Below are 87,860 nucleotides of genomic sequence, written 5' to 3'. Positions count from 1 at the left end.
TCGTTGCAGCTCTAGAATTGCAGTCCAGTATTCTCGTTTACTTTGTTGTTCCATAGTCCCTCCAATGAAAAAGCTACTATGGCAAATGACGAGTTTGTTTAGTATGTGTGGTTCATTAACCGCTTACATTACTATGAGCCGCCAATTAGTTTTAACGGCCTTGCGCGCACGTTCCGCGCAGCCCCACACCATAGCAGCGCTATTTATGTAAAACGTAATATTCTCACCAGTACCTTTATTCCCAATAAATATTTAAGTCGTCAGACGTTTGATAGTTGGGCATTAGATTTTTTACTGTTTGGTAATGGGTATCTTGAAGAACGAAATAACCGGTTAGGACAATCACTGAATTTTAAACATTCGCCGGCTAAGTTTACCCGCCGCGGTGTTGACTTAGAAACTTACTGGTTTGTGCAATATGGCTACGATATTAAACCGTATGAATTTCAAACGGGCAAAGTTTTTCACTTGATTGAGCCGGATATTAACCAAGAGTTATACGGCTTGCCGGAATATCTTGCGGCGATCCCCTCCGTACTGCTCAATGAATCGGCAACACTATTTCGCCGTAAATATTATCTCAATGGCTCGCATGCCGGTTATATCTTGTATATCAGTGATGCAGCACAAAAAACCGATGATGTTGATAAAATTCGTGAAGCACTCAAAAGCAGTAAAGGACCAGGGAACTTTCGCAATTTATTTTTGTACGCACCAGGGGGAAAGAAAGACGGCATCCAAACTATTCCGCTTTCCGAAGCTGCCGCAAAAGATGAATTCCTTAATATTAAAAATGTAAGTCGTGACGATATGTTAGCGGCACACCGCGTGCCACCACAAATCATGGGGATCATTCCTGAAAATGTGGGCGGCTTTGGTGATGTTGAGAAAGCGGCAAAAGTATTTGTGCGCAATGAGTTGATGCCGTTACAAAGTAAGATGATGCAATTGAATGATTGGTTTGGTGGGGAGATTATAAAGTTTGAAAAGTACTCGTTGGACTTGGATGTGGGGATATAATCAAGTCTAGTTTAGCTTTTAAGTGTAACTATGCATTAGTAACATGTGACTCATTTTCAGAGGACACATGTTACTCAAAAATCATGCGAGCACTTTGTCTTTAGTTTTATGAAATATTGATTTAACTTTAAATTGCTTGTGTTCAATGTTGTTCTGTTCAAATATTATTTTTTTAGCTAAACCGCCCCCACCAAGTCCGGGAGCAGGTCGCTCACCTGAATTAGAATTGGGGTCATCTTTATATGGTTTTCTAGCAATATCTAAGGGAATTAATGTTAAGACCTTTGTTCTATGATTGATCGCAGCAACAACAGAGTTAAGTCCTCCACTATATCCATTAGGTTCGTTAGGTGGAGGGCTATCAGGTCCACCTCCTGAGCCTCCTGAGCCTCCTGAGCCTCCAGAACATGACGGATTACATCCAATTCTTTTATGTTGTGTCAAATATCGAGTATATTCCTTAAATTGGAGTGAAGTCATACCATTGCTAAAAGCATCTTTAAGATTGAGGTTAGCCGCATTTTTTAAAAAAAGATCAAAATAATTAATAATTTGCAACTCAAATATCTCGTTAATTATTTTTCCATAGATAAGAAAATGAAATTTTGAGCAGTATTCTAACCTATGTTTCTTGATACAATTGCTTGTATTTCTGAAGCCTTTACTACGTTCCTTGTATTTCCCATACTCTTGCCCCCGCGACTTACTATTAATTTCCTTTTTAAATTCAATTATATAGTAATTGAGTTCGGCTGTGTTGTTTTTAAATTCGACAAGGGTATCTCCTACACTCTCTTCATTTCCATCTAAAGGGGCAATAGAGGTAAAGATTTTTTCATTTAAACCATCTATTATAAATTTATATTCCACGGTTTTTTCCCACCACATGGTTTTGCTTTGAGCAGAATCATCCATAGTGACTGTCATTACATAAATTCCTTAAATACCAAGTTGAATATATATATTACCCAATATTTTTATTTAACTTCAGATAATTAGTTAAAGAATGTTATGAGGTACTCAAAAATCATATTGAGACCTTTCGCCGCGCAATCGTAGCCCCGCCACGCCTGCCCACTAAATAGGTCGGTTTTCATGCACCTGCAAGAGATTGTTAGAACCGCACCAGTGGTGGGGCTTAGTGCAAGTAACGATCCTTTTTTGATCTTGCGGATTTTGGCGGGAAATTGCGAATTTGACACTAAAATAATTTGGCTTATATTTAAACGTTAAAATTTATTTATGTATAAACAAAAAAGGATATTTGCCAGTGAGTATTTTACCCGTACAGCCTAATTTTGATGATGGTTTTACGCCTGAAAATGATATTTTTGGACGTAAAAAATTATACGAACAAATTAAAAATATAGTATCCATGTCTTCTGTTGAAAGTATTGTACTTGGTCTTGATGATGACTGGGGTAATGGTAAAACATCGTTTGTAAAAATGGTTGTCGGGGAAGTTGTAAAACATGAAGGCGATAATATTAATGTTATCTACTTTGATGCATTTAAAAGTGATTATCAGTCAGATCCTCTGTTAGCAATGATATCATCGATTTATTCGATGATAGAAACAAAAACTAGTAATAACATATTTAAAGAGAAATTTCTTGCAGTAAGTAAAGCCATGGCTCTTAGTATGTTCAAACATACACCTAAAGCCCTTGTTGGTTTTTTATCTGCAAAATTGATTTCTAGTGATATGTATGACGGAATTAAAGATTCCATAACTGAGGCTGTATCTGAACCATTAGAAAATTATATACAGGAAAAAATTCAGGGGGCTAGCAAGGAAATTACTGAGGTGGAAAATTTCAAAACAGCTCTTGAGAGTATATATCAAGTTACAGGAAAAAAAACACTATTTATAATAGATGAGTTAGATAGAGCTAAACCAGATTTTTCATTAGGTATAATTGAAAAAGTAAAACACCTTTTTGATGCTAAGGGATTTTGTTTTTTATTAGTTATGAATAGAAGCCAATTTGAAGAAACAATAAAAGTGACATACGGAAATATTAATACTTCTGTTTATCTCAATAAGTTCGTTCATATGTGGTTCAAATTACCAATTTTAAAACCAAAAGCAATAATTGAGAGTAATAAAGAAGCTAATTTTTCAGAAGTATATTATATATTTAAACGTTATGTTGGTTGTTATGTTGAGAATCAATATATTATAAATAGTTTATCATATTTATTAACTAAAAATGATTTTTCTTTACGTGAAGCCGAACGCTGTATTTCTTTACTTAGAATGTGTTATGGTAACTATCTTAGCGAAGATGGACTTATGTTTGAGTCATATGCAATATCATTATTAGTATTTTTAAGAGTGAAGGACTATTCATTAATGATTGATTTTCTTCATAAAAGACATGCGCAAGATAGATTTAGAGAGATAATTAATATTAGTGGTGAAAATGATAATATACGTGCTAATATCTTAGCTCTAATCTCGTATCATAATTTAGATGGAACAATTATAGCTCAAATGTTTAATCCAAGTGTTAATTCACAATACTATAATAGAGAGTTAGAAAGAGTTCAGTTAGAATTAAGAGAGTTTTTGACTCGTCCAGACGTATCAAAAGGGTATGTTTTTGAACATTGGAAAATGAATTTATTTGAAAGGTTATTTGAAAGAATGGAATATATAGAAATAGAGTAATACCATAGAAATGTAAGCCGCTATATTGCGGCTTAAGAAGCTCTCACTTTCATTAATAATATATTTATTATCAATGCCTCTCTATTAATTGGAATCAGTGAAGAATCCAAATTTAATATTACAATGATTACAGGTGTGTTCTTGATAATTGTTACTAGTATCTACCACAATAGCTTCTATTTCTTCACAGTAAGGGCAAGTGATAAAATCAAGTCTCATTTTTGATTTTATTTTTTCACTTTTTTTAGAATAAATTCTAAAAATTTCATTTTTATTTTCATTTTTATTTTCATATTCATTTAAGTTCTTGCATTTAAATTTATCCCATGATTTTTTATTCTCGTCACTAGGTAAATATGTTTCCATCTTATACAATAGATAATCTGTATCTTTATGGGGTTCGTCTTGTGATTGTTTTTCTTCTTTCTTTATCTCGTCAACCAAGCTTTTTTCAGCATCCATTAGTTCTAATAACTTACTGAGTGGTATGATATAAAAATCATGACCTTTGCTAACTTGCCTATATTCTGCTTCTAGTTCATATCTAGGTAAAAAACCTTTATCATTTACTCTATGAAACCAATCGGCTTTTTCATCTCCACTTACAAATATTGTTGGGCAATTATTATGCTTTCCTAATTGTAAAATTGTTTTCCATATCAGATAATCACCTATCCCTTCATCATTTTTTGCTGAGTCCTTATATCCCGGTGGAATTAGGCATTTATACCTATCTCTCATTTCTTCAACAATAGAATCTTTTTTATTTTCATTTGTATTATCTAATTTTATAATTATTTCTTTTTTGAATATTGGTCTATAGGCTTGAGATACAGGATCGTTCCATCCCCATCCTTTTATTTCACTTTTGATTTTATCGGCAAGTCCATTAAGCTTTTTTTTCTCTTTTTTTAATTTATCTAATGATATATTTAACTCTTTAAAGTCTTTTATTGAATCTAATATTGCTGGCTCAAAAGGGTCTGGAACATTAATTTTGCTTATTTTATCTGATATTCCCGAATATAAATTGGCCAGTTGAGTTGGTCGATTTTTTACAAATTCTCTTGCGACTTGCTCAGGTATATATAACCGACCTAAATTCACTATTTTTTCATATATTTGAGCTATTTTAGATAAACTACTAACTCCAGATGTGTATGGAAGCAATAATGTATTAGTATCAAGGACAATGTTGGCTTTTTTTAAGGAATCCTCTATCCGCTTAGGTTCATCTTCAAAGCAAGATGTTACATCAGGCAATATATCATTGAGCATGAAAATACTATCGGTTGTACTTTCATTAGTGTTTTTACTACTGGTGTCTTTAGTGTTGTTCTCTGCTTGTTTCTTATTCACTGTTTTTCTCTGTAAGAAAATATAATTTAAGTTATTTATAATTCACATAATTATCTAAGTTAATCATATTGTGTTAAATATCAGAGCTAAGTCACGTGATTTATATAATATGATTATTATTCATACAAACAATACAATAATAGCGTTGTCTGCATTGTAAAAATGCTTTTGGCAATTATTCAGAATACTGTGATGGCTTATTTAAATTTATTAACCCTCACAAGCACATCAGTACACCTTAGTCTAAGTTTCGCTTGAATGACCTCTTTCTGCGCCTGTAACTCTTGTTTTTGCAGCTCTTTCCCGTCATCGTTTAAGCCCAATCTCAATCTATCCCCATCAACTTTTATAAAATGCAGTCCATCACTTACGCCTAAACCGTTAATGAACATGGTTTCAATCTGTGGAATATCGAAATTAATGCTGACTTCGCTAGCAAAATTGATAATTTCCGACTGAATTTCCTTATCGCCCTCACTCAATTCAATGTTTGAAATCTGTCTTTGTTGATTTCCCTGCGATATTTCGCTTCCTGCTGCGTTCTCAGCGTCCGTTTCCACAAACGCAAACCCGTATTCCTTAATGTTGCATACTTCACCTGAACCGTGCTCAGGCTCGTAAAATTGTACATCTGATAGATTGGATGTGATCTGCGATCTACAGTTATTGACAGGACTCCGAGTCGCTCCGCTGTCGCTTTTTAAAAGATTAAAATCAACGTCAACGGCACTTTTCTTGACGATTTGGTACTTTCTTTCACGGGTTTTAAGTACTGGTGCATCGGCTTTGAGTTGATGATAAATACCAACAACCTTTTGAACCTCTTCGCCATAAACATTCACGTCACTGACTTCACGGGCAACACGGATCGTTTCTTCTCTTCGGCGAATACATGGGCCACCTTGTGACATGACGTAATTAAAAAAATCACCCTCATCGGCGGCAGCTCGGACACGTTCGGCAACATCACCAAGTTTGTCAGCAATGGAAACACCACGAGGTAAGCGTCGGCATTCACGGTATGCGCCTTTAGATGGGAGCTTATAAAATTGAAATTGCGGGATACGCCACGTTGACGCCCACGCGGTAACCGCTGCCGCCATGCTTTTTAGGTCTTTGCCGGTTTCATGGTCTATCTCACCATCAAGGGCATACCCATCGATATTTTTAGCGATATATTTAGCGATGTAACCCACGGCACCGCCGCGGTTCATGTGCTTATACTCAAACCGGTATTTTTGTGCGCCAGCTTCGTTACCATCCTCTTTCAGGGCACGTTTACGCATAATATCAATGGCTTTTGCTCGGTTGGCCTTATCAACAAAAAGCAGCATATGCCAGTGTGGGGTGCCGTCATGATGCGGCTCGACAACACGAACACCATAAATATTGATATTGTTATCATTAAAAGCAGAACGAATGCGTGACCACACTTTGACTAAATATCGCTGTCCGTCTTTTGGTGTGTAGGCTTCATCTTTCCATTTATGGTTTAGTACGGAGTAATAATCATCTTTTCCGGTTTCTTTATTTTTCTCTTTACGTTGCTTCGTCGGGTGGTACTTTGACGGGCACGTCAAAGTGATAAACATCCCGATATCACCGCGTTCTTTTGCCACGCGCTCAATCCCTGCCATTTGCGCCATTAATTCCATGCGGCGAATTTCAGGGTTTGACACACTGGCCATCACTTTATCGAACAGATCAAAACGCTCACCGGTTTCAACATCTTGAATATCCATACCTTGTAAATATTGCATGTTGGATAAACGCTGTGCTTGAACGGCACGGATCGCTTGCTTACTGGCGTATGGGTGGCGATTGATACACACGTCCATCGTAACTTATTGAAAATAATGTTAGCCCCGATATTCTGGGGCTGGCAATACCCGCCTAGGCGGTCTTTGTTTTTTAAGGTGTTAAGAATGCAATTTACTGTGAATCAATGCCTCAACAAAGGGAATCATTCTATCATGTAATATAGGTATTTTTATCGGAGACGAAGATGAAGATGAAGATGAAAGCGAAAGCGTTTCAAATTTTTCGCCTAATAACCTTGGAGCTATACATGTAGCAAGGTTATTTGCATCCATATTTGCTGTTGGGTTTTTAGTAATATCAGCAAAAAGGGAAATAAGCATGTTGAAAGGTAATGTTGGTGTTTCCCTATAAATTCTGGCATTTGTCTTGGCTAATATATTTTTTTCTTTTTCGCCAGTAATTCCATTTTTCTTCATAAACGCGATAACATCTTGCTGATTTTGACGAGCCTCAGCTAAATCTTTGTCAGGTGACTTGTCTAAGAAATAGGCGAAATAATTTTGCTTGTTCATGATTTGTTCAAATAGTACTTTATAAGCCAGTGTCATGCTAGGTAGGCTGATATTATTTTTATTAATAAAGTCTTGTGTAAGGGGCTTCTTCAAATCTAAATGAGAAAGTATAAAATTTGCATCTGCTTTTTTTCCAGATAGCCTGAAAATTCCTTCTGTTTTCTTAAATTGAGGGTGTTGGCGGATGGCTTTATCTAATTCATTTAATTGATGATGCATTTTTCGTTCATCATCGGATATGTCTACTTGCGCGTTAATTGCGTGCTGATTTTCTGTAAACGGTGCATGTATTTTTATTTTATCAGTATCAATTTGCGAAATGCTCTTGGGGCAATTTATTGTTTTAGGGCTTAGAGCAGATTTATTTGATGGGTTGTCATTACGATCAATCAGCAGAGGAGGATTGTAGCTAGGGACTCCTAATCTATTTGAGCTGTATATTGGATTTTCACGTATATGAACCTTTGGTTTACGAGTCAAAAAAGGATGAGATAATAGATTGTTAACTAGGCATTTTATTGATGTCCATATTGAACGAGGCTGTGGTTCTTGGGCAAAAATATTTCTCTGTAGTTGAGGAGGATTATTATTTGAAACATTCATACTTTTCATAAAGTTCCTTTGCTTTTATCTTGGTTAAGCTATAAGAAGCTTAGAATGATTAATATCGTATTGCTTGCATAAATAGATATAATCGATTTTTTCACAAAACAGTTTTAAATATTGTTAACCTAATGAATGATTACTTAAGAAATCTTCAAAAAAATCAGCGTCGTTCTGATATACGTTTAATCATTATGCTCATGATTTTATTGGCTATCATCACTGTGATTGCATTAAGCGTGGGGGAGGTTCTACTATGGCCAAATCAATGGATGGATGACTCCGCACAACTATTTATCTGGCAAATCCGATTTCCACGCATAATTGCGGTCATTGTCATCGGAGCGGCTCTCGCTGTCACAGGGGCCATCATGCAAGCCCTGTTTGAAAATCCGTTAGCAGACCCTGGTTTATTGGGCGTTAGTAATGGTGCGGGCGTCGCGGTAGTGCTTACGGTTTTATTATCTTCTGGGCTAACACATTATTGGGTATTAAGTAGTAGCGCTATTACTGGTGCTTTATTGTTTACCTCTATTTTGTTGTATTTTGCTCGTCGTAAGAATTTGCATAACTCGAGTTTATTACTTGTTGGTGTTGCACTTGGTGTCATTAGTGGGGCTTGTATGACATGGATGGTATATATGAGTAGTAATCTGGATTTACGTCAACTTCTGTATTGGATGATGGGGAGTTTTAGTGGCGTGGGCTGGCGTCAAAGCGGCTTAGTCATTGTTTGCCTACCATTTTTAGTATGGGCTATTTTTCAAGGAAATGTTCTGAATTATATTTCTTTAGGAACGCAACAAGCTTATCAATTAGGTATATCAATACATAAATGGCGTTTTATATTAATTATTATTAGTGGTGTTTTAATTGGCTTGAGTGTTGCGATTGCTGGAGCGATTAGTTTTATTGGGCTTGTGATCCCGCATATATTACGTCTAAGTGGGTTAACTGATAACCGTTTATTATTGCCTGCTTGCGCTGTCACTGGGGGATTAGGCTTATTGATTTCTGATTTGTTATCTCGCTTATTGATAGCAAATGCAGAGGTGCCAATTGGTGTTATCACCGCGACGTTAGGGGCACCGGTATTTATTTTATTACTCATTCGCCATCAGCGGTGGCGGTAAATATGATGAATAGCCAACCAATTATTGATATCAAAAATGTTTGTGCGGGGCAGCGCTTAATTAATTTTTCAGCCCAAATTTTTGCTGGTGAACAAATTCATTTATTAGGGGCTAATGGAGCAGGGAAAAGTACTTTATTAGAGGCACTAAGTGGCTATTTACCTGTAAAGGGAGAGGTGTTCCTTGATGGAATAGAGATCCAGCAATATTCGGCTTCTCAGCTAACGAAAAAAAGATCTTATCTCCCGCAACTTGTAAGCCAGATCCCAATCTTAAAAGTTTTTCAATATCTTGAGTTATTTTTGCCTAATATGACATTATCTGCTGATGCTATTTTTGAAAGGCTCTGTACCGATTTTCAGCTAGAACCATTATTGCGCAAGTCTTTAACTCAACTTTCGGGGGGAGAATGGCAAAGAGTGCGTATTACAGCAACGTTTTTACAAGTCTGGGATGGTGGACAATTTAGCGGAAAATATATCTTATTTGATGAGCCGACAAATAATTTAGATATTGTTCAGCAAGCAATGTTAGATAAATGGATTAAAAATTTTTGTGATTGCCTAGGAACCGTTATAATGAGTGGGCACGATCTGAGTCACTCTTATAAAAATGCATCTAGTATATGGATGATGAAACAAGGAAGGTTAGTTGCATCAGGAAAACCAGACAATGTGATGACAGAAAAAAATTTATCTAACATTTTTATGTCTGAAATTAAGTTAAATCAAAACACATCTAATAAAGTGTGGCAAATTATAAATTTAGAGGATTAATCAAAAAGTTGTTTTCATCCCGTATCTTTATACCTGATAATACTGCAAATATTTGCAGGTGTTGAGGTTCGGTTAAAGTATCATTAACTAGAATAATCTATTCACAATGAAAACTAGGCTATAAACAATATGAGCAATTTCTTACCATTTTCAAAACCGGCAATCGGTGATGAAGAGGTCAAGGCAGTTGAAAAAGTTCTGCGTTCAGGCTGGATAACGACAGGCCCACAGAATCATCAATTAGAAGAGGATTTCTGTAAACGCTATGGTTGTAAGCATGCGATAGCACTTTCGTCTGCAACAGCGGGGATGCATGTTGTCTTAATGGCGTTAGGTATCGGCCCTGGTGATGAAGTTATTACACCATCACAAACATGGGTTTCTACGATTAACATGATTGAGTTGCTTGGTGCAACACCCGTTATGATTGATGTTGATCGCAATACATTGATGATCCAACCTGATGCGGTGGAAAATGCGTTAACATCAAAAACGAAAGCGATTATTCCAGTGCACTACGCAGGGGCACCTTGTGATTTAGACGCGTTACGTTTAATTGCTCAAAAAGCAGGTGTGGTTTTAATTGAAGATGCTGCACACGCTGTTGGTACGCGATATAAAAACGAGTGGATTGGTGAAAAGGGAACGTCTATTTTCTCATTTCATGCTATTAAAAATGTAACTTGTGCGGAAGGTGGGTTAGTCGCAACAGATGATGACGAACTTGCTCACCGTGTGCGTGCGTTAAAATTCCACGGACTCGGAGTTGATGCATTTGATAGACAAATGCAAGGGCGCAAACCACAAGCTGAAGTGGTTGAACCTGGTTTTAAATACAATTTATCTGATATTCATGCTGCAATAGCGGTTGTGCAGTTATCCCGCGTCGAGCAATTAAACCAGCGTCGTGCTGAACTGACAGCCCGTTATCGTGAATTGCTAAAAAACTCCCCATTACAAATGCTTAGCGTGCCTGACTACCCTCATTTGCATGCAAATCATTTATTTATGGTACGTGTTGATAAACAACAATGTGGCATTGACCGTGACACTTTCATGGAAAAATTGAAAGAGCACGATATTGGTACCGGGCTACATTTTCGTGCGGCTCACACACAAAAATATTATCGTGAAAAATATCCTGAATTAACATTACCTGAATCGACATGGAATAGTGCGACATTATGTTCATTACCATTATTCCCTGATATGACTAATGCGGATGTTGATCGGGTTGTAAAAGCAGTAGAAGCAGTTCTTTTGGAGTCAAAATAGTGTTACACACAGATGAATTTGATGAGATAAAAAAAGTTTCAGTGGTAATCCCTGTCTATAATGAAGAGCAAAGCCTGCCACAATTATTGGAACGTACGCTAAAGTCATGTAAACAATTAACTCAAGCTTATGAGCTAATTTTAGTTGATGACGGTAGTAGCGACCGTTCAGCTCAAATGTTAGTCGATGCCGCAGAAAATCCAGATAACCATGTTATTGCCATTATTCTTAACCGTAACTATGGTCAGCACTCAGCGATTATGGCGGGTTTTAATCAGGCGGATGGTGACCTTGTTATTACTTTGGATGCGGATTTACAAAATCCACCAGAGGAAATCCCTCGTTTAGTCCAAACGGCAATGCAAGGTTATGATGTAGTGGGAACACGTCGTGCGAATCGTCAAGATTCATGGTTCCGTAAAACAGCCTCTAAAATGATCAATGCGATGATCACCAAAGCAACGGGGCGTGCTATGGGGGATTATGGCTGTATGTTGCGTGCATATCGTCGTCATATCATTCAAGCCATGTTGCAATGTCATGAAAGAAGTACGTTTATTCCTATCTTGGCAAATACGTTTGCACGCAGGACGATTGAAATTGATGTAGCGCATGCAGAACGCGAGTTTGGTGATTCTAAATACAGCTTTATGAAGCTGATTAATTTAATGTATGACTTGCTGACCTGCTTAACTACAGCTCCACTGCGTTTGTTGAGTGTTGTGGGTAGTGTGATCGCCGCAGGTGGTTTTTTGCTTGCTGTTTTACTGATTGCATTACGTTTGATTTTTGGGTCAGTATGGGCTGCTGATGGTGTATTTACTCTGTTTGCGGTACTCTTTATCTTTATTGGTGCACAATTTGTTGCCATGGGTTTATTGGGCGAATACATTGGTAGGATATACAATGATGTACGTGCAAGACCTCGTTATTTTATTCAAAAAGTCGTCGGAGCAGATCTTGAGTCCGACAAAAATCAGGAAGAAGACTAATGAAAGCTATTGTTTTTGCCTATCATGATATTGGCTGCGTAGGGCTAAAGGCGCTTGAGAAAGCGGGTTTTGATATTCAAGCGGTGTTTACACACACAGATTCACCAAATGAAAACCACTTTTACTCTTCAGTTGCTCGCTTAAGCGCAGACATGGAACTTCCTGTTTTCGCTCCAGAAAACGTTAACCACCCTTTGTGGATTGAACGTATTCGCGAAATGAAACCTGATGTGATTTTCTCTTTCTACTACCGTGAAATGTTAAGTGAAGAACTGCTGTCAATTGCGCCTAAAGGGGCGTTTAACCTGCATGGTTCATTACTGCCTAAATATCGTGGTCGTGCGCCTATCAATTGGGCTTTATTAAAAGGTGAAAACGAAACTGGTGTCACTTTGCACAAAATGGTGGCTAAAGCTGACGCTGGCGACATTCTTGCTCAAGAAAAAGTGGTTATTACTGACACGGACACTGGTTTAACGTTACATGCAAAAGTGCGTGAAGCCGCAGAAGTCTTGTTAGATAAAACTCTGCCATTAATCGAAGCGGGTACTTATAAAGCGGTTGCTCAGGACGATAGCCAAGCAACGTACTTTGGCCGTCGTACAGCAGAAGATGGCCAAATAGACTGGAGCCGCAGCGCGAAAGAAATTGACTGCCTGATCCGTGCAGTGACTGAACCATATCCAGGCGCATTCACTTACTTAGGTGCGCGTAAAATGGTTATTTGGCGTGCGCGTGTCTTAGATGACAATCAAGGGAAAGCAGCGGGTACCGTGCTTTCTAGTGATCCACTACGCATTGCTTGTGGCCAAGGTGCTATCGAAATCGTTAGTGGTCAAAGTGAAACTGGTTTATACATGCAAGGTACTCGTCTTGCTAATGAAATGGGGATTGTTACTGACGTTCGTGTTGGCGCGAAACCAACTGCACAAGTTAAACGCCGTACTCGTGTTCTCATTTTAGGTGTGAATGGTTTCATTGGTAACCATTTAACTGAACGCCTATTAAAAGATGGTAATTATGATATCTATGGTATGGATATCGGTTCATCTGCAATTGAACGTTTCATTGGTAATCCACGTTTCCACTTTATCGAAGGTGACGTCAGCATCCATACTGAGTGGATTGAATATCACATTAAAAAATGTGATGTTATTCTGCCGCTGGTGGCAATTGCTACACCAATCGAATACACCCGTAATCCACTGCGTGTTTTCGAGTTAGACTTCGAAGAAAACTTAAAAGTTGTACGTTACTGCGTGAAGTACAACAAGCGCATCATCTTCCCATCAACTTCTGAAGTTTATGGTATGTGTGATGATAAAGAGTTTGATGAAGATGAATCACGTTTGATAGTCGGTCCAATCAATAAACAACGTTGGATTTATTCAGTATCTAAACAGTTACTTGACCGAGTCATTTGGGCGTACGGAGCAAAAGAAGGTCTTAAATTTACCTTATTCCGTCCATTTAACTGGATGGGGCCACGTTTAGATAGCTTAAACTCTGCGCGTATTGGTAGCTCTCGCGCAATTACACAGTTGATTTTGAACTTAGTTGAAGGTTCACCGATTAAACTGGTTGATGGTGGTGCTCAAAAACGTTGCTTTACAGATATTAAAGACGGTATTGAAGCATTATTCCGTATCATCGAAAACAAAGATGGTAAGTGTGATGGTCAAATCATCAACATTGGTAACCCAACTAACGAAGCAAGTATTCGTGAGTTAGCGGAAATGTTGTTGGAAAGTTTTGAAAAACATCCTCAACGTGAGAAGTTTCCACCATTTGCGGGCTTCCGTGAAATTGAAAGCAGCAGCTACTATGGTCAAGGTTATCAAGATGTTGAGCATCGTAAACCAAGTGTTGAAAACGCACGTCGTTTATTAGACTGGGTTCCTACCATCGACATGAAAGATACCATTGAAGAAACATTAGATTTCTTCTTACAAGGTGCTGTTGAAGAGTTAGGTAATAAAGACTAATGAAAAAAGTTGGCTTGAGAATTGATGTGGATACCTACCAAGGCACGTTAAAAGGGGTTCCACAATTACTCAAAGTGCTTAAAGAGCACAACATTCAGGCCAGCTTTTTCTTCAGTGTAGGACCCGATAACATGGGGCGCCATTTATGGCGCCTTTTGCGTCCTAAATTTCTGTGGAAAATGCTCAGGTCGAATGCGGCATCCCTTTATGGGTTAGATATTTTATTGGCGGGCACTGCGTGGCCGGGTAAAAAAATTGCCAAAGATTTAGGTTATTTGATGAAACAAACCTTAGATGCAGGCCACGAAGTCGGTCTACATGCATGGGATCATCAAGGTTGGCAAGCTAAAGTTGCCAAATGGAGTCAATCACAGCTTACAGAGCAAGTTAAGCTGGGTGTGGATGCATTAGAACAGGCTATAGGTCAACGTGTCACATGTTCAGCGGTTGCTGGATGGCGAGGCGATGAGCGTGTATTAGAAGTCAAGCAATCGTTTGATTTTGACTATAATAGCGATTGCCGTGGAAAATATCCATTTAGGCCTATTATGGCGGATGGTTCTCTCGGCACAGTGCAAGTCCCAGTTACATTACCAACTTACGATGAAGTCGTCGGTACAGTGGTAACTGATGAAGCGTTTAATGATTATATTCTTCAAGCAATTAAAGAAGATCAAGGCGTTCCGGTTTATACTATTCATACAGAAGTCGAAGGGATGTCAAAGTCGGAACAATTTTCACAATTGTTGGAACGAATCGCACAAGAAGAAATCCAATTCTGTACATTGAGTGAATTACTGCCAGACGATTTAAACTCATTGCCGAAAGGGCGCGTGGTGAGAGCACCATTCCCAGGGCGTGAGGGCTGGCTAGGCTGCCAAAAAGAGGAATAAGCAACCTATGTTGAATAACCGAGCGAGCAAAGTAGGAGCCTCTCTGCTGGCTCTTTTTTTTATCCTAACCTATTTGTTGCCGTTGAACAGCCGTTTACTTTGGCAACCGGATGAAACTCGCTATGCGGAAATTAGCCGAGAAATGCTGCAGCGGGGGGACTGGATTGTTCCTTATATGCTAGATGTGCGTTACTTTGAAAAACCCGTTGCAGGTTATTGGATCAATAATATCAGTCAAATGATTTTTGGCGAAACTAACTTTGCAGTTCGTTTTGGCTCGGTTTTTTGTATTCTTCTTAGCGCACTGTTGATTTACCGTATGGCAAAAATGATGTGGCGTAGTAATCACGTTGCTTATGTTGCAAGCCTGATTTACATCTCCATGTTTCTCGTCTTCGCCATCGGTACATATAGCGTCCTTGACCCTATGTTGTCGTTATGGATAGCCGCGAGTATGTTTTGCTGCTTGTGGGCTATGAAAGCTCGAGAAGTAAAATCTAAACTAGGTGCATGGCTATGTTTAGGCTTAGCGTGTGGTATGGCTTTTATGACAAAAGGTTTTTTAGCGCTTGCTATTCCTGTTATTGTCATGCTTCCCGTAACTATATACCAAAGACGTTTTCTTGAATTATTGAAATATGGGCCGTTGGCGATTATTTCAGCAGTAATAATTAGCTTGCCATGGGCATTAGCAATAGCCAAGCAAGAGCCTGACTATTGGAATTATTTCTTTTGGATTGAGCATATCAAACGCTTTACAGCTGATGATGCTCAACATATCGCACCATTTTGGTATTATATCCCTATTATTCTTCTTGGGGCTATTCCGTGGGCTGGCTTAGTACCAGGAGCAATACTCAAAGGCTGGAAAGAGCGCAAATCTAGCCCTGATATGTTTTTCTTACTGTGTTGGTTCATTGTTCCTGTGATTTTTTTCAGTATCTCTCGCGGTAAATTACCTACCTATATGCTGCCATTTATGGCTCCATTAGCACTCCTTATGGCAAAATATGGGGTCGATTGTGTCCGTAATGGCACAATGAAAGCATTAAAAGTGAATGGCATTATTAACGTGGTTCTTGGTATTGCTGCGGTTATTGCGGTGATAGTGGTGAGCTCAGTAATTAAAAAGCCATTATACGAACCCGATGAATGGTCAAAAATGGTTTTAGGGGTAGTCGCATTTTCTATTTGGGCTATTATTGGTTATCTCTGTACCGTACTGAATGCTAAATATTGGCTTTGGGCAGCATCTTGTTCGTTAGCTGTGAGTCTGTGTATTGGCAGTGCTCTACCGAATAACACCATTGATTCGAAATTGCCACAGAACTTCATTCATCAGAATCATGACCTTTTAATGAATAGTCGTTATTTAATGGCAAGTAATGTAGGGGTTGCCGCTGGCCTTGCTTGGGAAACACAAAACTCAAATATTTATTTATATAATAGTAGCGGTGAGTTGTCTTATGGGTTGGATTACCCTGATAGCCAACATAGATTAGTTAAGCCAGATCAGTTTGCACAATGGTTAGAAAAAGCACGTAAAGAAGGGCAGGTAACCGTCGTATTCTTACTGGGCCGTAAAGAAGAATTACCCGACATCCCTAAACCTGATGAAGTAATTAAAAATTCTCGTATGGCAATAGTGGTTTATCATCAACAATGATTGCTCAACTGCTGTTATTACTACTGGTTAGTGTACTGACTTGTATCGGGCAAGTTGCTCAAAAGCAAGCTGTAGTTAATTGGCAAAGCGATAAGACTAATAAAATAGCATCAGCCCTTAGGTGGCTGGTGTTGGCGGTTTTTATGTTAGGTCTTGGTATGCTATTTTGGCTGAAGTTGCTAGAAACCATGCCGTTAAGTATCGCTTATCCAATGTTAAGTATTAACTTTGTGTTAATTACCCTCATTGGCCAATTTATCTATAAAGAACAAACAGGGCTGAATCACTGGTTAGGGGTGGCCGCGATTATGTTTGGTATTTTACTAATGAGTATCAGTGTATGAATAAAGGTTACTTGTGGGTGATTGGCAGTGCGTTATTAGTGACTGTTGCCCAGTTAAGCTTAAAAGCGGGTGTGGTTGAGCTACCTTCTTTTACACTGGGTTGGCATTGGCTACAATTAGATTGGTTATTAGCAAATATAACGAGCCTAGGGGTTATTTTCTTAGGGCTGGTGTGCTATGCATTATCTATGTTGTGCTGGCTCTTTGCATTGAAACACATCGCCTTGAATAAGGCATATCCACTTATTAGCCTAAGTTATGTTTTTGTCTACATTTTGGCAGTATTATTACCTTGGTTTAATGAGCCAGCAACTTGGTTAAAAGCTGCTGGAATTGCTTTTATCCTATTGGGCGTTTGGCTTATTAGCCGGCCAACAAAGCAACTGAGTAATAACCAACGGGGAGAGTGACCTCTAAGTTGATTGTTTTTTATTCTTCACGCACTATGATATAAATTGAATATTATTATAGGATAGATGAATAGGGTGCTTTATGGTGATTAAAATACAACACCTACCATTATTACTGTGTTTGGTATTAATTGGCTGTTCATCAACGTCGGTCAAAAGAACGCCTCCGCCACCATTGAAAACACAATTGTCAGATCCGATAATGACGATTGCGCAGTTAAAAGACCAACTAGAGCAATGGTATGGCACGCCTTATCATTATGGTGGAATGAATCAAAGTGGGGTGGACTGCTCAGGCTTTGTATTCCGTACGTTTAATGATCGCTTTGCCATTCAATTACCGCGCACCACAATAGACCAGACGCGATTAGGAACACGAATTGATAAGTCTGACTTGATGCCTGGGGACTTGGTGTTCTTTAAAACAGGCTCAGGGGAAAATGGTTTGCATGTTGGTATTTATGACACAGATAACACTTTTATTCATGCATCCACCAGCAAAGGGGTGATCCGCTCATCAATGGACAATGTTTATTGGCGAAAAGTGTTTTGGCAGGCAAGGCGCATCTAAATTTGCTATTTTCTTCAGTGATTATGCTATCTTAGGAACAAGTTTTGTTTTAAGGATAGCTTAATGTCTAGGTTACGTTTACTTATTTCAGAGTCTTATGACCCTTGGTTTAACCTTGCAGTTGAAGAAACTATTTTTCGACAAATGTCAGCTGATCAGCGTGTCATGTTTTTATGGCGCAATGCAGATACAGTAGTTATTGGTCGAGCTCAAAATCCTTGGAAAGAGTGTAATACTCGGCGGATGGATGAAGACAATGTACGCTTAGCTCGCCGTAGTAGTGGTGGAGGTGCTGTTTTTCATGATTTAGGTAATACCTGTTTTACTTTTATGGCAGGAAAACCTGAATATGATAAAACTGTTTCCACACAAATTATCGTCGATGGCCTAGCACAGGTTGGGATTGAAGCACAGGTATCAGGTCGTAATGATTTAGTGCTAGAGACAAACAATGGCCCAAGAAAAATTTCAGGCTCTGCGTATCGAGAAACAAAAGACAGGGGTTTTCATCACGGGACTTTGTTGATAAATGCAGATTTAAGCCGCTTAGCGAATTATTTAAATCCCGATCCGAAAAAATTACAGGCGAAAGGTATCACATCTGTACGTTCTCGTGTTGCAAATTTAGCTGAACTCCTCCCTGACATCAGTCATGAAAAAGTCTGTGAAGGTATAATTAAAAGCTTTTTCAATCATTTTGGTGAAACAGTAGAAGCTGAATATATTTCACCTGAAAAACTACCGGATCTGCCTAACTTTAAAGAAATATTTGCTAAACAAAGTAGCTGGGAATGGAATTTTGGGCAAGCTCCTGCATTTTCTCATTATTCAGATACTCGATTTACGTGGGGAGGGATTGAATTCCACTTTGATATCGAAAAAGGGATCATTAATCGCTGCAAATTCTTTACTGATAGTTTGGAGCCATCACCTTTAGAATGGTTAAGTGAACAGTTGGTAGGTAAAACCTATCAGGTAGAAACTATCCGTTCATTAATCAAAGAAATGGCAGGTAAATGGCCATCGTTGCAAGATCAATTTGCGGATTTAGAACATTGGCTTGTTCATGAATTGAGTTAAAAAAAGAGCCGATAGGGTCGGCTCAGACATAGACATCAAAATTTCACACAACTAATAGGAATGGGTGTTTAGAAAAGCTTTAGTTATGACAGCTACAAGTCATAAAACTTTTGCATTCTGGCAGCTCACCGGTTTGGCGGAATTTTGCTGGAGTCGTATCAAAATGTTTTTTGAAGATACGGGTAAATGTTGCTTGTGAACTAAAACCATATTGCAATGCAATATCAAGGATAGGTAAGTTGCCTTCGCGTAACGATTTGGCAGCTTCTAATAAACGACGTTTACGGACGTATTCGCCAAGCGTGCATCCTTTCATTTCTTTGAAAACACGCTGTAAATGCCATTTTGAATAGCCACTTTTATCGGCTATCGTGTCGATTTTGATACCTTCATTGCGTTGCAATTGGCTTTCAAGCCACTTAACAATATCGTTAACTACACTTTCTGACATGTTTACCTCCTACTCAAGTAGGCTATTGTTCATTAATAACTAATAATAACTCACGAAATTAGCATCTATTCTTCCTGTTTTTCCGATATATCGATAGGCTAAACGTGCGGTTTTTTAGTGGTAATAACAATCGCTACAATAGATATTGACAAATTTAACATTTAAAACATACAAGTGTGTATGTTTAAAGTCTATATAATTCAATGTATTATTGGTTTGTCTTTACTTTTTAAATGGGTAAAGTTAACCGTTGAATTATATGTTCAAATTAATTGAGTAATCTGTTCGATTTTCTTAATCAAGTCAATAATTGAAAAATCATCTGTTGTTATTTTCGCCACAGCTATAACAATTAACAGGATATTCCGAATTGACTGTTCTAATTTTGTTTATCAAAAAAGTAGGATGAAGGGATTCAGCGTTCTATATTTTACACAATGGGATTTTGGGTACTTTTTAAATCAACAAAAAATAAAAGCTGACAGCTTAATCAAGATGTAATGTTTTATTTGATTAGTCGGCCACGAACTCTAATGGGACTTCATGTTTAATTTTTGAGAGGGTTAAGTATTTGCTATCAGCTAGCTGGCTTCTAAAGCTTGCCGGATCTGCAACATAATTTTTGGGGTATTCAGACTAAAACCATACATTTCAATATCATCAATAATAAGTAAGGATTTATTTTTAGCGGCAGGGGTTAAAGAGATGCCCGGTAATCGCCAGAGGCTATCACTACCACCGAGAGATTTAATACTCTCGTGATTAGTGATGATCAAGTCAGGCTGGCTAATCATGAGCATTTCAGGAGACAAGGGGTGGTAATAGTGAAAGGTTGTCATGGCATTTTGGGCTCCAGTTGTACGGATCAAACTATCTGCCGCTGTATTTAATCCAGCAGCTAAAGGCAACACACCGCCTTTATTGACGATGAATAGTACTTTTTTATCAATGGCTGCGGTATTGATTTGGCTAAGTTCTTGCTGGTGTGACGCAATTAGCTTTTCTCCTAGAGCTACTTTATCAATAACTTTAGCGATTGTTTTAATTTTTTCGGGAATGGCTTCTAGGGCAAGTTTACTTGTTATTTTCACCACGCGTACACCGTTATTTTGCACACGTATTAGGGCATTAAACGGTTTTGCTCTTTCACTAGCTAGCACCATTGTTGGTTGTGTAGACAAGATATCCTTAGCATTGAGCGTCTTGATGTGTCCCACACTGGGTAAATGGCGCGCAGATACAGGATATTGGCTATCTGTATCTCGGGCAATAACGTATTCACCAGCATTTAGAGCAAATACAATCTCAGTAATATCACTACCAAGGGTGATAATTCGTTTAGCTATTGTATTTGATGGGATGATAGCAAGGTAGATCACGACTAGAAGCCAATATTTCATGTCAGTAATCTCACATTAGATATGTGGCAAAGCCAATATTTGTTTACACCATTCTATTTGCTCCGGTGTTCCTTCAGAACGTTGACCATACATTTGTATGATTTGGTTGTTCTGTTTATCGAATACTTCTAAGCTAGTCACAAAACCATCTTTTGTTGGCTTTCTCGTCACCCAGCATTCATCAATTTCATTTTCATTAATATGCAAATTCATATTAGTGTTAGAAATGTTTAACCAGTGAGTTTGTGTGTTATCAATGATTAAAGAAGAAGGTTTATTGATTCTTCCTGTGAAAATTTGTACGCACCCTCTGTTGCTAACAAAAAGCATAATCTCATTTTGTATTTGATGTGCTTGTGCAAGTAATGTGGATAATGAATGAGTAGGAACTTGCCATGCTAGCTCTTGACTGACGATACGAAAAACCTGTTGACGGTGTAAATTGTTATTTTTGAGAATAGTGAAAAATTGATGTACATCTTTCATGTCACGCCATTGTTGCTCTATTTGTTGTTTTAGTTCGGCGTTAATTTCTATTTCTAAAGATGGGCTGGTTTTATCTAAACAAAGCGGCGAATTTTCGGGGGATGAATAGAGTGCAATGATATTTTGCCAAGCATCCATATCAGTTTGCTCGGTGGCATAAATTTTATGTAATGCATCTCCATGTTTATCAAAAAACTGAATACTGTGACGAGAGCCTGCTTTTGTTTTTTCTGTTACAGTGAAAATTGAGTCCCATTGAGCAAAAAACATGCGTAGATCTAACTTTCTAGGATTCAAAAAAAGCCCTCCATGATGATGGAGTCGTACATTATCATACTGTCCTGTTTGGATGATCACAGCACAATCATTACGTGTAATTGCTTTTACTGAACCAATAGAAGGCAACATACCCAGTATTTTGACAACATCATTGGATAAGCGCTGTACATTTTCTTGACTAACACGACAGTATAGTAGTTCGGCTTCAGTTATACCTAATAATGATGCTAAATCGCGTGTATGCATCTCTGGGTTTTGGGCTTTTACTTGGAGGTAATCGTTATAACTTCTTGTATTCACAAATGATTTCCTTGTTATTTCAGATGGTTGGTTCAATTTTATTGTGTCGGTTTATTCGCTATTTATAGAGGGTTCAGATGTATAAAAAGAGAGTCCGACATTTCGCATTAATTAATGTATTACCATTTATAATTCACATTGAAATAGAAATTACGACCTTCTCGTGGGACGCCCATTGAAGAGACGTAGTCTTTGTCAAAGACATTTTTCAACATGAGTGTTGAGCTAAGGCCATCAATAAATCGATCAGCGTTATAACTCACATAGAAATCATGTGTGCTATATCCAGCATATTGAATTATCTCTTTTTTATAACGGTTTTTTACTGTATTAGTCGTTGTTTCTACACTGCCATCGAAAGCAGTTTTGGCGGAAAACTCACTAGTCCAGCCTAGAGAAAGGCCTGTTGTACTAATTGGTGCATTGAAACGCACGGTAAGAGTTTCTGGCCGGATAGAGGAAAGGGAGTAATTAGTATCGTCCTCTTGGCCGATGGTTTTATTGTAGTTTACGTTTAAGTCAAACCAGTGTGTTTGGTACTGCAAAAAACCATCAACTCCATAAATAGATGCTCTGGGAATATTGATGTAATAGAGGGTCTTAGGGTAAATCACATCCAGTAGATATTTGTACTTACCAAAGATGACGATATGATCCGTAGCTTTAGTATTAAAATACTGAACTCCCATTTGTAGAGTGCTTCCTGCAAGGATAATGTCATCAAAACTTAAGTTTAAACCTAACTCAGTTGTTTGATTTTTTTCAGGCTTTAAATTTAGGTTGGGAAGAAAATCGGAGCTGATCATGAAGTTTTTAAAATGTAGCGAGTCATTATAGATTTCGGACATTCGAGGTGTTCGGTAACCTTCAGAGTAGGACGCATTAATGGTTAGCCAATATGTAGGCGTCATACTCACTGCAAATCGTGAGGACCAATTAGTGTGCTGATTTTTTGCAAAATTATCTCGAGAGGCTTGGTAAGATGTGAAACGAGTACCCACAGAGAAAGTCACAGGTAAATGCGTTAAAGTGAGGTCATCTGCTAACCAAATAGAGGTATTAGACAATTGGGTGGGTGGAAAACTAGTGGCATATTCATTCGATTTTCGTTGTTCTTGACTGTAACTAAAACCACTTTGAATAAGTTGATTAGCCCATGCATTGATTGGCAAGTTGAAATGGTTAGAAACCGTGGTACCAAAATGAAATTGCTTACGGTGTTCAGTGCTATATTTATTAAAAGTGTTTTTAACTTTAACTAGGTCGAGCTGTTTTAACGTTAGATTAGAATAGTATGCATCCCAGTTACCCTGCCAGTTTAAATTATTATTCAATTCGATTTTTTGATTAACAATGATATCCCATTGACGGCTTTTTCTTCTATGGGGGGAATTGCCATATCGGCTCATATCCGCAGTAATTGTCGGTCTTTTTAGTGTGATGCTATCGTTGCGATAATCTTTTAGTTGCAGTTCTATTTGGTATTTTGGATGTGCGAACCATGTTGCCTTTGCCATCCAGTTCCTTATGTTTTCATCATGATTGAGATTTCGTGCTGCCCTTGCCGTAAAAGAATCCTCTAGTTGTTTCTTGCGTTGGCTATAGCTAAACAAACCGTCAAGTTGTTCGGTGCGACCGTATAAGGATACTCCAGCAAGATAACTATGGTTATTACGGTTAATTCCACTTGTCAGCTTTCCTCCTATTTTTTGATTTGGTTTGAGCAAATCACTGGCATTTATTGTTTTCAATGCGATGACGCCAGCTAAAGCACCACCTCCGTGGTGTAGTGACCCCGACCCTTTATGAACATATACTTTTTTAATCAGTGTTGGGTCAACAAAGGTGGCATCAAATAAGCCTGAATTAAAATCTTGGCTGATATTATCAACGGTAATTTTGACGCCACGATTATCGTAACCTCGCATTTGTATACTTTGCCCATATGTACTTCCTGCACCAGAGACAAAAATGCCTGCTTGTCCTTTAAGTAAGTCAAAGGCTGTACTGGAGGATTGTAATTCTGGGGATTGAGCGTCGATAACATCAATTTTTTCTGCAACCGCGATAGTTTCTATATTTAAACGAGGCTTTGTTACTTGAATAATATCTTTTGTATCCTGATGAGCTATAGCAGATTGATTTACGCTAGCTATAACGAGTGTAGAGGTTAACGTGGTAAAATGTAAAAAATTCTTTTCTGATTTTGCCTGTGAACCACAGATAGATGCAATCATCACTTTAAAATGCATAGGAAATCCTTTTCCGATATTTTAGATTACGTAGGCTGTCTAGATAATTCATCTGGGTGGAATGCTATATATTTGTACGTAACTGACCATTTAATCAGGCCAGTTTATTAGCATAAATTTATGTTAATAAATTTTTATAGATGCCTAACAGGTTATTGAGTTCGTAGTGAGAATTATTATCGTTAGAGTGGGGTGGGTCAAGTTATTTTGGTGGAAAATTTCGTTTTTATATGAATTATTAGCGAATCATTCTTTTGGATTATGTTTTTATATTTATTATATTGTTTTTGATACAAAACCCTTTAGAGGATATGACCACTAAAGGGTTTTGTAATTACATCATAGCGCATAGAATTACTTGAAGCGAGACTCAACGGCTTGGGCGAGTATCTCGATTAACAGTTCTGTATCATCCCAACCAAGGCAAGGGTCTGTGATAGATTGCCCATATACTAAAGGTTGGTCTGCTGTGACTTTTTGAGCGCCTTCCATTAAGAAACTTTCAGCCATTATACCGCTGATAGCGGTAGATCCATCTTTGATTTGTTCCGCAATATCTCGTGCAACTTCGAGTTGGCGGCGATGGATTTTTTGGCAATTACCGTGACTGAAATCCACAACTAAATGTTCGGGAAGCTCAAATTTGCGCAGTTTATCGCATGCCGCAGCTAAATCACCAGCGGAATAGTTTGGTTGTTTTCCTCCACGCATAATAATGTGTCCATGGGGGTTACCGCGGGTTTGGTAGATGGTCATTTGACCATTTTTATCGGGAGATAAAAACATATGTTGTGCTTTGGCTGCCCTGATAGCATCAATGGCAATATTAATATTACCATCAGTGCCGTTTTTGAAGCCGACAGGGCAAGAAAGCGCAGAAGCCATTTCGCGGTGGATTTGGCTTTCTGTCGTACGCGCTCCAATGGCTCCCCAACTAATGAGGTCTGCAATGTATTGACCTGTCACCATATCAAGGAATTCAGTTGCTGTTGCAAGGCCTAGCTGGTTAACTTCTATGAGTAATTTACGCGCTAGACGGATACCTGTATTAACTTGGCAAGAATTATCTAAATTGGGGTCTGAAATTAGGCCTTTCCAGCCAACAACAGTGCGCGGCTTTTCAAAGTAGGTGCGCATAACAATTTCTAAGCGGTTTTGATGGTGCTGTTTTAAGACATTTAGCTTCGTTGCATATTCAATAGCGGCATCAATATCATGAATTGAACATGGGCCAACAATCACCAACAGCCGGGGATCTTCACCAGATAAAATTTGTTCAATGCGCTTGCGTGACGCTGTCACGTTTTCTGCGACAGCTTGAGAAATAGGAAACTCATCAGCGAGAGTTTGTGGTGTAATTAAGCTGTCCACTCTCGTAGTACGTAATTCATCAGTTTTTTGCATTTTTGTTCTCAAAAACTTTAATAGGCACTCGCCATATCAGTGATAAAGATCACAATAAACGAATATGGCTTAATTTCAACCTCCAACGTAAATTGCATGAATAATTTTTTTTATTTTGTATTTATTAAAATATCCGTCTTTGCAAGCCCATGGTATCGATAACTTTGGCTGAAATCTCTTCAACTGAGTAATTGGTTGTATTTAAGTAGTTAATTTTATTCTGTCTAAATAAAGCTTCTACTTCACCAATCTCAATACGACATTGGCGAATAGACGCATAGCGACTGTTTTCTCTACGCTCCTCACGAATAGCAGCTAAACGTTCAGGGCTGATAGTTAAACCAAACAATTTATGAGTATAAGGGCGAAGCGCTGCAGGTAATTGTAAGTTATCCATATCATCTGCGGTAAACGGGTAGTTTGCGGCTTGGATGCCAAATTGCATGGCTAAATATAAGCTAGTAGGTGTTTTACCGCAGCGGGAGACACCGATCAGAATGACTTGAGCTTGGTCTAAATTACGCAATGAAATTCCATCATCGTGAGCAAGGGTATATTCAATAGCTGCAATACGTGCATCGTATTGATTCATATTTTGCATTGATAAGCCGTGGGTGCGATTCAGTTTGGGTTCAGGCTCAAGCCCCACTTCTTTTTGAATTGGGGCAACAAGGCTTTGGACAATGTCTTGGCAAAAACCTGAGCTTTGCGTGATGATGTCTTTAACTTCGGGAGAAATAATGGAATAAAACACTAAAGGGCGTAGTTGAGTTTCATCATATAGCGTATCAATTTTTTGTTTGATTTCTTGTGCGCGGCTAGGGGTGGTGACGAAAGGTAAGGTATAAGAAATGAACGCTAGTGGGAATTGTGAAAGCACTGCATGCCCAAGAGTTTCAGCTGTGATTGCCGTGCCATCAGAAATAAAGAATACCGTTCTTTGTACTTGGTTGTTCATATTGTTTATCGCACCTAGTTTGTTCATTATCTTTTATGTATTTATCATTAGTTTTTTAGAAAGATTATCTTTGTTTAAATTTTAAAAATTAGTTTATAGGGAGAAGTATAGCCATTTATTGACTGATTTTTAGAACAAAAAATTTTTCTTACTTGATGGAACGATTCACCTGTCCATCTTCTTGTAGCGTCTGTGCTAGTCTATTTCACGAGGCGAATTTTCGCCAATAAGATATTTTACGATTTGTACTCTGTCACTAAATTGCTATAAAAGGATCGCTTTCAATGTCCACAAATGGCCTCACTCCGTGTAATGTACTTTGGTATAACCAATTAGGGATGAATGATGTTGACCGTGTAGGTGGAAAAAACGCCTCTCTCGGTGAAATGATCACTAATTTATCTGATCTGGGTGTATCCGTACCTAACGGTTTCGCGACAACCGCACAGGCGTTTAATGATTTTCTGGAGCAGAGCGGTGTAAATCAGCGCATTTATAACCTGCTAGATGAAACGGATATTGATGATGTGAACCAACTAGCTGTAGCAGGTGCCCAGATTCGTCAATGGGTGATTGATACACCTTTTACGAAGGCGTTGGAACAAGATATTCGTGATGCTTTTGCCGCGCTTTCAGAAGGAGAGGTTGACGCTTCATTTGCTGTTCGTTCATCGGCAACGGCGGAGGATATGCCTGATGCATCGTTTGCGGGGCAACAGGAAACATTCCTTAATGTTCAAGGAATTGATGCTGTTCTCGTTGCGATTAAACATGTTTTTGCTTCTTTATTTAATGATCGTGCGATTTCGTACCGTGTTCACCAAGGCTATGACCATCGTGGTGTAGCGCTATCTGCTGGTGTACAAAGAATGGTGCGTTCTGATTTAGCCTCATCGGGTGTTATGTTTACCATTGATACTGAATCCGGTTTTGATCAAGTGGTATTTATCACCTCTGCGTATGGTTTAGGTGAGATGGTGGTACAAGGCGCCGTGAATCCTGATGAATTTTATGTCCACAAACCAACGTTAATTAATAATCGCCCAGCGATTGTACGTCGTACACTTGGCTCTAAAAAATTACAAATGGTCTATGCCAACAGTAAAGAGCACGGTAAACAAGTACAAATTGAAGATGTGCCAGAGGCACTACGCAATCGTTTCTCTTTGCGTGATCACGAAGTTGAAGAACTGGCTCGCCAAGCTTTACAGATTGAAAAACACTATGGTCGTCCAATGGATATCGAGTGGGCTAAAGATGGTCACAATGGGCGTTTATATATTGTGCAAGCAAGGCCTGAAACAGTACGTTCTAATCAGCAAGTGATGGAGCGTTATCAATTAAAACATCAAGGACAAGTTTTAGTTGAAGGGCGCGCAATTGGGCATCGTATTGGTGCAGGAACAGTAAAAGTTATTCATAATTTAAATGAGATGGATCGTATTCAGGCTGGTGATGTTTTAGTTACCGACATGACTGACCCTGACTGGGAACCTATCATGAAAAAAGCTGCTGCCATTGTGACTAATCGTGGCGGGCGTACTTGTCATGCAGCGATTATTGCACGTGAGTTAGGTATTCCTGCGGTTGTCGGCTGTGGTGATGCAACCGACCGTTTGCAAGAAGGTCAAGAGGTGACCGTTTCTTGTTCGGAGGGTGATACAGGATTTGTGTATGACAGCAAGTTGGCGTTTGAAATTCATAGCTCTGAAGTGAGTGATATGCCAAATCTAGATGTCAAAATCATGATGAATGTGGGTAACCCTGACCGTGCATTTGATTTTGCCTGCTTACCTAATGAAGGCGTAGGCTTAGCGAGGCTTGAGTTTATTATCAATCGTATGATTGGTGTTCATCCTAAGGCATTACTTGAATTCGATAAACAATCCCCTGAGTTACAAGCCGAAATACGCGAAATGATGGCAGGCTATGATGACCCTATTGAGTTCTATATTGGTAAATTAACAGAAGGTATTTCAACGTTAGCCGCTGCTTTCTGGCCAAAACGCGTTATTGTTCGTTTATCTGATTTTAAATCCAACGAATATGCCAACTTAGTTGGCGGGGATGTTTACGAGCCAGAAGAAGAAAACCCAATGCTTGGTTTCCGCGGAGCAGGGCGTTATGTATCTGACAGCTTCCGTGATTGTTTTGCATTGGAATGTGAGGCGGTTAAACGTGTTCGCAACACCATGGGGCTAACGAATGTGGAAGTAATGATCCCATTTGTGAGAACGGTTGCACAGGCAGAATCTGTGGTTGCAGAACTGGCAAAACATGACCTGAAACGAGGTGAGAACGGCTTAAAAGTGATTATGATGTGTGAAATACCATCGAATGCTTTACTGGCTGATCAATTCCTTGAACACTTTGATGGCTTCTCGATTGGTTCAAACGATATGACTCAGTTAACATTAGGTCTTGATAGAGACTCAGGGGTTGTATCTGAGCTTTTTGATGAACGCAATGATGCAGTTAAAGCTATGTTGTCCATGGCAATCAAAGCGGCGAAGCGGCAAAATAAATATGTTGGTATATGTGGTCAAGGCCCTTCAGACCATCAGGATTTTGCACAATGGCTAGTGGATGAAGGTATAGATAGTTTATCTTTGAATCCAGATACTGTGGTGCAAACTTGGTTATCCATTGCTGAAAATCAATAAGTTTATTATATATTAATAATAAAGGTCGAATGAGATAAAACTTATTCGGCCTTTTTATTAATTAAAATTACTTATTATTTAGATAGGTGAATATTATTATTTATATTTCTATATTAGATAGAGCGTGATGAATATTTAGGATAAGGTCATTGTTATCATGCAAATTATTCATGCAATGTATAATTTATTGGTTTGCCATAATTAAAGTTAAAGGCGTTAATTGCGAGTAAGCGCTATATAGTACTAACTAGTTATATTAATTAATAAATAGTATCAAAAATTGATCTTGGTCAATATTTTTGAAATGGCAGATCTACTTTAATATGATTGTTTTCCATATTAGTATCTCAGATAAAAAAAAAGCCTATCATGGGCTGACAGGCAAAGACTACACACAGCAATTTGATAATTGAAGTCAAGCCTAAACGAAATTGGCACGACATTCGATATTCATTTAATTCAGTGGCGAGATAATAATTCATTTATATTATACAAGCACTAAGAACACTCTCATTACTAATTTTATTCGGTGTTAATTAAACAGAATTAATTCAATAGATTTATGTTAACATAAATTAGTACAAAAACTAACGTTAGAGTGTTAAATATTGTTTCTAAATATTAATGATGATGAAATATTAATGAAACAGACACTTGTACATTTAACGTGCCTGCTTCATTAACTAAAATCTATTTCTTAATTAAGAACTCTTCTTCGAGGAATTTTTCCGTTTCAGCTAAGTTTTTATCAGGAATAGAGACTTCATTCATCCAAGCTTTTAATAGGCTATATGAAACAGCTAATACAACGGGACCGATAAATAAGCCTATCATACCAAATGATAAAATCCCGCCAATTACCCCAACAAGGATCAGTACCATGGGTAAATCCGCACCCATTTTTATCAACCACGGACGAAGTACTCCATCCATAGTAGCGACAACCGCAGCCCAAACGGCTAGGATAATTCCCCAAGTCGTATCTCCTGTCCAAAATAACCATAGTACGGAAGGGATCATAATTAATAAAGGCCCTAACTGGGCAACACAACAAACAAATAACAGAACAGTTAGAATGGCAGCATAACTAATACCAGAAAGTGCCAAACCGATACCACCAACAATGGCTTGGATTAAAGCTGTAACAACAACACCTAATGCGACAGCTCGAATAGATTGAGCCGCTAATAGTACTGCTGCGTCCCCTCGTATTCCCGCAAGACGAACAGCAAAGTGGCGAATACCTAGCATGACGGATTCGCCTTTAAGGTATAGAAGCCCACTAAATAGCAGCATTAACATCAAGTGAAATACAAACCGCCCAGCGTTAATTGCTTGCGTAGCAAACCAGCCCGCAGCTTGCCCGAAATAAGGCTGAATTTTAGCTAAAAGGGCATTACCACCGCTAGCCACTAAGCTATGCCAAGCATAGTAAATTTTTTCACCAACCATTGGGATGGTGTTTAACCACTCTAAGTCAGGTAACGTTAGACTTGAGGGTGATTTTGCAAGATCAATAAGTGGTGCGCTATTTTGTATGATACTGCCAATTAAAATCCCTAATGGGATAACGAATAGTAATAGTATAAGAAGAACCATTACAAGAGTGGCAGCCCAACGTTTGTGCCATAAGCGCGCTTCGAGTCTTAATAGTAATGGCCAAGTCGCGATGACCATCATTCCAGCCCAAACAAAACCAAGAATAAATGGATTTAGTACCCAAAAACAGGCGGCTATCATTAAAACGATAGAGAGCAGGCCAAAAATAAGTTTGGGGAGATCCAAACGTTGTTGCGATTTTTCCATTAATGAACGATCCTTAACAAATTAAAATTCTGTTTGTGTGGCAAATTTTTAGGTGAAAATAACGTAATTATCTTTCACGGTTAAAAAAAAATAATATTGTGATATGGTTCATTATGACAATGTCATCATCGGTTGTACTGTCTTTACAGTCTATAAGTATAAGCTCTAATAAACCTTAGGCGCTATTGTGCAACTTAAAATAAAGATAGTACATAACGAGTAATGCGAACAGCCAACAACAAGAGTCATCGTTAATAATGATCCCGCGTATATCAGAAACACCTCATCTTAGCCAATTAGTCATCGAATTCTTGCACGAGCTACAAGAACAAGGTTTTACTGGTGATAACGGTACCAGCTATGCTGAACGTTTATCCATGGCCACAGACAACAGCATTTATCAATTACTACCTCAAGCCGTTGTTTTTCCTCGTTCTAGTGCAGATGTACAAATTATCACCCGTGTTGCAGGGAAAGCGAAATATTGTGAACTTAGCTTTACTCCTCGAGGTGGTGGAACAGGGACAAACGGGCAATCCTTAACGGAAGGGATTGTCGTCGATATGTCTCGTTATATGAATCGGATTTTGGAGATAAATCCAGAACAAGGTTGGGTAAAAGTTGAAGCTGGGGTGATTAAAGATCAACTAAATCAATTTTTAAAACCGTATGGCTATTTCTTTTCACCAGAGTTATCAACCAGTAACCGAGCTACACTAGGTGGAATGATCAATACCGATGCATCAGGACAAGGTTCACTAGTTTATGGAAAAACGTCCGATCATGTATTAGGTGTTAAAGCAATGGTCTTAGGGGGCGAATGCTTAGATACTCGGCCTATGCCTATTGCTCTCGCCCAAACGATTGCGTTAGAGGATTCTACCGTTGGGCGTATTTATAAAACAGTTTTAGAGCGTTGTTTGGAACAGCGCCCTTTGATTGAAGAAAAGTTTCCAAAGTTAAATCGATTTTTAACTGGCTATGATTTACGCCATGTATTCAATGATGAGTTAACTGAGTTTGACTTAACTCGCATCTTGACGGGTTCAGAAGGGTCTTTGGCGTTTATCACGGAAGCTACGTTAGATATCACACCGTTACCGAAAGTCCGCAGATTGGTTAACGTTAAATATGATTCTTTTGAGTCAGCTTTGCGTAATGCTCCTTTTATGGTTGAAGCTCAAGCTTTATCGGTGGAAACGGTTGACTCTAAAGTGTTGAATTTAGCACGTGAAGATATTGTCTGGCATTCTGTTAAGTCATTGATTACTGATGTCCCTAATAAAGAAATGTTAGGGTTAAACATCGTTGAATTTAGTGGTGATGATGAAGCTGAAATTGATCAATTAACCCAAAGCTTGTGCCAACGTTTAGATGAGCTGATGGCGAATAATCAAGCGGGGGTGATAGGTTATCAAACGTGTCATGATCTTGACGATATTACGCGTATTTATAATATGCGCAAAAAAGCGGTAGGTTTATTAGGAAATAGTAAAGGTGCCGCGAAACCTATTCCATTCGTGGAAGATACTTGCGTCCCGCCTGAGCACCTTGCTGATTATATTGTAGAATTTAGAGCACTACTGGATAGCCATAAATTGAATTATGGGATGTTTGGCCACGTCGATGCTGGGGTGTTACACGTTCGTCCTGCACTTGATATGTGTGATCCCCAGCAAGAAGTATTAATGAAACAAATTTCTGATGAAATAGTTGCATTAACAGCTAAATATGGTGGCCTACTCTGGGGGGAGCATGGTAAAGGTTTCCGTGCTCAATACAGCCCTGAGTTCTTTGGCGAAGTGTTATACAGTGAATTGCGTAATATTAAAGCGGCATTTGACCCTGATAACCGTCTAAATCCTGGAAAAATATGCCCTCCAGCTGGCCTTGATGCGCCAATGAAACAGGTCGATGGTATCAAACGAGGCACTTTTGATAGGCAAATCCCAATTCAGATGCGTCAAGAATTCCGAGGAGCAATGGAATGTAATGGTAATGGGCTATGTTTTAATTTTGATGTTAAGAGCCCAATGTGCCCATCAATGAAAATAAGTGGCCAGCGGATTCATTCACCGAAAGGTCGTGCAACGCTAGTGCGCGAGTGGCTGAGGCTATTAGCAGAGCAAGGTGTAACCCCAGCTCACCTAGAAAAAGGTATTATTCAGAGCCAATCTTCCTTAAGAGGTTTAATCGAGAAAACGCGCAATACTTGGCGAGCTAAGCAAGGTGACTACGATTTTTCTCATGAAGTGAAAGCTTCAATGGCAGGATGCCTTGCGTGTAAGGCTTGCTCAACACAATGTCCCATAAAAATAGACGTGCCATCATTTAGGGCTAAGTTTTTAGCTTTATATCATGGGCGCTATTTACGCCCAGTACGTGACCATATTGTTGCGAATGTTGAGGCGAGTGCACCTTTGCTTTCCAAAGCGCCAGCTGTGTTTAATTTCTTTTTACGGCAACCGATTGTTCAAAAATTAAGCCAAAAGACTATTGGTATGGTGGACTTACCTCTATTCTCTCAACCCACGTTAAAACAAGAGCTTTCTGGTCATTCCGCGGTGTCGATTACACTCGAGCAGCTTGAAAGTATGTCTGCTTCGCAGCGTGAAAAATATGTTTTAGTGGTACAAGATCCATTTACCAGCTATTACGATGCGAAAGTGGTTGCTGACTTTGTGCGTTTAATTGAGAAACTTGGCTATAAGCCGGTTTTACTGCCTTTTTCACCTAATGGTAAGGCACAACATATCAAAGGTTTTTTAGCGAAGTTTGCTAAAACAGCACGCAAAACCGCAGACTTTTTAAACCGTGTAGCGAAATTAGAACTACCGATGGTGGGTGTCGACCCTGCATTGGTTTTATGTTATCGCGATGAATATCATGAAGTTTTAGGTAAAGAGCTGTGCCAATTTACTGTATTATTGGCTCATGAATGGCTAGTCACACTGCCTGAGCCTGAACACGTTTCAGGCATGAGCTCAGAGCCTTGGTACTTTTTTGGTCATTGTACCGAATCGACGGCATTGCCAAACAGTGCTAACCATTGGGCTAGCCTTTTTGCACGTTTTGGACACAAACTAAATAACGTCAGTGTGGGGTGTTGCGGAATGGCAGGAACCTATGGCCATGAAATTGCAAACCTTGAAAATTCCAAAGGGATCTATAATTTATCATGGAAAGGAGCCATGTCTACTTTACCAAAAGAGCGCTGCTTAAGTTCTGGCTATTCCTGCCGTAGCCAAGTAAAACGCATGGAAAATACGTTAATAAAGCATCCGATTCAAGCACTGTTGGAGATAGTTAAATGATTTGGAAGCGTCAATTTGATTTACAACAATTAGCTGAAATGTCAAAAACATGCATGCTAGGACATATTGGTATTGAAATCACGGCATTTGGTGATGATTACCTTGAAGGAACGATGCCTGTTGATGAACGGACTAAACAACCATTTGGTTTGCTTCATGGTGGCGCATCCGTAGTTCTGGCGGAATCATTGGGGTCGGTTGCTGGTTATTTGTGCACAGAGGGAGAACAGCGAGTGGTTGGTTTAGAAATCAATGCAAACCATGTACGTGCTGCCCGTTCAGGTATTGTTAAAGGTATATGTAAACCGATCCATTTAGGTCGCCGCCAGCAAGTGTGGAATATAGAAATTTTTAATGAACAAGGTAAGCTATGTTGCACGTCTCGCCTCACAACAGCCGTATTATTTGAATAATTAGTGCTACATTGATATGGCTTTTAGATAGTTATTATTTAAAAGCCATATATAACCATTTTTATATTGTGGTCTTAAAGCGATTTCTTTCGTAAATTCGTTTTTTATATGATTAATAAAATTGTATAATAAATGCATCTTTATTAATTTGTGTCATTTTAGTGTATTGTTTAGTACAAAAATCAATAAAAAAAACAGTTTTGTTTATCTTTTATTTTTCAATTAGTTAATCTTTATTTCTTTCCTTTTAGCTTGTTAATTGTACATTTTTAGAGTAAATAATGAGCTAATATAGCTATAACCTCTTAAAACAAATGGTTGAAGTCAAATAGCTAATCATTACCATAGGGTAGACAGAGTTAATCTCCTGATAACAGGCTGAAAAGCCATAAGAAATGTGGGGTCAATATGACTGACGGTGTAGAGACATTTTCATTTGATGAAAACAATTGGCAGGGAGTTAGCCTGACACAAAGCGCTGCAAAACAAATTAAAAAATTGATGGTGCAAAACCCAAATACGAAAGGGCTTTCACTTGGCGTAAAACAGTCTGGCTGCGCAGGTTTCGGCTATGTGTTTGAGATGATCGAAAACCCAACAGATAACCACCTGTTATTTGAACTCGATGGGGCACACCTTTATGTGCCAAAAGAAGCAATGCCATTTATTGATGGCACAGTCGTTGATTTTGTCCAAGAAGGACTGAATCAAATTTTCAAATTTAATAACCCGAAAGCCCAACATGCCTGTGGGTGTGGTGAAAGCTTCGGCGTTTAACATGTGAAGTCAGATTATGTCACAGAGCAATGTAGAAGTTGGCGATGATGTCCAAAGCTGGCTTGATGACCAGCGGTATAAAGAAGGCTTCTTTACGGAAGTCGCAACAGATGAAATGGCAAAAGGGATCAATGAAGACGTGGTTCGTGCCATTTCAGCTAAACGTAATGAGCCAGAGTGGATGCTGCAATTCCGCCTTGATGCCTTTAATCACTGGAAAGGCATGGAGGAGCCGCATTGGCTCAAAGCGCATTATCCAAATCTTGATTATCAGGATTACAGCTATTATTCAGCACCATCTTGTGGTTCGTGTGATGATACCTGTGGTTCCCAAACTGGAGCAACACAAGGTACAGGGGTTGAGCAAACCAATAGCTATTTAACAGCAGAAGTGGAAGAAGCTTTTAATCAACTAGGTGTACCTGTTCGTGAAGGAAAAGCTGTCGCGGTTGATGCGATATTTGACTCTGTTTCTGTTTCAACGACTTACAGAGACGATTTGGCGAAGCATGGCATTATTTTTTGCTCATTTAGCGAAGCTATCCAAGAATACCCAGAACTGGTACAAAAATACTTGGGGACGGTCGTATCGAGTCATGACAACTTTTTCGCTGCATTAAATGCAGCGGTTGCATCAGATGGGACATTTGTTTATATCCCTAAAGGCGTTCATTGCCCTATGGAACTGTCCACCTACTTTAGGATTAACGCGGCAAAAACAGGTCAGTTTGAACGCACAATACTGATTGCAGATGAAGGTAGCTATGTCAGCTATATCGAAGGGTGTTCAGCTCCCGTTCGTGATAGCTATCAGTTGCATGCGGCTGTGGTTGAAGTGATTATCCATAAAGATGCTGAAGTTAAATACTCAACCGTACAAAACTGGTTCTCTGGTGGTGATAGCGAAGAGGGCGGTATTTTAAATTTCGTGACGAAACGCGCCCTATGTGAAGGCGAAAACGCCAAAATGTCGTGGACTCAGTCAGAGACGGGCTCAGCGATTACATGGAAATACCCAAGTGTGATCCTCAAAGGTGACAACTCTGTTGGCGAGTTTTTCTCTGTTGCACTAACCAATGGTAACCAGCAAGCGGATACAGGCACCAAAATGATCCATATTGGGAAAAATACCCGTTCAACGATCATTTCCAAGGGAATTTCAGCAGGTAAAAGCCAAAACAGTTATCGTGGATTAGTCAAAATTTTACCAAGTGCACACAATGCACGCAACTTCACACAATGTGATTCCATGCTAATTGGAACACAATGTGGAGCGCACACTTTCCCTTATGTGGAAGTGAAAAATAACACGGCACAGCTTGAACACGAAGCGACAACCTCACGTATTGGTGAAGACCAGCTATTTTACTGTTTACAACGGGGCATCAGTGAAGACGATGCAATTTCAATGATTGTGAATGGTTTCTGTAAGGATGTGTTCTCAGAGCTGCCATTAGAGTTCGCAGTAGAGGCACAAAAATTGCTGGCGATCAGCTTAGAGCACAGCGTTGGCTGATCCTAATCGAGTTTATTTGCGCTAAAGCGCTAAAGGCATGTAAATATGTTAAGTGTTAAAGATTTACACGTGAGTGTAGAAGGTAATGAAATTTTAAAAGGGTTGTCTCTGGAAGTAAAACCTGGAGAAGTGCATGCAATCATGGGGCCAAATGGCTCAGGTAAAAGTACGTTATCAGCTACATTAGCTGGTCGAGAAGAGTATGAAATTGATAGCGGTTCCGTCACTTTTAAAGGTAAAGACTTATTTGAATTAGACCCTGAAGAACGTGCCGGTGAAGGTGTTTTCCTTGCATTCCAATACCCTGTAGAGATCCCTGGGGTAAGTAACCAATTTTTCTTACAAACGGCGGTGAATGCAGTTAGAGAATATCGTCAACAAGAAGCGTTAGACCGTTTTGATTTCCAAGATTTTATCGAAGATAAAATTAAATTACTGGAAATGCCTGAAGACTTACTGGCTCGATCAGTTAACGTGGGCTTCTCCGGTGGTGAGAAAAAACGTAATGATATCTTGCAGATGGCAGCGCTTGAGCCACAACTGTGTATTCTAGATGAAACAGACTCTGGCTTAGATATCGATGCCCTGAAAATCGTGGCAAATGGTGTGAATTCACTGCGTTCACCAGAGCGCTCATTTATTATCGTCACTCACTATCAGCGCATATTGGACTATGTGAAACCTGACTTTGTCCACGTATTGTATCAAGGGAAAATCATCAAATCAGGTGATTTCAGTTTAGCGAAAAAACTGGAGGAGCAGGGTTATGGCTGGCTTATTGACCAACAGTGAAAGAGCTGAAAAACGTGCTCAAGTTGCTGCATTGAATGAGCAAGCTATGTCACGTTTTGCTGCTTTGTTTGAACAACGTCATGGGGCGAATTCGCAACATGCAGCAACACATTGGGAAATGGCCAAAAAAATCGGGTTCCCTGCTTTTCGTCACGAAGACTGGCACTACACGCCACTAAGTAGCGTGCTAAAAACGGATTATCGCTTCAGCAGTCTAGATGCAACCGAGAAAGATTGTGGGTCATTAGCGCTAGCGATTGACGCATATCGCATTGTCTTAATTGATGGCCGTTATAGCTCAGCATTAAGTTCTATCGATATGGGCCCATTCCAAGTGGCACTGCTTGATAATCAAGATTTGCTGCCATCTCCTGTTAATAGTGAGATTTTCTTGCATTTAACAGAAAGTTTGGCTGTGCAACCGTTAGTGATCCAGTTATCAGCAAATAAAACTGCGGAAAAACCACTTTACTTACTCAATATTTCAAGTGGTGCTCATGATGAAAAAACAACCAATATTAGCCAATATCGTTATCATGTTACTTTAGGGGCAAATAGTAAAGCTCAAGTCATTGAGCATTTTGTTAGTTTAAATGACCAAGCCCATATGACAGGTAGTCGTTTAACCGTAGAAGTCGGTGACAATGCGGATTTTAGCCATTTTAAACTAAATGTAGAAAATGAGCGTGCTCAACACTTTGCGCATAATGACATTGTGGTTGGCCGTGATAGCCGTGTAAAAAGCAGTAGTTTTTTACTTGGAGGCCTATTAACAAGGAACCATAACAGCGCTCGTCTTGATGGTGAAAACAGTGAGCTTGAATTGAATAGCTTATTATTGCCGAAAGATAATGAAATTGTGGACACGAGAACGTATCTTGAACACAACAAAGATTACTGTAATAGCCGCCAACTGCATAAAGTGATTGCAATGGACAGTAGCAAAGCGGTGTTTAATGGCATGATCAAAGTTGCACCAAATGCCTTAAAAACAGATGGGCAAATGACCAATAATACGTTGTTATTGGGCGATAAAGCTGAAATTGATACCAAACCACAACTTGAGATATATGCAGATGATGTAAAATGTGGTCACGGTGCGACGGTAGGTCGAATTGATGACGAACAATTATTCTACATGCGCTCAAGAGGGATTGATGGCAAAGCAGCAAAACATATGATTATTATCGCGTTTGCTGCAGAACTGACAGAATCTATTGAATCGGAAGAGCTAAAACACGCTGTGATGGCAACCATCCGCCAGCGCTTAGCGGAGGTTTAATACCTATGCTTTTCAATGTAGCTTCAGTAAGGCAGGATTTTCCTGCCTTATCTCAATTAGTTAATAATCATCCATTAGTATATTTGGATAGTGCTGCAAGCGCACAAAAGCCATTGCAAGTTATTGAAAGAGAAAGTGAGTTTACGTTACATCAATACGCGGCAGTGCATCGGGGTATTCATACCTTGAGCGCAAATGCCACGACCATGATGGAAGATGTGCGCCAAAAAGCGGCGGATTTTATTCATGCAGCCTCAAATGAAGAAATTGTATTCGTAAAAGGTACTACTGAAGGTATTAACCTTGTCGCCAATAGTTTTGGTCGCAAGTTTTTCCATGAAGGTGACAATATTATTATCACTGAAATGGAGCACCATGCGAATATTGTTCCTTGGTATATGTTAGCGGAGGAAATCGGCTTTGAGGTGCGGGTGATCCCAATTTCTGATGATGGTCAGCTGCAATTAGCTTCATTGGGTGAATTGATTGACTCACGTACACGCTTATTAAGTTTTACTCACATTTCTAATGTGCTTGGAACGCTAAACCCTGTTCAAGACATCATCAAGCAGGCAAGGGAAATTGCGGCGTCTAAGGGCAGTGAAATTGCTATTCTTGTCGATGGTGCTCAAGGTGCAATGCATCAACAGGTGGATGTGCAAACCCTCGATTGTGATTTTTATGTTTTTTCAGGGCACAAGCTGTACGGCCCAACAGGGATTGGTATCTTGTATGGCAAAAAAGCCATTTTGGATATGATGCCACCTTGGGAAGGCGGTGGTGCGATGATCCGTCAGGTCAGCTTAACAAAAGGGATCACTTTTGCAGATGCACCTTGGCGTTTTGAAGCAGGAACGCCGAATGTTAGTGCTATTATTGGATTGGGGGCGGCATTCGATTATTTGAATGCATTAAATTTAGCGGATGTGTTTGCTTATGAAAATCAAGTAATGGCATATGCTTCTGAAAAACTAAAAGAAATACCGTCTATCACGTTATATGGTAACGACAAGCGGGAAGGCGTGCTCGCTTTTAATCTTGGTCAACACCATGCTTATGACGTTGGTTCTTTCCTTGATCAATATGGAATTGCGATTCGCACAGGGCATCATTGTGCTTTACCTCTCATGGAGCACTACCATGTGCCTGCTATGTGCCGAGCTTCTGTTGGGATCTATACAACGAAAGAAGATATTGATGCGTTATTCAATGCATTACAGCGCATTAAAAAATTGTTAGGCTAAGCACATAAGAAAGATATAGTGAAGGAAGTAAGCATGCCTGCGTTACCTGATGAAAGTAAGTTGTTACGTAATTTTTCCCGTTGCCAAGACTGGGAAGAACGTTATCTATATATGATTGAACTGGGGGGGCGCTTATCTGAGTTAACGGAGTCACAACGAAGTGACCGTAACTTGATAGCAGGCTGCCAAAGTCAAGTATGGATAGATATGCAAAGGCAAGTAGATGGCACAATTGTCTTTGCAGGTGATAGTGATGCAGCCATTGTTAAAGGGTTGGTTGCCATTGTTATTATTCTTTTTCAAGGCAAGACTGCTCCGCAAATATTGGCCGTGGATGTAAAGTCATTTTTTGAACAACTCGCGTTAGAACAACATTTGACGCCTTCACGGACCCAAGGGCTAAATGCGATGATCCGTAACATTCTCACTCGAGCTAATCAACTTGTCTGATTATACTGGGGACTTTATGTCCCCTTTGTTTTCCGCCTAAAAATCACATCTAATTAGTGTATCCAATTATATTGGTGTTATTAGAGTATCCATTAGCGATATATTTAGTACTAATAATTAACTAAAATATGTATTTAGTATTAAAGATATGAAAGATAGTTGCTATTATGAGCAATAATCATTGCATTATTGTACGCACACTATTTTCCTTGGAGTAGGTATGAAAAGAGTTTTAACGGTGGCAAGTTTGTTTGTCATGAGTGTTTTGTTGGCTCCCGCTCAGGCAAAAGAGTATCCTTTACCAGACAGTAATACACGCCTAATCGGGGAAAACTTCACGTATATCGTACCAAATGATGGTCGACCGTTGGAAGCTATTGCCAGTGAACATCAAATTGGTTTATTGGGAATGTTGGAGGCAAACCCAGGTACAGACCCTTATCTTCCAGAAGCCGGCAAAGAATTGATCATTCCAGCGCAAATGCTGCTACCGCCAACACCAAGAATGGGTATTGTAATTAATTTGGCAGAGCTTCGTTTATATTATTATCCGGCGAATAGTGAGAATGTAATTGTTTATCCAATTGGTATAGGACAATTAGGACGCGATACACCTGAAATGGTAACGTCTGTTAGCCAATCAATCAAAGATCCAACTTGGACACCAACGGCTAATATTCGTAAAAACTATGCGAAAGAAGGGATCACACTTCCTGCTGTCGTTCCAGCAGGTCCGGAAAACCCAATGGGGCTGTATGCTTTACGTTTAGCATATGGGCGCGGTGAATACTTAATCCACGGTACTAATGCTGATTTTGGTATAGGTATGCGTGTCAGTTCGGGCTGTATTCGTTTACGGCCAGATGATATAGAAGCATTATTTAAAACTGTACCGAAAGGAACTCGAGTTCAAGTTATTAACCAACCAATAAAATACTCCAAAGAAGAGGATGGCAGCTATTATATTGAGGTGCACCAGCCCCTATCACGCAATAGTTATGACGATCCACAAACGATGCCAATTAAACTGACAGATGATTTCAAGCGTTTTCTTGAAAATGAAGAGATTGATAGGGGATTGGTTGAAAAAGAGCTTGCAAGGCGCTCAGGGATGCCTGTGCGTATAAATAATGATCAGGGTGACAGTATTCCTGAAAGTGAAACGTATCCACAAGGTTTAGTTCCTATTGAGCCATTCACTATTTCACAGCCAGAACCGACCTATGATGGTAAGGTTGGTGCTTTATTACCCGCTAAATACCGTTCTTCTGCTGTCACTCCACAATCCTGATAAAATAATAGGGGCCTATTTTCATAGGCCCTCATAAATGCTACTAGCTTCAAAGAAGTGTCTTTTAGACTAGATTATCGCCAAATCGAACTTATTTTTTGTAAGTACGAACTTGGTTATCTAGACGCTGGTTAGCGCGTGCTGCTTCTTCTTGAGCTGTTTGTACGTCAGAACGTAGAGACTGAACGTCGTTGCTCAGTTGATCAACTTTACCATTCAGAGTTTGCACGTCTGAAGAGAGTTTTTGCACTTCAGTGCTGTTAGAACAACCCGCTAGTAATGCTGAAGCTAATACGATAGAGCCCAGTACAATTTTAGTACGAATCATTATTTTACCCTCTAGATTGATTTATCTTGAAAATATAAAAAAGCAAGTCACCAAACAATAGAGCTAAGCTTGTTATCTTAAAGCTTGCTATATCCCTTTAAAACAACCTAATAAAAATTAGGGTATGGCACTCACTAAGTCTTATGCTAGTACTTAATTTAGATATTTGCTAGAAATACTTTATATTTAGTACTAGGAAAAAGAAGAAAAATTTAAATTAAGATTAATAAAGGTTGTTATTTGACCAATTAAAACGCGTTTTATGATATTACACTGATATTGTGAAAGGATATTTGCTAGAGAAACTAAAACAAATAAATAGTTGCGACAAAACAGCACGAAAAGTTAACTCTAAATAAAAAAGCCGATAACTAGATTTATTAGTATCGGCCTTTTAATGTGCTATTTTACTTTAATTAAAGTACATGAACAGACGAGGTATTAGTTGTACCGCTTTGAACTAAAGCACCAGAAACCATAACGACCGCATCACCTGCAACCGCTAATCCACTTTCTAGTGCGGCACGCTTACCTTCACGATAAAAATCATCAGTAGAAGTAAACCCGCCAACAATCATAGGGATCACACCTTTAACTAACAACAACTGGCGAGCAGTTTCTTCGTTTGTAGTTAACGCAAGGATAGGGGCTGTTGGGAAATATTTACGGACAGATTTCGCTGATTTACCACCGTATGTTGCGACAACGATTAGTGGCACATCTAATTTTTCAGACATTTCAACAGCACCACGGCATACCGCTTCAGTAACACGTAAACGCTGGCTTGGTTTTTGGTTATCAATACGAGTTTGCATGACACGGTCGGTACGCTCGCAGATAGTTGCCATAATAGTTACGGCTTCTACGGGGTATTTACCTTTTGCACTTTCACCTGAAAGCATGACAGCATCAGTGCCATCTAAAATGGCGTTTGCAACGTCGCCAGCTTCTGCACGAGTAGGGCGTGGATTTTTGATCATTGAATCTAACATTTGCGTTGCGGTAATAACCACTTTACGTGCGGTAACGCATTTTTCAATCATCATTTTTTGGGCGAAAATGACTTCCTCAACAGGGATCTCGACCCCTAAGTCACCACGAGCAACCATGATACCGTCAGAGGCTTCTAAAATCTCATCAAAATTGTTTAAACCTTCTTGGTTTTCAATTTTAGAAATAATTTGAATATTTTCGCCGCCGTGTTTTTTCAAGTGAGCACGAATTTCTTCGACATCAGAACGTTTACGGATAAAAGACGCGGCAACAAAATCCACACCTTGTTGGCAACCGAAAACTAAATCTTCTTTATCTTTCTCTGCGAGTGCAGGTAAGCCAATAGAAACACCTGGCAGGTTAACGCCTTTTTTCTCACCAAGGTCGCCATTATTCAAAACTTCACAAACAACTTCAGTATCTGTGATGTTAATGACTTTCATACCAATCAGACCATCATCAACTAATACAGTATTGCCTACTTTTAAGTCTGTTGTTAAACCTGCATACGTTACAGCAACTTTATCTTTATTACCGATAACAGAGGTATCAGTTGTAAATGTAAAGGTTTGACCTGCAACGAGCGAAACATCGTTACCGCCTTCTAATTTCATTGTGCGGATTTCAGGGCCTTTAGTGTCCAGCAGGATAGCTGCTTGTTTACCAGTTTTTGCACAGACAGAGCGAAGATTGTTGATGCGTTGACCATGTTCTTCATAGTCACCGTGAGAGAAGTTGAGACGCATGACATTCATGCCTGCATCAAGGAGTTGAGTCAGCTTTTCTTCTGATTCGGTTTTTGGACCGATAGTACAAACAATTTTGGTTTTTTTCATGGCAGTCTATCTAAGTTATAAAGGAAATCGGTATTGTCGCCGATACTTTAGTGCGCATGATTACACTTGTTGCGCAACTCATTTCTACGAATAGGCGACAGTCTGGTGTTCAATTCATTTTTACTTTTAAATCTGTCACATCCTGATTGTTATTATAGTGTAGATGACAAATTCAATTAAAGCTAACATACTGATTTATTTCTGTTGAAACCATTCAGCTAATGTGAGTATTATAGACAACAAAAAACTGTGAGACAAATCAAATTTTATTAAATTAAAATAAGAGATATTTTAGATCAAATATTTGGCTAAAATCAGGTTGTGTAACTTGTTGCGCAACAAAATAAGGGAAGATTACCTGACAATCAAGAGAAATATTAGAAATACACTAATAAAAGAGAGAATGGTGCGTCCGAGTAGACTCGAACTACCGACCCCCACCATGTCAAGGTGGTGCTCTAACCAACTGAGCTACGGACGCACTGAGAAATAACGCTGCTTTGTGTTAATTTGAAATGGTGCGTCCGAGTAGACTCGAACTACCGACCCCCACCATGTCAAGGTGGTGCTCTAACCAACTGAGCTACGGACGCGCTAAAAATTAACTTGTTGTGCTCTCTAGAAATGGTGCGTCCGAGTAGACTCGAACTACCGACCCCCACCATGTCAAGGTGGTGCTCTAACCAACTGAGCTACGGACGCATTAAAAAATTATCTAGATGACAACGGGGACGAATATTAACGTTATCATGGACATCTGGCAAGGGGAAAATGTATTTTCGTGATAGTTTGCTTGTATTTAAAACTATTTGATGAGAAATACATCTTCCCTAACAGTAATAAGACTAAAAAGTCAGCTAGCGAGTTGATCGTAACAGAACAATGTCATCAGATTGCTTGTGTATCCATATAATTCGAGTCGCCATACCAATTGCAGCGGCACTTAAACCAATGATAAAGCCAATCCAGAAACCTTTCGGCCCCATTGCTGGTGCCACTATATCGGTTAAGGCTAAGATATAACCTGAAGGCAAACCTAGTAGCCAATATGCAGTAAAGGTTATAAAGAAAATAGAACGGGTATCTTTATAGCCTCTTAAAATACCAGCACCAATAACTTGCACAGAATCCGATAGCTGATAAATAGCAGCATATAACATTAAGCTAGTAGCTAGTACAACCACCTCTGGGTTTTTGTTATACATCATGGCTATTGGCTCACGGAAAACTGCAGTGAAAATTGCGGTTACACAAGCGACCATTAAGCCAACAGCTAGACCAGTGTAAGAAGAAATTCTTGCCGCATCAGGCGATTTTTGACCTAAGTTATAGCCTACACGAATTGTTGCTGCGATCCCCAGTGAAAGTGGGAACATAAACATCACTGAGCTGAAATTAAGCGCAACTTGGTGGCCTGCAACAGCCACTACACCTAATGGTGCCACTAATAACGCAACAACAGCAAATAAGGTAACCTCAAAAAACAAAGCTAATCCAATAGGAGTGCCTAATACGATAATGCGCTTTAGGATTAATGGATTTGGTGATGTGAAAGCGAGTGTAGGGCGAATATCACGCTGCGCAGAAGCACGTTTCACATACCATCTCATCATCATGCACATAGCCCAATACACAGAAGCGGTTGCTACACCACAACCCACACCACCTAATGCAGGTGCACCAAAGTGCCCATAAATAAAAATATAGTTAATAGGGATGTTGACCATTAGGCCAAGAAAACCGATCACCATTCCAGGTTTGGTTTTCGACAGCCCCTCACATTGACTACGGTATACTTGGTAAAATAGGTATCCAGGCGCGCCCCACATAATGGCATGTAAAAAACGAACGGATTTACCAGCGAGCTCCTCATCAATGTGTGGCATGTTATTAATGATTAACTTGCTATTATAAAGCAGGCACATAATACCTAACGCTAAAAATAGTGCTAACCATAGACCTTGCTGGATCTGATCACCAATTAAATTACGACGGCCGGACCCATTCATTTGTGCAACGATAGGGGTCAATGCCATTAATAGCCCTTGACCAAAAAGAATAGCTGGCAGCCAGATTGAAAACCCGACTGCAACTGCGGACATCTCAATTTCACTAACACTCCCTGCCATGACTGTGTCAACAAACCCCATAGCTGTTTGTGAAAACTGGGCAAGAACAATAGGAATACCGAGTGCCAACAAGCTACGCGCTTCTGTAATATATTTCTGCACGCATACACCTTTATAATTAAAACGAGTAAGAGGAAAAAATGAGAAAAATAAACGGTTTACTTAAAAATAAAATGTTACTAAAAACCTGCTATTCTATCTCTTTTGTTTGGCTATTCCAATAAAGATAAACGGATAAATAACAAAAGAGCATTTTTGACGCTAAGTATAACTCAGTTTATCTAGTCAATTAGTCTGTTACTAACCACTCAAATAAGATAGACCTCTAAAAATTCTTCTGTAAACTGAGGTGATTAATTCAATAGACCGAGGATCATTATGTTTACAGGCATTGTTCAAGCGACAGCCCCAATTGTAGAGATCACTGAAAGGGCGAATTTTCGTACTCATGTCATGAAATTTACGCCTGAATTATTAGTCGGCTTAGAAACAGGCGCTTCTGTTGCTCACAATGGTTGCTGCCTTACTGTGACAAAAATCGATGGTGAAAAAGTGAGTTTTGATTTAATCAAAGAAACTTTACGTCTCACCAATCTAGGTGCACTAAAAGAAGGCGATGTTGTCAATATTGAACGTGCTGCAAAATATGGCGATGAAATAGGGGGACATGTTGTTTCTGGCCATATCATGACAACGGCTGAAATTAGTAAAATCTTCACCTCTGAAGATAATCATCAGGTTTGGTTATCTATCCATGATAAATCGTTGATGAAATATATTCTGCATAAAGGTTTTGTCGCTATTGATGGTATTAGCTTAACGGTTGGGGATGTCATTAATAATCGCTTTTGCGTACATTTGATCCCAGAAACCTTAGACCGCACCACACTGGGTCAAAAACGTCTAGGGGATAAAGTAAATATTGAGATAGACCCTCAAACACAGGCTATTGTTGATACAGTTGAACGCGTGCTTAATCAAAAAGACCAAGAAAAATTTTTACAACAAAAAAACGAGATGAGTGCACAAACTCAGTTAGAGTAAAATGTTAATTTTTGGTGGGGATAATATTCAAAAGGCTATGGTCATTATTTTATAATGCTATAGCCTTAATTGACGGGCAGATACCAAATAATATATTAAAAGTGTTTGATAGAGTTCTACGAAATATAAAGTTAAATTTAATAAATGTGATACAAGATATTTAATTAATTTTCATTTTTGGTGATAAATTAGTTATTTTTCACTAAAGTTGACAGATAAGCTGGCATTATCGAGTTCAATTGCTTCAACTAATCGTCTGAAATGTGGACTATTTTTATGCAGCTCTAATGCTTGAGTGTTTTCCCACTCTTCGAAAACAATATAACCATTCTCTTTAGCCATAAGATCATATTGAATGCATCCTTTCTCACGGCGGCTTAGTTTTGCTAAGTCACGAACGATCCCTCTCGTTAAATACCCATCGGTTTTTTCAGTCGTAATATGGGCATATACAACAATACTCATTACATTCTCCTTATAAATTGAGAACTATCTTAATGGGTACTTAGTTTTTGTATTGTAAAAAAACGAATAATTTGACTTTAAAAATGCCGACGGGGTCATAGTAAAGTATCTTTTAAAATCTCGATAGAAATGGGATTGATCATAATAGCCAGTTTCAAACCAACGATAGGTATCTTGTTCTAACACCATACTTTTTAAAACATGCTCTAAACGGCAATTGATCTGGTAGCGTTTTGGCGTAATACCGTATTCTTTTAAAAACTCTTTCTGAATAACTCGCACATGTAACCCTGTTTCTTTGGCAATATCTGTGATTTTCTTGGTTGGGTTACGATACAGTAATTCTAAGATGTCATCCGTAAAGTGTGCTTTTTTGCTTGCTTTTGTTTGACTAAAGCAATCGAGTAATTCTTTAAATGAGGAGTCGGCTAATGCTTCAAACCAACGCTCTTGCCAGATATCACTTAGAGCAATGGGTTTATCGGTATAATTAAGGGTACGTTGGGGGAGTATAAATCGCAGAGCATCATGACGAATACGTAACACCATCACTTTCGAGTGATTGGGGCTAGCAGTAAATGTGTTAATTCGAGGAATAATGAGTTGAAATGGATTTGTGGCCGAACCACTTTCAGATGACATGCAAAATGCATCTAACGAAACCCATATCTCCGCACCTGTTCCAGGAAAAATTTTAATTACCTCTGAAAACTCTTTGATTATCAAAATAGAACTAACAAAGGATTTCAATTCCTCCGGCGGATAATACTGTTTTAACATCATTCTTGAGCACTCATTATGTGATGAAGTAATCATAACGCTTTTCGACAACAAAATTAAACACATAAAATCTATATATTAGTAGATAAAAACATAAAAACCTTTTTTATTACGGTTCGTTTCAGAGAGTGTAAAACACATAAAATGAATAAACAGTATAAGTCACCATAAAGCGTGATTCATTAAATTAGTTTATTGATGCGTGATTTCTTTATGTTTCAGATGTTATGTTACAGAGTGTTTAAATGAAGGGGAGCCATGTCGCAGAGGAACGACATGGCTTAAAGTGAACTAGGTTATGATTAATTAGCTTGGCAGTCTGCGTGTTTTAAGGTTTCTTCATTATTATTACGTGTACAACGTTGCATGAAATAACCAATTGCCATTGGAATGATTGTCACAGCCATAACTCCTGTTGTCGCTAGTAGGGGATCAATGGTGAGCGCTGAGACAAGTAAGCTAGCTAAGAAGCATAACCCTAACTGCAATGCATTTTGTAGTGCGGCTGCTTTACCACTCGCACTTGGGAAGGTATTTAAGGCCTTAGAAACTGCGATAGGATAAGAAGCCCCGTTCATCGCTGCCATAAAACAAAATGGGATCAAAATCATGGTTAATGATGGGGTCGTATAAATAGCCATGATGAATAGGATGGCCATACTCACTGCATAGCCAATGAGTAACAACGGGAACAACGTATTTGCGCGTACTTTAGCTAATACAATGCGGCAACCATAGCCACCAATAATAAAGGCTAAAGTTTGTGGGATATAGCTTAGGCCAATATCTGCTGGGTTAAAGCCCATATTACGTAAAATAAACGGTGAGCCTGTAAGCCAAGCAAAAAAACCAGCACTGCAAGAGGCATAAACAAGCACATTACCACTAAATACTGGCGAGCTGAGCAATTTAACGAATGAAACTTTAGCTTTAGGTTGGTTATCGTCAGTGAGTGTTTTAACTGAAACGTTTTTCAAGAAAAGTGTAGGTAATAAAAGCAAAACCCCCACAGCCATTAAAATCAGGAAAATCGCTTCCCAAGTTTGGTGTTCCAGCACCCAAGCACCTAACAGGGGTGCTAAAGCAGGAGATAACGCAACCAATGGCATTATAGAGGCAAAAACTTTCTGTGTACTCGCTTCGTCGTAACGGTCGATAACAAGGGCTTGCCATAATACGGCCGCGGAGCAAACACCGACGGCTTGTAAAAAGCGTAAGGTTAATAGTTGTGTTGCAGTTTCAACCCAATAAATAGCCAAGCTACTTAAAATAAAAATAGTCAGTCCAACAATCAGAACGGGTTTGCGACCAAGTTTATCTGATAAAGGTCCCCATAAGAGCTGAGCAAATGCAAAACCAGCTAAAAAGATACTGAGAGAAGCACTGATAGCACCTTCTGATGTATGCAATGAGTTTTGCATTGCACCGAAAGCGGGCAGGTACATGTCAATGGCTAAAAACCCCAGCATGCTTAAACCTGCAAGGTAAACCATAAATCCAGGGGAATTTTTTTTCACAGTATTCGACATAATAATTACTTATCTGATATTTAAATAAATGTTAACGGTAGCCCCATTGTATAGGCTATTTTTTTGTGTTGTGAAACGGTAATATTTGGATCTTGCTATCAAAATATTTGAAAGGAGATGTTATGTGGTCTGCGCATGCACTCGAAGTGATTGATGCAGTTGCTCGAACGGGAAGCTTTAGTGGTGCTGCAAATGAGTTGCACCGTGTACCCTCTGCGATTAGTTATACAGTAAAACAAGTTGAGGAATGGCTTGCTGTTCCTTTATTCGAACGTCGCCACCGTGATGTTGCCTTGACGGAAGCGGGCGCTATCTTTATTAAGGAAGGTCGTTCTGTTATCAAAAAAATGACAGAGACAAGGCATCAATGCCAGCAAGTCGCGAACGGTTGGCGTGGGCAATTCAGTATCGCAGTTGACTGCATTGTAAAACCCCAGAGAACTGAACAATTAATTCTTGATTTTTATCGGCATTTTCCTGATATCGAGTTATATATCCATCCAGAGGTATTTAACGGTGTTTGGGATGCATTGGCAGATGGGCGTGCGGATGTTGCAATTGGTGCAACACGTGCATCACCCATTGGTGAGCGTTATAGTTTTCGAGACATGGGGTTTATGTCTTGGATGTGTGTGGCGAGCCCTGAACATCCATTAGCAAAAATCGACTGCAAACTGGCGGATGACCAAATGCGTGAGTTTCCTAGCTTATGCCTAGAGGATACTTCTCGTAATTTACCGAAACGTGATACATGGGCTCTGGATAATCAACGTCGACTTGTTGTGCCTTATTGGGAAAATGGTTTGGCGTGTTTAGTCAACGGGTTATGTGTAGGGATGGTACCAACACACCGTGCTGCACCATTATGTGAAGAAGGTAAACTTGTTGAGTTAGAGTTAGCCCAACCTTTTCCACCAAGCCCATGTTGTTTGACTTGGGTTGAAAAAAACACCTCACCTGCGTTGAGCTGGTTGTTAGACTACCTTGGGGATAGTGAAACACTCAACGCAGAGTGGCTTTCGACTTAAATCATGTGGTTAGCGACGATAATCTATAAACGGGCCATCAGCTACGGAACGGCGCTCAACAAGGCGGGGGTGAATTTCAATTGTTTGAGCGTCTTCGCGCTTGTTCACTATGCGATCGAGCAACATGGTAAATGCCATTTGGCCTAAACGTTCTTTTGGTTGGTGAATGGTTGTTAGCGCAGGGGTAAAATAGCGAGCGTTGCGCACATTATCATAGCCAATAATTGAAATGTCCTGTGGGACGCGCAACCCCATTTCATCAGCGGCGCAAATTGCTCCCATAGCCATAATATCACCGCCGCAAAATACCGCAGTAGGGCGTTGTTTATGGCTTAAAATCTGCATCATGGCCTTATAGCCTGATTCAGGCTCAAAATCTCCTTGGACAATCCATTCATCTTTCAAGGTTATTTTTGCTTCTTCCATCGCTTTTTGGAAACCTGTTAAGCGGCCAATCCCCGTATTTCTCTCTAGTGAACCGGGGATGACACCAATATCTCGGTGCCCACGATCAACCAAGTAACGTCCAGCAAGATACCCACCATGAAAGGAATTATCGATAATGCTATCAGTAAAGTCACCTTGAGATGTCCCCCAATCCATAACAACCATAGGGATATTACGGTAGTCTTCTAACATGCTAATCAAGGTATCAGGGTATTCAGAGCACATAACAAGTAAGCCATCGACTCGTTTTTGCGCAAGCATTTGCAAGTAGGCTTTCTGTTTGCCCAAATTATTATGTGAATTGCACAGGATCAGCGTATAGCCTTTTTCATAACAGCTATTCTCGACAGACTCTATTACTTCAGCGAAATAAGGCGCTTCACTGGAAGTTGCCAACAAACCAATTGATTTTGTGTGATTAACTTTTAGACTACGGGCAACTGCACTTGGTGAATAATTGAGCTCTTTAATCGCAGCCCAAACAGCAGCCTTAGTATCATCAGCCACGAAGCGCGTTTTATTAATAACATGGGATACGGTTGTGGTGGAAACGCCAGCGCGTTTCGCCACATCTTTAATCGTTGCCATGGGGAAAAAAAACTCCTGACCAATAATCGGTCTCTATAAAAATTCTTGTGAAAAATTACCTGCATATTGAGGCATTGAGCCTTTGCTGGCAATAATTTAGCGATTTGTTGTCGATTTTGTCTGATCTAGCGCAAAAACGAAAGAAATAATTGATGTTATAACATGTGATATAGGCACTAGTTTTACTTTTTTGGATATGTATACTCAATAGCCCTAGTTATTGTGCGGTTATTTGTTAGTTCAATTATATTGGATGAGAGGAACTCATGGATACAGATGTTAAATACGGATTACTTGCTGCGCTGGGCTCATTAGCAATGATTATCTTTATTGGTTCACATATTTTCTAATTTTATTTCAACCTCAAGTAGAGCGAATTAAAAAGGGCGAGTAAATCTCGCCCTGAGGTTGTTGACAAAGCGGGATAAAAGCGTGGTTTTTCCCGCTTTGTGTTATCAGCCGAAAATCAATGAATTGATTTTCCTAGTTGATTTTCAAAACCTATATGACTTGCTGCCAAACATAATATGTTTGTCAGCAGTCTGAGGGCGAGTAAATCTCGCCCTGATGTTTAGAATTTAGCTTTTATTACTATGCTAAATTTTCTTCCACAAATTTCCAGTTAACCAGTGCCCAGAAGTTTTCTAAGTATTTAGGGCGAGCGTTACGATAGTCGATATAGTAAGCATGTTCCCAAATATCAACAGTTAACACAGGCTTGTCATCACCAGAAATTGGTGTTGCAGCATTAGAAGTATTAACGATAGCTAAACTGCCATCTACTTTTTTTACCAGCCAAGTCCAGCCAGCACCAAAGTTCTTGGTTGCAGCATCAGTAAATTGCGCTTTAAACTCTGCGAAAGAACCGAATGCCTTGTTAATGGCGTCAGCCACTTTACCAGTAGGCTCGCCACCTGCATTCGGCGCTAAGCAGTTCCAATAAAATGTGTGATTCCAGACTTGTGCAGCATTGTTGAAAACACCAGCTTCGGAATTTTTGATGATTTCTTCTAAGGATTTACCTTCAAAGTTAGTACCTTTGATTAGGTTGTTTAAGTTAACAACATAGGTATTGTGGTGCTTACCATAGTGGTATTCTAAGGTTTCAGCAGAGATATAAGGTTCTAAAGCATCTTTAGCATACGGTAAAGCAGGTAGTTCAAATGACATTGCGTACTCCTTGATTGCTTTTATATCAATATATTTAGGGTGTTTGCTCTTAAAATGAGCGAAAAATTAATTGTCAATTTATCATGACGATTTCGCCTTTTAGGCGATACGTTATTTAATATATTAATGATAACACGATAAACCCTATAAAGGGTAAAGGTAATATAACGTTACTAGTATGTTAACAGAAAAATAAAGTAATTACAGTTTAAAAATCATAGAGATATATAATGTTAGAAATTAGCTGGACAATATGTAGCAAAAAAATAGCAGAAAACTTATTTTTTAACTTAAGTAAACAGAAGATAGAAAAGATGCCTTTTTAAATCTTTGAGTGCTATAGTAATGCCCCTATAAAACTGGCATATTGTATGAAACAATTAGGTTTCACATTATATTGGTCAAAAATATTCTGTTAAGTTGCAGTAACTCGTATTATTTACGGGCTAACTGCAAAATCAGCACTTTTGTTCTAAGGAAGTAAAAATGACGACAATTGAAAGAATCGAGCGCCAAATCAAAGAAAATCCAATTCTATTATACATGAAAGGCTCTCCAAAACTTCCGAGCTGTGGTTTTTCTGCCCAAGCAGTACAAGCTCTGTCTTCTTGTGGTGAACGTTTTGCTTACGTTGATATCTTGCAAAACCCAGATATCCGAGCAGAATTGCCAAAATATGCAAATTGGCCAACATTCCCTCAGTTATGGGTTGATGGCGAGTTGGTTGGTGGCTGTGATATCATCATGGAAATGTTCCAGCGTGGTGAATTACAATCGCTGATTAAAGAAACCGCTGATAAATATCGCTCAGCAGACGAAACGAGTGCTGAATAATTTAGCAGTAGGCTGAATAAAATAAAAAACCGTGTTTGATGGGAAGTCATTTATACTGTCATCAAAAACGGTTTTTTTATCATTTCAATTTACTCAGTATCTTCAGCAACTGGCCAACCACCAAGTTTTTTCCACTTATTGACAATCTCACAAAATAACAATGCAGTGCGGTTGGTGTCATACAGTGCACTGTGGGCTTGTTTGCCATCAAATGGAATTCCAGCGGAAACACAAGCTTTAGCTAAAATAGTTTGACCAAAAACTAAGCCACTTAGTGCCGCTGTATCGAAAGTTGCAAAGGGATGGAATGGATTGCGTTTTAAACCAGCGCGTTCCGCTGCATTCATTACAAAGCTATGATCAAAGTTAGCATTATGAGCGACAATAATAGCGCGGTTGCAATCTGTATTTTTCATTCCCTTGCGGATAACTTTAAATATTGCGTGTAACGCCTCGTATTCGCTTACAGCACCGCGCAGTGGGTTAGTAGGGTCTATCCCAGTAAAGGCTAACGCGGATGGTTCAAGGTTCGCACCTTCAAAGGGTTCAACGTGAAAATGTAACGTTTCATCCATAGATAGCCAGCCGTCTTTATCCATTTTTAACGTGATAGCGGCAATTTCTAATAGCCCGTCAGTTTTGGCATTAAATCCGCCAGTTTCAACATCAATAACGACAGGGTAATATCCCCTGAAACGACTAACCAGGGCATTAGGATTGTTTTTTTCAGACATTAGGACTTTCGATTATAGGTTTCTGATTGATTTATATTATGCCAAAATCAGGAAAAGTTTGCAGACAAACATAGAATGAAATTTAGGCAGGAGAATAATGCGCTGCCTAAATTTTACATTTAATTAGTGACCTAAACCTTTACTTGCACTTTTATTTTCAATTAATTCAATTTTGTAGCCATCTGGGTCTTCTACAAAAGCGATGACGGTTGTGCCGCCTTTTACAGGACCTGCTTCACGGGTTACATTTCCACCAGCATGGCGAATATCGTCACATGTTTTTGCAACATCATCGACACCTAAAGCAATGTGACCGTATGCGTTTCCCATATCATAATGGTCAACTCCCCAGTTATAGGTTAGCTCAATGACAGCACCTTCACTTTCATCGCTATAGCCAACGAATGCTAGAGAGTATTTATACTCTGTGTTTTCACTAGTTCTTAGTAGGCGCATGCCTAATACGTTGGTATAAAAATCAATGGAGCGCTGCATGTCTGTCACACGCAACATAGTATGAAGTAAGCGCATATAAAACCTCTTAACATTCTGATAAATAATAAGCCTGAATCGATTTATCTATTAATATAACGTGTATATATTGGAAAATACAATGATTACAGTTTATTTTTCAAACAAACAGTGGTAATACTCATTTTTAAGAGTATACCATACATTTATGATGTTTTTTGTTTGAGGGGGATAGTGATGATTGAGCAACTTGAGTTCTTTGATATTCCTAGCCCTTGTCGTGGAATTTGCCAAACTAATGAGCAAGGTTATTGTCGCGGTTGTTATCGTACTCGTGATGAGCGCTTCAATTGGCTCAAGTTTTCTAATGGAGAAAAGCGAAACATTATTCGTTTATGTCGCCAACGTTATTTAAGAGCAATAAGTAAAAAAGTAACGCAAGAAAATATTATTGATCCTCAACAACAACTTTTTTAACGCACGCGGAGGAAAGATAAACTTTAAAATTAAACAATCATTTTGTTGATATGCATAATTAATACATTCCAAATTATTCAAATTAAATTAATTTTCGGCTTTATCTTTCAATAATTTTTTATTTATTCAAAATATCTATAGTTTAATTTAAAGTAACTGTAAATGACATATTTTTAAGAGAAACTATATTCTTTTGTTTTTAAAGGAATTATTTGATATTGTTTTTTTTATTGTTGGTTGTAATTACTATAAGCAGCAAAATAGATAGATCAGAAAGGAGAGTCCGGCTATTCTTATTAATAAGGTAATTGATAGATTGTCTTATTCGTTTAGTTAAGCGAAAATAAACTAAAACATCATGACAGTAGTTAGAGGTATATCACTTAATAAAGTGAGTTTTGTCACTACAAATAGGTATTTGTTAGGTTGTATATCAATAAAAAGTTGTAAATATAAAAGGAAATTAATATATAATTTAAAAAATAATATGAGTCTGGTATATTTTTTAAACATTATAATTATATAAAGGAGGGTAGATTGGAATCGCAAATAGGAACAGAATTATCACGTGTTGTTCGGATGTGGAGGGCATTAATCGATCATCGCTTGAAGCCTCTCAAACTAACACAAACCCATTGGGTTACCTTACATAACATTAGCCAGTTACCACCTGAACAGTCGCAAATACAGTTGGCAAAGGCAATTGGTATAGAGCAACCTTCATTAGTAAGAACCCTTGATCAACTTGAAGAAAAAAAACTTATTTCTAGGCATACCTGTGCAAATGATAGGAGAGCAAAACGAATCAAATTAACTGAAGAATCTGAACCATTTATAAAAACTGTTGATCAAGTGATTAATAATACTCGAATTGAAATATTGAGTAACATTAGTCAAGAGGAGCTTAATCAATTATCGCAGATGCTTTTAAAACTTGAGAGAAATATTTTACGACTGCAAAATGAATCTTGATATTAAAATAATTCATCCGGTAGATAAATGTAGTTCTAATTATTACGATGTTAATCAAATGAATTATTTTTATGGAGATTAGTCAAATGTCATTAAATTTAATCATTGTGGAAAACTAATTAGTTATATAAATAATAAATGCGCGGTAATTATTTTGGTTATGTATGAATTAAATACCAAAGCTTAATTGGTTTTTTTAGTGTTATTTAGTGAGCGGTAGATAGTCATTTAGCTCATAATAGGTATAAAGATTAACTGAAAACCAAGCACTAAGAGGGATAATCTAAACAGTAGTTCTGTTTGAAAAATGATATTAATAGACGTAAGTTGACAGATGGTCGTAGTAGATTTAAATGTCCTTATAGGAAAAATAAAAATATGATGTGAAATCATTAGTGAATTTATAGAAATTAATTATTTAGTATCGTGATATATGGAGAGGCTAAGTATTAACTAATTAATTTAGGTAATAAGTAATGTTCACCGAACATAATGTCGGTGAACATGCTTTAAGTTTGGAGTGATAGCGTTAACGTGGGGATACAGTCACTGAATTACCACTGTTTGCAATCATAACCCGCTGACCATTGCGGAAAGTATTTGGGTCCTGTTTTTGGACAACAACAATATTTTTGCCGCTATCAAGACGGATTTCCAATTGAACACCTTGGCTCTTATTAAGTGCGCCTTGTGCTTGCTGCCCTGCGAGACCACCTGCAATAGCACCTGCTGCAGTTGCCAATGTGTTACCAGTACCACCACCTATAGTGTTACCTAATAAGCCACCAAGCACAGCACCGCCAATTGCACCAATGACGTTACCATCTTCACCTGCTTGAATAGTAACAGGGCGAGCATTCAGAACTGTACCATAAGTTACAGTCTGTACCTGTTTCGCGTCCTGGGCCGAAATAGTATCACCAGAAAGCGTACTGGTATTGACACAGCCAGATAAAGCTGCAACTGCTACAACACCTACAAAAACTTTCTTAAGCATAATAACTCCTATGAGATTTGCTGTCTGTGGCACTAACATAGCATCGTATATTTGTTTTCACCATAAACACAACAAGTATCAAAATAATGGTATTAAAAAGCGATGATTAGATTACCGATTTTGATTTAAATAGAGTGTAAACACTAGGTAAAATATCTCAAATTCGGGATGATTTCATTGTTTAAGGCACTCTTTGTTAAATATTTAAACAAGGTAGTCAACTTCTGAGCATCATTTCGCACTGATAGCTAAGTAATGTTAAGTTTAAAATTTAGTTAAAACTCTATGCATTAATGCTTAGCTGATAGTTTGATTATGAACCATTATATTTAAAATGAAAATTGAGATATTAGAAAAGTCATATTTATTTAGTTTGTCTAGTAGTTTTTAATTTTAATGTAATTATTTATTATTCCTGCGAAGCTGCCCGAGAAACCACATCGAATTGTTGACAAAATTCCTTATCAAAGCACAATCTTTTGTAGCTGATATTTGCAAAATCAATGTGCACTCTGAAGGAACATGAACAATGATTAAGTCAGGTCGTTACATAGGGGTTATGTCAGGCACCAGTCTCGATGGTGTTGATGTTGTACTTGCCGCAATTAGCGATAAATTCGTTGCTGAGCAATCTAGTTTGAGTGCCACATTTCCAATTGAACTGAAAAAAAGAATTTTAGATATCTGCCAAGGGCAGTCTACGACCCTCTCAGAAATTGGAAAAATAGACCGAGAATTGGGGTCACTATATGCGGATGCTATTAATCAATTATTAAAGCAAGTAGGTTTAACAGCAGAGGACATTATTGCGATTGGCTGTCATGGTCAAACGGTTTGGCATGAGCCAGATAGCGAACAGCCATTTACTATGCAACTGGGTGATAACAATCGGATAGCTGCGCTTACTGGAATTACAACCGTAGGGGATTTTCGTCGTAGGGATATGGCGTATGGAGGGCAGGGAGCACCTCTAGTTCCTGCATTTCATTTGGCTGTTTTGGGGCACCCTACAGAAAAACGTATTGTATTGAATATTGGTGGAATTGCTAATATAACGGCCTTGTTACCTGGTGCTTATGTGAAAGGTTATGATACGGGACCAGGTAATATGTTGATGGACACATGGACATGGCGTAATAAGCAAAAAGCCTTTGATGAAAATGGTGAGTGGGCAAGTTGTGGTCAAGTGGATAACGGCTTACTCAACGCTATGTTAGCGGACCCTTACTTTAGGCGTTCATCACCTAAAAGTACGGGGCGTGAATATTTTAATATGCAATGGTTAGAGCAACATTTAACTCATTTTCCAGCTGTTTCTGCAAGGGATGTGCAAGCGACGCTATGCGAGCTAACAGCCGCTTCTATTGCAGAACAAGTTATGCTCTGTGGTGGCTGTGAACGCTTAATAGTTTGTGGCGGCGGAGCTAAAAATCATTTCTTAATGCAGCGATTAGCGGCGTTATTACCTGGTATAGAGGTGGCTGCGAGTGATAAATATGGGCTTAGTGGTGATGATATGGAGGCGCTCGCATTCGCATGGTTAGCCGCTAGAAGTGTTGCTGGTTTATCTGGGAACTTAGCTTCTGTCACCGGAGCGACTCAAGAAACTGTTCTTGGTGCAATATACCCTAAAAATATAGATAAAAAATGACTGCTTTAAAGGATATATAATGAACGAGGTAAATGAAATAGATCTCGCATCAGTACGTCGTGAATATACAAAAGGTGGATTAAGACGTAATGATTTGACACCAAACCCGTTAACGTTATTTGAATTGTGGATGAAACAAGCTTGTGACGCAGGTTTAACTGATCCAACTGCAATGTGTGTTGCAACGGTAGATGAAACAGGGCAACCATACCAACGTATCGTCTTATTAAAACATTTCGATGATAATGGCTTGGTATTTTATACCAATTTAGGTAGTCGAAAAGCGCAGCATCTTGAGAAAAATAATAAAATTAGTTTGTACTTCCCGTGGTATCAATTAGAACGTCAAGTTAACTTTACTGGAGTTGCTGAACGTTTGAATCCGATAGAGGTGGTTAAATATTTTCATAGTAGACCAAAAGATAGTCAAATAGCTGCGTGGGCATCAGCTCAATCTTCTAAAATTTCAGCTAGAGGCATTTTAGAGGGCAAGTTTTTAGAATTGAAGCAAAAATTTAAAAATGGTGAAGTGCCGCTACCGAGTTTTTGGGGAGGTTTTCGTGTGGCATTTGATAGCGTTGAGTTTTGGCAAGGCGGAGTTCATCGCCTTCATGACCGCTTTTTATATCAACGTGATGGGGATAGCTGGAAAATTGATAGATTAGCCCCTTAATTAATGGTTTTTTAGCTGGCACTTAATTGATATGCGCTTTATGCTATAGACTCATTTAAGAAAATTGACAAATTACACTATCGATTTTTTGACAAGTATCTCAAAGTCGTTAGTCTTTCAAACCAAAATAGATAGACAAAATTCAACCGATGGAGTCATTAATGTCTAGCAATAACCTGATTAAACAATTGCAAGAACGGGGCCTAGTTGCCCAGGTAACGGATGAGGATGCGTTAGCAGAGAGACTGGCGCAAGGCCCTATCTCTCTCTATTGTGGCTTCGACCCTACCGCTGATAGCTTGCATTTGGGACATCTGGTTCCTTTGCTGTGTTTAAAACGATTCCAACTAGCCGGGCACAAGCCTGTGGCGTTGGTAGGTGGCGCAACGGGCCTAATTGGCGATCCGAGCTTTAAAGCTACTGAACGTAAATTAAACACCACAGAAACCGTTCAAGAGTGGGTAGAAAAAATCCGCAATCAAGTATCACCCTTTTTAAGTTTTGACTGTGGTGATAACAGCGCACGCCTTGCTAATAACTATGATTGGTTTGGTAACATGGATGTGCTGACATTCTTACGTGACATTGGTAAGCATTTTTCTGTTAACCAAATGATCAACCGTGAATCAGTTAAGCAACGTCTTAACCGTGATGATGTTGGGATCTCTTTCACCGAGTTTGCATATAACCTATTACAGGGTTACGACTTTGCAAATATGAATAAAGAGATGGGCGTTGAATTACAAATAGGTGGTTCAGACCAGTGGGGGAATATTACATCTGGTATTGACCTGACTCGTCGTTTACACCAAAACCAAGTGTTTGGTATGACTGTTCCTCTGATCACCAAAGCTGATGGTACTAAATTTGGTAAAACGGAAGGTGGCGCAGTATGGTTAGACTCCAAGAAAACAAGCCAATATAAATTCTACCAATTCTGGATCAACACAGCAGATGCAGACGTATATCGCTTCTTGAAATTCTTTACTTTCATGGAATTAGATGAAATCAACGCACTGGAAGAAGAAGATAAAAATAGCGGTAAAGCTCCTCGTGCTCAGTATGTCTTAGCAGAACAAGTCACTAAACTGGTCCACGGTGAAGAAGGCTTAGCTGCGGCAAAACGTATTACTGAAAGCCTGTTCTCAGGTGCCGTATCTGATTTGACGGAGGCTGATTTTGAACAATTAGCACAAGATGGTATGCCTTGCATCACATTAGAGTTGGGTGCTGACTTACAGCAAGCTCTAGTGGATTCAGAGCTAACGCCATCCCGTGGTCAGGCAAGAACAGCGATTAGCTCTAATGCGGTGTCGATTAATGGTCAAAAACAAACAGAACCTATGTATGTATTTACTGACGAAGATCGTTTGTTTGGTCGTTATACTTTAGTTCGCCGTGGTAAGAAAAATGACTGCTTAATTAATTGGAAATAGCTCTGACTAACCTTTGTAATATCAGCCCGGTACAGTCCGGGCTATCCATATTAGCAATGGCTAATCACTGATTTCTCTTCATTCGACATAACAATTCTTTGGGTTTTTAATGAAAAGCGTATTATCAATTCAGTCCCACGTTGTTTTCGGCCATGCAGGAAACAGTGCGGCTGCATTCCCTATGTGCCGTATGGGTGTAGATGTATGGCCTCTCAATACCGTACAATTTTCTAATCACACACAATATCCTCAGTGGACTGGGAGTGTATTTCCTGCTCAGCATTTAACTGACATTGTTGAAGGGTTAGCTAAAATCCACAAGTTAGAAATCTGCGATGCGGTTTTAAGTGGCTATATTGGTTCCGCTGAGCAAGGGGATGATATCCTCGCGATTGTTCAAAAGGTTAAAGCTGCAAACCCACAGGCACTTTATTTTTGTGACCCAGTGATGGGGCATCCAGAAAAAGGTTGTATAGTCGCCCCCGGTGTTGCTGAGTTTTTATGTGAACGAGCGCTTGTTGTTAGCGATGTTATCGCACCAAACTTGCTTGAGTTAGAAACATTAGTGGGGCAAAGCATTAAAACAGTTGAAGAGGCGGTTAAAGCAGCTCGTGAGTTATGCCATAAAGGCCCTAAAATGGTGCTTGTTAAGCATTTAAGTCGCGCAGGGTACCGCGCAGACCGCTTTGAAATGATTTTAGTCACAGCAGAGCACAGTTGGCATGTTAGCCGTCCATTAGTGGATTTTGGCGAAAAACAGCCCGTCGGTGTCGGTGATTTAACTAGCGGCTTAATGTTAGTTAATTTATTGAAAGGGGAACCTTTTGATAAGGGATTAGAGCATGTCGCTGCCGCAGTGTATGAAGTGATGATTAAAACGAAAGAAATGGGCGAGTATGAATTACAGTTGGTGGCTGCTCAGGATCAAATGGTCAATCCAGAACACAAATTCTGTGCAACGCAATTAGATTAGTTTTCACCATTTGATAAACGATAGCGCCCTGTAATTAGAGCGCTATTATGGTCAATTAAATGAGGCCTTCTGCTTTTAATGCATCATGAACATTAGGGCGTTTTGCAATTTTCGCAATGTAGCCCTGTAAATGGGTTAAACTACTTAAATCAAGCCCAACATGCTTAGCCCAACCGCTGACAGTAAACAGATATGCATCTGCGACACTAAAACTATCGCCCGCAAAGAAAGCTTGCTTGGACAGTACATCATCGACATATTTAAATTTATTAAATAGAGCCTGACGAACGGTGTCTTTATATTCTTCTGGAGTACCTGGGGTGAATAATGGAGAAAAGCTTTTGTGTAATTCAGTAGAAATAAAATTTAAAGCTTCCATTTGATGATAACGTTTTATCGATCCGGGTAGGGCTATCAGGTTACGATCGGGTTTTTGATCTGCGATATACTGGACAATGACTGCACCTTCAGTGAGTTGTTCGCCGTTATCTAATACCAACGTAGGTACTTGTCCTTTTGGGTTTATTGCTAAAAAGTCTTCACCTTTCTCTGTTTTTTTCTCTTTAATATTGACACGTTCAATACTGAAATCTAAGCCAGTTTCACGCAAAATAATATGAGGCGAAAGCGAGCAAGCACCGGGAGCGTAATACAATTTCATCATAGAACTCCTAAGTTTTTAAGTGGGCATTCATATAGCAAATAAACATATGTTATTTAAGTATATCATTACTTTTCGTTAACGAATTGCCATCTGGTGCGAGCTATGCAAGAAAAAAGAAATATAAACAAAAAATTCAAAGAATATTGCTTAATCGAGTAATATTAGAGAGTTAAACTAAAAAAGAGGAAAATATATAAATTTAAGATAGTTACCTTATATAATTTCGAATCATTTTGTTAGGATGCTCAGCTTGTTTTACAAAAAATAATCCCTCTTACTATAACTCAGAACAAGTGAGTCAATTAATGGTCAGTTGGCACCAAAAACTGAATTTTTTAGGAAAGTTAGATCAAATATTGATGGCGCATACGCCAAATAATAGCCGAGGAATCAAACGTTTTATTTTAGAGTTCTGGTTTTTTGGCATCATTAACGCACGTTCCTGTTTATTTGCTGGTTTTTTCTTTTTAGCATTATTTCTAGTGCCTACGAAAGGCGTTATGGGACTGCCTCGCTATGATGTGTTATTAATTTTTGCCGTCATATTTCAGGCTTTATTGGTATGGTCTAAGTTAGAGACATGGGACGAGCTAAAAGCTATCTGTGTATTCCATTTAGTTGGTTTTATGATGGAATTATTTAAAACATCCGCGTCTATTAGCTCATGGCAATACCCTGATGAAGCTTATACTAAGCTTTGGGGGGTTCCTTTATTTACAGGTTTTATGTATGCAGCGGTAGGGAGTTATATCATTCAGTCGTGGCGGTTTTTTAACATTAGAATTGAACATTACCCGCCTTATTGGATGGCAACCTTGGTGGCGATGGCTATTTATGTGAATTTTTTCAGCCATCATTATATTGATGATTATCGTTGGTATTTAACGGCATTTATTTTTGGTTTGTATGCTCGAAGCATGGTGTTTTATACTCCGCTCGATAAAGAGCGAAAAATGCCGTTATTGTTAGCGTTTATATTAATTGGCTTTTTTATTTGGTTAGCTGAAAACTTTGGGACATTTTTTGGTATTTGGCAATATCCGAGTCAAATTGGTGCTTGGTCAATGGTGCATGCGGGTAAATGGGGGGCATGGTCATTGCTGGTGATTGTCACTTTTACAATAGTTGTACACCTTAAGCATATTAAAGCCAATGTGATGATAGCACGTTAAAGTTGAGGCTAACTTTAATGAATACAAATGTCGAAATAGGTAAACCATCAATAGTCATTGGTATGCTGTCATATTTAAAATGAGTGCTTAGGGAGTCCATCATGGTGATAAGTTGTTTACTCAATATTTGCATGCGTTTATCTGACAATGTATGACTAATTAATGTCACATGTATTATGTAATCCCATTATTGAGTTTGCTGGATTACGACCCAAATATAACTAGAGCTTATCTTGCATAAATTATTTGCTAGATAAAAAATACAAAGAGCAGGTAAATAAACTGCTCTTATTCATCCTCTGAATACATTTGATTCTTGATATAAATTACAAATCTTGCCGCCATGCATCGATTGATAAAGGCTCACCGAAATGGCTTTCAATTAAGCGACGGGTGACATCATGAAGAGGCGCTGCTAATACTTCGGCAGTATTACCTCGTTCAACAACTTCTCCCTTGTCCATCACCAACATTTTATCACTGATATGTTTCATCATCCCTAAATGTTGAGTAACATAAATATATGCAATATCTTGTTTTGCTTGTAAATCTAGCATTAAGTTAATGATTTGCGATCGCATCGACATATCGAGAGAAGCCAATGCTTCATCAGCAACAATTATTTCGGGCTGTAAAATTAGCGCTCTTGCTAATGCAATACGTTGTTTTTGCCCTGATGCTAACATATGGGGGTAATATTCAGCATGGTCAGCAAGTAACCCAACTTGGCGTAATGTTTGAATAATACGACGTTCGCGTTCAATGCCTGTTAAGTCTGTATTGAGTTTTAAGGGAAGCTCAAGGGTTTGTCCGATACGCTGCCTCGGGTTTAGTGAGGTGCTAGGATCTTGGAAAATCATCCGAACACGCTGACAACGGTAGCTATAATCACCAAATTTTAGGCGTTGACCTCGAATAAAAATATCCCCCCCAGTTGGTTCAACGACCCCAGATAGCATACGTGCTAAAGTTGATTTTCCCGAACCATTAGCACCAATAATGGCTAACGTTTGTCCGGCTTGTAAGTTAAAACTTACGGGTTTCACCGCTTGTAACTCATGGCGATGGAATAATCCTTCTTGGAAACGAAAAGTTTTAGTGAGATTGCGTACCTCAAGTAACGTTTCCATCATGGCAGTTCCTCGGTATTGAGTGGGTAGTGGCAAGCAACAAGATGACCTTTAATATTCCTCAATTGTGGGGCATTAATACAGGTTCGTTGTGCGTATGGGCAACGAGGACCTAAACGGCAGCCTATTGGCAAATGCTCAAGAGAAGGGATAGCACCGGGTAACGTATTGAGCCGTCCTTTGTGAGGGATTGGGCTTTCAAAATCAGGAATAGCGCGAATAAGCGCTTGGGTATAAGGGTGGCGCGGGCGTTGCAAAATATCTTCAGGAGTTGCGCTCTCGACTGTCTGGCCGCAGTAAAGCACGTTAATACGATCGACTAACTTTGACATCATTTCCATGTCATGGCTAATTAATAGGATACCCATATTATTATTCTGGTTTAGCTTATCAAGTAAACGGAAAATTTGCGCTTGCGTGGTAGATTCCATCGCATTAGTCGGTTCATCTGCTATTAATAAACGAGGTTGATTCGCTATCGCGATAGCAATCATGACTTTTTGACATTCACCATCAGTTAACTCATAAGGATAACTGCGCATAATATCTTTATGATCTTTAATACCAACACGATGAAGAAGCTCAATTGCACGACGTTTGCGCCAATTGAAACGTTGCCACCACCGGCCTTTGTATGTCCAACTGGGGATGGATTGGATTAGCTGCTTGCCTATATCTGCGGCAGGATCTAGGCAAGACTGTGGCTCTTGAAATATCATCGAAATATTATGACCAATTAACTTGCGACGCTTACGGGGACTGAGCTTTAACAAGTCAATATCTTGAAAACGAAAACGGTCAGCAGTGACGCGAATATTATCTTTAGTCACACCACAAATGGCTTTAGCAATTAAGCTTTTACCGGAGCCTGATTCACCGACTAATCCACGAATTTCTCCTTCAGATAAGGTTATTGAGACACGGTCAACAGCTTTGACAGGACCATTCGCCGTCATAAATTCGATAGTCAAATTGCGGATATCTAATAAGGGCATTATTCCACCCCCGCATTGATAGCTCGGTGTAGTCCATCACCTAAAAGGTTAACAAACAATACGCTGACCATAATTGCGATACCGGGAAGGATCACTGTCCAAGGTGCAACATAAATCAGCTCTAAGGTATCACCAAGCATAGCCCCCCATTCTGAAGATGGCAGTTGGGCTCCTAAATCGAGAAAACCTAATGCGGCAATATCTAAAATAGCAATCGATAAGGCACGAGTCAGTTCTGTTACTAGAATAGGGGTAATATTGGGCAGGACGGTATACCATAAAATAAAGATATTTGATGCACCATCAAGGCGTGCTGCGACAATATACTCTTTGTCTAGCTCATCATGTACAGCAACATAAATGGTTCTAACCATACGCGGGATAAGCGCAAGACAAATGGCTAACATGGCATTGGTCAAACTAGCGCCCATAAACGCCACAACAATAATGGCTAATAGTAATGATGGTATAGATAATAATGTATCGAGTATATGATTAAAAACGGCCGATTTTAATCCGCGAGTCATTCCTGCAAGGCAACCTAATATTAATCCGATGAGTGTCGCAATAAAGGTGACCAAAATAGCTGCGCCAAAGGTGGATTTAGTGCCGATTAGTAAGCGGCTTAAAATATCGCGCCCAAGGTCATCAGTCCCGAAGAAGAAAGCAACTTCACCATAGTGTGACCATGAAGGTGGCGTTAGTTGATAACCTAAAAACTGTTGGTCCAGTGCATAAGGTGCTAGATATGAACCGGTGAAGCACAAAATCAGTAAAAGTAAGACGCCGAAAAAGCCCACCATTGAAACAATATCAGATGAGAATAAATTCCATACCACTCGTGTTGGGGATGGCATTTTTTGTTCACGATAAAAATTATCTGAGGACATACCAATCCTTATGTTTCAGCGGGTCCATTATGGCACCTAAAATATCAGATAACACATTGACAGTAATAACTAATGCACCTATCAACATCACCCCAGCAGAAATCGCTGAGTAGTCTTCTTGGCGAATAGCGGTGACTAACCAACGCCCAAGTCCTGGCCAGTTAAAGACTAACTCAGTTACCATTGTGAGTGTTAGCATAGTGGAAAATTGCAGGCCAAGCTTAGGTATTATTGGGGGGATAGCATTATGAAAAATATGGCGCCTTATGATATTAAGGCGCGAAAGCCCGCGAATAGCGGCAGCTTTGATATAGTTTTCGCTGGCGATTTCTTCGGTGCTGTTACGTACTAAACGGATCACTTCCGTTGTTGGTGCTAAGGCAAGGGTAAGGACGGGTAAAATCATGTGTTCAAGAACATTGACTATCATATCTTTGCGATAAGGGGAATCAGAAAGCCATGCGTCAATTAATGCAAACCCAGTAATTGGTTTTAAATTATATAAAAGGTCAATGCGGCCAGAAACAGGAAACCAACCTAGATGTAATGAAAAAAATAAAGTTAACACCAATGCCAACACGAACACGGGGACAGAAAAACCGAGTAAGGCGAAGACACTGATGGCAATATCTGCGGGTTTATTGCGCCAAAAAGCGGCGATAATGCCAAGAGGGATACCGATAGTGAGTGCAAAAATAAAAGCTAAAAGGCACAGCTCCATCGTAGCAGGAAATGTGTCTTTCAATTGTTCAGTAATGGGCTCACCGTTGATACTTGAAACACCAAAATCAAAATGCAATAAGCCATCAAAGTAGAAAATATAGGCGTCTAGAAGAGACGCACCACTTAATGGCGCATTTGGCGTAAAGTAGCTTAAACTAAAACTGACTAACGATAAAAAGAATACCGTTACGAGCAGCAATAAAAAACGGCGCAATGAATAAATTATCATGGTTCTTGGCCCTGTTTTTGCCGTGTGGCTTTATTTTTTTGTTCCATCTCACGATATACCCCAGCAAAAGATGTATTACCAAAGGCGCTGATCACCAATCCTTTCATATCATAACGGTATGCTTGTAAACGTAAAGAGTAGGCGAGTGGCAAAATAGGCAATTCTTCTCCTAAAATTTGCTGAGCTTGATGGTAATAGTCTATTCGAGCCGCTAATTGTTGAGTGAGCAATGCATTGTGTAAGATTTCATCGAATCGAGGGTTGCACCAGTGGCTTAAGTTAGTTTGTGAGCCAATGGCTGCACAGCTTAAAAGAGGGCGGAAAAAACTATCAGGGTCATTACTGTCCGTTGTCCAGCCCGCGAGAGTCATATCGTGGGTTCTATCCATCAATTGGTTTTCTTGAAAGCGGCCTTCAACAGAACGAATGTTCATAACAATGCCCACTTGTGCTAAATCTGCTTGGATAAGCTCTGCCATTTTCAGTGGGCTAGGATTGTACGATTGCGATGCAATAGGGACCCACAGATCTAATTTTAGATTCTCTAGCCCCATTTCTTGCAACATTTGTTTTGAAAGCTCAGGGTTGTAATCAGTAATTTTAGCTTGATTGTCATAAGCCCATGAGGCGCGAGGTAAAATAGACGCAGCTGTTTCTGCGGTACCATAATAGATGGATTGCATTAATCGCTCATTATTTATGGCGTATGCAATTGCTTGGCGCACTTTCAGTTTATCTAACGGTGGTTTGCTGGTGTTGAATGAAAGATAGGCAATATTCATACCTGAACGCGTTGAAATACGTAAACGGGGGTCATCACGTAACACTTTAAGTTGGCTGGCAGCGGGGTAAGCTAACACATCACATTCACCCGTTAGTAGTTTGGATATACGCCCAGTTCCACCGGCCCCCATATCAATCACAACTTCTTCCATGCGAGGTTGACCTTTCCAATACTGATCGTTCCTTAATAAACGTACAAATTGCCCAGCTTGGTAATCGTCTAACTCAAAAGGCCCTGTTCCCACAGGACGCCAGTCTATCAGTTCTTGGCGGTTAGCGCTGGAAAGGAGGTCTGCATATTCAGCTGACAAAATCGGGGCATAGTGAGTGGCTAGATGCCATAAAAAAGAAGCATCTGGTGAATTTAAACGGAACTCCACCGTATGGCTATTAATTTTACGAATACTTTGTACGCTATTTGCAAATTGTAAGCTATCGAAATAAGGGTAGCGGCCACCATTGATAAAGTGATAAGGATGATTAACTTCAAACATACGAGCAAAACTGAAGACAACATCATCTGCGTTCATATTACGGGTTGGTGTAAACCAAGGTGTATTTTGGAACTTTACGTCTTTACGTAGATATAAACGATAAGTTGCACCATTATCAAGAATTTCCCAGCGAGCAGCAAGCTCTGGGATCAAACGGTAAGTAAAAGGGTCTACATCAAGTAGGCGGTCATAAATTTGTGCGCCAAGAGGGTCGACAATTAACCCGCTGCTTACCAATTGCGGATTAAACGTTGTGACGATGCCGTTTACACAATAGATAAAACCTTTTTGGCGTATATCCGCAGGGACTTCGTTAGCGACGATGTCTGTATAGCGCTCTTGGCTGCCAAGCGCATGTGTAGATACAGAAATGATAAATAAAAACCAAAGAGTTAATAGGCGCATAACACTGATATCGTTAACCTGAATTGCCCTATTGTAGCGTAAAAATAGCCATACAGGGTATAAGCAAAATTTTAGTGAAAAACGAGGTGAAATTTAGGCTAAATGCGTTCGGATTGAATAATATTCAACCTAAATAATTATAATTATCATTGAATTATGTCTTAATGAGAAAAAATCTCATTAAAAAGCTTTACAAATAACACTGATAACGATTATCATTCGTTTTGTCACCTAAGTAATCGATTAGGTGGACAAGGCATGACATTGCTCACATTGCTTCCAGTGTTTTATTTGATAGCCAGCTTGGGTGCTGGCTTTTTTTTATGCTAGATGAGATGAGAAAACGTATTTAACGGTACATCAATAGGAAAATTACTCTAAACCAACGTACTTTAAATCTTCATCTGTGACTTTGCCCTGTAATGTACATAAGAAACGTACAACACCTCTGCGTTCATCTTTTTCAATAATAAGCATTTTTTCAGCAGAATTTTTATCAAGATTATAGTTTTGAGCTGCACGTTCATTGAATACCCATTTATCCTTTAAATCATACCTGATCATCGGAGAATAAATGTAGATATTGCGGACTTGTATTATAGCGATTCGTGAAGAGGTATAACGGATAACGTCCTCAAGGCTTTGAGTTGTTTCAAATCCCCAAAAATAGTATTGGCCACGCATTCCCATATAACTAAATTCGTCATATTTATCAAAATTATTATGACTGATAAAAAAGCGGTTAAAGGTAATGATATCAGTTGGTTTGAAATCTAGGTTAACTGAGATCTGTTCACCATCACTTATCGTCTGCATATTTTTCAATGTATCAGAAACATCCTTCAACACAGGATAATCTTTCATTTTTTCAAAAAAAGTTGCATCACAGTAAGAAAAAGTTCTCATTAACGAATCAGCGTTGAGAGCAGGAGATACCCCTAAAAGAAAAAAGGTAATAGCTAATATATTTATATTTTTCATAATAGGCTCCTTTATATAATAAAAAACACATGAGTAGTTTTATCACATAAATATATTTCTCACAGTAGGTAAATATGACAATTTGTAAAGTAAAATAATTGTTTTATATTATTGAAAATAATGTAATTTATTTTTCTTGGTTAATAAAATTGAATTTTTGACGGTTTATTTTTATTTAAAACAAAACTAATTAATTGTGATAATTAGGTATTTAATTAAAAATAAATGAATTTTAATTTGATTATTGTTAATTTGATTTGTTTTTATGGTGAGTTTGATAAAAATAATATTATTAATCAAATGTTAACATTAAAGTAAAATTAATATTGTTTCTTTAAACTAGGTATAAATATAGTTATTATTACTTACCATTTACTCCTGTTTAGAATAAGCAAATAGAAATATTATTTTAATAATAAATGATAAAACCAATTAACTTCATTAAAGTTAAGCCTATAGAGTCTAAGTATAAATGGGTATTATAGGCAAACTGATAAGATTTGCCTAAAACGTTGACTCATTAAGACTCTAAAGTGATTTGGTATTTTTTAATTAACCCACGTAGTTGGTCATAACTCAATGATAGTAATTGAGCGGCTTTGCGTTGATTAAAATGGGAAGCGGTTAGTGCTTGTTCTAATAGAGATTTTTCTGATTGTTGTTGCCATTGCCGTAAATCGCAAGGTAATGAAGGCAGTATTGATTGGGGCGAGTCCACCTGCAATTGTGTTGTTGGTAACTCATGTAACTCAGCCAGTTTTTCTCCGAATGGGTCGAAAATAATGTTATTCACGGGTTCAGAGTCATTAGCGTGTCGATAAACAGAGCGCTCGATGACATTTTTTAATTCACGCACATTACCGGGCCACGGGTATTGTAAAAGCGCTTGTTGGGCGTGTTGTGTAAACCCTGTAAAATGTGAGCGTTTGAGTTCACCACACATCAGAATCGCAAAATGTTCTGCTAATAATAAAATGTCAGGTTGACGTTCGCGTAAGGGGGGGATACGGATAACATCAAAAGCAAGTCTATCAAGGAGATCGGCGCGAAAATGGCCTTGCTTAGCAAGTTCAGGTAAATTAGCGTTTGTTGCACAGATCAAACGTACATCGACATGCAAAGATTGGCTCCCTCCTACACGTTCTAATTCACCATACTCAATCACTCTTAACAGTTTTTCCTGCACTGGCATAGGGGCAGTTGCCAACTCATCGAGAAATAAGGACCCTTTATCAGCGCGTTCAAAGCGCCCTTGGTGGCGTTTCTGGGCTCCTGTAAAGGCACCTGCTTCATGCCCAAATAATTCAGAATCCAGCAAATTCTCATTGAGTCCACTGCAATTGAGAGAGATAAAAGCTTCTTGCCAACGTGGCGAAAGGTAGTGAAGCCTATCTGCGATCAACTCTTTACCCGTACCTCTTTCACCAATGACAAGTACAGGTTTATTTAGTTGTGCAAGCTCAGAGGCTTGTTCAAGGACATCAAGGAAATTACTTGAAACGCCAAGGATAGGCTCATTAGTCTTTTTCATGGTTATTTTCGCCAACAGTTGGTTTAAAATGCCTTAATCTAAACTATAAACGATAAGTGGAAAAATAAAAACTTATAATTATCGCCATATAAATCAGTAATATAAAAATAATTTAAAAAGTTGGCACGTTGATTGCTTTATCTTAATAGTATTCACAGTTGTTTGACTTACGGAGCGTCAGTTATTGGTTGGAAGCCAAATCAGGTTAAGGCGCTACAGAATAATTAAATCCATCAAGAGGAAATTAACAATGGGTATTTTTTCACGTTTTGCCGATATCATTAATGCGAACATTGCGTCTTTACTTGATAAAGCCGAAGACCCGCAAAAAATGATCCGCCTGATGATTCAGGAAATGGAAGACATGTTAGTTGAAATTCGTTCAACATCAGCGCGTACATTAGCCGAGAAAAAAGGCCTTGAGCGTCGTATTGAAATGGGCGAAAAACAAGTTGCAGATTGGCAGGAAAAGGCCGAGTTAGCCCTTGTTAAAGAGAAAGAAGACTTAGCGCGAGCAGCGTTAATTGAAAAGCAAAAAGTTAGCGCAATGGTTGATACATTAAAACATGAACTAATCATTGTTGATGAAACGTTGACTCGCTTAAAAGGTGAAATTACAGAGCTGGAAAATAAGCTGCAGGAAACACGTGCGAAACAACAATCTATGGTCGTTCGTATGGAAGCTGCGCAATCAAGTCGTAATGTTCGCCGTCAGCTTGACAGTGGCAAATTGGATGAAGCTATGGCTCGTTTTGAGCAATTTGAACGCCGCATTGATCATATGGAAGGCGAAGCCCAAAGCTATGGTATTGGCAAACAAAAATCACTGGATCAACAGTTTGCAGAACTGAAAGCAGACGATGAAATTAGCGCGCAATTAGCGGCACTTAAAGCTAAAATCAATAAAGATCAGTAACAGTATTTTTGATGCACTGGTACGTTAGACATATCGTATCAGTGCTGTGGATTAGCTAACCATATGTATAAGGAAATGTGATGGGCTACGTTTTACTGTCTCTCGTGTTAATAATTTTTCTGATTTTTATTCTGCCTATTTGGTTGTGGTTACATTACAGCAAAAAAAATAATGGGCAGGGGAGCCAGCTGACTGAAAATGAAGTACAACGTTTGATGTTATTAGCTGAGCAAGCTTCAAATATGCAACAACGCATTAAAACACTTGAGCAAATTTTAGATGCAGAACACCCAAATTGGAGGCAAAAATAATGACTCAATTTCGCAACCGCAAACTATATCGTTTAACCGATAGGCGAGTGTTCGGTGGTGTTTGTTCAGGTATTGCAGAGTATCTAGAACTTCCGGTTGCTTTAGTCAGAGCATTAGCAGTATTGGCCTTGTTTGTTAGTTTTGGTATTACATTAATTTTGTATATTGTTATGTGCTTTGTGGTAGAAGCCGCGCCAAGTGGTTATCGTTCAGAACAGGATATTGGACCGGAAGTGAGTGGTCTTTTAAATCAAATAGATACACAGTTGAAAGCTGGCGAAATGAAACTACGCCAAATTGAAAAATATGTCACATCAGAGACTTATACCGTGAATAGTAAATTTCGCGACTTATAGCAATTCACATCGCCATCACATCATCAGGGGTTAGGTCTTAAAGCCAAATCCCTTTTATTTTTAATGTATTAGTGAGTGAGTCATGGCTATTCAAAATCATCGTCGACTGAAAATATTTGCAAAACAATTAATGCTGAAAAAAAGTATAAAGTTTATTCTGTTGCTATTGATGACATATGGGCCTACGGGGGTTGTTGGTAAAATTATCAGGCTATTAAGTAGTAAATGGTTGATGAATTTGATAACAAAGCGATTAATCTAATACAGTTTTTTTATGTTAAATTGTTATATCCAGTATGGCGTAAAATGGGTTTAAATTTAAAGGATAAGTCTTGGGAGGAGCATGAAACGGCTGCAAAATGAATTGACTGACTTGATGAATAGAAGTGTTGATCGTCACGTTAGGCTCGCAGTAACCGGGCTTAGCCGCAGTGGAAAAACGGCATTTATTACTTCGCTTGTAAACCAACTACTGAATGTCAATACAGGGGCACGGTTACCTTTATTTTCTGCCGCAAGAGATAATCGGTTGTTAGGGATCAAGCGTATTCCTCATCGTGACTTATCTGTGCCACGTTTTGCCTATGACGAAGGTATTGCAGCATTATATGGCCATCCACCACAGTGGCCGACACCCACTCGAGGCGTTAGTGAGATACGCCTCAAGTTGCACTATCGCTCCGAGGATTCATTTATACGCCATTTTGTTGATAACTCATCTTTATACTTAGAAATTGTTGATTATCCTGGTGAATGGTTGCTGGATTTACCTATGCTCGATTTGAGTTATCTCGCTTGGTCTGAGCAAATGAACACGTTAATCAGCGGTGAACGAGCGCATTTAGCACAATCATGGCTAAAGTTATGTGAAAAATGTGACCCTCTGGCTCCGGTAGATGAAAATCTACTTACTGAAATATCAGAGGCTTATACCCAATATTTAGTGGACTGTAAGGGGCAAGGTCAGCACTTTATTCAGCCTGGGCGTTTTGTCTTACCTGCGGAGCTTGCAGGGGCGCCTGTGTTACAATTTTTCCCTTGGCCAAATATCAATAAAAATGATGAGAAAAAGCTTTTTCAAGCAGATAAAAATACCAATATTGGCGCATTGCATCGCCGTTACCAGTATTATTGTGATCATGTCGTAAAAGGCTTTTATCGTGATTATTTCCAGCGTTTTGATAGACAAATTGTATTAGTTGATTGTTTGCAGCCTTTAAATAGTGGAGCAGATGCATTTAATGATATGCGAATGGCACTGACACAGCTTATGCGCAGTTTTCATTATGGAAAACGTACTTTGCTAAGGCGGCTATTTTCACCCTGTATTGACAAATTACTATTTGCAGCCAGTAAAGCTGACCATGTGACACCAGATCAACATGCAAATTTAGTCTCGCTATTAAAACAATTAGTGCAAGAAGCATGGCAGCATGCTGCATTTGAAGGGATCAGTATGGATTGTGTTGGTTTAGCATCAATACAGGCTACAGAAAGTGGTCTTGTTGATTATAAAGGTGAAAAGTTACCAGCACTAAAAGGTGAACGCTTAATTGATGGTCAAGCATTAACATTTTACCCAGGAGAAGTGCCGAAACGACTACCGAATCAACAGTTTTGGCAACGGCAAGGGTTTCAGTTTGAAAACTTTAGACCACGTCCGACACCTATTGACCAGCCATTGCCCCATATTCGTATGGACAGCGCACTCGAGTTTTTGTTGGGAGATAAATTAAAATGAATGAACCGCTAAAACAGCGTCTTGATTTTGTCGAAAGTTTCGAAAATAAAGATGAAGAGGAGCTAAAAAAGGCGCAAGTATTTGGTGATCAAAAGCTTGAAAACTTCACCCCAATATCTTTGGAAGCGGAGCAAGACAGCCAAGATGGTGAGGTGGAAAGTTTAATCAATGAAGCGCTAAAACCAAAAAGAAGTTTTTGGCGCAAGTTAGTGGCAACTGCCGCAGGGATTTTCGGTATCAGTGTGGTGGCTCAGTTAGGAATTTGGGTTCACCAGTCTTGGTTAACGCAAGATTGGACGGCATTGGGTACAGCAGCAGCTGGTGGTTTAATTGTCGTTGCTGGTGTAGGGTCAATTGTCGGTGAGTGGCGGCGTTTATATCGGTTAAGGGAGCGAGCAGAAGAACGTGATTTTGCACGTGAGCTTTTGCATAGCCATGCAATGAGCCAAGGTAAAGCATTTTGTGAAAAATTAGCTAAGCAATCTGCTTTGTCGGCAGAACATCCTGCTGTTCAGCGTTGGCAATCTACTATTCATGATTCCCATAATGATAGGGAAATCGTGGAATTATATAGTGCTATCGTTCAGCCTATCCTTGATGAGCAAGCTCGTAAAGAAATTAGCCGTTGTTCTGCAGAATCAGCCATCATGATTGCGGTAAGTCCCCTAGCTATTGTGGATATGGCATTTATTGCTTGGCGTAATATTCGATTAATCAATCGTATTGCGGCTATTTATGGTATTGAATTGGGTTATTACAGTCGGATTAGGTTGTTTCGTATGGTATTGATTAATATTGCATTTGCAGGAGCCTCTGAACTAATTCGTGAAGTGGGAATGGATTGGTTATCGCAAGATATTACCGCACGTTTATCAACCCGAGCAGCACAAGGTATTGGGGCAGGGTTACTAACCGCACGCCTTGGAATTAAAGCGATGGAATTATGTCGCCCATTACCTTGGATTGACGATAAACCACGGTTAGCCGATTTTCGTCATCAACTCATTGGTCAATTAAAGAATGTGATCCCTAGTAAAAAAAATAAATCGCAGTGATGGCTGACAGAGTGAGTTGACAGTGTAGGCTTACTCTGCGGTATTATCGATTGAATTAATACTTTATATAAGATATTTGTATGCAAAAAATGCCAATAATGTTGGTTTTATTTGGATATAGGCTTTAACCTTACGACCTGTCAACAATTTGTGACACAAACACTGTATTCCCCTAGTGTTTAACGCTAAAATACCTTTATTCAATCGGCTTCTCTGATAAAGGTTCCTATCCATGCGCCTCGAAGTTACCTGCCAAGACCGTATTGGTCTAACGCGTGAATTACTTGATCTTTTAGTCCTGCAAAATATTGACTTAAAAGGCATTGAAATCTCAGCCCAACGTAGGATTTACCTTAACTTTACGCCTGTGGATTTTCAGGTATTTAGCTCTTTAATGGCAGAAATACGTCGAATAAATGGCGTAATTGATGTGCGTCGGATTTATTTTATGCCTTCAGAACGTGAGCATAAGGCAGTTTGGGCATTGTTAAATTCATTTCCAGAGCCTGTTTTATCGATTGATAATAAGCTAAATATTGAATTAGTTAACCCTATGACATTACAGCTATTTGGTTATGATGAAACGAAAATTCGCGAAAAAACATTTGCTCAGCTAGTCGGTAGTCAAGGTTTGTTACGTTGGTTTGAGCGTGAGTCACCAGAACCTTACACAGAAAAAATAGTGATTAAAGGCCTAGACTATTTAATGCAAGTTACCCCTATCATCTTAGCTGACGAAGAGGGGAAATCGCACTGTACGGGGGCCGTGCTGTTATTAAAATCAGCGGCTATTTTAGATAAGCAACGTAAGCAAGTGGTGGAAGTTGACCAGAGTGGTTTTGAGCAAATAATAGCGGTGAGTCCTGTAATGGCAAATGTGGTTGAGCGTGCTAAACGTATTGCGATGCTTGATGAGCCTTTGTTATTGGTTGGGGAAACGGGAACGGGAAAAGATATCCTAGCGAAAGCTTGTCATTTACACAGTGCACGAGGAAAAGAACCTTTCTTAGGCTTAAATTGTGCTTCTATGCCTGATGATGTCGTTGAAAGTGAGTTATTCGGTTATGCCGCAGGGGCTTATCCTAATGCAATTGAAGGTAAAAAAGGGTTCTTTGAACAGGCCAATGGCGGGACTGTTTTACTCGACGAAATCGCTGAGATGTCACCTCAAATGCAAATTAAATTGCTACGCTTTTTGAATGATGGCACTTTTAGGCGAGTTGGAGAAGAACATGAGGTTAAAGTTAATGTTCGAGTTATTTGTGCAACACAGAAAAATTTACCTGAATTAGTCAATGAGAAAAAGTTTAGGGAAGATCTTTACTATCGCTTAAATGTATTAACGCTGACTATTCCACCACTGCGAGAGCGTAAAGAAGATATCCTGCCATTAACTAAAACTTTTGTAGCGAATTTTTCAAAAGAACTACATATGGCAGAACCTAAACTGGCACCATCATTAATCGAATATTTAAGCAGTTATTATTGGCCAGGAAATGTCAGACAATTGAGAAATGCGTTATATCAGGCTTTGAGTCAACTTGATGGTAATATTTTAGATGCAGATAATGTCCAATTACCTGATTCGGTAAACATACCTAGTGTTGAATTGGATTCACTTAATGGTTCTCTTGATGATATAACCAAGCGTTATGAAGCCTCAGTGTTAGCACGTTTGTATCGTGATTACCCAAGTACTCGTAAGTTAGCGAAAAGGTTAAATATTTCACATACTGCAATAGCTAACAAGCTTAGAGAGTATGGACTCAACATGAAAAAAGAACAAGACTAAATAAGAGGAACATAGGGTTAGCATTTGTTTTAGCTACTATCGTTATGGAGTAATTTCACCAAGTATTGCAGAAATGGTAATACCCAGAACTTATTGTCAAGTTGAAGTACAAATGATGGACGAGGCTGATAAAAATGGCAGGTTAAGTTCAACTTACCCTGCCTGATTGCACTATAAAGCTTATTTCAAGCTATTTAGAGCATTATCATAGTCTGGCTCTTCAGTAATTTCGGGGACTAACTGGCTATAAATAACGTTGTCATTTTCATCTAAAATAACAACGGAACGGGCTGTCAGACCTTTTAATGGGCCACTAGCAATAGCAACGCCATAATCATCAGCGAATGAATCACTTCGGAATGTAGATAAGGTAACGACATTGTCTAAACCTTCTGCACCACAAAAACGAGCTTGCGCGAAAGGTAAGTCAGCGGAAATGCAAAGAACAACAGTGTTATCTAAACTATTTGCTAGTTGATTGAATTTGCGAACAGAAGCAGCACAAACACCTGTATCAACACTTGGGAAAATATTTAAAATTTTACGTTTACCCACATAAGTTTCTAAAGTGGCTTCACTAAGGTCTTTTGCAACAAGGGTAAAAGGTTTTGCTTTTGCACCTGATTGCAAGAATACGCCATTAACTGCAACATCATTGCCTTTTAATTTAACTGTTTGCGACATGAATTTTTCTCCCGTTTTATCATTGAGTCAATGTTAGCTTAATCTTTTTTTTAGGGAAAAATCTTTGCGATTAAAGGTTTTCCAGAAAAAGCTGCACTGTATTGAGTTCTCGATTTGATGAATAAGCAAAATTTATACTGCCAACTCTACGTTACTGTATACCTTATAGCATGTGCTGGGCAATAGACGCATTAATAGAATAAGATAACAGCAATGATTTTCCACTAAGGCGCATAGCATTGGTTGATTATATTTTGATTAGCCTATACTAAAACTTATGTTTTTATCATGAGCTCTTTTAAAATGGCTTACTAAGGGGCAGCAAGAAAACCTAACACCGTATCGATTTTTTACCAATCACCAAGCTATAAGAAAAAATAACGCATATTGCTGTTATGTAATGAAAGTATTCCATGAGATATTTTTTGATTAGTAAATTATGGAAAAAGATAAATTTATATTTCGGTGAATATGTTGATGAACTAAATATAAAATATGGATTTTCAAAGTTTGAAAGCATATGATGCGAAAAGAAGCTCTCTGAATAAATTGGAAAAGTTCTACTAATTAAATGCAGCAATGCTATAACTGCTTGTTTTTTTATTCGAAATTTCTCAGCTAAGATTCTAGTTAACTTTACTTATATTAATAAGATAGAAAATAAAATGCATAAACGTTCACTAACACCTTTAACCGTTTTATTTGCTTCACTTTTTTTGACTACTTCAGCTATTTGCGCAGATATTCCTGTCGGCACTATTTTAGCTGAAAACCAAGAAGTGACTCGCCACTTAAAAGATGAACCCGCTTCTTTAGACCCTGCAAAATCGGTAGGGTTGACCGAAGCACAGGTCATGCGTGATTTATTCGAAGGACTGGTCAATCAAGACAATCATGGAAAAGCTATTCCAGGTGTTGCACTTAACTGGAGTACATTGGATAACCGCGTTTGGCTATTTAAATTGCGTTCAGATGCACGTTGGTCGAATGGGGAGCCTGTTACAGCGCAAGATTTTGTTTATAGTTGGCAAAGATTGGTTTCACCAAATACCACATCTCCTTTTGCATGGTTTGCGGCTTTAGCGGGTATTAATAATGCACAGGATATTATTGATGGTAAATTGCCTGTAGAACAGCTAGGTGTAGAAGCGATGGATGCTCATACACTAAAAATTATTTTGAACAAGCCTGTACCATATTTTCCTTCTTTGACTGCAAATTTTAGTTTATTTCCTGTTCATCGTGGTACCGTTGAAAGATTTGGTGCAAATTGGATAAAAGAAGGCAATTTAGTCGGGAATGGAGCATTCATACTGTCTGATCGTGTTGTTAATGAAAAAATTGTTTTAGTACCAAATATAAATTATTGGGATCATAAAAACACGGTGATCACCAAAGTTACTTTTGTACCAATCAATCAAGAGTCTCACGCCACAAATCGTTATTTAGCAGGTGATTTAGATATTACAGAGTCATTTCCAAAACAGCGTTATCAAAAATTATTAAAAGATATCCCTAATGAGGTTTTTACACCCGACCAGCTGGGCACTTATTATTATGCTTTCAATACTCAGCATGCACCAACTAATGATGTTCGTGTTAGAAAAGCCTTATCAATGGCAATTGATCGTCAATTAATTGCAAGTAAAGTATTAGGAACAGGAGAAAAACCTGCTTATTATTTTACACCAGATGTTACTGATGGATTTAAACCAGAAAAAGGTTTGTATAATAGCCACTCTCAGAAAGAGCTAGACCAACAAGCAAAAGTATTACTGCAAGATGCAGGTTTTGGTACAAATAAGCCTCTTGAATTAACTTTGCTGTACAATAGTTCAGAAAATCACCAAAAAATTGCTATTGCTATTGCTTCTATGTGGAAGAAAAAATTAGGCGTTAAGGTGAAATTAGTCAATCAAGAGTGGAAAACCTACATAGATAGCCGCAACACAGGAAATTTTGATGTTATTCGCGCATCATGGATTGGCGACTTTAATGAACCATCTACATTTTTGTCATTGTTAACATCTCAGCACAGTGGCAATATTCCTAAATTTAATAGCCAACAATATGATGATGTTATTGCATCTGCTAGCATTGAAACTAATGGGCAATTACGGAATCAATATTATAATAAAGCAGAAGCAATTATTGCCAAAGAAGCGCCGATAGCACCGATTTACCAATACACTAATGCACGCTTAATAAAACCTTGGCTAAAAGGGTATCCAATTGAAAACCCAGAAGATGTTGCTTACAGCCATAGCTTTTATATTATTAAACATTAAAAATTAATTGTTCTATCCACTCAGCCTGTACAGTGTATGGGCTGATTGCTATATGACGTTTAAAAAGAAAAGGGTTAAAAAAACTCCTTCCTCTGGAGAAACGGAAGGAGGACCAAAAAAGGAATAAACACTACCTTTTGATAATAGAAAATCTTTGATCAATTTTATTGCTCATTTGTGTGAATGATGTGGCATGTTTTAGCAAAAATGGCGAAATTTTATTATTTATCGAGAGTTGTCTATTTTTATAAATCATGATCAGTGATTTCAAACATTTCCTCGAAAAAATTGCAATATTTCATCTATTCAATTAAAAATAACATATTGTAAATAAAAGGGAGAAATTAGATGGGACTGATTTATGGATCGCTATTTCAAAATTCTAACCCTGTATATGCATTTCAGTTAAATGGGGATGGTGGATTACTTCCTATTGATGTTAATGCAAGTGCGAGCCAGCAGTCACCATTTTGGCTCCATTATGACTATAAAGATCCCCAAAGTTTTAATTGGATTCAACAATCTGATTTGTTTAATGACCAAGTTAAATCTGCGTTATCAGGGCATTCAGGGCGCTGGAGATTAATTCGTGTTGGGGATGGTATTTTACTGACATTGCAAACGTTAAATACGAATGTAGGGCAACGTCCAGAACAGTTAGTGGCTTTTCGTGTCTTTATTAATAACCGAATTGTTATCTCCAGCCGTCATCGTAAGGTGAACTCCCTAGACTCTGTAATTGATGACTTAAAACAAGGGGTAGGAGCTCAAAGTAGCGGAGATTGGTTAGTTGAAGTAGCAGACTCAATTACAGATGAAATTAGCGATTTCACTGATTCTCTTCATGAACGCTTAATTGATATGGAAGATTTTATATTAAATGGACAGATTCCTGAAAGAGGGGAATTGGCGTTACTGCGCAAGCAAATTATTGTAGTTCGCCGGTATATGGCCCCACAAAGAGATATGTTTTCTCGTCTTGTAACTGAAAAACTACTTTGGTTAGATGATACAGATCGCCGTCGTATTCAGGAAATATCAGATAGGCTAGGGCGTTGTATTGAGGATCTAGATGGTTTCATTGCCCGTACAGCGATTATTTCAGATGAAATATCGAATATGATGACGGAGATGATGAATAGACGTATTTATACTATGTCATTGATGGCGATGATTTTTTTACCAACAACATTTTTGACTGGGTTATTTGGTGTCAACTTAGGTGGTATCCCTGGAAACGAGTTTCGTTTTGCTTTTAGTGTGTTTTGCATACTGTTAGCGGGTTTAATTACGATAGTCCTTTGGTGGTTAAGAAAAAGTCGTTGGCTCTAAATTTGATGACTTATTTTCTATAACCTAACCTAGTTTGAGATAAATCAATAAAACTAATGGAGTTTTAGGGCACTATTACCCCTGCAGGTGAATACAACGTTGAGCGATGAACGTTGTGCTCCATAATTGTAGTTTTTCTCATATTGAGTTCTTATACAGAATAATTGACCACTGTAATGCCGATGTAATTTACATCGGCTTTTTTTTACATGAAATTCAATGAAAAGAACCCCATAAAGAGGTTACTTCGATTTATTATTTAACTTCAATAATATCAAGGCGTTCTGTTGTAAAATCAGGTTTATCATCTTCATCTACAAAGGATTGTGTTGGAAGTTCTTCTTTATCGAATGCGAGATCCCCGCCATTAATAACTGCATCACCATGAGAAACATTTTTAAAATCAAATAGTTCTGTGTCACATAAATGAGATGGTACCACATTCTGAGTAGCTCGGAACATGGTTTCAATGCGACCTGGATAGCGTTTATCCCAATCTCTAAGCATTTCTTTAATAACTTGACGCTGTAGATTAGGCTGAGAACCACACAGGTTACATGGAATAATAGGGAACGCTTTTGCTTGAGCAAAGCGCTCAATATCTTTTTCTCTGCAATAAGCTAGAGGACGAATAACAATGTGCTTCCCATCATCGCTCATTAGCTTAGGAGGCATCCCCTTTAGTTTTCCACCATAGAACATGTTTAAAAATAGGGTTTGTAAAATATCATCTCGGTGATGGCCGAGTGCTATTTTTGTTGCCCCTAATTCTGTTGCTGTGCGATATAAAATTCCTCTGCGCAGGCGAGAGCACAAAGAACAGGTAGTTTTTCCTTCTGGGATTTTTTCTTTGACTATACCGTAAGTATTTTCTTCAACAATTTTGTATTCAACTCCCAGTTCATCTAGATAAGCAGGCAAAATGTGTTCTGGAAAGCCGGGCTGTTTTTGGTCTAAATTAACAGCAACGAGTGTAAACTGGATTGGTGCACTTTTTTGTAAGCTTTGTAGGATAGAAAGCAATGTATAGCTATCTTTTCCACCAGATAAGCAAACCATAATTCGGTCACCATCTTCAATCATATTAAAATCAGCGATCGCTTGTCCTACATCACGGCGAATTCTTTTTTGTAACTTGTTTAAGTTGTACTGTTCTTTATTATTTGTCATTCTAGGTTATTCTTCATTGTTGCTGATTGTTACGCAATCTACTGTAAATTAATTGTTTTTTGGTTTTTTGTGGTTCTTCTCTCACTCTAAATCTTGCATAAAAATGCGATAGAATTAAAAGTAATCTAACAGTCAAAAAACTAAAAAACATTTAATGAAAAAGAAATTTTTCAGTCGACAATGATAGCAGATGGTAGAGGGCTTTCGAAACTAATTAGTAAAAAAGTTGCTTCTTTGAGGGGGACTGGCTTGATAACCAGTTGAAATGACGTACAGCCTTTCCACGTATTTAACTTTTGCATAAATAATAAAAAAAATCAATGCATTAAGTTTTTTTATTATTGATTTACTCTTATAGCATTTATCTCATTGAAGGATCTATGTAGATAAACTAAATTATAAGAAAAAATGGAGAAAATATGCAAGCGATTAATCCAATGGAGTTGCTTACTTATGGTTTAGCAAACACCATTAAAATGATTTTCACTCCTGTGGAGTATGTTTTTCAAAGTGGTGCTATTGGCGATATTATATCTATCAGTGGGGCATTTTTAAGTTAGAAAGTGATATCGGATTGCTAGGTTTTTTGATTGATGTATAGGTTTTGAAAATAAGTTAGGAAAATCAATTCATTGATTTTCGGTTGATAACACAAAGCGGGAAAAACCACGCTTTTATCCCGCTTTGTCAACAACCTCAAGTAGCATATGCTTCTTCCTGAGTTAAAAAATATTTTTGTTACCGTATGGTTAGTTCGTGATACAGTTTTGTCGTTCCACTATAGACCGCCAACGTGAAAACTATCACAGATGGCATGTTGCAGTTGCACTGCTAGAGGAAATAATATTTTTTCATTCTCACAATGAAACTCCTCTATAGTAAATATGGAGGAAAATTTTTTGTAACATTAGCAATATTCAACTTAAAGCTATCAAATATAACCAAAGATAATGAAAATATATAGAACAGAATATGAGCTGAACCGATTGTAGATAAATACTTAGGTTATCTTTAGCTTTTTTGTTTCAGCATTGAGATAAATATCAAAGAACACTTTAAGATCAACTTTAAGTATTTTAGCTAGTACTACTAGGTGGTCTATAAATATAGAAACGGAGCCATCTTCATACTTTAAGTATGCACTTTCGGAAATTGAGATCATCTCTGCAATTTCACGTATTGTAATTTGATGTTCTAAGCGTTTTTTCTTAATAAAATCACCTAAAACAATATTGCAAAACTTATTTTTATTCATAGTGAGTTTTTATCAATAGGATATTTATATTGATTATCTAATACGGAGTTAAATATTCAATGGGGAATAATCTGTAAAATGAATACTGAGAGTTTTATAGATTATTTGAGAAGATTAATTTAGTAGGAAAATAAGATATACCTAACCTGACTATATAGATGGGTAAATAGAAGTTTATCCTATTATCACTAATAGAAGTTAGTTAAATAATATTATGGACATAAAATACAATGAGTAAAAATAATGTTGACGGAATGTATTATGTCCATTAATAAAATTAAACTGACAAGGAAACTTCGACTGCTTTCTGGGCGTGAATAGCCGTTGTATCGAATACTTTTACATTTATATCTTTTTCGTTAACTAATAAGGTTATTTCGGTGCATCCCAATATAATACCTTCAGCTCCTTGTTCTACAAGGGATGTCATGATACGTTGATACTCTTTTTTAGATTGTTGGTTTATTTTGCCTAGACATAGTTCATTATAAATAATATTGTGAACTATTTCTCTATCCTCAGCGGAGGGAGTGAATATATCTAAATTGAATTTTTCTATTAACCTATCTTTATAGAAAGATTGTTCCATCGTGAATGCAGTGCCGAGTAAACCAACTTTTTTCAGTCCTGCCCGTACAATACGTTCACCAGTCGCATCCGCAATATGCAATAATGGTAGCTTAGATTGATGTTCAATTTGTGTGGCTACCTTGTGCATAGTATTGGTACAAAGGACAATGAAGTCTGCCCCTGCTAGTTTTAATCGCATACCTGCATCGGCCAAGCATTGAGCAGCTAAATCCCATTGATTGTTCATTTGGTAATGCTCAATTTCTGCAAAGTCAACACTATATAAAATGACTTTAGCAGAATGTAAACCACCTAGATGTTCTTTTATACCTTCATTCAGTTGTTGGTAATAGAGCTGCGTTGATTCCCAGCTCATGCCACCAATTAAACCAATCGTTTTCATAACTGCGCTCCTTATCGAAAACAGTACAGGTTTATTCTTAACTATACTGATTATTTGGTAAATAATCACGCAATGTAAGCATTTTGATAGCTATACAGCATTTATTATTTGAAAAGCATATTAAATCTTAAATCTAAACATTTTTTTAATTACATTTGGCTTATATCAAACAAACTGACTTTTAATCATCACATACTGTATGGTTTTTATTTGTATCTTAGTAAAGTAAAATTAAAACAAAATAAGTTTGTGTAATTTTCATTTTAAAGATGGATTTTAAATAATATGCAGTTATTATCAACAGGGTAAAATAAACTATTTATTATTGGCAACACATGGCGATCAGAAAATGAATTTATTTAAAATAATCATTGCGATACTTGTTTTGGGAGCTGCCTTTTTATTAGGTGTGCTATATATGAAACCAACACAACTAAGCTTAGTTGAGCAAGTCAAAAAAAATGTTAATGATGTTTTAGCATATCCACAAGCTGCAAAATTTAGAAACATTGAGTACCATTTTTCTCGCTATACCGCTGATAATGGGAAGGTTGGTTATGTTTGTGGAGAGGTTTTTCGTTATAAAAATGATAAACCTGATGGATTTAAGCGTTTCATTGTAAAAACTTATACGCATGATGAAGATAGAATGGATATTTCAATTCCATTTGTTGAAGGCGGGCATGAAATATTGCTACCAGAGCAAGTAGAACAAATCTGGCAACAGAAATGTTCCACTCCGGCAACTTCTCTAGAGTAAATATGCTGTGTGCTAATTACTATTAGCACACATTTACCTCACTTTATCTTAGGCCTAGTAGAAGGGGCATACAGGTATCACCTTTAATTTTTTTGTTATTTATATTATGACTGTGAGTTTAGTACTGATATTGTTTATTTAGGCATTTAATAACCATTTGTAATTAATAAGAATAACTGTATTATATATTGTTGTGTCGATGGTATAATAACAAAGTTACAATTAGTTTTACCTTTGATGTAAATCTAAAAAGCCCTTGTGGTCAACGATGACTATAATTTTGATATTCATTATTTTAATGAATTTAAATATTCGTAGTTTAAGGAGTCGATAATGGTTAGTAATAATAATGCCCGTCGTTTATTAGGTATGCCATACAAGCAAAGCCGTTCCAAAAGAAATATACGTGTTTCACTGGGCTCTAAAGATAATGTTTCTGTAGCAATACAGAAAAATAAAGCAACAGAAAAGAAAACATATCAC

79 protein-coding genes and 3 tRNA genes (1 of these 82 only partly in view) are annotated in these 87,860 nt (G+C 38.5%); 44 read left to right on the top strand and 38 right to left on the bottom strand.

Going from position 1 to position 87,860, the window contains the following annotated elements:
• Positions 1-105: 105 nt before the first annotated feature.
• Positions 106-1,020, top strand: a complete 915-nt coding sequence (locus tag ACLPIE_RS06045; RefSeq protein ID WP_430260600.1) for a phage portal protein — start codon at positions 106-108, stop codon at positions 1,018-1,020.
• 81 nt (positions 1,021-1,101) lie between these two features.
• Here ACLPIE_RS06045 and ACLPIE_RS06040 read toward each other — a convergent pair whose 3' ends face one another.
• Positions 1,102-1,947, bottom strand: coding sequence for a hypothetical protein (locus tag ACLPIE_RS06040; protein ID WP_430260598.1), 846 nt, complete (start codon positions 1,945-1,947; stop codon positions 1,102-1,104).
• A 343-nt stretch (positions 1,948-2,290) separates the two neighbouring features.
• On the opposite strand from ACLPIE_RS06040, the gene ACLPIE_RS06035 reads away from it, so the two are divergent.
• On the top strand, positions 2,291-3,694 hold the full coding sequence (locus ACLPIE_RS06035) for a KAP family P-loop NTPase fold protein (RefSeq protein WP_430260596.1): 1,404 nt from the start codon (positions 2,291-2,293) through the stop codon (positions 3,692-3,694).
• A gap of 84 nt (positions 3,695-3,778) precedes the next feature.
• On the opposite strand, the gene ACLPIE_RS06030 is transcribed toward ACLPIE_RS06035, so the two are convergent.
• The 3 genes from ACLPIE_RS06030 to ACLPIE_RS06020 form a co-directional block, all read right to left on the bottom strand.
• Entirely contained in the window at positions 3,779-5,053 is a 1,275-nt protein-coding gene (locus tag ACLPIE_RS06030; protein ID WP_430260594.1) for a PIN domain-containing protein, read from the bottom strand.
• Between the two features lie 197 nt (positions 5,054-5,250).
• Positions 5,251-6,891 (bottom strand): replication endonuclease, encoded by a 1,641-nt coding sequence (locus ACLPIE_RS06025; RefSeq protein ID WP_430260592.1) that lies wholly within the window; start codon positions 6,889-6,891, stop codon positions 5,251-5,253.
• A gap of 81 nt (positions 6,892-6,972) precedes the next feature.
• Complete coding sequence (locus tag ACLPIE_RS06020) at positions 6,973-7,998, bottom strand: hypothetical protein (protein ID WP_430260590.1); 1,026 nt, start codon at positions 7,996-7,998, stop codon at positions 6,973-6,975.
• Between the two features lie 122 nt (positions 7,999-8,120).
• Here ACLPIE_RS06020 and btuC point away from each other — a divergent pair, with 122 nt between their 5' ends.
• The 11 genes from btuC (at position 8,121) to ACLPIE_RS05965 (ending at position 19,114) form a co-directional block, all read left to right on the top strand.
• Positions 8,121-9,122 (top strand): vitamin B12 ABC transporter permease BtuC, encoded by a 1,002-nt coding sequence (gene btuC, locus ACLPIE_RS06015; RefSeq protein WP_430260588.1) that lies wholly within the window; start codon positions 8,121-8,123, stop codon positions 9,120-9,122.
• A 2-nt stretch (positions 9,123-9,124) separates the two neighbouring features.
• Positions 9,125-9,898, top strand: coding sequence for a vitamin B12 ABC transporter ATP-binding protein BtuD (locus ACLPIE_RS06010; RefSeq protein ID WP_430260586.1), 774 nt, complete (start codon positions 9,125-9,127; stop codon positions 9,896-9,898).
• A 129-nt stretch (positions 9,899-10,027) separates the two neighbouring features.
• Positions 10,028-11,173, top strand: coding sequence for a UDP-4-amino-4-deoxy-L-arabinose aminotransferase (arnB, locus tag ACLPIE_RS06005; RefSeq protein ID WP_430260584.1), 1,146 nt, complete (start codon positions 10,028-10,030; stop codon positions 11,171-11,173).
• The gene (gene arnC / locus ACLPIE_RS06000) at positions 11,173-12,165 is read left to right on the top strand and encodes an undecaprenyl-phosphate 4-deoxy-4-formamido-L-arabinose transferase (RefSeq protein WP_430260582.1); all 993 of its coding nucleotides are present in this window, start codon (positions 11,173-11,175) and stop codon (positions 12,163-12,165) included. The genes arnB and arnC overlap by 1 nt, the downstream gene beginning before the upstream one ends.
• On the top strand, positions 12,165-14,150 hold the full coding sequence (arnA, locus tag ACLPIE_RS05995) for a bifunctional UDP-4-amino-4-deoxy-L-arabinose formyltransferase/UDP-glucuronic acid oxidase ArnA (RefSeq protein WP_430260580.1): 1,986 nt from the start codon (positions 12,165-12,167) through the stop codon (positions 14,148-14,150). Before arnC ends, arnA begins: the two co-directional genes overlap by 1 nt.
• Positions 14,150-15,043, top strand: coding sequence for a 4-deoxy-4-formamido-L-arabinose-phosphoundecaprenol deformylase (gene arnD / locus ACLPIE_RS05990; RefSeq protein WP_430260578.1), 894 nt, complete (start codon positions 14,150-14,152; stop codon positions 15,041-15,043). The genes arnA and arnD overlap by 1 nt, the downstream gene beginning before the upstream one ends.
• A gap of 7 nt (positions 15,044-15,050) precedes the next feature.
• Positions 15,051-16,709: a lipid IV(A) 4-amino-4-deoxy-L-arabinosyltransferase gene (gene arnT / locus ACLPIE_RS05985; protein ID WP_430260576.1), complete on the top strand. Its 1,659-nt coding sequence runs from the start codon at positions 15,051-15,053 to the stop codon at positions 16,707-16,709.
• Positions 16,706-17,053, top strand: a complete 348-nt coding sequence (gene arnE, locus ACLPIE_RS05980) for a 4-amino-4-deoxy-L-arabinose-phosphoundecaprenol flippase subunit ArnE (RefSeq protein WP_430260574.1) — start codon at positions 16,706-16,708, stop codon at positions 17,051-17,053. The genes arnT and arnE overlap by 4 nt, the downstream gene beginning before the upstream one ends.
• Positions 17,050-17,463 (top strand): 4-amino-4-deoxy-L-arabinose-phosphoundecaprenol flippase subunit ArnF, encoded by a 414-nt coding sequence (arnF, locus tag ACLPIE_RS05975; protein WP_430260572.1) that lies wholly within the window; start codon positions 17,050-17,052, stop codon positions 17,461-17,463. Before arnE ends, arnF begins: the two co-directional genes overlap by 4 nt.
• An 82-nt stretch (positions 17,464-17,545) precedes the next feature.
• On the top strand, positions 17,546-18,034 hold the full coding sequence (locus ACLPIE_RS05970; RefSeq protein WP_430260570.1) for a C40 family peptidase: 489 nt from the start codon (positions 17,546-17,548) through the stop codon (positions 18,032-18,034).
• A gap of 63 nt (positions 18,035-18,097) precedes the next feature.
• Positions 18,098-19,114 carry a lipoate--protein ligase A gene (locus tag ACLPIE_RS05965; protein WP_430260568.1) on the top strand — a complete coding sequence of 339 codons (1,017 nt, stop codon included), beginning with the start codon at positions 18,098-18,100 and terminating at the stop codon, positions 19,112-19,114.
• Between the two features lie 79 nt (positions 19,115-19,193).
• Here ACLPIE_RS05965 and ACLPIE_RS05960 read toward each other — a convergent pair whose 3' ends face one another.
• The 6 genes from ACLPIE_RS05960 to ppsR form a co-directional block, all read right to left on the bottom strand.
• A complete protein-coding gene (locus ACLPIE_RS05960; protein ID WP_206084025.1) occupies positions 19,194-19,565 on the bottom strand; it encodes a helix-turn-helix domain-containing protein in 372 nt (123 codons plus the stop codon).
• Between the two features lie 581 nt (positions 19,566-20,146).
• Positions 20,147-20,965, bottom strand: coding sequence for a heme/hemin ABC transporter substrate-binding protein (locus ACLPIE_RS05955; protein WP_430260566.1), 819 nt, complete (start codon positions 20,963-20,965; stop codon positions 20,147-20,149).
• A 15-nt stretch (positions 20,966-20,980) separates the two neighbouring features.
• On the bottom strand, positions 20,981-22,030 hold the full coding sequence (locus tag ACLPIE_RS05950; protein ID WP_430260564.1) for a hemin-degrading factor: 1,050 nt from the start codon (positions 22,028-22,030) through the stop codon (positions 20,981-20,983).
• A 119-nt stretch (positions 22,031-22,149) separates the two neighbouring features.
• Positions 22,150-24,282, bottom strand: a complete 2,133-nt coding sequence (locus ACLPIE_RS05945; RefSeq protein WP_430260562.1) for a TonB-dependent receptor domain-containing protein — start codon at positions 24,280-24,282, stop codon at positions 22,150-22,152.
• Positions 24,283-24,636: 354 nt separating this feature from the next.
• Complete coding sequence (locus ACLPIE_RS05940) at positions 24,637-25,686, bottom strand: 3-deoxy-7-phosphoheptulonate synthase (RefSeq protein ID WP_430260560.1); 1,050 nt, start codon at positions 25,684-25,686, stop codon at positions 24,637-24,639.
• A gap of 124 nt (positions 25,687-25,810) precedes the next feature.
• A complete protein-coding gene (gene ppsR / locus ACLPIE_RS05935; protein WP_430260558.1) occupies positions 25,811-26,644 on the bottom strand; it encodes a posphoenolpyruvate synthetase regulatory kinase/phosphorylase PpsR in 834 nt (277 codons plus the stop codon).
• 284 nt (positions 26,645-26,928) lie between these two features.
• Here ppsR and ppsA point away from each other — a divergent pair, with 284 nt between their 5' ends.
• Positions 26,929-29,307 carry a phosphoenolpyruvate synthase gene (gene ppsA / locus ACLPIE_RS05930; protein ID WP_430260556.1) on the top strand — a complete coding sequence of 793 codons (2,379 nt, stop codon included), beginning with the start codon at positions 26,929-26,931 and terminating at the stop codon, positions 29,305-29,307.
• A 690-nt stretch (positions 29,308-29,997) separates the two neighbouring features.
• Here ppsA and ydiK read toward each other — a convergent pair.
• Positions 29,998-31,113, bottom strand: coding sequence for an AI-2E family transporter YdiK (gene ydiK, locus ACLPIE_RS05925; RefSeq protein WP_430260554.1), 1,116 nt, complete (start codon positions 31,111-31,113; stop codon positions 29,998-30,000).
• Positions 31,114-31,370: 257 nt separating this feature from the next.
• Between ydiK and ydiJ the strand changes: the two genes are divergently transcribed.
• From ydiJ to ACLPIE_RS05880, 9 genes are all read left to right on the top strand, one after another.
• Positions 31,371-34,427 carry a D-2-hydroxyglutarate dehydrogenase YdiJ gene (ydiJ, locus tag ACLPIE_RS05920; RefSeq protein WP_430260552.1) on the top strand — a complete coding sequence of 1,019 codons (3,057 nt, stop codon included), beginning with the start codon at positions 31,371-31,373 and terminating at the stop codon, positions 34,425-34,427.
• Entirely contained in the window at positions 34,424-34,840 is a 417-nt protein-coding gene (menI, locus tag ACLPIE_RS05915; protein ID WP_430260550.1) for a 1,4-dihydroxy-2-naphthoyl-CoA hydrolase, read from the top strand. The genes ydiJ and menI overlap by 4 nt, the downstream gene beginning before the upstream one ends.
• Positions 34,841-35,248: 408 nt before the next feature.
• Positions 35,249-35,617: a Fe-S cluster assembly scaffold SufA gene (gene sufA, locus ACLPIE_RS05910; protein ID WP_430260548.1), complete on the top strand. Its 369-nt coding sequence runs from the start codon at positions 35,249-35,251 to the stop codon at positions 35,615-35,617.
• Positions 35,618-35,633: 16 nt separating this feature from the next.
• Positions 35,634-37,133, top strand: coding sequence for a Fe-S cluster assembly protein SufB (gene sufB, locus ACLPIE_RS05905; RefSeq protein ID WP_430260546.1), 1,500 nt, complete (start codon positions 35,634-35,636; stop codon positions 37,131-37,133).
• A 45-nt stretch (positions 37,134-37,178) separates the two neighbouring features.
• Positions 37,179-37,925: a Fe-S cluster assembly ATPase SufC gene (gene sufC, locus ACLPIE_RS05900; RefSeq protein WP_369311428.1), complete on the top strand. Its 747-nt coding sequence runs from the start codon at positions 37,179-37,181 to the stop codon at positions 37,923-37,925.
• A complete protein-coding gene (gene sufD / locus ACLPIE_RS05895) occupies positions 37,900-39,207 on the top strand; it encodes a Fe-S cluster assembly protein SufD (protein WP_430260544.1) in 1,308 nt (435 codons plus the stop codon). Before sufC ends, sufD begins: the two co-directional genes overlap by 26 nt.
• A gap of 5 nt (positions 39,208-39,212) precedes the next feature.
• Positions 39,213-40,451 (top strand): cysteine desulfurase SufS, encoded by a 1,239-nt coding sequence (gene sufS, locus ACLPIE_RS05890; RefSeq protein WP_430260542.1) that lies wholly within the window; start codon positions 39,213-39,215, stop codon positions 40,449-40,451.
• A gap of 33 nt (positions 40,452-40,484) precedes the next feature.
• Entirely contained in the window at positions 40,485-40,901 is a 417-nt protein-coding gene (sufE, locus tag ACLPIE_RS05885; protein WP_430260540.1) for a cysteine desulfuration protein SufE, read from the top strand.
• Between the two features lie 220 nt (positions 40,902-41,121).
• On the top strand, positions 41,122-42,192 hold the full coding sequence (locus ACLPIE_RS05880) for a L,D-transpeptidase family protein (protein ID WP_430260538.1): 1,071 nt from the start codon (positions 41,122-41,124) through the stop codon (positions 42,190-42,192).
• A 91-nt stretch (positions 42,193-42,283) separates the two neighbouring features.
• On the opposite strand, the gene ACLPIE_RS05875 is transcribed toward ACLPIE_RS05880, so the two are convergent.
• From ACLPIE_RS05875 to ACLPIE_RS05850, 6 genes are all read right to left on the bottom strand, one after another.
• On the bottom strand, positions 42,284-42,520 hold the full coding sequence (locus ACLPIE_RS05875) for a major outer membrane lipoprotein (protein WP_004263789.1): 237 nt from the start codon (positions 42,518-42,520) through the stop codon (positions 42,284-42,286).
• A gap of 416 nt (positions 42,521-42,936) precedes the next feature.
• On the bottom strand, positions 42,937-44,349 hold the full coding sequence (gene pykF, locus ACLPIE_RS05870) for a pyruvate kinase PykF (RefSeq protein WP_430260536.1): 1,413 nt from the start codon (positions 44,347-44,349) through the stop codon (positions 42,937-42,939).
• A gap of 404 nt (positions 44,350-44,753) precedes the next feature.
• A tRNA-Val gene (locus ACLPIE_RS05865) sits at positions 44,754-44,830 on the bottom strand.
• Between the two features lie 35 nt (positions 44,831-44,865).
• A tRNA-Val gene (locus ACLPIE_RS05860) sits at positions 44,866-44,942 on the bottom strand.
• A gap of 32 nt (positions 44,943-44,974) precedes the next feature.
• Positions 44,975-45,051, bottom strand: a tRNA-Val gene (locus ACLPIE_RS05855).
• Positions 45,052-45,206: 155 nt separating this feature from the next.
• Positions 45,207-46,580, bottom strand: coding sequence for an MATE family efflux transporter (locus ACLPIE_RS05850; protein ID WP_430260534.1), 1,374 nt, complete (start codon positions 46,578-46,580; stop codon positions 45,207-45,209).
• Positions 46,581-46,856: 276 nt separating this feature from the next.
• On the opposite strand from ACLPIE_RS05850, the gene ACLPIE_RS05845 reads away from it, so the two are divergent.
• On the top strand, positions 46,857-47,522 hold the full coding sequence (locus ACLPIE_RS05845) for a riboflavin synthase subunit alpha (protein WP_430260532.1): 666 nt from the start codon (positions 46,857-46,859) through the stop codon (positions 47,520-47,522).
• Positions 47,523-47,714: 192 nt separating this feature from the next.
• On the opposite strand, the gene ACLPIE_RS05840 is transcribed toward ACLPIE_RS05845, so the two are convergent.
• The 3 genes from ACLPIE_RS05840 to punC all read right to left on the bottom strand — a co-directional run bounded on the left by ACLPIE_RS05840 (position 47,715) and on the right by punC (position 50,296).
• On the bottom strand, positions 47,715-47,987 hold the full coding sequence (locus tag ACLPIE_RS05840; protein ID WP_430260530.1) for a putative quinol monooxygenase: 273 nt from the start codon (positions 47,985-47,987) through the stop codon (positions 47,715-47,717).
• Positions 47,988-48,011: 24 nt separating this feature from the next.
• Positions 48,012-48,803: a helix-turn-helix transcriptional regulator gene (locus tag ACLPIE_RS05835; RefSeq protein WP_430260528.1), complete on the bottom strand. Its 792-nt coding sequence runs from the start codon at positions 48,801-48,803 to the stop codon at positions 48,012-48,014.
• Between the two features lie 266 nt (positions 48,804-49,069).
• Positions 49,070-50,296: a purine nucleoside transporter PunC gene (punC, locus tag ACLPIE_RS05830; protein WP_430260526.1), complete on the bottom strand. Its 1,227-nt coding sequence runs from the start codon at positions 50,294-50,296 to the stop codon at positions 49,070-49,072.
• Between the two features lie 122 nt (positions 50,297-50,418).
• On the opposite strand from punC, the gene punR reads away from it, so the two are divergent.
• Complete coding sequence (gene punR, locus ACLPIE_RS05825; protein WP_430260524.1) at positions 50,419-51,324, top strand: DNA-binding transcriptional activator PunR; 906 nt, start codon at positions 50,419-50,421, stop codon at positions 51,322-51,324.
• A gap of 9 nt (positions 51,325-51,333) precedes the next feature.
• On the opposite strand, the gene purR is transcribed toward punR, so the two are convergent.
• Positions 51,334-52,359 (bottom strand): HTH-type transcriptional repressor PurR, encoded by a 1,026-nt coding sequence (gene purR / locus ACLPIE_RS05820; RefSeq protein ID WP_430260522.1) that lies wholly within the window; start codon positions 52,357-52,359, stop codon positions 51,334-51,336.
• Between the two features lie 591 nt (positions 52,360-52,950).
• A complete protein-coding gene (sodB, locus tag ACLPIE_RS05815) occupies positions 52,951-53,529 on the bottom strand; it encodes a superoxide dismutase [Fe] (RefSeq protein ID WP_430260520.1) in 579 nt (192 codons plus the stop codon).
• Between the two features lie 486 nt (positions 53,530-54,015).
• Between sodB and ACLPIE_RS05810 the strand changes: the two genes are divergently transcribed.
• Positions 54,016-54,363, top strand: a complete 348-nt coding sequence (locus ACLPIE_RS05810) for a Grx4 family monothiol glutaredoxin (protein ID WP_430260518.1) — start codon at positions 54,016-54,018, stop codon at positions 54,361-54,363.
• An 89-nt stretch (positions 54,364-54,452) separates the two neighbouring features.
• Here ACLPIE_RS05810 and rnt read toward each other — a convergent pair whose 3' ends face one another.
• Both rnt and gloA read right to left on the bottom strand, forming a co-directional pair.
• Positions 54,453-55,097: a ribonuclease T gene (gene rnt, locus ACLPIE_RS05805; RefSeq protein ID WP_430260516.1), complete on the bottom strand. Its 645-nt coding sequence runs from the start codon at positions 55,095-55,097 to the stop codon at positions 54,453-54,455.
• Positions 55,098-55,220: 123 nt separating this feature from the next.
• Entirely contained in the window at positions 55,221-55,628 is a 408-nt protein-coding gene (gene gloA / locus ACLPIE_RS05800) for a lactoylglutathione lyase (protein WP_430260514.1), read from the bottom strand.
• 177 nt (positions 55,629-55,805) lie between these two features.
• Here gloA and ACLPIE_RS05795 point away from each other — a divergent pair, with 177 nt between their 5' ends.
• Together ACLPIE_RS05795 and slyA are read left to right on the top strand one after the other, a co-directional pair.
• Positions 55,806-56,045 (top strand): DUF1289 domain-containing protein, encoded by a 240-nt coding sequence (locus ACLPIE_RS05795; RefSeq protein WP_430260512.1) that lies wholly within the window; start codon positions 55,806-55,808, stop codon positions 56,043-56,045.
• A gap of 537 nt (positions 56,046-56,582) precedes the next feature.
• Positions 56,583-57,017, top strand: a complete 435-nt coding sequence (slyA, locus tag ACLPIE_RS05790; protein WP_430260510.1) for a transcriptional regulator SlyA — start codon at positions 56,583-56,585, stop codon at positions 57,015-57,017.
• A 529-nt stretch (positions 57,018-57,546) separates the two neighbouring features.
• Here the strand turns inward: slyA and ACLPIE_RS05785 are convergent.
• The gene (locus ACLPIE_RS05785; protein ID WP_430260508.1) at positions 57,547-58,014 is read right to left on the bottom strand and encodes an outer membrane lipoprotein; all 468 of its coding nucleotides are present in this window, start codon (positions 58,012-58,014) and stop codon (positions 57,547-57,549) included.
• 529 nt (positions 58,015-58,543) lie between these two features.
• Between ACLPIE_RS05785 and anmK the strand changes: the two genes are divergently transcribed.
• From anmK to pdxY, 4 genes are all read left to right on the top strand, one after another.
• Positions 58,544-59,665, top strand: coding sequence for an anhydro-N-acetylmuramic acid kinase (gene anmK, locus ACLPIE_RS05780; protein WP_430260506.1), 1,122 nt, complete (start codon positions 58,544-58,546; stop codon positions 59,663-59,665).
• Positions 59,666-59,684: 19 nt separating this feature from the next.
• Positions 59,685-60,338, top strand: coding sequence for a pyridoxamine 5'-phosphate oxidase (pdxH, locus tag ACLPIE_RS05775; protein WP_430260504.1), 654 nt, complete (start codon positions 59,685-59,687; stop codon positions 60,336-60,338).
• Between the two features lie 161 nt (positions 60,339-60,499).
• Positions 60,500-61,774, top strand: a complete 1,275-nt coding sequence (gene tyrS, locus ACLPIE_RS05770; RefSeq protein WP_430260502.1) for a tyrosine--tRNA ligase — start codon at positions 60,500-60,502, stop codon at positions 61,772-61,774.
• 109 nt (positions 61,775-61,883) lie between these two features.
• Positions 61,884-62,747, top strand: a complete 864-nt coding sequence (pdxY, locus tag ACLPIE_RS05765; RefSeq protein WP_430260500.1) for a pyridoxal kinase PdxY — start codon at positions 61,884-61,886, stop codon at positions 62,745-62,747.
• Between the two features lie 55 nt (positions 62,748-62,802).
• On the opposite strand, the gene gstA is transcribed toward pdxY, so the two are convergent.
• Positions 62,803-63,408, bottom strand: a complete 606-nt coding sequence (gstA, locus tag ACLPIE_RS05760; RefSeq protein WP_430260612.1) for a glutathione transferase GstA — start codon at positions 63,406-63,408, stop codon at positions 62,803-62,805.
• 308 nt (positions 63,409-63,716) lie between these two features.
• Between gstA and ACLPIE_RS05755 the strand changes: the two genes are divergently transcribed.
• Positions 63,717-64,583 (top strand): DUF817 domain-containing protein, encoded by an 867-nt coding sequence (locus ACLPIE_RS05755; RefSeq protein WP_430260498.1) that lies wholly within the window; start codon positions 63,717-63,719, stop codon positions 64,581-64,583.
• Between the two features lie 326 nt (positions 64,584-64,909).
• Here ACLPIE_RS05755 and sapF read toward each other — a convergent pair whose 3' ends face one another.
• The 7 genes from sapF to pspF form a co-directional block, all read right to left on the bottom strand.
• Entirely contained in the window at positions 64,910-65,716 is an 807-nt protein-coding gene (gene sapF, locus ACLPIE_RS05750; protein WP_430260496.1) for a putrescine export ABC transporter ATP-binding protein SapF, read from the bottom strand.
• The gene (sapD, locus tag ACLPIE_RS05745; protein ID WP_430260494.1) at positions 65,713-66,708 is read right to left on the bottom strand and encodes a putrescine export ABC transporter ATP-binding protein SapD; all 996 of its coding nucleotides are present in this window, start codon (positions 66,706-66,708) and stop codon (positions 65,713-65,715) included. Before sapD ends, sapF begins: the two co-directional genes overlap by 4 nt.
• A complete protein-coding gene (gene sapC / locus ACLPIE_RS05740) occupies positions 66,708-67,598 on the bottom strand; it encodes a putrescine export ABC transporter permease SapC (protein WP_430260492.1) in 891 nt (296 codons plus the stop codon). The genes sapD and sapC overlap by 1 nt, the downstream gene beginning before the upstream one ends.
• Positions 67,585-68,550 carry a putrescine export ABC transporter permease SapB gene (sapB, locus tag ACLPIE_RS05735; protein WP_430260490.1) on the bottom strand — a complete coding sequence of 322 codons (966 nt, stop codon included), beginning with the start codon at positions 68,548-68,550 and terminating at the stop codon, positions 67,585-67,587. Before sapB ends, sapC begins: the two co-directional genes overlap by 14 nt.
• Entirely contained in the window at positions 68,547-70,232 is a 1,686-nt protein-coding gene (gene sapA, locus ACLPIE_RS05730; RefSeq protein WP_430260488.1) for an ABC transporter substrate-binding protein SapA, read from the bottom strand. Before sapA ends, sapB begins: the two co-directional genes overlap by 4 nt.
• Before the next feature lie 372 nt (positions 70,233-70,604).
• A complete protein-coding gene (locus ACLPIE_RS05725) occupies positions 70,605-71,213 on the bottom strand; it encodes a hypothetical protein (RefSeq protein WP_430260486.1) in 609 nt (202 codons plus the stop codon).
• Positions 71,214-71,733: 520 nt separating this feature from the next.
• Complete coding sequence (gene pspF, locus ACLPIE_RS05720; RefSeq protein WP_430260484.1) at positions 71,734-72,744, bottom strand: phage shock protein operon transcriptional activator; 1,011 nt, start codon at positions 72,742-72,744, stop codon at positions 71,734-71,736.
• A gap of 250 nt (positions 72,745-72,994) precedes the next feature.
• Here pspF and pspA point away from each other — a divergent pair, with 250 nt between their 5' ends.
• The 6 genes from pspA (at position 72,995) to tyrR (ending at position 78,915) form a co-directional block, all read left to right on the top strand.
• Positions 72,995-73,660 (top strand): phage shock protein PspA, encoded by a 666-nt coding sequence (gene pspA, locus ACLPIE_RS05715; protein ID WP_430260482.1) that lies wholly within the window; start codon positions 72,995-72,997, stop codon positions 73,658-73,660.
• An 80-nt stretch (positions 73,661-73,740) separates the two neighbouring features.
• The gene (gene pspB / locus ACLPIE_RS05710) at positions 73,741-73,971 is read left to right on the top strand and encodes an envelope stress response membrane protein PspB (RefSeq protein ID WP_430260480.1); all 231 of its coding nucleotides are present in this window, start codon (positions 73,741-73,743) and stop codon (positions 73,969-73,971) included.
• On the top strand, positions 73,971-74,327 hold the full coding sequence (locus tag ACLPIE_RS05705; protein WP_430260478.1) for a PspC domain-containing protein: 357 nt from the start codon (positions 73,971-73,973) through the stop codon (positions 74,325-74,327). The genes pspB and ACLPIE_RS05705 overlap by 1 nt, the downstream gene beginning before the upstream one ends.
• Positions 74,328-74,670: 343 nt before the next feature.
• Complete coding sequence (locus ACLPIE_RS05700; RefSeq protein ID WP_430260476.1) at positions 74,671-76,068, top strand: YcjX family GTP-binding protein; 1,398 nt, start codon at positions 74,671-74,673, stop codon at positions 76,066-76,068.
• Positions 76,065-77,123, top strand: a complete 1,059-nt coding sequence (locus tag ACLPIE_RS05695) for a YcjF family protein (protein ID WP_430260474.1) — start codon at positions 76,065-76,067, stop codon at positions 77,121-77,123. The genes ACLPIE_RS05700 and ACLPIE_RS05695 overlap by 4 nt, the downstream gene beginning before the upstream one ends.
• A 232-nt stretch (positions 77,124-77,355) precedes the next feature.
• Positions 77,356-78,915, top strand: a complete 1,560-nt coding sequence (gene tyrR / locus ACLPIE_RS05690; protein WP_430260472.1) for a transcriptional regulator TyrR — start codon at positions 77,356-77,358, stop codon at positions 78,913-78,915.
• 180 nt (positions 78,916-79,095) lie between these two features.
• Here the strand turns inward: tyrR and tpx are convergent, their stop codons facing one another.
• On the bottom strand, positions 79,096-79,599 hold the full coding sequence (tpx, locus tag ACLPIE_RS05685) for a thiol peroxidase (protein WP_430260470.1): 504 nt from the start codon (positions 79,597-79,599) through the stop codon (positions 79,096-79,098).
• 665 nt (positions 79,600-80,264) lie between these two features.
• Here tpx and ACLPIE_RS05680 point away from each other — a divergent pair.
• Together ACLPIE_RS05680 and zntB are read left to right on the top strand one after the other, a co-directional pair.
• Positions 80,265-81,887, top strand: coding sequence for a peptide ABC transporter substrate-binding protein (locus ACLPIE_RS05680; protein WP_430260468.1), 1,623 nt, complete (start codon positions 80,265-80,267; stop codon positions 81,885-81,887).
• 348 nt (positions 81,888-82,235) lie between these two features.
• Positions 82,236-83,219: a zinc transporter ZntB gene (gene zntB, locus ACLPIE_RS05675; RefSeq protein WP_430260466.1), complete on the top strand. Its 984-nt coding sequence runs from the start codon at positions 82,236-82,238 to the stop codon at positions 83,217-83,219.
• A gap of 255 nt (positions 83,220-83,474) precedes the next feature.
• Here zntB and ttcA read toward each other — a convergent pair whose 3' ends face one another.
• Complete coding sequence (ttcA, locus tag ACLPIE_RS05670; protein ID WP_430260464.1) at positions 83,475-84,389, bottom strand: tRNA 2-thiocytidine(32) synthetase TtcA; 915 nt, start codon at positions 84,387-84,389, stop codon at positions 83,475-83,477.
• Positions 84,390-84,808: 419 nt separating this feature from the next.
• Between ttcA and ACLPIE_RS05665 the strand changes: the two genes are divergently transcribed.
• Complete coding sequence (locus ACLPIE_RS05665; protein ID WP_430260462.1) at positions 84,809-84,949, top strand: hypothetical protein; 141 nt, start codon at positions 84,809-84,811, stop codon at positions 84,947-84,949.
• A gap of 218 nt (positions 84,950-85,167) precedes the next feature.
• On the opposite strand, the gene ACLPIE_RS05660 is transcribed toward ACLPIE_RS05665, so the two are convergent.
• The 3 genes from ACLPIE_RS05660 to ACLPIE_RS05650 form a co-directional block, all read right to left on the bottom strand.
• On the bottom strand, positions 85,168-85,275 hold the full coding sequence (locus ACLPIE_RS05660; protein ID WP_430260610.1) for a CatA-like O-acetyltransferase: 108 nt from the start codon (positions 85,273-85,275) through the stop codon (positions 85,168-85,170).
• 114 nt (positions 85,276-85,389) lie between these two features.
• The gene (locus tag ACLPIE_RS05655) at positions 85,390-85,644 is read right to left on the bottom strand and encodes a helix-turn-helix domain-containing protein (RefSeq protein WP_430260460.1); all 255 of its coding nucleotides are present in this window, start codon (positions 85,642-85,644) and stop codon (positions 85,390-85,392) included.
• Between the two features lie 277 nt (positions 85,645-85,921).
• On the bottom strand, positions 85,922-86,617 hold the full coding sequence (locus tag ACLPIE_RS05650; RefSeq protein WP_430260458.1) for an aspartate/glutamate racemase family protein: 696 nt from the start codon (positions 86,615-86,617) through the stop codon (positions 85,922-85,924).
• 349 nt (positions 86,618-86,966) lie between these two features.
• On the opposite strand from ACLPIE_RS05650, the gene ACLPIE_RS05645 reads away from it, so the two are divergent.
• Both ACLPIE_RS05645 and sra read left to right on the top strand, forming a co-directional pair.
• Positions 86,967-87,377: a hypothetical protein gene (locus ACLPIE_RS05645; RefSeq protein ID WP_430260456.1), complete on the top strand. Its 411-nt coding sequence runs from the start codon at positions 86,967-86,969 to the stop codon at positions 87,375-87,377.
• A gap of 333 nt (positions 87,378-87,710) precedes the next feature.
• Positions 87,711-87,860 carry the 5' portion of a stationary-phase-induced ribosome-associated protein gene (gene sra, locus ACLPIE_RS05640; RefSeq protein WP_430260454.1) on the top strand. The gene runs 39 nt beyond the window's last position, so 150 of the gene's 189 nt are visible here — the first part of the coding sequence; it begins with the start codon at positions 87,711-87,713; the stop codon falls past the right edge of the window.

The sequence above is a fragment of the Providencia sp. Me31A genome, from assembly GCF_050487165.1.
Lineage (GTDB): Bacteria > Pseudomonadota > Gammaproteobacteria > Enterobacterales > Enterobacteriaceae > Providencia.
The sequence above is the reverse complement of the archived record's forward strand: the minus strand, read 5'-3'. Positions and strand labels throughout refer to the sequence as shown.

Coding starts and splice junctions, on each gene's coding strand:
- ACLPIE_RS06040 (WP_430260598.1), bottom strand. CDS start 1,947: ATGACAGTCACTATGGATGATTCTGCTCAAAGCAAAACCATGTGGTGG.
- ACLPIE_RS06025 (WP_430260592.1), bottom strand. CDS start 6,891: ATGGACGTGTGTATCAATCGCCACCCATACGCCAGTAAGCAAGCGATC.
- ACLPIE_RS06020 (WP_430260590.1), bottom strand. CDS start 7,998: ATGAAAAGTATGAATGTTTCAAATAATAATCCTCCTCAACTACAGAGA.
- btuC (WP_430260588.1), top strand. CDS start 8,121: ATGAATGATTACTTAAGAAATCTTCAAAAAAATCAGCGTCGTTCTGAT.
- ACLPIE_RS06010 (WP_430260586.1), top strand. CDS start 9,125: ATGATGAATAGCCAACCAATTATTGATATCAAAAATGTTTGTGCGGGG.
- arnB (WP_430260584.1), top strand. CDS start 10,028: ATGAGCAATTTCTTACCATTTTCAAAACCGGCAATCGGTGATGAAGAG.
- arnA (WP_430260580.1), top strand. CDS start 12,165: ATGAAAGCTATTGTTTTTGCCTATCATGATATTGGCTGCGTAGGGCTA.
- arnD (WP_430260578.1), top strand. CDS start 14,150: ATGAAAAAAGTTGGCTTGAGAATTGATGTGGATACCTACCAAGGCACG.
- arnT (WP_430260576.1), top strand. CDS start 15,051: ATGTTGAATAACCGAGCGAGCAAAGTAGGAGCCTCTCTGCTGGCTCTT.
- arnE (WP_430260574.1), top strand. CDS start 16,706: ATGATTGCTCAACTGCTGTTATTACTACTGGTTAGTGTACTGACTTGT.
- arnF (WP_430260572.1), top strand. CDS start 17,050: ATGAATAAAGGTTACTTGTGGGTGATTGGCAGTGCGTTATTAGTGACT.
- ACLPIE_RS05970 (WP_430260570.1), top strand. CDS start 17,546: ATGGTGATTAAAATACAACACCTACCATTATTACTGTGTTTGGTATTA.
- ACLPIE_RS05965 (WP_430260568.1), top strand. CDS start 18,098: ATGTCTAGGTTACGTTTACTTATTTCAGAGTCTTATGACCCTTGGTTT.
- ACLPIE_RS05960 (WP_206084025.1), bottom strand. CDS start 19,565: ATGTCAGAAAGTGTAGTTAACGATATTGTTAAGTGGCTTGAAAGCCAA.
- ACLPIE_RS05955 (WP_430260566.1), bottom strand. CDS start 20,965: ATGAAATATTGGCTTCTAGTCGTGATCTACCTTGCTATCATCCCATCA.
- ACLPIE_RS05945 (WP_430260562.1), bottom strand. CDS start 24,282: ATGCATTTTAAAGTGATGATTGCATCTATCTGTGGTTCACAGGCAAAA.
- ACLPIE_RS05940 (WP_430260560.1), bottom strand. CDS start 25,686: ATGCAAAAAACTGATGAATTACGTACTACGAGAGTGGACAGCTTAATT.
- ppsR (WP_430260558.1), bottom strand. CDS start 26,644: ATGAACAACCAAGTACAAAGAACGGTATTCTTTATTTCTGATGGCACG.
- ppsA (WP_430260556.1), top strand. CDS start 26,929: ATGTCCACAAATGGCCTCACTCCGTGTAATGTACTTTGGTATAACCAA.
- ydiK (WP_430260554.1), bottom strand. CDS start 31,113: ATGGAAAAATCGCAACAACGTTTGGATCTCCCCAAACTTATTTTTGGC.
- ydiJ (WP_430260552.1), top strand. CDS start 31,371: ATGATCCCGCGTATATCAGAAACACCTCATCTTAGCCAATTAGTCATC.
- menI (WP_430260550.1), top strand. CDS start 34,424: ATGATTTGGAAGCGTCAATTTGATTTACAACAATTAGCTGAAATGTCA.
- sufA (WP_430260548.1), top strand. CDS start 35,249: ATGACTGACGGTGTAGAGACATTTTCATTTGATGAAAACAATTGGCAG.
- sufB (WP_430260546.1), top strand. CDS start 35,634: ATGTCACAGAGCAATGTAGAAGTTGGCGATGATGTCCAAAGCTGGCTT.
- sufC (WP_369311428.1), top strand. CDS start 37,179: ATGTTAAGTGTTAAAGATTTACACGTGAGTGTAGAAGGTAATGAAATT.
- sufD (WP_430260544.1), top strand. CDS start 37,900: ATGGCTGGCTTATTGACCAACAGTGAAAGAGCTGAAAAACGTGCTCAA.
- sufS (WP_430260542.1), top strand. CDS start 39,213: ATGCTTTTCAATGTAGCTTCAGTAAGGCAGGATTTTCCTGCCTTATCT.
- sufE (WP_430260540.1), top strand. CDS start 40,485: ATGCCTGCGTTACCTGATGAAAGTAAGTTGTTACGTAATTTTTCCCGT.
- ACLPIE_RS05880 (WP_430260538.1), top strand. CDS start 41,122: ATGAAAAGAGTTTTAACGGTGGCAAGTTTGTTTGTCATGAGTGTTTTG.
- ACLPIE_RS05875 (WP_004263789.1), bottom strand. CDS start 42,520: ATGATTCGTACTAAAATTGTACTGGGCTCTATCGTATTAGCTTCAGCA.
- pykF (WP_430260536.1), bottom strand. CDS start 44,349: ATGAAAAAAACCAAAATTGTTTGTACTATCGGTCCAAAAACCGAATCA.
- ACLPIE_RS05845 (WP_430260532.1), top strand. CDS start 46,857: ATGTTTACAGGCATTGTTCAAGCGACAGCCCCAATTGTAGAGATCACT.
- ACLPIE_RS05840 (WP_430260530.1), bottom strand. CDS start 47,987: ATGAGTATTGTTGTATATGCCCATATTACGACTGAAAAAACCGATGGG.
- ACLPIE_RS05835 (WP_430260528.1), bottom strand. CDS start 48,803: ATGATTACTTCATCACATAATGAGTGCTCAAGAATGATGTTAAAACAG.
- punC (WP_430260526.1), bottom strand. CDS start 50,296: ATGTCGAATACTGTGAAAAAAAATTCCCCTGGATTTATGGTTTACCTT.
- punR (WP_430260524.1), top strand. CDS start 50,419: ATGTGGTCTGCGCATGCACTCGAAGTGATTGATGCAGTTGCTCGAACG.
- purR (WP_430260522.1), bottom strand. CDS start 52,359: ATGGCAACGATTAAAGATGTGGCGAAACGCGCTGGCGTTTCCACCACA.
- sodB (WP_430260520.1), bottom strand. CDS start 53,529: ATGTCATTTGAACTACCTGCTTTACCGTATGCTAAAGATGCTTTAGAA.
- ACLPIE_RS05810 (WP_430260518.1), top strand. CDS start 54,016: ATGACGACAATTGAAAGAATCGAGCGCCAAATCAAAGAAAATCCAATT.
- rnt (WP_430260516.1), bottom strand. CDS start 55,097: ATGTCTGAAAAAAACAATCCTAATGCCCTGGTTAGTCGTTTCAGGGGA.
- gloA (WP_430260514.1), bottom strand. CDS start 55,628: ATGCGCTTACTTCATACTATGTTGCGTGTGACAGACATGCAGCGCTCC.
- ACLPIE_RS05795 (WP_430260512.1), top strand. CDS start 55,806: ATGATTGAGCAACTTGAGTTCTTTGATATTCCTAGCCCTTGTCGTGGA.
- ACLPIE_RS05785 (WP_430260508.1), bottom strand. CDS start 58,014: ATGCTTAAGAAAGTTTTTGTAGGTGTTGTAGCAGTTGCAGCTTTATCT.
- anmK (WP_430260506.1), top strand. CDS start 58,544: ATGATTAAGTCAGGTCGTTACATAGGGGTTATGTCAGGCACCAGTCTC.
- pdxH (WP_430260504.1), top strand. CDS start 59,685: ATGAACGAGGTAAATGAAATAGATCTCGCATCAGTACGTCGTGAATAT.
- tyrS (WP_430260502.1), top strand. CDS start 60,500: ATGTCTAGCAATAACCTGATTAAACAATTGCAAGAACGGGGCCTAGTT.
- pdxY (WP_430260500.1), top strand. CDS start 61,884: ATGAAAAGCGTATTATCAATTCAGTCCCACGTTGTTTTCGGCCATGCA.
- gstA (WP_430260612.1), bottom strand. CDS start 63,408: ATGAAATTGTATTACGCTCCCGGTGCTTGCTCGCTTTCGCCTCATATT.
- ACLPIE_RS05755 (WP_430260498.1), top strand. CDS start 63,717: ATGGTCAGTTGGCACCAAAAACTGAATTTTTTAGGAAAGTTAGATCAA.
- sapF (WP_430260496.1), bottom strand. CDS start 65,716: ATGATGGAAACGTTACTTGAGGTACGCAATCTCACTAAAACTTTTCGT.
- sapD (WP_430260494.1), bottom strand. CDS start 66,708: ATGCCCTTATTAGATATCCGCAATTTGACTATCGAATTTATGACGGCG.
- sapC (WP_430260492.1), bottom strand. CDS start 67,598: ATGTCCTCAGATAATTTTTATCGTGAACAAAAAATGCCATCCCCAACA.
- sapB (WP_430260490.1), bottom strand. CDS start 68,550: ATGATAATTTATTCATTGCGCCGTTTTTTATTGCTGCTCGTAACGGTA.
- sapA (WP_430260488.1), bottom strand. CDS start 70,232: ATGCGCCTATTAACTCTTTGGTTTTTATTTATCATTTCTGTATCTACA.
- ACLPIE_RS05725 (WP_430260486.1), bottom strand. CDS start 71,213: ATGAAAAATATAAATATATTAGCTATTACCTTTTTTCTTTTAGGGGTA.
- pspF (WP_430260484.1), bottom strand. CDS start 72,744: ATGAAAAAGACTAATGAGCCTATCCTTGGCGTTTCAAGTAATTTCCTT.
- pspA (WP_430260482.1), top strand. CDS start 72,995: ATGGGTATTTTTTCACGTTTTGCCGATATCATTAATGCGAACATTGCG.
- pspB (WP_430260480.1), top strand. CDS start 73,741: ATGGGCTACGTTTTACTGTCTCTCGTGTTAATAATTTTTCTGATTTTT.
- ACLPIE_RS05705 (WP_430260478.1), top strand. CDS start 73,971: ATGACTCAATTTCGCAACCGCAAACTATATCGTTTAACCGATAGGCGA.
- ACLPIE_RS05700 (WP_430260476.1), top strand. CDS start 74,671: ATGAAACGGCTGCAAAATGAATTGACTGACTTGATGAATAGAAGTGTT.
- ACLPIE_RS05695 (WP_430260474.1), top strand. CDS start 76,065: ATGAATGAACCGCTAAAACAGCGTCTTGATTTTGTCGAAAGTTTCGAA.
- tyrR (WP_430260472.1), top strand. CDS start 77,356: ATGCGCCTCGAAGTTACCTGCCAAGACCGTATTGGTCTAACGCGTGAA.
- tpx (WP_430260470.1), bottom strand. CDS start 79,599: ATGTCGCAAACAGTTAAATTAAAAGGCAATGATGTTGCAGTTAATGGC.
- ACLPIE_RS05680 (WP_430260468.1), top strand. CDS start 80,265: ATGCATAAACGTTCACTAACACCTTTAACCGTTTTATTTGCTTCACTT.
- zntB (WP_430260466.1), top strand. CDS start 82,236: ATGGGACTGATTTATGGATCGCTATTTCAAAATTCTAACCCTGTATAT.
- ttcA (WP_430260464.1), bottom strand. CDS start 84,389: ATGACAAATAATAAAGAACAGTACAACTTAAACAAGTTACAAAAAAGA.
- ACLPIE_RS05665 (WP_430260462.1), top strand. CDS start 84,809: ATGCAAGCGATTAATCCAATGGAGTTGCTTACTTATGGTTTAGCAAAC.
- ACLPIE_RS05655 (WP_430260460.1), bottom strand. CDS start 85,644: ATGAATAAAAATAAGTTTTGCAATATTGTTTTAGGTGATTTTATTAAG.
- ACLPIE_RS05650 (WP_430260458.1), bottom strand. CDS start 86,617: ATGAAAACGATTGGTTTAATTGGTGGCATGAGCTGGGAATCAACGCAG.
- ACLPIE_RS05645 (WP_430260456.1), top strand. CDS start 86,967: ATGAATTTATTTAAAATAATCATTGCGATACTTGTTTTGGGAGCTGCC.